The organism is Verrucosispora sp. CNZ293 (assembly GCF_002754655.1).
Genome location: NZ_PEFR01000001.1, coordinates 1,544,490 through 1,658,041, shown reverse-complemented (window position 1 = coordinate 1,658,041; position 113,552 = coordinate 1,544,490). Strand labels below are relative to the sequence as shown.

The following is a 113,552-nucleotide window of genomic DNA, read 5'->3' as shown; positions in this document are numbered from 1 at the left end:
GGAGTACCCGGCTCTCGACCGGCGACGCGTGGGTCGCGGTCGCAACCGGGACGGCTTCAGCACTCGGCGAGGTACGCAGTGTCGTGCAGGGCGCGGCCCAGTCGGCCACTGCCGAGCGCCTTGGCCTCGTACATCGCCGCGTCGGCGCGGTTGAGCGCCTCGGTGAGCTGACTGTCCTGCACGGGTGCCAGGCCGACGGAGGCGGTCACCCGGAGGCTGACGGCACCCATCGGGATCGGCGCGGCGAGCATGTCGTACAGCCGTCGGGTCGCGTGGTCGATCCACCGCCGGTCGAGGGTCGGGGTGGCCAGCAGTCCGGCGAACTCGTCACCACCGAGGCGGGCCACCAAATTGTCGCCGGCGAAGGTGGCCAGTCGCTCGGCGACGCTGACCAGCACCTGATCGCCAGCCGCGTGCCCGTACCTGTCGTTTATCTGTTTGAAGTCGTCGAGATCGAGCACCACGGCGATCAGGTGGTGGCCGGAGCGGTCGGTGAGCAGCGTCGCGGCGAGGCGGTAGAAGGCCCGCCGGTTGGGTAGGCCGGTCAGCGGGTCGTGGCTGGCGGCGTGTCGCTCGGCGGTGAGCTCGGCCTGGAGTCGCCCGATCTCGGCTTCGGCCCGCACGGCCCTGCGTCCCAACTGCCAGGAGGAGAGCAGCGCTCCTGCGGCGCAGATGCCGGACGCGACGGTCAGCGGATCCGGCACCACCATCTCCCTTCCCCGCGACACACGCCCGGCGCCGATCGGCGGACGCTGCCAGACACCTCGTTTCCCCTGATGGTCGTCAGGTTGGCGGAACAGAACGTGAGCAGGTGAGCGTCACGCACGTGCGTTATCATCCCCGGTGTCCATTGCAGATGCAATAGCAGATGCACGTGCATACCGAGCCGACACGGTCCCTCAAGCCGCTACCGCCCCTCCCACGGCACCGGCGCCTATCGGAGAGAACAAAAGCCCTCATGCAGCAGCCGCCCAACGGTGTTCCCGTTAACCACTTGCCTCCCCTCGCCTGGCAGAAGAGCCGGCGCAGCAACCCCAGCGGAAACTGCGTCGAACTGGCGGAGCTGCCCGGTGGCGCGGGCATCGCCCTGCGCAACTCCCGGCACCCTGAAGGACCCGCACTGATCTACACGGTGGACGAGATCGCCGCGTTCGTGCTCGGTGCCCGGGACGGTGACTTCGATCATCTGATCGGCTGACCCCACATCCCATCGACGGGATTCGTCGCGCGCGGGATGGGCGGTTCACCTCACTGACGGTTCATGGCATGCTTACACGTCGGTCGAGTCGGTCCACCGGATCGGCCGCTGACGGCATGCGGAGGACGGTAGGTGACAATGGTTTCCGCCGAGGAGGGCCCGGCGGCCGGCCCGACCGTGTTGCGGATGCTGCTGGGGGCCCAGTTGCGACGGTTGCGGGAGTCGCGGGGGGTGACCCGGGAGAGCGCCGGCTGGGAGATCCGCTCCTCGGAATCCAAGATCAGCCGGATGGAGCTGGGTCGGGTCGGGTTCAAGGAACGCGACGTCGCGGATCTGCTCACGCTCTACGGCGTCACCGCCGAGCAGGAGCGGACGGCGTTGCTCAAGCTCGCCCGGGACGCGAACAACCCGGGTTGGTGGCACCGTTACGGCGACGTCCTGCCGGGATGGTTCCAGTCGTACCTCGGCCTGGAGGCCGCGGCCGCGCTCATCCGCAGCTACGAGGTCCAGTTCGTCCCGGGTCTGTTGCAGACCCCGGAGTACGCCCGTGCCGTGGTGCTGCTCGGGCACAGCACGGCAGGTCCCGATGAGATCGACCGTCGGGTGGACCTGCGGATGCGTCGACAGGAGTTGTTGTCCCGGCCGCGTCCGCCGCGCCTGTGGGCGGTCGTCGACGAGGCGGCGCTGCGCCGACCGATAGGCGGCCCAGAGGTGATGCGCGGCCAACTGGAGGCGTTGCTCAAGGCCACCCGTACGCCGAACGTCCGGCTCCAGGTGATCCCGTTCGCCGCCGGCGGACACGCCGCTGCCGGAGGTGCCTTCACCATCCTGCGCTTCGGCGACCAGGACCTGCCCGACATCGTCTACATCGAACAGTTGACCAGCGCCATCTACCTGGACAAGCGCGAGGACCTGGACTTCTACGCGGTGGCCATGGAGCGGCTCTGCGTCGAGGCCGAGCCGCCAGAGCGCACCCCGGAGATCCTCGAACGAATGATCGCCGACCTCAACCCCCGCTAACAACCTCCCTCCCTCCCTCCCCGCTGCCCTCCGCGCACGCCCCTTCTTCCGTGGATCATGAAGTTATTGCGCCGGGTAAGCGCTTACCCCGGCTATAACCTCATGATCAACGGCTTGGGTGACTTGGGTGGGCGTTGACGGGGGTGTGGGTGGGGGGTTAGTGTCTGGATCGATCCAGTAACTGGATCGATCCAGAAGGGGGTGTGGGGTGAAGCCGACGTTGCGGGCGGTGGCTGAGGCGGTCGGGGTTTCGCGGAGCACGGTCTCCAACGCGTACGGGCGGCCCGACCAGCTCTCCCCGCAGCTGCGTCAGCGCATCCTGGAGACCGCGCGGCAGATGGGGTACCCGGGGCCTGACCCGACCGCCCGGTCACTGCGCCGGGGCTTCGTCGGCGCCATCGGCGTGCTGTTCACCTCCCGACTGTCGTACGCCTTCACCGATCCCTTCGCCGTCCGGTTCCTCACCGGGGTGGCCGAGGCGGCCGAACGTCACGACAGCAACCTGCTACTGGTACCGCTGCCCGATGACGCGGTAGGCGCGCGGACCGCTGTGGAGAACGCCGCAGTCGACGGGTTCTGCGTCTACTGCGCCGGTGACGAGGAGGGCATCCTCGACACGATCCGTGGCCGGGGGCTGCCCTTCGTCACCACCTCCTCGCGTCCCCGCGCCGACGATCTCTGGGTCGGCATCGACGAGCGGGCGGCTGCCCGGTCGGCCGCGACCCACCTGACCGCCCTCGGTCACCGCCGGGTCGCCCTGCTCGGCCACGACGTCCTGCCGGACGCGCCGGCCGGGCCGCTCCGGGTCGCCGACGTGGCCGACGTGCCCCACCCCACCACCCGGGACCGCCTGGCCGGGTTCGCCGACGCCTTCGCGGCGGCCGGCGTCGCGTGGTCCGACCTGACGGTGCTGACCGCCACCGACAACACCCGCGCCGCCGGTGCCGCGGCCGTCCGGTCGCTGCCGAGCCTGCCCGAACCGCCCACTGCGGTGCTGGCCTGCTCCGACGTGCTCGCCCTCGGTGCGCTCGACGTCCTGCGGCCCGACGGCGAGCCGGGGTCGGGCGTTTCCGTGACCGGCTTCGACGACATCGCCGAGGCCGAAGCCGCAGGCCTGACCACCATCCGCCAACCCGGCGAGGCGAAGGGGCGCAGTGCCGCCACCCTGCTGTTCGACCCACCCGTGGACGCCGCCGCGGGCCAGATCCTGCTACCCACCACGCTCGTCGTCCGGAGCAGCTCCGGACCGGCCCCGAGGAGATGACCATGGAACAGCCCATCGGCTTCATCACGGCCGTCGACGCGGTCACCCGCCATGTCATGTCGGCCCGGCCGGACGCACCGGTCCGGCCCGACGTGCCGCGGCCGGCGCGACTGGCGGGCACCCGCCGGCTCGCCGCCGGGGCGTTGCGCCGACTCGCTGACCAGATCCAGCCCCGCCCCGTGCCCGCCTCGCCCGCCTGCCGCACGTAGGGCTGTGGCGACGTCCCTGACCGCCGCGAGCCCAGGGACGTCGTCACCCACCGCAGGCCGGCTCCCGACCCCCGGCGACCCGGCAGCGCGACAGGACCGAGACGTACGTGGGTGGTGCGCCGGTGGTGTACCAGGCAGACTGGAAGCCCATGTCGCCGTTCACCCCCAGCCTGCGGTTGCACGACCGCTACGTGCTGCACGACCGCATCGGCCTCGGCGGAATGTCCGAGGTGTGGCGCGCCGAGGACGAGGTCCTCGGCCGGTCGGTCGCGGTGAAGGTCCTCGCCGGGACGTTCGCCGTCGACCCGGAGCTGCGGGCCACCCTCCGGCGGGAGGCCCGGGCCGCGGCCCGCCTGGCTCACCCGCACGTCACCCAGGTGTACGACTACGGCGAGGCGGCCCTGGCCGACGGCAGCGTCGTGCCGTACCTGGTGATGGAGCTGGTCGACGGGCGGAATCTCGCCGACCGGCTGACGGACGGCCCACTGTCCTGGCGACCGGCGCTACGGATGGCCGCCGAGGTGGCCGCCGCCCTGGCCGCCGCGCACCGTCTGGGCGTGGTGCACCGCGACATCAAACCGGGCAACGTCATGCTCACCGACAACGGTGCCAAGGTGCTCGACTTCGGCATCGCCGCACTCGCCGGGACACCGCCGACCGGTGCCCGCCCGGCCGGCGCAGCCCTGATGGGTACGCCTGCCTACCTCGCGCCCGAGCGGCTCAGCGCCGACCCGCCACATCCGGCGAGCGACGTGTACGCCCTCGGCGCGCTGCTGTACCGCACCCTCACCGGGGACGTTCCGCTGCCGGTGCGGACCTGGCAGGACGCGGTCCGGGTGCACGCCGAGCGTCCGGCTGTGGCACCGCTGCGGGCGCCGGGGCTGCCGGCCGACCTCGCTGAGCTGGTGCTGGCCTGCCTCGACCCTGATCCGGACCGACGCCCCACCGCCGGGCGGCTGGCCGTTCGGTTCCGCGCCGCCGCCACCGCACCGGCGGCACCGGCCACTGTCGACACGACTGTCACCAGCGGCGGTCGGCGCGCGGTGGACGCGACCCGGCAGCTGCGCCCGCATCCACCGACCCTGATCGACCCGGTGACCCGCCCCGTGGCCGCCCCGTCCACCGTTCGGCCCCGACCCGCGTCGGGTGGACCACTGCGGGGCCTGACCCGCGCCGGGGCGGCTGCCGGACGGCCACCGGGCCGGCGGGGACGTACCGGCCCGCCAGCGGGCGCGCTTGTCACGTTCGTCCTGGTCCTGCTCCTCGGTCTGGGCGCAACGCTCATTCTCGGTGACCCGGGCGACGGGCAGTCGACCGCCGCGCCCACCACGTCGTCGGCCGCCCCGCCGACCTCGTCCGCGCCCGCCGCACCACGACCCGAGGCCACCTCGCCGGCCGCCCGGCCGGAACCGGTGAGCCTGCGCCGGGCGGCTGTCGAACTCATCGCGTTGCTCACCGAGGCACAGCTCACCGGCGAGATCGACCGTAAGGCCGCCGACCGGCTGCGCAAGGATCTCACCGAATTGGCCGGTGGCAGGCCGAAGGAGCAGGAGAAGCGAGTCGAGGATCTGCGCGACCGGCTCGACGACGAGGTCGAACGCGGCAGGCTACCGGCGGATCTCGCCGACCGGGTGGACGACGTGCTGGACCGGTTCGAGGCGACCCTGCCGCAGGACTGAACCCCACCGGCACCGCCGAGCGCCGCCGATCGGCCCAGGTCAGGTCAGGGTCGCCTGGACGAACTCGCCAGGTGCGGTCCCGGCGCGGGCGAGCACCGAGCCGTCCGGCGCCCAGTTCGCCGACCGGCCGGCCGCCTCGGCGAAGCCGCCGCCGGTGGCGCCGGCGAAACTGGCGACGGCCACCACCACGCGGTGCGTGGTGGAGATCCGCGAGGCCCGTTGGTCCGGCACGTGTGCCTCCGCCGCGGAGTCGACGATCGAGGCGGCGTAGACGTCGACACCGGCGGCGCAGGTCCGTGCCGCGTGTTCCTCGACCCCGGTGTCCTTGCAGATGGCCAGGCCGAGGCGCCAGCCGTCGACGTCCAGCACGACAGGTGCCGACCCCGGGCGGAACCGGCGCGCCTCGACGTCCCCGAGCCACATCTTGCGGTACGCCACCCGGGCCCCGGCGCCGTCCACGGCGAGGGTGGCGATGTGCTCGCCGGCCACCGGTGCGCCGACCAGGGCGAGCGCTCCCACCGTCGCGCAAGCCGTGACCAGCGGCGCGAGCCGGGAGTCCGAGGGGTCGACAGCTGCGGCGTCGAGTTCGTAACCGGTGAGCGACAGCTCCGGGAAGACCACCACCCGGGCCGCCGCGGCACGCACCAGCTCCGCGTGCGCCGCCACGTTCGCGTCGATGTCGTACGCCGTGCAGCGGGGCTGGGCGACGGCGATGCTCAGCGGAGGGCGCGACATCCGCGTAGCGTAGGTCCGGCCGGTCAGAAAAGTCGACGCCGGTGCAGCGACTCTCAGCTGAGGTTCGTAGCGTGTGGGACATGATTCACGTCCGGTACGGCCCGCCCGTCGTCGTCGGCCAGTCGGCACCGCCCGAGGACGGCCTTGTCGGCTTCGTCACCGACCTGGTGGAGCGGCTCGGCGGCCCGGGTGCGGGGTTGGCCGTGGCCCTGGAGAACCTGTTCCCCCCGATTCCCAGCGAGGTGATCCTGCCGCTCGCCGGGTTTGTCGCGGCGCAGGGGCGGATGAGCGTCGTCGGGGCCATCTTCTGGACGACACTCGGTTCGTTGCTCGGCGCTCTCGCGCTCTACTGGGTCGGAGCCGCGCTGGGCCGGGAGCGGACGCGGGCCATCGCGGCGAGGCTGCCGCTGGTGAAGCTCAGCGACATCGACCGGACCGAGGAATGGTTCCTGCGGCACGGGGTCAAGGCCGTCTTCTTCGGACGGATGATCCCGATCTTCCGGAGCATGATCTCCATTCCGGCCGGGGTGGAACGGATGCCGCTGCTCACCTTCGCGGTCTACACCACGCTGGGCAGCCTGATCTGGAACACCACATTCGTGATGGCCGGCTTCCTGCTCGGTGACAACTGGCACGTGGTCGAGGGGTACGCCGGCATCCTGCAGAACGTGGTAATCGTCGCCACGGCCCTCGGTCTGGTCTGGTTCGTCGTCACCCGGTTGCGCCGCTCCCGCCGCGCCGGCGGCCTGCTGCCCAACGACAGTGGTGCCGGCCTGACCGATTCGACGCCCACCGGGGTGCCCGATCCCGACGGGCGGGGCACCATCTACCGCAGTGTCTGGTCGGACGGTCAGCATCGGACAGACCGGGACCTCAACCGCTGAACGGTTTCGCGCCGGGCGATTGGTACGGTCGCCGGGGCGGTGGCTGGCGGGGGCTGCCGCGCGGAGAAGGGATCGTGGTGGTGGGGGAGCGACAAGCCTGGGCGGACGGGGTCGGTGTGGTGGAGCTGCCCGGCGGGGTGCGGGTGCGTGGCCGCCGGATCGCCGACCTGGCCTCACCTGCCGATTTCAGCCTGCTGCTCGCTCCCGGGCCGACGCCCGAGTGGGCGCATCGGCGGGTCCGGTGGCCGGATTTCTGGGTTCCGCTGGACCGGGCGGACGCTCTTGACGCGTTCCGCGAGGCGCTGCGCCGGGGGTACGCCGGCGAGCGGGTGGAGGTGGCCTGCCGGGGTGGCACGGGGCGCACCGGCACCGCGTTGGCCGCGCTCGCCATACTCGACGGGTTGCCGGCGGAGCGTGCGGTCGACTGGGTGCGTGCCGCCTACCGTCCGGGTGCTGTGGAAACTCCCTGGCAGCGGCGTTGGTTGCGGCGGGTGGCCACGTCGTCGGCCCAGCAGCGGTGACTCCCGGCCGACGCGCCCGACGGCCAGGCCACCGGCGCCGGAGCCGGCAGGCGGGATGCGTGCCGGCTCCGGCGGTGCTCAGGCGCTGACGTAGTCGCGCAGGTGGCGGGCGGTGAGCGTACTGCCCTGCGCGACCAGGTCGGCAGGCGTGCCGGTGAACACGATCTGGCCGCCGTCGTGCCCGGCGCCCGGTCCGAGGTCGATCAGCCAGTCGGCGTGGGCCATCACCGCCTGGTGGTGCTCGATGACGATCACCGTGTTGCCGGCGTCGACGAGCCGGTCGAGCAGCGCGAGCAACTGGTCGACGTCGGCCAGGTGCAGACCCGTGGTCGGCTCGTCCAGCACGTAGGTGCCCGCCTTGTCGGCCATGTGGATGGCCAGCTTGAGTCGCTGTCGTTCGCCGCCGGAGAGTGTGGTGAGCGGCTGGCCGAGGGTGAGGTAGCTCAGCCCGACGTCGGCCATCCGGTCCAGGATGACCCGGGCCGGGCCGCTGGGGAAGAAGTCCCGGGCCTCGGCCACCGACATGCCGAGCACCTCGCTGATGTTCCGGCCGCGCAGCCGGTAGGTGAGCACCTCGTCGGTGAACCGGCGACCCTCGCACTGCTCGCAGACCGAGGCGACGCCGGCCATCATCGCCAGGTCGGTGTAGACCAGCCCGATGCCCTTGCAGGTGGGGCAGGCGCCTTCGGAGTTGGCGCTGAACAGGGCGGCCTTGACCCCGTTGGCCTTGGCGAAGGCGGTGCGTACCGGGTCGAGCAGGCCGGTGTAGGTGGCCGGGTTGCTGCGCCGGGAGCCACGGATCGGGGCCTGGTCGACGACCACCACACCGTCACGGCGGTGCAGGGAGCCGTGCACCAGGGAACTCTTGCCGGAGCCGGCCACCCCGGTGACCACCGTCAACACACCGAGCGGGATGTCCACGCTGACGTCGCGCAGATTGTGCAGGTCGGCGTGCCGGATGGCGAGGTGGCCCCGGGGCGTACGGACCGGTTCCCGTAGCCGTACCCGGTGGTCCAGGTGCCGGCCGGTGCGCGTGTCGGAGCGCCGCAGACCGGCCACGTCGCCGGTGTAGCAGATCCGGCCGCCGGCGGTGCCGGCACCGGGACCGAGATCGATCACGTGGTCGGCCACCGCTATGGTCTCCGGCTTGTGCTCGACCACGAGCACCGTGTTGCCCTTGTCCCGCAGTCGCAGCAGCAGGTCGTTCATCCGGGCGATGTCGTGCGGGTGCAGGCCGACAGTGGGTTCGTCGAAGACGTACGTGATGTCGGAGAGGCTGGAACCGAGGTGCCGGACCATCTTGACCCGCTGCGCCTCACCGCCGGAGAGGGTGGCCGACTCGCGATCGAGGCTGAGGTATCCGAGACCGATCTCGACAAGGGAGTCCAGCAGCTCCCGCAGGTTCCCGGTCAACGGGGCGACCGACGCGTCGTCGATCCCCCGGATGAACTCGGCCAGGTCGCTGATCTGCATGGCGGCGCACTCGGCGATGTTGCGACCGGCGATGCGGGACGACAGTGCCGCCGGGTTGAGTCGGGTCCCACCACAGTCGGCGCAGGTGGTGAAGGTGACCGCCCGGTCGACGAAGGCCCGGATGTGCGGCTGCATCGACTCCCGGTCCTTGGCCAGGTAGAGCCGGCGTACCTTCACGATCAGACCTTCGTAGGTCAGGTTGGTGCCGCCCACCTTGATCTTCGTGGCGGGTTTGTGCAGGAAGTCCTCCCACTGCTGCCGGGTGAAGTCCTGGAGCTTGACGTCCGGGTCGAACAGACCGGAGCCGACGATCGTCTGCCAGTACCACGTGTCGACGGCGAAGTTCGGCACCGTGATCGCGCCGTCGTTGAGTGACTTCTCCACGTCGACCAGCTCGTTGACATCGAGGTCGGAGACCCGGCCCAGCCCCTCGCAGGTGGAGCACATGCCCTCGGCCAGGTTGAAGCTGAAGGCGCCGGCCCCGCCGACCTGCGGGTCACCCAGCCTGCTGAACACGATGCGCAGCATCGCGTACGCGTCGGTGGCGGTGCCGACGGTGGAGCGTGAGTTGGCGCCCATCCGCTCCTGGTCGACCACGATCGCCGGGGTGAGATTGCGCAGCGAGTCCACGTCGGGCCGGGAGAGGCTGGGCATGAACGACTGGAGGAAGGCGCTGTAGGTCTCGTTGATCAGCCGCTGGGACTCGGCGGCGATGGTGCCGAAGACCAGTGAGGACTTACCGGAGCCGGAGACACCGGTGAAGACGGTCAGCCGGCGCTTGGGGATGTCGACCGAGACGTCGTCGAGGTTGTTCTCCCGCGCCCCGCGTACCTCGATGACGTCGTGACTGTCGGCGGCGGACCGTGCTGGCTGCTGCATGCGAACCCTTCGCGAGATCGTGGACGGACTCCCGTCCGGAACTGGCTTCAGATGGCCTGGCCGGGTTCAATTGTCGCATTAACTGACATGTAGCGACTTTTGCGGCAACCTGAGCGCTGACGCTGTCCGATAAGAGCCTCAAAGTCTCAAACTGCTACGGCAGGCTAGGGTGAACCGGTGGTGGATCGTCGGGGTGCCGGAAGACTGCGCGCGGTCGACCTCGCCGCGGTGGCGGGCGTCTCCGTCCAGCAGGTGCGCAACTATGTCGACCTTGGCGTGCTGCCCCCGGTGGAGCGCACCGCGAGCGGCTACCGGATCTTCACCGAGGCGCACGCGCGGGCGCTGACGGTGGCTCGGGCGATGGCCCACGGACACGGCTGGACGCGTACCCGGGAGATCATGGCGGCGGTCCACCGGGGCGACCTGCCGACGGCGCTGGCGTTGCTGGACGGCGGACACGCCGAACTGGACCGCGAACGGGCCCAGATCCGCACGGTGCTCGGCGCGTTCGAGACCGTGGTGAGCAGCCCGCGTACGACAGCACCACGCCGGGCCGTCCGGGTCGGCATCGTCGCCGACCTGGTCGGGGTCCGCACCTCGCAACTGCGCTCGTGGGAGGCTCGCGGCCTGCTGCGCCCGGCCCGCGCGGTCGGCACCGGCTACCGGGTGTACGACGAGGCCGAGTTGCGGGCCGCCCAGGTGGTGGCGCTGCTGCGCCGGGGCGCGTACCCGTTCGAGATCATCGCAGCGGTGCTCGACGAGATGCGGACCACCGGCAGCCCAGAGCGGGTTCGCGCCGAGTTGGCCCGCCGGGAGCAGGAACTGCACCGCCGCAGCCTGCGGCGGCTGGCCGCCTCGGCGACCCTGCACGACTATCTACGCCACCGTGCCGATTGACATCCGACGCCCGTACGGGCAGCCTGCCGCAACCGGCGGCTCAGCGCAGCACCAGCAGGTCGAGACAGTCCACGATCGGCCCGTCGACGGTGCCGACCGCCGCCCGCAACCGTGCCATGCCGGCCGCGTACTCGGCCTCCGTGATCAGCTGTAGCGGGGTGTGCGCCCGTCGGTCCATCCGCTCGGCGTACTCGGCCAGACAACCGGCGACGGTCTGGGCGACCGGCTCCACAGTGCTCACCGGAAAACCGGCCCGGGCGAAGGCGGCACGTACGGTGGCCAGCCCGGGGTAGGTGTCGAGAATCCGCAGCGCCTCGGGGAACCAGCCGAACAGCGCGATCCGCTGGTGCCGGCCGGGAAAGGGTGACCGGATCAGCACCGGGGCTCCGGGCCGCAGCACCCGACGTAGTTCGCGCGCCGTGGCGTCCAGATCGTCGACGTGGTGGATCATCGTCGACAACCAGGCACCGTCAAGGCTGGACGTGGCCAGTGGTAGCGCGGCAGCGTGCCCGCCGAGCAGTGGCCGGTGCGCGCAGCGGGACCGCATCGCGGGTGCCGGCTCGACGGCGAGTACCCGCACGTCGTACCAGTCGGCGAAGGCGCCCGCCCAGATGCCGGTGCCGGCACCCAGATCCAGCAGGGTCGAGCCGGAGCGCGGCCGTAGATGGTGCTGGACAGCCTGCCGCCACCGGACAAGCCCGTCCCGTCCCAACTCCCGACCGGCGGCGAAGGCAGCGGCGGCGGTGTCGTCGTACGGAATCAGCGCCACGGCCACCACCTCGGATTCGCCGCCGGAGGTTCGCCCGGGCGGTAGTAGTGGTTGTAGCCGGAGCATGACCGGCGGTCAACGGATTGTGGTCGATCACGCACTGCCGGTGGGTGGTGGCGGCTCGCTGCCTACCCACGCGCGCCCGGTGGGCGGCGGTAACTCGCCACCCACCGGCGGGATTGCGTGCTCAGCTCGCCGAGCAGGGCCTGGCCAGGTTCACCAGTTCGGCCGGGCGGTTGCCGTTGACCCGGCCGATCGCGGTGGCGATGCGGTTGATCGCTGCGACGCGCCGGTCCTCCAGCGGGCCGATGATGGCGTTGCGCACGAAGTTCGGGCCGCCCTGCGGGTTGGCGGCCTGCCGGTCGAGGCGGGCGTTGGCGTCGGCGATCTGGCTGTCCAGGTTGGCGAGTTCCCGCTGCACCTCCGCCGCTGCCTGGGCCGGCACCGCCGGGAGTCGGTCGGCCACCGTCGGGCAGCTCACCCGCTGGGCCACGCCGGCTCCCGCGTTCCCGTTGCCGTTTCCGGCGTTTCCGGCGTTGCCGTTGCCCGCGTTGCCGTTGCCGGCGTTACCCGCGTTGCCGTTGCCGGCGTTGCCGTTGACGGCGCTGGGGGCGCCTGCGGTGTTGAGGCCGCAGGTGGCGAGGCTGGCGAGGTCGGGGCGTTGGCCGCCGGCGCGGTTGATGTTGATGCCGATGCGGTCGAGGGCGGCGGTGCGCTTGCTGGCCAGGGGTCCCAGGATGGCGTTCTGGATGAAGTTGGCGCCGCCCTGGGGGTTGGCGGCCTGCTGGGCGAGGCGGGCGTTGGCCTCGGCGATCTGCTTGTCGAGGTTTGCCAGTTCCTGTTCGACTCCGGCCACGGCGGCGGCGGGCACGTTGGACAGCTTGTCCCGCACCGTCGGGCAGTTCGCCGTCTGCGCCCCGGCAGCGTCGTCGGCCGAGGCCAGCGTCAAACCGCCGCCCAGGAGCACCGCCGCCAGGACACCGACGCCGCCAAGCTTCAACGCGGCGTGCTTCTGGTGCTTCTGCGTACGCCTGACCATGCTCTTCTCCTCATGATTGACCGCCCGACGGGTCGACCCGTGCGGGCCCGTCGGCTGGTGCGCAATGGGGTGCCCGTGAAGGCGATCGACAGCGGCGGCCGGCCCCGCCCCGCATGCCGAGGACCTTGACGGGTGATGTCGGACCGAGCCGCGGGAGCGCTCCCGCCGCAGGTCCGGACGTTTCATGTGTTCGGTCGTGGATACGGGGGGTGCGGACGATCGGTTCAACAGTTCCGCGCGAAGATCGCCGCCTTCAGCCGGGCGGTTGCGGCCGGGCAAGGGTGGGTGACGCCGGCGATCCTGCCGTTAGTCTGCGTGTTCATGAGAGTCCGGGCCCTGGCCGCCGGCTGCGTCGTCCTCGCCGCAGTGACGATCCCCGCGACTTCTGGTGTCGCTGTGATCACTGTGAGTTCCGAAAGGGTCGCCGCGGTCGCCCTCCCGAGCCCCGTCCGGACGCCGCCGCCCGCGCCTGGCCCTGACGCGCCAGCCCCGACGGCGGTGCCCTGCCCGAAGGCGGTGGCGCCGAAAGTGGTCCGGTCGCCGAAGCCGACACCTCCGCCGTCCGTTCCGGAGCATCGGGTGGTCGGTGGAGACCTGCTCGCCACCCCCGGGTTGATCGTGCCGCCCACGGCGCCGACGCCGCCGAAGGTGACGGCGACCTCGTGGCTGGTGGCCGACCTGGACACCGGCGAGGTGCTTGGCGGCTGTGGTCCACACGAGTACGCGACTCCGGCCAGCGTGCAGAAACTGCTGCTGGCCGCGACCATGCTGCCGAGACTCGATCCGGCTCAGGTCGTCACGGTCACCAGGGAGGATCTGGACATCGCCCCGGGCAGTTCGGCGGTCGGGCTGCTGCCGGGCGGCCGGTACCGGGTGGAGACGCTCTGGCTGGGGTTGCTGCTGCAGTCGGGCAACGAGGCGGCGAACGCGCTGGCCCGCCTCGGTGGTGGCGGCGACGTGGCCGGTGGCGTGCGGGCGATGAACGAGCAGGCCCGGCGACTCGGCGCCCGGCAGACCCACGCGGTCACCCCGTCCGGGCTGGACGCCCCCGGGCAGTTCACCAGCGCGTACGAGCTGGCCCTGATCGCCCGGGTCTGCTTCGCCGATCCGGCGTTCCGCAGGTACGTGCTCACCGAGCGCACCCGCATTCCGGCGCAGAAGGCGTTGCGGGCCAAGGGCTTCGAGATCCAGAACGAGAACCAACTGGTGTACCGCTATGCCGGTGCGCTCGGCGGCAAGACCGGCTTCACCGACTACGCGCGGCACACGTACGTCGGCGCGGCCGAGCGGGACGGCCGCCGACTCGTCGTCACGCTGCTCGGTGCCGAACCCCGGCCCGACCGTAGTTGGGAGCAGGGGGCCGCGCTGCTCGACTGGGGGCTTCGCGCTGCCCCGGCAGGTCAGCGTCGGCCGGCTGGTGGAGCCGGGCGAGTTGGACGCCGAACCGTCACCGGCGGTGACCGGGCCGGCCGATGCGGCACCGCCGGCCACCGCCTCGGCGCAGCCGGCGGGAACCGCCTCGGTCACCGCCGGGCCGGGCGCGGGAATGTTCGTGGCGCTGGCCGTCGGAGCGCTCGCGATCACCGTGGCGATCCTCGCCGCCCGACGACCCCGCCGGACAGGGCGTGGTGCGCAACCGCCCCCATCCGGACCGTCCAGGGCCAAGATCCAGGCGGGGGTGGTGGTCGATTCGCAGGACTCGTCGGAATTCACCCGATAGTGTCGCTGATTGTGAGAGCTTCCGCACTTACGGTGGCGGTGACTGCCGCGCTGCTGACCACGCCACTGGTGCCCGTCGCCGGTGCCAACGCGGTAGCGCCGGTGCCATGCCCACGCCCTGCGCCGCCGGCTCCCGGTCCCACACCACCTGTGACGCCCTCGCCGGACCCCGTACAGCGGGCCGTCGGCGGACCCCGGCTGGCCACGTCCGGCCTGGTCGTGCCGCCGGGTGTACCGAAGCCGCCGAAGGTGGCGGCCACCTCGTGGCTGGTGGCCGACCTGGACACCGGCGAGGTGCTCGGGGGGTGCGGCCCACACGAGTACGCGACCCCGGCCAGTGTGCAGAAACTGCTGTTGGCCGCGACCATGCTGCCGAGACTCGATCCGGCCGACGTCGTCACCATCACCGCCGGTGATCTCGACATCGAACCGGGAAGTTCCGCGGTGGGGCTGGTCGAAGGCGGCAGGTACCGGGTGGACACGCTCTGGCTGGGGCTGCTGCTGCGTTCGGGGAACGAGGTGGCGAACGCGCTGGCCCGCCTCGGTGGTGGCGCGGACGGCATGGCCGGCGGGCTGCGGGCGATGAACGAGCAGGCCCGCCAGCTCGGTGCGTACCAGACCCACGCGGCGACTCCCTCCGGGCTGGACGGTCCCGGGCAGTTCACAAGCGCGTACGACCTGGCCCTGATCACCCGGGCCTGCTTCGCCGACGCGCGTTTCCGGCGCTACGTGGCCACCCGGGAGGCGACCATCCCGGCCCAGCCCAGGCAGCGGGCCAAAGGATTCACCATCGACAACGACAACCAGTTGCTCTACCACTATCCCGGGGCGCTGGGCGGCAAGACCGGCTACACCGACCTGGCCCGGCACACCTACGTCGGTGCCGCCGAGCGGGGCGGGCGTCGGCTCGTGGTCACCCTGCTCGGCGCGGACGTGATCGACAAGCGGGGCTGGCAGCAGGGCGCGGCCCTGCTCGACTGGGGATTCGAACTGCCCCCGGCCGCCTCGGTCGGGGTGCTGGTGAGCCCGGGCGCGGCCAGCGCCTCGGCACCACCGGCCCCGGTGCCCCCGCAGGCACTGCCCGGCGGTGCGTCCGGGGCGGAGACAGCCCGGTCGGCGACCTTCGCCGGCCGGCTGCGGTCGGCCTCCCTGATCGGTCTCGCCGTCGGTGTGACGCTGCTCGCGGGCGCTCTGGTGGGTCGCCGCAGGTGGCGGCACCGTACCGCCGGGGGGACGGGACAACCGACGCGCACCCCGTGAGCGCGACGGTGACCACGGCTGCCCCGGAGCACGGACGACCTGGCGGCGCCGACCGACACCGTCGGCCGACACTCGGTCGACTGTGGCTGGTGGGAACTGTCGCAGGCGTCGTCCTGGCGGCGGTCGGATGTGGGCGCGACGAACCCCGCCCCCCACCCTCGCCGCCGGCACCGTCGGGGCCGGGCTTCGTCGTCCTGTCCGATGTGGATCACAGAGTTCTCACCGACATCCGGTACGCCACCGGGTACAACTTCGTCGGTCGCCGCGTCGCCGGCTACCAGGAACCGTTGTGTCTGCTCACCGCCCGCGCCGCCGAGGCGCTGCGTGGCGTCCAGGACGCGGCGCTCGCCGCCGGCCGCAGCCTCAAGGTGTACGACTGCTACCGCCCACAGCGGGCCACCGACGACTTCCTGAACTGGGCCGGCCAGCCGGGTCAGGACACCATGAAAGCCGCGTTCTACCCTCGGGTGGCCAAGGCGGAGCTGGTGGACCGGGGCTACCTCGGCGCACCCAGCGCACACAGCCGGGGCAGCACCGTCGACGTCACACTTGTCGACATGCCGGCACCCGAACAGGCCCGTTACGTACCCGGTCAGCCGTTGGTGGCCTGCACCGCCGCGCGTCCGCAACGCTTCGCCGACAACAGCGTGGACATGGGTACCGGGTTCGACTGTTTCGACCCGCTGTCGCACACCGACTCGGAGCGCGTCGACCCCACCGCCCGGGAGAACCGGCGGCAGCTACGACAGCTGATGGCCGACGGGGGTTTCGTCGGCTACGACCGGGAGTGGTGGCACTTCCGACTCCGCGACGAACCCTGGCCGGACACCTACTTCGACCTGCCGGTGACCCGCTCCTCGGCCGGCTGACGCCGTCCGTCACCGGACCACACGCGAAATCTTGGACAGTTTCCGTTACGCGCTAACGGAAACTGTCCAAGATCTGGTGGTGTGGTGCCGGCGGGGGCGGCCACTGTCGGTGGATGGTTCCCGACGATGCGGCTGGGGCGTTGGAGTGGTTGGCCTTCGAGCAGGCCGGTGTGCTCACCAGCGCGCAGGCTCGTGGGGTGCTGACCGAGGGTAGGGTGCGCGGGTTGGTGCGCTCTGGGCGGTGGCGGTCGATCAGTCGCGGGTTGCTGCTGACCGGCAATGGTCGCTTGACCCGGGATCAGCAGTTGTGAGTCGCGGTGTTGGCCGCTGGGTCGGGTGCGGTGCTCGCGGGTGCCACGGCAGCGACCGAGGCGGGAGTGCGCGGCCTGCGAGCCGAACCGCTGCATGTGCTCGTGCCGTCGTCGCGTCGGCCCGGGCGGACCATCTTGCGCCGGTTGCCGATCGACATGGCCTCCGTGGTGGTGCACCGGACAACGGTTCTTCCTGCCGCGCATCTTCAGGTTGGTCGCCCGCCCCGGACAATCACCGCGCGGGCCCTTGTCGACGCCGCCGGGTGGGCGCCCTCGCCGCGCGCGGCGCAGGAGGCGCTGGCCGCTGGCTGTCAGCAGCGGCGGGTGTTGCCGGAGGAGGTGGCTGCCGTGTTGGATGTGCTGCCTCGCGCTCCTCGGCGGCTGCTGATCCGGCAGACCATCGACGACATCGCCGGTGGCGCTCAGGCGTTAAGTGAGATCGATTTTGTCCGGCTCTGCCGTCGGGCCGGTCTTCCTCGTCCCGACCTGCAGCAGCGCCGGACCGACGCGGCGGGTCGGACGCGTTGGCTGGACGCGTACTGGCGGGACTGGGGTGTGCACGCGGAGATCGACGGCGCGCATCACATGGACGTACGGCAGTGGACGGCGGACATGCGACGGCAGAACGACGTCTGGACCGCCGGGGAGCGCATTCTTCGGTTCCCCGCGTGGCTGGTCCGGGCGCACCCGGAGCAGGTCGTCGACACCGTCCGCCGTGCCCTCCTGGCCGCTGGCTGGCAACCCGACGCCGAGAATCTCTGAGATCTTGGACAGTTCCCGTAAGCGCGGAACGGGAACTGTCCAAGATTCGGCCCGGACGGGCGGGGAGGGCTATGCCGTGGGCAGAATGACTCGCGTCCCGCCTGAAGTCACGGGCAGGCTGGCTACGTGCGGGCGGACTTCAGTGGTGAGGTGGCGACGTACTACGCCAGGCACCGGCGCGGTTACCCGCCCGAGGTGCTCGACGCCCTGACCGCCGCGTACCGGCTCGGCGGCGGCGACACCGTGCTCGACCTCGGTTGCGGCACCGGCCAGCTGACTCTTCCGCTCGCCGCCCGGGTGGGCGCTGTCATCGGCGTGGACCCCGAGCCGGACATGTTGGCCAAGGCCCGCGAGGCCGCCCTCAGCGCGGCGAGAGCCAACGTCACATGGGTACTCGGTGCCGACCGGGATCTGCCCGCGCTGGGCCGACTCCTCGGTGAACGGACGGTCGGCGCGCTGACAGTCGCCGTCGCTGTCCACTTCATGGACCGTGACCCGCTGTTCACGACTGCCCGGCGGCTGCTGCGTCCCGGCGGCGGGGTCGCCGTGATCACCAACGGCGCTCCGTTGTGGTCACAGAACGCCGAGTGGTCCACAGCCCTGCGCGACTGCCTGGAACGGCTTCTCGGGCACCCCGTCAGGGCCACCTGCCAGACCGATGAGGCAGGTCGTCGGCTGAACCGGGAGGCACTCGTCCGGGCCGGTTACCGCTACACCGAGTCGGTCGTGCAGTACGACGCGCCACTCACCGTCGACGACATGGTCGGTGGTGTCTTCTCCGCTCTCTCGGCCGACCGGCTGCCCTCGGCATCCGGGCGGGCCGCGTTCACCGCCGAGGTCCGCGACGCCCTCGGTGGACGGAACGACGTCACCGAGCGGGTTCGGGTCTGGTTGCAGCTCGGCACCATCGACTGAGCACGCTCGCGCTCGTCGGACGGTTCAGGGGCGACGGGGGAGAGGCCGGGACAGCTACCGGCACCACTGTGCGACCCCGCGACGTGTGGGCCGCGCGCATGTCGGCGGTGACGTCTGTCACGTTAGCGTCGCCGTACGCCGACACCACAGCCGGCGCTCGCCGACCCAGGGAGCGTCATGATCAGACCTGCCTCGCGACTGCTCGCCGCCGCTGTCGCGGCCCTGCTGCTCACGCCGGTGGCGCCCGCCCACGCCGCCGGCACCCCGCACACCAGGGCCCCCGTGTCCGGGAGCCTGTCGACGTACCGCATCTCGGGTGTGTACGTCGCCGGTGTCTCCTCCGGCGCCTACCTGGCCAACCAGATCCAGGTGGCCTACTCGCAGCGGATCAGGGGAGCGGCGCTGTTCGCCGCCGGCCCCTACTACTGCGCCCAGAACAACGTCGCACAGGCGCTGTACGGCTGCGGGGACAACATCTACCCGACGAATCTGAGCGCACTTCAGGCGTACACCCGCACCTGGGCCGGATACGGCTGGGTGGACCCGGTCGGTGGGCTGTCCGGCGAACCGGTGTACGTGTTCCACGGTGGATCCGACGGCACGGTGAAGCGGTCGGTGAGCGACGACCTGGTCCGCTATCAGCAGCACTTCGGCGCCAGCGTCCAGTACGACGGCGGCTCCGCCGCCGGGCACGGCTGGGTCACGCCCTACGGCACTGTGGGCTGCACGACCACGGCCGCGCCGTACCTCAACGACTGTGGCACCGACCCGCAGCAGACCTTCCTGCGCAAGCTCTTCGGGTCGGTGCAGCCGCCCAACACCGGGCCGCTCGGCGGCACCCTCGTGCGCTTCAGTCAACACACCTTCGCGGTGGGCGGCTGGGCCAACGGCCTGAGCATGGACGCCAACGGCTTCGCCTACGTCCCGTCGTCCTGCGCCTCGGGAGTGAGTTGCCGGTTGCTGGTGGCGCTGCACGGTTGCCTGCAGGGCCACAGCCGGGTCGGTACCGCCTTCGTGGACCGGGCCAACCTCAACCAGTACGCCGACACCAACGCGACGATCGTGCTGTACCCCCAGGCCGTCGCCGTGCCCAGCAACCCGAACGGCTGCTGGGACTGGTGGGGCTACCTCGGCGCCACCAACTACCCGATCCAGGGCGGGGCGCAGGTCGAGACGGTGATGAACATGGTGCGCCGACTGGGTGGCTGATGCCTGTCTCCGCCGCCCCGTAGGCTGTCGACCATGATTGCCGTACGTCAGCACGCCGACGACGCACGGTGGGTGGCCTCACCGGCCCCGGTGTCCGCACCGGGGCCGGTCGCACGATGAGGGGTCGGCCCGTGCCGGCTCCGCGAGGCGGGTCGGCCCGCACCACCCGCGCTGCCGCGCTCTTCGAGTTCTGCGCCCGGCTCGCGGCGTCTCGCACCTTCGAGATCGTCATCGTCGTGGTCATCCTCGCCAACGGCGTGGTGCTCGGCCTGGAGACCTACCCCGACCTGGGCCCGGCCGGCACCGCGCTGCACGCGCTTGAGTGGGCGTTCCGGGCGGTCTTCGTCACCGAGATCACCGTCCGGATCCTGGCGTACGGCCGCCGCCCGGAAGACTTCTTCCGGCACGGCTGGAACGTCTTCGACTTCCTGGTGATCGCCGCCATCTTCGTCCCCGGCCTGCACGGCGACTCGGCGCTGCTGCGGGTGGTCCGGGTGCTGCGGATCGTACGGTTGGTGCGGTTCTCACCCGGCCTGCGGACGATCGTCTCGGCGTTGTGGCGCAGCCTGCCCGGTATCGGCGGTTTCTTCGCCCTGGCCGTGGTGACGCTCTACGTCTACGGCATGGCCGGTTGGTTGATCTTCGGCGAGGTCTATCCGGAGCAGTACGGGGACATCGGACGGTCCCTGTTGACCCTGTTCGTGCTGCTGTCGTTGGAGACGCTGCCGGATCTCATCGAGCAGGGGATGGAGTTCTCGCCCTGGACGGTGCTCTACTACGGCAGCTACGTGGTGATCACCGTCAACCTGCTGCTCAACATCCTGATCGCGGTCTTCGTCAACTCGATGGAGGAGGCGCGCCGGCTGGAGATGACCGAAGGGCTCGGCCCCGGTTACGACTCCGACGGCGACGGCGTGCCCGACGAGGTGGACCGGATCGCGATCAGCCAGCGCCTCGACGACCTGCGTACGCTCATCGTCGAGCTGGAACGGGAACTGCGCATTGACCGCGACGACGGACGGCTGCGACGCATCGGAAAGGACTGACCGCCGCCGACCGCACACGCGATGGCGTCCGCGTTTGATCAGAATCACGACGGATGCGGATAACGGCTGTAACCGGATAGGGTCGTTACACCGGCTGATGATCTCTGGGGAGGGTGTGTGCTGGCTCTGGTGGCGGTCCATGCACTGACAGCTGTGATCGCCCCGGCGCTGGTGCGACTCTGGGGGCGCAACGCCCTCTACCTGGTGGCGCTGGCGCCCGGCGCGACGCTGGTGTGGGCGCTTACGCAGACCGCCGGGGTCCGCGACGGCGTACCGGTGGTCGAGACGGTGGCGTGGGTGCCGCAACTCGGGCTGGAACTCGCCCTCCGGATGGGCACGCTGTCCTGGTTGATGGTCGCCCTGGTCGGTGGCGTCGGTGCGCTGGTGCTGGCCTACAGCGCCCGCTACTTCCGAAACGACGATCCGGGTCTGGGCCGCTTCGCCGCCGTCTTCGTCGCCTTCGCCGGCGCGATGCTCGGCCTGGTGGTCTCCGACGACCTGCTGCTGCTGTACGTGTTCTGGGAACTGACCACAGTCTTCTCGTACCTGCTGATCGGTAGCGACCCGGCGAAACGGGCCAGCCGGCGGGCCGCCATGCAGGCCCTGCTGGTGACGACGCTCGGCGGCCTGGCGATGCTCGCCGGGTTCGTCATGCTCGGCCAGCACGCCGGCAGCTACCGCTGGTCCGAGATCGCCGCGAACCTCCCCGGCGGCGGGTACCTCGCGGTCGCCGTGGTGCTGATCCTGCTCGGCGCGCTCAGCAAGTCGGCGATCTTCCCGTTCAGTTTCTGGCTGCCGGGGGCGATGGCGGCACCGACGCCGGTCAGCGCGTACCTGCACGCCGCCGCCATGGTGAAAGGCGGCGTGTTCCTGGTCGCCCTGATGGGACCGGCGCTCGCCGAGGTCACCCCGTGGCGGCCGGTGCTGCTGACCGCCGGACTGATCACCATGTTCCTCGGCGGGTGGGCGGCGCTGCGCCAGGTCGACCTCAAGCTGCTGCTGGCCTACGGCACGGTGAGCCAGCTCGGCCTGCTGATGGTGATCCTCGGCGGCGGCACCCGCGACACCGCGTTGGCAGGTGTGGCGATGGTGCTCGCGCACGCCCTGTTCAAAGCCACGCTCTTCCTCACCGTCGGGCTCATCGACCACGCCGCCGGTACCCGTGACCTACGTGAACTCAGCGGGTTGGGTCGGCGGGCACCGGCGCTGGCCGTGGTGGCCGGGCTCGCCGCCGCCTCGATGGCAGGTCTGCCGCCGATGGCCGGTTTCGTCGCCAAGGAGGCCGCCGTCGAGGCGCTGCTGCACGGCGGCGGAGCCGACCTGGTGGTGCTGGTCGGGGTGCTCCTCGGCTCGGTGCTGACCGTCGCGTACACCCTGCGGTTCCTCTGGGGAGCCTTCGCCGGCAAGCCGGACGTCCCCGCCACCGAGATGGCACCCGTGTCGTGGCCGTTCCTGGCCCCGGCGGCGGCGCTGGCTCTCGCCGGGGCCGCCGCCGGCCTGCTCGCCCCGGCGGTGGACCGGCTGCTCGCCCCGTACGCCGATCTGTATTCCAGTGCCGAGCCCGGCTACCACCTGGCGTTGTGGCACGGGCTGACCCCGGCGCTCGGGCTGTCGGTGCTGGCGGTGGCGGGCGGTGCCGGGCTGTTCCACCTGATGCGCCGCGAGCGGGTGCGTACCACGCTGCGGCTGCCCTTCGACAGCGCCACCGCCTACACGCGGGTCATCGGCGCCGTGGACCGGCTGGCGGTGGAGCTGACCGGTGCCACCCAGCGTGGTTCGCTGCCGTTCTACCTCGGCGTGATCCTGGTGGTACTGGTGCTGCTGCCCGGTGGCGCGCTGCTGATCGGGGCACCCTGGCCGCAGCGGTTCCACGTCTGGGACACCCCACTCCAGGCGGTCGCCGCCGCCGTGGTGATCGTGGCGGCGGTGATGGCGGCCCGGGCGCTGCGCCGGCTCACCGCGATGATCCTGGTCGGCGTCGCCGGCTACGGCACCGCGCTGCTGTTCGTCCTGCACGGCGCACCCGACCTGGCGTTGACCCAGTTCCTGGTGGAGACCGTCACCATCGTCATGTTCGTCCTGGTGCTGCGGCGGCTGCCGGCCAAGTTCTCGGAACGTCCGATCCGGTCCAGCCGGCGCGGTCGGGTCGCGATCGGCGTCGCCGTCGGCGCGGTCACCGCCGGCATGGCGTACGTCGCCACGGGCGCCCGCCAGGCCATCCCGATCTCCGTCGGCTTTCCCGACGAAGCCGTTTCGTACGGTGGTGGGAAGAACGTGGTGAACGTGGCCCTCGTCGACATCCGGGCCTGGGACACGATGGGCGAGATCGCCGTGCTGGTCGTGGCCGCCACCGGGGTGGCCAGCCTGATCTTCCGTCGGGCGGGCGACCTGCACCGGCGGGGCGACATTCCCGGTGACGGCCGGGCGGAATACAACCGCCCACGGTGGCTGACCACGGGTGCCACCACCCGAGCACAGTCGGTCATCCTCCAGGTGGTGACCCGGCTGATCTTCCACGCCATCGTCATCTTCTCCATCTACCTGCTCTTCAGCGGCCACAACGCGCCGGGCGGCGGCTTCGCCGCCGGCCTGGTGGCCGGTCTCGCGCTGGCCGTGCGCTACCTGGCCGGCGGCCGTACGGAACTCAACGGCGCGGCGCCCGTCGACGCAGGTGTGGTCCTCGGTGCCGGCCTGTTCGTCGCCGTCGGCACCGGCGTGGGGGCGATGCTGCTCGGCGGCGAGTTCCTGCAGAGCGCGCTGCTCGACTTCCACCTGCCGGTGCTGGGGCACGTCCATTTCGTCACGTCGGTCTTCTTCGACGTCGGTGTTTATCTGATCGTCGTCGGCCTGGTGCTTGACATCCTGCGCAGCCTCGGCGCGGAGATGGACCGCCAGAGCGAGACCGAGAGTGCCGAGATCCGGGAAAGGGAGCTGGTGTGAGCCCCAACCTCACCTACGTGATCGTGGTCGGCGTACTCGTCGCCGCCGGGGTGACGCTGCTGCTGGAACGCAGCCTCACCCGGGTGCTGATGGGAGTGATCCTGCTCGGCAACGGCGCCAATCTGCTGCTGCTGACCGGTGGGCGGGCCGGTGGACCGCCGATCGTCGGCACCACCGCTCCGGAGGAGATGAGTGATCCGCTGCCCCAGGCGATGATCCTCACCGCCATCGTCATCACCCTCGGCATGACGGCGTTCCTGCTCGCGCTGGCGTACCGCAGCTGGCACCTCAACGGGCACGACGAGGTGCAGGACGACGTCGAGGACCGCCGGATCATGGATCTCGCGATACGCGACGAGGGACCGGGCACCGCCGACATCGAGGGCGGCACCGGCGACGGTGACGACGACGAGTCGACCGACGCGCGACCGGTCGCCAACGTGGTGGAAGCAGGGCGGGCCGGATGACGCACCTCGTTCCGCTGCCGGTGGTGATGCCGCTGCTCGGCGCGGCACTGACACTGCTGCTGCTCGGCCGTCCGCACGCCCAGCGGTGGGTCAGCCTCACCGTGCTCACCGCCACCGTGGCGGTGTCGGCCACGCTGCTGGTGCAGTCGAGCCTGCACGGCCCGCTGGTGGTGGAGGTGGGTGGCTGGGTCGCCCCGTTGGGCATCGTGCTTGTCGCCGACCAACTTGCCGCGTTGATGCTTGTGGTCTCGGCCTCGGTGACGCTCTGCGTGCTCGTCTACTCGATCGGGCAGGGTATGGCCGACGGGCACGAGGAGACCCCGCTGTCGGTCTACCACCCGACCTACCTGGTGCTGACCGCAGGTGTCTGCAACGCGTTCCTCTCCGGTGACCTGTTCAATCTCTACGTCGGCTTCGAGATCCTGCTGGTCGCCAGCTACGTGCTGTTGACCCTGGGCAGCACCGAGAACCGGATCCGCGCCGGCACCACCTACGTCGTGGTGAGCCTGCTCTCCTCGGTGATCTTCCTGATCGCGATCGGCCTGGTCTACGCCTCGACCGGCACGCTCAACCTGGCCCAACTCGTCGACCGGCTGGACACCCTGCCGGACGACCTGCGCCTGCTCCTCCAGGGCATGCTGCTGCTGGCCTTCGGCATCAAGGCGGCGGTCTTCCCGCTGTCGGCCTGGCTGCCGGACAGCTATCCGACGGCGCCCGCCCCGGTGACCGCGGTCTTCGCCGGCCTGCTCACCAAGGTCGGCGTGTACGCGATCATCCGTACCGAGACGTTGCTGTTCCCCGGTGGACGCACCGCCACCCTGCTGCTGGTGACGGCGGTGCTGACCATGGTGGTCGGCATCCTCGGCGCGGTCGCCCAGTCGGACATCAAGCGGTTGCTGTCGTTCACGCTGATCAGCCACATCGGCTACATGCTCTTCGGGGTGGGACTCACCTCATCGCTCGGCCTGTCCGCGGCGATCTTCTACGTGGTGCACCACATCACCATCCAGACCACCCTCTTCCTCGCCGCCGGCCTTGTCGAACGTCGGGGCGGCAGCACCGCGCTGGATCGTCTCGGTGGCCTGGCCCGGCTCTCACCTGTGCTCGCCGTACTGTTCTTCGTGCCCGCGCTGAACCTCGCCGGCATTCCGCCGTTCTCCGGATTCCTCGGCAAGCTCGGCCTGATCCAGGCCGGCGTCGACGATGGCGGTGTGCTGGCCTGGATCCTGGTGGCCGGCGGGCTGATCACCAGCCTGCTCACCCTCTACGCCATCGCCCGGGTGTGGAACCTGGCCTTCTGGCGGACACCGCACGCGGACATGCCGGCCGGCGACGACGCCGAGCAGGCGGCCCGCACCGAGGGCGCGGTGGAGCCGGACCGGGGCGGCGGCGGGCAGTCCGGCGCTGTGCTGCCCAAGCTGATGATCGCGCCGACGCTCGCCCTCGTGGTGCTCGGCCTGGCGCTGACGGTGGTCGCCGGCCCGTTGTTCGACCTCAGCACCGACGCCGCCGACGACCTGCTGCGCCGGACGCCGTACGTCGATGCCGTCTTCCCGGGAGGTCCGCCGTGAGTTCCGACCCGTTGACCCCGACGGAGCCGAACGAGCCGCTCCGTCCCGTGTTGAACCGCACCGCCCGGCGGCGTAACCAGATCACCGCGGTGACCGCGCTGGTCGCCGTCTGGGTGCTGCTCTGGGGCACGCTTTCCTGGGCCAACATCATCAGTGGCCTGGTGGTGGCCGTCGTCCTGCTGGCCGTCTTCCCGCTGCCCCCGGTGACCTTTGCCGGCCGGATCCACCCGCTGCCGATGGTGCGTTTCTGGCTGCGGTTCCTGAGTGACCTGGTGGTGGCCTCCGCGCAGGTCGCCTGGCTGGCGCTGCGGGTCGGCCACACCCCGCAGAGCGCCATCATCGCGGTGCGACTGCGGGTCAACACCGATCTCAATCTCACCCTCAACGCGGAGGCGCTGTCGCTCGTGCCGGGCAGCCTGATCCTGGAGGCCGACCGCCGGACCGGCACGCTCTACATTCACGTGCTCAACGTGACCAGCCGGGACGAGGTCGAACGATTCCGCCGAGGCGTCTTCGAGCTTGAGGCCCGCATCGTCGAGGCCATCGGCTCACCCGAGGAGTTGCGCCGCATCCGGGAAAATCCGGCTGACCGGGAAGGAGTACCCGCATGACCGCTGTCGCCGTGACCGTCACCGTGCTGCTCGCCGTGGCCGGTGGGCTCACCCTCATCAGGATCATTCGCGGGCCGTCGATCCTCGACCGGGCCGTGGCCACCGACGTGCTGCTGGCCGTCATCGTCGCCGCGATAGCCACCGAGGCCGCCTACAGCCGGGACGCCACCGCGTTGCCGGTGCTTGTCGTGCTGGCCGTGCTCGGATTCGTCGGTTCGGTGAGCATCGCCCGCTTCGCCGCCCGACGCCACGACGCGTCCGCGTGCAGCACGTCGGACGGGAGCCAGACGTGAGTCTCGACGTGGTCCTCGACGTGGTCGCCTCGGTCTTCCTGATCGCCGGGGCGCTGCTCAGCCTCGCCGCCGGGGTGGCACTGGTGCGCTTCCCCGACCTGCTCACCCGGATGCACGCCGCCGCCAAGCCGCAGGTGCTCGGGCTGCTGCTGGTGCTTGTCGGGTGCGCGTTGCGACTGCGTACCGGGGTGGACATCACCACGCTGGTGCTGGTCGGTGCGTTCTCCCTCGCCACCGCGCCGGTGGCGGCGCACATGGTCGGACGGGCCGCGTACCCACACGAGGACATCCGCACCGATCTGCTGGTCACCGACGAACTCGCCGATCACCTGGACCGTATCGCCGACGAGCGGGAGAGCTCGGCGCGGGCCTGAACCGGGGACGGCCGTGGGCCGGGTCGCGTCGGGCCGGTCAATATCCATTGCGGGCACTGCCGTTCGCCCATAACCTTTCCGGCATCAGGTTGATCACGTCGGAGCCGGGAAGGAGCATGCCGTGCGAGAACTGAACCGTATCCAGGTCGGTCGATGCCTGTGGCGTCCCGCCGCACCCGCCGGCAGGCCGGCCCTCCCCGTGGCCGGTACGCCAGCCTGGCGATCGGCGCACCGCCGCTAACTCGACGTCGGAGACCGCCCCACCCCGGGCCGCCTCCCGCACCTCACCTTCTCACCACCCGTCGCTCACCCGCAGTCGTCGATCATGCAGTTATGGTCCCTGGTAAACGGGATAAAAGCCGCATATCAACGACCGTAAGTGCATGATCGACGGGCTTCGCCGCGGAACTCAGGAGAACATCACAATGGGCTTCAGCCTGCTCGCGGGAACGCGGGCGCCGGTACGGGTGTGGACCGACCCGTACGGCATCGAGCCGCAGGCCGCGCGGCAACTGCGCAACATCGGTGCGCTGCCCTGGGTGCAGGGTGTCGCGGTCATGCCGGACGTGCACTTCGGAAAGGGTGCGACTGTCGGTTCGGTGATCGCGATGCGGCAGGCGGTCTCGCCGGCCGCCGTCGGAGTCGACATCGGCTGCGGCATGTCGGCGGTGCGTACCTCGCTCACCGCCGCCGACCTGCCCGACGACCTGGCCGGGCTGCGCCGGGCGGTCGAGGAGGCCATCCCGGTCGGCTTCGCCCAGCGCGACGAGCCGGTGGATCCGCGCCGGATCCGAGGGCTGGAACAGCGCGGCTGGGTCGACTTCTGGCGACGCTTCACCGACCTCGACCGGCGGGTGGCGCAGCTGGAGGCGCGGGCCCGGCGGCAGTTGGGCACCCTCGGTGGCGGCAACCACTTCATCGAGGTCTGCCTGGAGCAGGGCGGTGCCGACGCCGGCCGGGTCTGGCTGATGCTGCACTCCGGATCGCGCAACATCGGCAAGGAACTGGCCGAGCGGCACATGGCGGTGGCCCGCCGGCTGCCGCACAACGCCGACCTGCCCGACCGGGACCTGGCGGTCTTCCTCACCGGTACGCCGGAGATGGACGCCTACCGCCGCGACCTGTGGTGGGCGCAGGAGTACGCGCGGCGCAACCGCGCCGTCATGCTCGCCGTCCTGATGAACCTGATGCGGGAACGGTTCCCGCAGGTCAGCTACGACGATCCGATCAGCTGCCACCACAACTACGTGGCGGAGGAGACCTACGAGGGGGTGGACGTGTTGGTGACGCGGAAGGGTGCCATCCGTGCCGGCCTCGGGGACCTGGGCATCATCCCCGGTTCGATGGGCACCGGCTCGTACATCGTCCGTGGCTCGGGCAACGACTGGAGCTACTGCTCGGCCTCGCACGGGGCGGGCCGGCGGATGTCCCGGGCCCAGGCGAAGCGGACGTACAGCACGGCGGACCTGGCGGCCCAGACGTCGGGAGTGGAGTGCCGTAAGGACGCCGGGGTGGTGGACGAGATCCCCGGCGCGTACAAGGACATCAACGAGGTGATGGCGCAGCAGGAGGACCTGGTGGAGGTGGTCGCCCACCTCAAGCAGGTGATCTGTGTGAAGGGCTGAGCTGCGGTCGGCGCCCGTCGGGGGGCGGGCGCCGACCGTATCCCTCGTCTGCCGCTGCGATCTCCGCGTGCCATTCCGGGGCCTGCGTGGCGGCGAGCCGGTGCCAGGTTGCCGGGCCGCCCCGCAGGGGCCAGGCGCGGGTCGTGCCGTAGCCGGCACCGACACTGCCCAGCTCGCGGGCGAGACGCCGGTGCACGGCGGCGAGGGCCTCCGCCGCACCGGGCGTACCGGCGGTCACCTGGTGCCGTACTTCCTCGGTGGTCCTCGCGTAGCGGTGCACGGCGGCGTCCGTGTCGACGTCGACCCGGTGCCGGCTCGTCAAGGAGAGCGTGAGCAGCGGCGGCTGTCCGTCCTCGGCGAGCGCGGCGACCAGCCGGTCGTGACCGTCCAGCACGACGTGGCAGTCGAGACCACTGATCCACCAGAGCAGGACCGGCGGGAGGATGCCCTCCCGGAACTGCTTCCGGTATGCCCTGACCCGCCCGTGGTCGGGACGTGCCAGCGGGCGGAGCGGCAGGATCTGCCGGTTCCGGTCGCCGCTGAACCAGTCGATCCAGCCCCGGTCGTGCGGCAGCGGCACGGGTGCCCGCCGCTGTCTCGCGTCGACGGCCGGGTCCGCGACGACGCCGCCGATCACCCAGCGGCCGGCGTGCAGCGGCCCCTCGACGGTCCCGGCCAACTCGGTAGCGAAGTAATGAGCCCACCGCGCCTGCCAGGAGCCGGCCGCGTCGACAGGGCCGAAGGCCGCCGACCGGGCCGCGCGGATCGGCCGAACCGGCGGGCGGTGCCGACCGACAGACGCGTACGCCACGCCGAAGCGGTCATCGGCAACGCTGGCCAGCAGCACGATCGCCTCACCGTGCCGCAGCACGAGCAGACCCCGCCCGGCTGCCTCCACCCGCAGGGCGGGTCGGGCCGGCCGTTCGACCTCGAGGACCAGCGCTTCCCACGCCCCCTGCGCGCTCGACGCGGGCAGGTTCGTTCTGCCGGGCTTCTGTCGGGCCATGAAGCCATCATCGGTCACCACGGAAAGCGGTCGCCCACCGATCACCTCCGGGGAGCGTGGCCGGCACCGATCACGGCTGAGGGTGGCGAAAACCGTTTGACAGCCCACATATTCTGATCCTCCGTACTTTCGGCGGACCGCGAGTCGCGAGGGGGCCCTGCCCTCTCGACACTCAGGAGCCGCAATGCGCCGGGCGCCCGCCGTCACCTTCCTCCTCGGCACCGTCTTCCTGGACATGCTCGGGCTCGGCCTGATCGTGCCGATCATGCCCGCCCTGATGACCTCGGTCACCGAGGACGCCGTCACCGCCGTGTTCTGGTCCGGCCTGCTCGGCTCCGTCTACGGCCTGCTGCAGTTCGTGGTCTCGCCCCTGCTCGGGCGGCTGTCCGATCGCTACGGCCGTCGTCCGGTCCTGCTCGCGTCGTTGACCTGCCTCGGCGTCGACTGGTTGGCCCACGCGGCGTCGCCCAGCCCGTGGACCCTGCTGGTGTTCCACGCCGCCGCCGGTGCGTGCGCGGGAACGTACACAGTGGTAAACGCCTACATCGCCGACGTCACGGAACCGGGATCGCGGGCGCACGCGTACGGGTTGATCGGTGCCGCGTTCGGCCTCGGCTTCGTCGCCGGTCCGATCCTCGGGGGCCTGCTCGGCGCGGTCGACGTACGGCTGCCGTTCGTCGCCGCCGCCGTGCTCTGCTTCGCCAACGTCGCGTACGGCTGGCTCGTCCTGCCGGAGTCACGTCCCGGCGACCGGCGCACCCCGCTGACCCTGCGGCTGGCGAACCCGGTCGGTGCCATCGCCGCCGTCCTGCGCCGGCCGGTGCTCGGCCGCCTCGCCGGTGCCCGGTTCTGCGCCGACGTCGCTCGGATGACCCACCAGTCGACCTGGACGTTCTTCCTGACCCACACGTTCGCCTTCAGCACCACCCAGATCGGCGTCGTGCTGGCCACCTCCGCGCTCGCCGGCGCGGTCTACCAGGCCCGAGCCGTCGGTCCGGTGGTGCGGCGTCTGGGCGACAAGCGCGCCGCGGTGGCCGGCAGCCTCCTCGGCTGCGTCTCGCTGGCGGCGACGGCGTTCGTGTCCGTGCCGTGGTTGCTCTATCTCCTGATGGCCGTCGGCGTGCTCGGCTCGCTCGCGGGTGCCGCCGCCCAGTCGTGGATCTCCCGCACCGTCCGGGCCGACGAACAGGGCACCGTGCAGGGCGCGCTGACCGGCATCGGTGCCGTGGCGGAAACCGTCGTGCCGATCACGGCCGGAGTGGCGTTCGGCTGGTCGCTGACGTACGCGTCGCCGGGGTCGGTCTATCTCGGCGCGGCCGTCTTCGCGGCCGGGTCGGCGCTGCTGCTGGCCGCCACACCCGACGTCCGGTCGACGTCGCCCGAGTAGACCTGAGGGCGCCACAGCCAGCGCAGCGCGTCGGGCAGGAGGACGCCGCAGTGGTTGGGGCTGTGGCCACCGTCGCCGAGCACGAGTCGGAAGTCGTAACCCGCCTCGGCCAGGGCAGCCGCGACGCGCAGGTTGTGCGAGAGCCAGTTCCGGTGCGGCTCGTTCCAGTGCAGGTCCCGATGACCGGCCTGGATGAAGATGCGTAGTGGCTTGCGGGCGTCGCGGGCGATGAGCTCCGGGTACGGATTTCCGTCGGGCATCTGGGCGAAGCTGGACAGGCAGCACAGCGCCCGTACTCGATGTTGCGGTTCTTCGGTTGCTCGGCGTCGACGACGATGCCGGGGTCGACGAACAGGCCGATGGTGACCGGTATGTCACCGTGATGGATGAGGTTGTCCAGGACTATCGCGCCCCGGACCTCCCCGCCCGGGTCCAGGTACCACTGTCCGTCGAGGAACACGACAAGTGACGCCGGCCGCGAGGGGTCGTAACGGGCCGGCACCTTCTCGGTCACCCCGGCGACGCTACGAGCCGTGGTCACCCCGGGCAACGGCATTCGCGGTGGAGGCAGCCGTCAGCGCGGTGATGGCGCGGCGGAGGCGGCTGGCCGCCGCCGGGTCTTCCCCGTCGGTGAGGGCGACGTGGTGCAGGACTCCGACCGCCGCCAGCGCCAGCGCCTCGGTGTCGGCGGGTGGGGCCAGTCGGCCGATGCGCTGCTCGGCCTCCAGGTAGGCGACGACTGCGCGTTCGAGGGCGCGCAGCGCGGCGCCGCCGCTGCCGAGTACCGCTTCGACGGCTGCCACGAGCGTCGGCCGGTAGGCGAAGAGCCGGGTGACGGCCAGCATCGTGATCATCGGGGTGGCGAGCAGCGTCGCACTGAGGTTCGCGTCAACGGTGCCGGTGCCGGCCCGATCGGGGAGCCCGGCCGCGACGGCGGCGATCTGGAAGCTCCGGTCGACCGCGTAGCCGGTCAGGAAGTCGTCGAAGCTGGCGAAGTGGGCGAAGAGCAGCCCGGTGGCGACGCCGCCCGCCTGGGTCACGGCTCGGCTGGTGAGCTGGCTGGGCCCGGCCGCCGCGATCACGCGTTCCGCGGCGGCGAAGAGGTGCTGCCGGGGCTCGGTGATGGCGACTCCGCGTGGCATGTCGGAAGTCTACGCACCTTGCGCACCGGATGAGCATGCGCTCATCATGTTTGAGCGTCTGCTCATACCTGACTCCGGGGGTCCGAATGAAGCGAACGGTGATCGTTGGCGCCGGCATAGCCGGCCTCGCCACCGCCCTGCGACTGGCGCGCGACGGGTGGCAGCCGATCGTGGTGGAACGGGCCCCGGCCCGGCGCAGCGGTGGCTACCTGGTGAACCTGCTCGGGGCGGGCTATGACGCCGTCGAGCGGCTCGGTCTGGTTCCCGCCCTCGCCGAGCACGCGCTCGGCGTGTTCACCACCGTGCTGGTCCGGGCGGACGGTCGGCCGAAGCTCACGGTGCCCGCGGTGGTCGCCGAGGCCGCGCTGGGTCCCCGCACCTTGACGGTGTTCCGCGGCGACCTGGAGAACGTGCTGTACGAGGCGGTACGCGATCGGGCCGAGATCCGCTTCGGGACCACCGTCGAGTCCGTGGACCAGGACGCCGACCGGGTGGTGGTCCGGCTCAGCGACGGCACCACCGAGGTGGTCGACCTGCTCGTCGGTGCTGATGGCGTGCACTCGGCGACCCGGGCGGCGCTGTTCGGTCCCGGCCATCGGGTCGACCTGCCGTACGTGGTGGCGGCCTTCCCGCTCAGCCGTCCGCCCGACGCCGTACCCGCGTCGTCCGCCACCACGTTCATCGGTCCCGGACGTACGGCGGCGATCGTCAACCTGGGCCCGCGCCGCTCCTCGGCCTTCTTCACCTACCGCTGCGCGGACCCCGACCGGGAACTGGCACGCGGGCCCGTCCCCGCGTTGCGGGCGACCTTCGGAGACCTGGCCGGTGCCGTACCCGAGGCGATCGGCGACCTGGAGGCTGACCCGGGAAGCGCCTACGTCGACCGGGTCAGCCAGGTGGACCTGCCGCGGTGGGGCGTCGGCCGGGCGGTTCTGCTCGGTGACGCGGCCTGGTGCGTCAGCCTCTTCGCCGGGCACGGCGCGGCCCTGGCGCTCGCCGGTGCCGACCAGCTCGGCACCGCCCTGCGTCGGCACGGCGACGACATCCGGTCGGCGCTGACACAGTGGGAGGCCGGCCTCCGCTCCGAGGTCGTCAAGCGGCAGGCGCTCGCCCGTCGGGGCATGTACCAGTACGCCCCACCGAGCCGCCTGCACGTCTGGCTGAACGAGGCCACCATCCGGGCGGTCACCCTGCCCGGCATCCGTGGCCTCGTTCGTCGCGGCATCGAACGCCAGAACCGCTGAGCTGTCCGGCCGGCAGCGGCGTGTGGTTGCTCAGCCGTACGGGTTGAAGGGGATTCCGGCCGGCTTGGCGGCGTTGAGCAGGTACTCGAACGAGCCATCCTTGATCTTGATGGTGGCCGCGCCGAAGTTGGCGTCCATCAGCCGGTTGCGCAGCTCGGTGCTGGGCCAGCCGTGCCAGTCCACCACCGGCGGGTAGTGCCAGACGTGGTAGTGGTTCTCCGGCGGCTCGTCGTTGTCGTTGGCCAGCCGGAAGAAGTGCGTCGACGCGCCGTCCTTGTGGTAGACGACCTTCGGATGGGTGCCGTCGAACCGTACCTGGGCGCGCGGGTAGGTGCGCCGGCTGCTGTGCTGCGTGGTGCTCACGTACTCGACCCGGTCGGCCGCCTGGTCGACCCAGGAGATGACGTGCTCCCAGTCGTGCCGGTGGCCGCCGAGGCCACTGCCGTGCACGGCCTGGTCCTTCTCGAAGTAGCTGGCGTAGACGATCGCGCACCAGCCGTTGTTGCACTTGGACCGGGCGTACGTCTGCGACATGTCCAGATCGGAGCGGTCGCGGCAGCTGCCATTGATCGCCCCGGTGGTCTTCAGCCCGCCGTTGATCGTGCCGTCCGGGCTGATCGCGGAGACGGCGTAGCAGCCGTCGGTGTCGTAGTCGTAGGCGGGTGAGAACGACGACTCGTAGCCGCCGGCGTTGTGCGGCAGGTTGGGCAGTGAGTTCGCGTGGGCCGGCGCCGCCGGGAGCAGGACGCCCAGCGTGGCCAGCCCGGCGACGAGTCGGGCCAGCCAGCGCCGATCGGACCTGACCGGCCGGCCGGTGGGCTGGCCGGCGGCGGGTGCCGGTGGGGGAGCGGGCGGTGCGGACACGGGTTTCATGGCTATCTATATCGCACGCCAGGGCGCACGGGTCAACGCCGAACATGAGGACGACTCATTAACGGTGGGTGTGCGGGACACCCATCGAAACCCGTCGACCTCGGATCACGCCGTGGCGCAGCGACCGAGCAGAATCGGGACACCGTCGCCGGTCAGGTCCGCGCAGTGGCTCCGACGTCCGGTCATCGCCATCGTCAGGGCGAGCGTGGCACCGGACACCAGCGGCCCGGCGCCGGTGGTGAAGGGTCCGTCGGTCGCCGCCAGGCGCAACCCACGGATCCGGCTCCTGGCCGGCACGGTGAGGTCCGAGCCGGCGGAGTACTCGGCGACCCGGGTGGCGGTCCCGGTCGGGTACGCGTAATCCAGCCCCAGCGGGCGGCGGATGTCCTCGCCGTGCACGATCTGCTCGCCGAGCATCGCCAGCACCGGCAGGGGTGGCTTGGTGGTGCTGGTGATGATCCTGCGGAACCCGGCGAGGGTGTCGTCAGGGGTGTCGCCCAGGTGCTCGTTGAGCCGCATGAGCACCTGTCGGTCGAAGTCCCACCGGCACCGGATCACGCCGAGCATCCAGCGCACCGGATTCAGGCTGGCCGCCGCGGTGAGGTGCGCGAGGACCTCGCGCACCGTCAGACCCGTGCAGAGCGACGGTGTGGTCCACCCGTCGGCGGTCAGGGCGGCGAGATCGTCGGCCAGCGCCGCCCGTTCCGCGTGGACCAGCGCCCAGACGCCGGTGCGGTCGAGTGCCGGAGTGTGCTCGGTCATGCGATGGGCCCTCCTGTCGTGGCCACCGTCGCGGCGCCCGCCTGTCAGGGGCGCGGCGAACGGGGGCTGTCGTGGCATGTCGAAAGGAAGACTCCCGGCGTCGGGCAGAATCGTCGCTCGTGAACGACAGTTCTTCCGGGCGGACCCGCGATACGTCACCCGATGCCGAGGATCCGGACCTCGTCCGGGCCCGGGCGGGGGACGACGCCGCGTTCGGCCGGCTGGTGGCGCCGCTGCGCCGGGAGTTGCACGTGCACTGCTACCGGATGCTCGGCTCCGTGCACGACGCCGACGACGCCCTGCAGGAGGCGCTGCTGCGGGCCTGGCGGGGAGTCGGCAGTCACACCGGACGCGGATCCCTGCGGTCGTGGCTCTATGCCATCGCCACCCGTACCTGCCTGGACGCCGCCACGAACCGCCGCAGGCGCGCGTTGCCCGTCGATCTCGGTCCCGCCAGCGACCGGGTCCTGCCCGACGGCGTCGCCCGGACCGAGGTGGCCTGGCTGGGCCCGTACCCGGAGATCTCGGTCACCGCCGGACCGCTCGGTCCGCACGCCCGGTACGAGCAGCGGGAGGCGGTCGAACTCGCCTTCGTCGCCGCCCTGCAACACCTGCCCGGCAATCAACGCGCCGCGCTGCTGCTCTTCGATGTCCTCGGCTACTCCGTCGCCGAGATCGCCGCGATGATGGACACCTCGACCACGTCGGTGAACTCGGCGCTGGCGCGGGCCCGCAGGATCGTCGCGGAGCGGGTGCCGCCAGCGACGCAGCAGCAGACGCTGCGCGACATCGGTGACGATCGGTTGCGCCGGGTCGTCACGGCGTTCGCCGCGGCGTTCGAACGCCGGGACGTGGACGCCCTGGTCGCGCTGCTGACCGAGGACGTCACCTGGTCGATGCCACCGCTGGCGCAGTGGTACGCCGGACTCGACGCCGTCGCCGACTTCGCCACCGAGGTGCCGCTCGGCAGCTGCCCCAGCTGGCGTTCCCTGCCGACCAGCGCGAACGGCCAGCCGGCCGTCGCCTTCTATCTGGGCGAGGACCGCATCGAGGCCCACCACGGCTGGTCGATCACCGTGCTGACCCTTCGCGGCGATCGGGTCGCCGGGATCACGTCGTTCGTCGGCGAGGACCACTTCGTCCGGTTCGGGTTGCCGGTCAGTGTCGCCGGATCGAGGCCGCCGGCGCGGCCCGGTGAAAGGTTCGCGCCCTAGATCGCGACGGCACGGGTGCCGGCGGCGGCGTACCCGATGCCGGTGTTCAGCCCGGCGATGACGACACCGAACACCACGAGCAGCGCCGTCCGGCGGGCCGAGGTGCCGGCGGTCCAGGCGCCCGCCATCGCGGTGGGGGCGTTTGCAGACACGTGAAGATCGTAACCGTGGCCGTCGAGATCGAATCCGGCCGTCATGACCAGCCGTCTGCCCGCTGCCGCCGTCAGCGCGTCGCGGTCAGCGTCACAGGTACGGCGACCACCTTCGCCGGTGAGCCGTCGACGGCTGACACCTCGTACGCCTCGATCGTGCCGGCCTGGTCGCGGGACACCCGGTAGCTCAGCGTGAGCCGGTAGCCGCCCCGGCAACCGGTGCCGCAGGTGGTGGTGGTGAACCCGGTGGCGAGCTGGCGTCCAGCGGCGTCGAGCACCCGGACGGTGACTGTCGCCTCGAACACGTCGGCGCTGCCGGTGACGGCGACCGGGCTGGTCACCCGCTCGCCGATGGCCGGCGCGGTGACCACGATCGGGGCCAGCAGGTCGGCGTGATCGGCGCGGCCGGCCGGCGCGGCGGTGCCGAAGTCGACCCGGCGCACGGTGGGAAACTGGGTGAGGGTGTAGACCACCTGCGCCTCGCGTAGCCGGGCGGTGCCCGGGTCGGTCGCGGCGGTCAGCCGGACACTGGCGACCCCGGCTGCGATGCGGCTCACCTCGGCGCCGTCGGGCAGCAGGGTGACCAGACCGGCGTCGGCCTCCCGCCGGGTCGGCCCGGCGGCCAGCTCGGCCAGGGCCAGCCGGGAGGTGGCCACCGTGGCGGGTCGGGTCCGCCGGGTCGGCACGAGCCGTCCTTCGCGGACGTACCACAGCTCCAGGGTGAGTGTCTCCGGCCGGCCGGGGGCCGCGCTGCCGGTGGTCGGCGGCGCGGGGGTGGAACTGCCGCCGGTCGGCGAGGTGGTGGTGGATGGCGGCGTGACAGGTGCCGACCTGCTGGTGGCGGTTGAGGCGGGCGCGGGGGCGGTCGGTGCCGGCCCGAGCGACCCGGACCGCGACGGCGCACAGCCGGCCGCCAGCAGCAGCACGGCGACCGCCGCCGTCACCCGGCGCCTCCACTCAGCGTGCGGTGGTCCCGGGAGGTACCGCCGGGTGGTGGCCCGCCCGTTCACCGCGCACGCTCCGGCGCGCCGTCGGGCAGGTCGAGGCGGAACCGGGTACCGGTGCCGGGGGCGCTGTGCACGGTCAACCGGCCACCGAGCAGTCGGGCGTTCTCCCGGGCGATGGCCAGACCGAGCCCGCTACCGCCGCCTGAGCGTGACGGGTCGACCTTGTGGAACCTGTCGAACAGTCGGGGCAGATGCTCGGCCGGGATGCCGGGCCCCTGGTCGTCGACGTCGAAGTGCACCCGGTCACCGGACCGGACGGCCCGCACCCGGACCTCACCGCCGCCGTGCTGCACCGCGTTGGCGATCAGATTGCCCAGCACCCGTTCCAGCCGACGCGGGTCGCTGCGAAGCCGCAGCGGACCGTCCTCGACGGTCACCCGGTCCGGCCAGCCGCGCGCGGCCACGATCGCCCGAAGCAGGGCCGGTGCGTCCACGTCGGTCACGCTCACCGCCTCCCGCCCGGCGTCCAGTCGGGAGATCTCCATCAGGTCCTCCACCAGGCGGCGCAGCCGGACCACGTCGGTGACCAGCAGCTCACCGGCGCGCCGGGCGTCACCGGGCAGCTGGTCGAGGTGGTCGCGCAGCAGCGAGGCCGCACCCACCAGAGCGGTCACCGGGGTACGCAGCTCGTGCGCCACGTCGGCGGTGAACCGCCGCTCCCGTTCCTGTGCGTGGTGCAGAGCGGCGATCTTCGCCTCCAACGCCTCGGCCATCTCGTTGAACGAGGCGGCCCAGACGCTGAACTCGTCACGCCCGCCCACCGGCAGCCGGGTGGCGAGCAGGCCCTCGGTGATGGCCCGCGCGGCCCGGCTGGCCCGGCCCACCGGTTCCAGGGTGCGCCGGGCGAGGGTGTGCCCGACAGTGGCGGCGAGCAGCACCACAAGCACCCAACCGGCCGCGAGGGCGTTGCGTAGTTGCTCCAGCCCGGCGGCGAGGTCGTCCTCGCCGGTGATCACGTACAGCTCGGCGGTCGAGCCGGGGATCCGTCCACCCACCACGAGCAGCCGCGTCGGATGGGAGCTGCGCTGGTAGCCGAGCTGCCCGGCCGCGACGGTGCTCCGCAGCCGCTCGGTCAGGGGTGGCGCGTACGCCGGGTCCGAGGGCCAGGTGTCGCCGGCCACCAGCACCACGTGCCGACCGCTGCCCTCGAAACTGGTGAGCAGTTCGGTGCGGCGCTGCTCGGTCAGCGGCAGGAACTGTCCGGCGAGCACCAATCGGTACCGGGCGTCGGCCGCGGCGGCGTGCAGCGACGCGTCGTAGCGGGCCTGCCGCAACAGTAGGTACGACCCACCGGCGAGCACCCCGGCGGAGATCCCGGCGACCAGCACGAACGCGATGGTCAGTCGGCGACGAAGCCGACCTGGTCGGACGGTCCGTGCGTCCGCTGTCGTCACCGGTGCCGGCCTGCCGCCCATCGCCGTCCCCCGCTCATCCGGCGACGAACTTGTATCCGGCGCCGCGCACGGTGCGGATCAGCCGGGGGTTGCCCGGGTCGGCCTCGACCTTGGTGCGCAGCCGCTGCACCGCCACGTCGACCAGCCGGCTGTCACCCAGATAGCTGTGGTTCCAGACGCGGTCCAGCAGCAGCTCGCGGGTGAACACCTGCCCGGGCCGGCGGGCCAGCTCCAACAGCAGCCGGAACTCGGTGGTGGTCAGTGGCAGTTCCTGACCGTCCCGGCGGGCCACGAAGGCGCCAGGGTCGATCTCCAGACCGCCGACCCGCAGTGGGCCGGGCTCGGACGGCACCACGGTCCGGCGCAGCACCGACCGGACGCGGGCCACCAACTCGGGCAGGTCGAACGGTTTACGCAGGTAGTCGTCGGCACCGCACTCGAGGCCGACCACCACGTCGATGGTGTCGGTGCGGGCGGTCAACATGAGGATCGGCACCGCGCTGCTGCGCCGGATCTCCCGACACACCTCCAGCCCGTCGAGGCCGGGCAGCATGACGTCCAGCACGATCAGGTCGACGGACCCGGCCCGCCAGACGGCCAGGGCCTGCCGGCCGTCGGCGACGGTGTCCACCCGGAAACCGGCGCGGCGCAGCCCGAGGGCGGTGACCTCCCGGATGGAGGCGTCGTCCTCGACCACCAGCACGCGCCCGTCCATGATGCGCCCAGGGTAGTCCCGGGAGGCCGGGACGTCGCTCGGCGTGACGGGCGGGGATGGGGGCCCGGCCGGTGCCGGACCCCCACCGCAGCGGTTGGTCATTCCTGCCACTGGTGTGCCACGTCCAGCACGATCCGGCTGTGGTCACCGGGCCCGGCCAGCACGAACACCCGGAACGGCAGCCTGGCGCGGACCCCGACGGCGAAGGTGCTGTAGCCCTCGAAACTTCCGCCGAAGACCACGTCGCGCAGGGTCTGGTAGCGCAGCACGTTCGCCACGTGCTCGCCGGTCCGGTACGGCACCGTCGCGAGGTGCTCGTCGTCGTACGCGGGGGCGCGCAGCGAGACCCGCAGCAGCGCGTCGCCGGCGGTGTACGGCGACAGCGCCAACCCTTCACCCTCGGTGTACGTCTCGCCGTAGCCGACCGAGTAGCCGGTGACGGGGCCGTCGAACTCGAACACCACCCGGTCGTGGCAGTCGTGCCGACCGGTCCGCACGTCGATCAGCGGCGCGGAGCTGAGCGCCCCGGCCGTCTTGTCGCCACTGCCCCAGGTGATCCCGCAGTACGGCGAGCCCGTCGCCGCCTGCTTGGCGGTGGTGGGCGTGGCCGTGGCCGTCGCGGCGATCAGCGCGGCGAGCGCCACGAGCAGCGTGGTGACTGTCCTTCTGATCCGCATCCTCGTCTCCTTTCCGTCCCGCCGCGACGTACCGCGCGAGCGGGTGAGCTGGTCGGATCCACAGTCGTGCCGGCCCGCCACAGTGGCTTCACCGTGGCGTAACGCGCGGGTAACAGCGGCGGGCGGTATGACGCGTTCGCGATGACGACGATCGACGGGGGACAATTAATATTCACGCACATCGATAGCGGCGTATCGACGCGCCGCTCAGTCCGCAGGGGAGTGCGTGATGATGCGACGACAACTGCTGCGCGCGGCCACCGCCGCGTTGGCGGCGGTGCTGGCGGCGACGGGGCTTCAGGTGGCCACCGCCACCGGCGCCTCGGCGGCACGGACCGTCTACTACGACGCCAGCCGGGCCGGCGAGTTCCGAACCAACTTCGACCAGGCCGCACAGATCTGGAACAGCCGGGTCAGCAACGTGCGGCTGGTGCCCGGCACACCGGCGAACGTCACCATCTACGTCGACAGTGGCTGGCCCCGGGCGCAGGTCACCGGGCTCGGCTCGGGCCGGATCTGGATGGGCTGGCAGGCGGTGAACCAGGGCTACCACCGTACCCGGATCGCGACCCACGAATTCGGTCACATCCTCGGTCTGCCCGACCGGCGCACCGGGCTCTGCTCCGACCTCATGTCCGGCAGCAGCGCCCCGGTCTCCTGCACCAACGCCTACCCCAGCGCCGCCGAGGCGAGCCGGGTCAACCAGCTCTTCGCCGGCAGCGTGAGCGCGTCGGCAGCGGCCGGCACGTTCACCTGGACCGAGGACACCGGCGTCGGCATCCTCGTGGTCAACGGCCGGCCCGCCACCGAGAACTACCCGTGGCTGGTCTACACCTCCGGCTGCACCGGCACCCTGATCAAGGCCAACTGGGTGGTCACCGCGAAGCACTGTCCGACCCCGTCGTCGGTCCGGGTGGGCAGCACCAACCGCAGCAGCGGCGGCACCGTCGCCCGGGTCAGCCGGGCGGTCAACCACCCGAGCATCGACGTCAAGCTGTTCCAGCTCGCCAGTTCGGTCAGCTACGCGCCCGCGCCGATCCCGACCACCTCCGGCGCCGTCGGCACCGCAACCCGGATCATCGGTTGGGGTCAGACCTGTGCACCCCGCGGCTGCGGCTCCGCGCCCACTGTGGCCCACGAACTGGACACCTCGATCGTGGCCGACAGCCGGTGCAGCGGGATCAACGGCCCGTACGAGATCTGCACCAACAACACGAACGGAAACGCCGGCGCCTGCTACGGCGACTCCGGCGGTCCGCAGGTGCGCCGCATCAACGGCGTGTGGAACCTGATCGGCGCGACCAGCCGGGCCGGCAACAACAACTCCACCTGCGCCACCGGCCCGTCCATCTACGGCGACCTGCCCTCGATCCGCTCCTGGATCAACACCCAGGTCGGCGGCCTCCCCGCCTGACCATCCCCGTCGATCATGCAGTTGTGGCACCCTGCGAATGCCCCCTAATCGGGCATTCCGGGTGCCGCAACTGCATGATCGGCAAGGGGTGTGCGGGGGTGCGGTGGTGGGGTGGGATAGTGGGCGGTCGTGGCGAGATATGGGGTACTGAGTCTGCCGTCGAGTAACCGGGTGTACTCGGGGGCGGCGGTGGAGCTGACGCGGGCGGAGCTGGAGATCTTCGGCGACGCGGTGCTCGGCGGGCGGATCGGTGACGTGGCGACGACGACGATCGGCGGGGCGCGTTACATCACGTTCGACGCCGCCGGCGGCCTGAGCGAGCAGGACGCCGCGCTGCTGGGCAACCTCTCCAGCGCGTACGCGATCTTCGAGTTCGTCGGTGACCTGCTACGACCCGTGCCGTTGACCCGACTGGACCGCTTCGACGACGACCTGCTCACCATCCAGAAGTACCCCGGCAAGACGAACGAGCAGTTCACCAAGTTGCTGCTCAACCTCACGTTGCTCGCCTCGGACGGTGCCGGCGACCTGCTGACCCGGCGCTTCCGGGTGCTCGACCCGTTGTGTGGCCGGGGCACCACGCTCAACCAGGCGATGATGTACGGCTTCGACGCCGCCGGGCTCGACCGCGACAGCAAGGACTTCGAGGCGTACCAGACGTTTCTGAGTACCTGGCTCAAGCGCAAGCGGATCAAGCACCGGATTTTGGAGTCCGGTCCGATTCGCCGGGAACGCAAGGTGGTCGGCCGGCGGTTGCGGGTGGAACTGGCCGCTTCGAAAGAGGCCCACAAGGCCGGCGACGTGCAGTCGGTGGACATGGTGAACGCCGACACCACCCGGATCGGCGAGTTCTTCCGCCCCGAGACCATCGACGTGGTGGTGGCCGACGCGCCGTACGGCGTGCAGCACGGCAGCCGTACCGCCGAGAACGGACTGGCCCGCGACCCGCTCGCCCTGCTCACCGCCGCCGCGCCCGGGTGGGCGCGGGTGCTGCGCCCCGGTGGCGCGCTGGGTATCTCGTGGAACACGAATGTCGCCCGCCGCGAGGCCGCCGCCGAACGCCTGACCGCCGCCGGCCTCACCGTCCTCGACACCGGCCCCTGGCGCACCCTCTCCCACCGCGTCGACCAGTCCATCGTCCGCGACGTCCTGGTAGCCCGCAAACCCACCTGACCCCCACCCCCACCCCCACCCCCGCCCCCACCCCCGCGATCTTGCAGTTCTGGTCGTCGATACGTGCCCTATGCCCCTCTTGCGGGGACAGAAAGTGCAAGATCGCGGGGAGCGGGGCGGGGTTAGCGGGGTTGGGCTTGGGGCGGGAGCCGGTGGGGCCGAAGGCGGTGAGGAAGCGGTCGCGGAACTCGTTCATCGGCCAGACCGGGGCGTTCGGGTCCGGGGTCAGGCCGTCCTGCCAGCCCCAGTCGTTTGTGCGTTGGAGCACCGCCTGGTCCCTGGTCACGATGTGGATCGGCACGTCGTGGCTCGGGTTCTCGCCGGTGACCACCGGCGCCGGCTGGTGGTCACCGACGAAGACCAGCACCGTGTCGTCGTCACCGTACGTCTCCACGTAGGAGATGAGGGTGCGCAGCGTGTAGCTGATCGAGTGCCGGTAGCCGGTGCGGGCCTGCGCGGTGGGCGTACCGATGATGCCCCGTCGGAACACCTCACCGTCGTCGATGGTGTCCCAGTCGACGAGTGACGGCACCTTGGTCCAGGGCGAGTGGCTGGAGACCAGGGCCAGCTCGGCCATGACCGGACGGTCCCTCGGTCCGGTCAGTTCCCGCTCGTGGAAGCGGTGGATGGCGAACTGGTCAGGCATCGGCGCGAAGGCGAACTTGGGGCCCTGGTAGTCGAGGTCGGGGCCGCTGTAGAACTGCTCGTAGCCGTAGAAGGCGCCCTCCGGCCAGGCCTGGTTCACCGCCGGCATGACCCCGACCGTACGCCAGGAGGCGCGCTGGAACGCGTCACCGAGGGTGAACCGATCGGTGGCGAGCAGGTTGCGGTAGCGCTGGTTGTTGTCGACCCAGAGACCGGACAGCAGGGTGGCGTGCGCCAACCAGCTCGCGCCGCCGATGGTCGGCGAGGTGAGGAAACCGCTGCGGGTGGCGAAGCCGGCCGTGGCCAGCCGACCGGCGCTCTCGTCGAGCATCCGGGGGATGGCGGCGAACTCGGCGTCGGTGACCGCGTCGCGGCCGTAGCTCTCCACGAAGGCGATGATGACGTTCTTGCCGCGTAGCCCGGTGAGCAACTGGTCGGCGGGCACGTCCCGGAACGGGTCCACGCCCACCTCGTTGGCGAACACCTGGCGGTCGGACAGCCGGTCCCGGACCTCGGCGGCGTGCTCCTGCACGAGGATTGTGGCGTTGGTGTCGGCCAGCGGCATGGCGGGCACGATCCGTACCCCGAAGGCGGCCAGCACCGCCCAGACCACCACAAGCGTGGCGACCGCCCGCGTGCTGCCGGTCCGGTGCCGGGTCAGCAGCCCGGACAGCCGTACCGTGGACAGGGCGGTCAGCAGCGGCACGGCCAACAGCAGTAGCCCGACCCCGAGGGCGATGGCGACGGCGCCCGGGCGACCGATCGACTCGGCGACGAAGGTGAACGCCTCGTCCAGCAGCGACCAGTCCAGCACCAGGTCGAACGGGCGACCCAGCGAGGAGTAGAAACCCAGGTCACCGACCTTCACCACGGCGACGAGCCCGAGCAGTCCACCGGCCAGCGCGGCCACCACCCGGCGGGGTCGACCGGGCAGCGCGAGCAGCAGCGCGGCCAGCAGCAGCGCCTCCAGCGGGATCCGCAGGAACGCGCCGGGTTCCAGCTGCCACGGCCGGTTGGGCAGGGTGAACGTGACAAGCACCAGCACGGCGGCGAGCGTGGTGACCACCCGCGCGACGATCCGCCGCCGGGGGGTGGCGGCCACCGGCCGGGACGCGGCGGCATCCCCTTCGGCCCCGCGCACATCCACGGCCTCGGTGCCGCGTGCGTCGACCGCCTCGGTCGGGACCGCCTCGACGTGGTGACCGCGCGGGTCCGTGGCGGTGTTGGTGTTCTCGTCCGGGCGCGGCGTGGCCGCCGGGTCGACGATCGACAACTGGGTCTCCCGGGTCAGCGCAGCGACAGGACGGGGGCGGTGGACAGGTCACGCTCGTCGACCCGATCGGGCCGCCGCACACCGATCGTGACCGTCGGTACGGTCGGCACGGCCGGCACCACCAGGGTCGGCACGGTCCGGACCTGCCGGTGCCGCCACAGCCAGCTGACGTCCCGCCCGAACGACTCGACAAGCATGCCCAACGCGGCGACCAGTACGACTGTCGTCAGCATCCCGGGCAGCACCTGGGAGGCGGCGACCGCGAGCATGATCCCCTGGACCGCGGCGACCACCTTACGCCAGTACCGGGGCGGCAGTTGCGCGTCCACCCAGGGCAGCATCCAGCCGGCGACCAGGAAGACGTACCGCATCAGGCCGATGGCGAGCACCCAGACCCCGACCGACGGGGCGACGTAGAGGCTCAGCATCAGCACCAGGAACGAGTCGACCTCCATGTCGAACCGGGCGCCGAGAGCGCTCGTCGTCCCGGTGCGGCGGGCCACCTTGCCGTCGACGGCGTCGAGGGCCAGCGCCACCGCCGTCATCGCCACAAGGACCGCCACCGGCGCGGGGCGACCGCTGGTCAGCGCGTCGGCGATCAGTGCCGTCACCGCCCCGACCAGCAGTCCGCGGCCCATCGTCACCCAGTCGGCCGGTCCCAGTCGGTCGGTGCCCGCGTGACGCAGCCCACGGACCAGCGCCAGGCAGGTCACGGCACCGTACGCGAGTCCGGCCAGCCAGCCCGCGACACCGAGACCGACAGTCGCGGCGACCCCCGCCAGCAGCATGATCTGGACGATGAGCCCGATTTGCGGACCGGTTCGAACTGTGGACACCGTGCCTCCGTGTTTATGATCGACGACCCCTGACTGGGAACTACGGAAAATACGACGGATCGGTTCGGTCCGGACGCAGGTAAGGAGAAAAAACCGGTGACGCGATCCGCCTTCGCCTTCTGGCTCCGGGCTCCCGGCGTGGGGGAGATCCGTCCGGTGGCGCTGCCGGAACCGGGCACCGACGAGGTCCTGGTGCGCAGCCGCTACTCCGGGGTCAGCCGGGGCACCGAGACGCTCGTCTTCACCGGTGGCGTGCCCGCCAGCCAGTACGCCGCGATGCGCGCCCCGTTCCAGGAGGGGGACTTCCCGGCCCCGGTCAAGTACGGCTACCTCAGCGTCGGCGAGGTCGAGCAGGGGCCGGCGCACCTGCGCGGGCGTACCGTGTTCTGCCTGCACCCGCACCAGAGCGCGTACGTGGTGCCGGCGGACGCGGTGACCGTCGTGCCGGCGGAGGTCCCGGCGGCCCGCGCGGTGCTCGCCGGCACGGTGGAGACCGCGGTGAACGCGTTGTGGGACGCCCCGCCCCTGGTCGGCGACCGGGTCACGGTCGTCGGGGGTGGCATGGTCGGGTGCGCCGTGACCGCGCTGCTGGCCCGCTTCCCCGGCGTACGGGTGGAGCTGGTCGACACCGATCCGGCCCGCGCCGAGGTGGCCGCCGCGTTGGGCGTCGACTTCGCCACCCCCGAGACCGCCGCTGACGGCCGCGACCTGGTGGTGCACGCCAGCGCCACCGCCGCCGGCCTGCAACGTGGCCTGGACCTGCTCGCTACGGAGGGCACCCTGCTGGAACTGAGCTGGTACGGCGACCGGCCGGTGCAGCTGTCCCTCGGTGGTGCGTTCCACTCCGGACGGCTGAACATCCGCAGCAGCCAGGTCGGCATGGTCGCTCCGGCACGACGTGGCAGTCGTAGCTACGCCGACCGGATGGCCCTCGCCCTGGACCTGCTCGCCGATCCGGCGTTCGACACGCTGATCACCGGCCGGTCACCGTTCGCGGAACTGCCCGACGTGCTCGCCCGACTCAGCGGGGGCGACCTGCCCGCGCTGTGCCATCTCATCACCTACGACGGGGAGTGAACCGTGTTCAGCGTGACCGTCCGTGACCACATCATGATCGCCCACAGCTTCCGGGGGCAGGTCTTCGGCCCCGCCCAGCGGCTGCACGGCGCGACATTCGTCGTCGATGCCACCTTCCGCCGACCCGACCTGGACGACGACGGCATCGTGGTCGACATCGGGCTGGCCACCGACCAGCTCAAGGCGGTGCTCGGCGAGCTGAACTACCGCAACCTCGACGATGAGCCCGCGTTCACCGGGATGAACACCACCACCGAGGTGCTGGCCCGCACCATCGCCGACCGGCTCGCCGAGCGGGTACGCGCCGGCCAGCTCGGCGCCGGCGCCCGGGGCCTGACCGGGATCACCGTCACCCTGCACGAGTCGCACGTGGCCTGGGCCAGCTACGAACGGGCGCTGCCCGGCTCGACCGCCGCCGGTGAGGGCACCGCCTGACGTGCCGATCCTGCACGTGATCCTGCCGGGCGACATCGACGACCCGGCGTCACCCAGCGGCGGCAACGGCTACGACCGGCGGATCTGCGCCGGGCTCGCCGCCGCCGGCTGGTCGGTCCGCGAACACGGCGTACCCGGGGACTGGCCGCGACCGTCCCCGGCGGCGCGGGCCGCGCTGGCCCGGGTGCTGGCCGGCCTGCCGGACGCCGCGCTGGTGCTTGTCGACGGCCTGGTCGCGTCGGTGGTGCCGGACGTGCTCGCCGCGCATGCCGGGCGGTTGCGCCTGGTCGCGCTGGTGCACCTGCCCCGGGAGGACGACGAGGAGGCCCGGGCGCTGGCGGCGGTCACCGCGGTGGTCGCCACCAGCACCTGGACCCGTGACGCGCTGCTGCGGCGGTACGCGCTGCCGGCCGAACGGGTGCACGTGGCCCCGCCCGGGGTGGATCCGGCGCCACTGGTGCCCGGGACGGCGACCGGTTCGGCGCTGCTCTGCGTCGCGGCGGTCGCCCGGCACAAGGGCCACGACGTGCTGGTCGAGGCGCTGACCACGCTGGCCGACAGGTCCTGGACGTTGACCTGTGTCGGCCCGCTGCACCGGGAACCGGAGTTCGTCGACCGGCTGCGCCAGCGGATCACCGCCGGGCGGCTGGGCGACCGGATCCGATTGTCCGGGCCGCTGGCCGGTGACCGGCTCGCCGCCGCGTACGCCGCCGCCGACCTGCTGGTGCATCCCTCGCGGGGTGAGACGTACGGGATGGTGGTCACCGAAGCGTTGGCGCGTGGCGTACCGGTGCTCGCCACGGCCGTCGGTGGACTGCCCGACACCCTCGGCCGTACGGCGGCCGGCGACCGGCCGGGCCTGCTGGTGCCGCCCGACGACCCGACCGCCATGGCCACCGCGCTGCGCCGCTGGCTCGACGACGTGACCCTGCGCGAGCAGCTGCGACACGCCGCGGCGCAACGACGGGACACCCTGACCGACTGGAACGGCACCGTCGCCCAGATCACCATGGCCCTGAAGGAGGCGTCGGCATGAGCATCGATCTCCCGCCCGATTTCGCGCGGTGGCTCGCGCTGCGGGAACCCGCGGATGTGGCGGCCCGGTCCACGGACCTTGTCGACACGCTTCGGGCGGCGCTGCCCAACCACGGACCCCGCGTGGTGCACGACCTCGGTGCCGGGACCGGCTCGCTGGCTCGCTGGCTGGCCCCGCTGCTGCCCGGCGCGCAGCACTGGATCCTGCACGACCAGGACCCCGACCTGCTGGCCCGCGCCCGGGCCGGCATGCCCGCCACCGCCGCCGACGGCGCACCGGTGACCGTCGAGACGCGCCAGGGCGACCTGACCCGGCTGACCGCCGCCGAGCTGGCCGACGCCGCCCTGGTCACCGCCTCCGCCCTGCTCGACATGCTGACCGCCGAGGAACTCGACAGACTGGTCGCCGCCTGCGCCGAGGCCGGTTGCCCGGCCCTGTTCCTGATCTCCGTGACCGGCAGCGTGCGGTTGACCCCGGTCGACCCGCTGGACGGCGAGGTCGCCGCCGCCTTCAACGCCCACCAGCGCCGTACCGTCAACGGCCGCCGGCTGCTCGGGCCGGACGCCGTCGACGCCTGCGCCGCCGCCTTCGCCCGGCACGGGGTGGCGGTGCGACTGCGGCCCAGCCCGTGGCAGCTCGGACCGGAGCAGGCCGCCCTGGCGGCGGAGTGGTTCACCGGCTGGCTCGACGCGGCCCGTGAGGAACGCCCTGCGCTGACCGCCCTTACCGACGAGTACGCACGGCGTCGGCTGGCGGCGGCTGAAACCGGTCGCCTCGGGGTACTGGTCGGTCACGTCGACCTGCTGGCGCTGCCCCGTTGAACCGGCAGCCCACCAGCTACGTGCGTACAGTCAGGGAAGATCGCCACGCCGGGGAGGCACGAGTGGGGGATGAAGCTGGCGGCGCCGTGCCCACGGCGACCCCGGTGGGCCGGTCGTTCTGGGGCTGGGCCCGACTGCTACTGGGCGTGGGCGTCCTCGTGGGGTTGCTCTGCTGGCTCGGCACCGGACCGTTCCTGGCCGGCCTGCGGCTGATCGACGCGCCCGCGTTGGCCGCCGCGCTCGCCATAGGTGTCCTCACCACGGTCTGCGCCGCCTGGCGCTGGAGCCTCGTCGCGGGTGGCCTCGGCGTACGCCTGCCATTGCGGGAGGCGGTCGCGCACTGCTACCGGGCGATCTTCCTCAACGCGACGCTGCCCGGCGGGATCCTCGGTGACGTGCACCGTGCGGTGCGTCACGGCCGTGAGGTCGGCGATGTCGGTCGCGGCATCCGGGCCGTGGTGTGGGAGCGGATGGCCGGACAGGTGGTGCTGGTCGTGGTCGCCGTGGTGCTGCTGTTCGCCTTCCCGTCGCCGGTGCGTCCGTTCCTGCCGGTGGCGACCGCCGTGGCGGTGGCGGTGCTGGTCGCAGTGCTGGTGGCGGCCCGACTGCTGCCGCAGTCAGGTGCCTCCCGGTGGGCTCGCGCACTGGGCACCGCCGTCTCCGACGTACGTCTCGGGCTGCTCGCTCGGCGCACCTGGGCCGGGGTGCTGATCGCCTCCGCGCTGGCGGTCGCCGGGCACCTCGCGACGTTCCTGGTGGCGGCGCGCACGGCGGGCTCCACGGCCCCGTTGAGCCTGCTGCTGCCACTGACCCTGCTTGCCCTGCTCGCGATGGGGGTACCGGCGAACGTCGCCGGGTTCGGCCCTCGCGAGGGGGTGGCCGCGTGGGCGTTCGCCGCCGCCGGCCTGACCGCCGCCGAGGGGGTGGCCACCGCGACGGTGTACGGCGCTCTGGTGCTCGTCGCGAGCCTGCCCGGAGCCGCCGTGCTACTGGCCCGACGTGTCCGTGTACCCGCCACCGTCTGACGAGGAGACCCATGTCCGAATCACTGCCTGTCGCCACCATCCGGACGCAGGTCACCGTGCCGCTGCGGTTCCCCGACGGCTACAGCACCACGGCCCGGCTGTTCACCTTCGACGGGCTGATCGACGGCCGGGAACACCTCGCCTTCGCCCTCGGTGACACGAGCGCGGCGGAACGTGGCGGTGACGTGCCGCTGGTCCGTCCGCACAGCGAATGCCTCACCGGCGACGTGTTCGGCAGCCAGCGCTGCGACTGCGGGCCGCAGCTGCGCGAAGCGGTTCAGCGGATCGCCGACGTCGGCGGCTACCTGCTCTACCTGCGCCAGGAGGGCCGGGGCATCGGGTTGTACGCCAAGCTCGACGCGTACGCGTTGCAGGACGCGGGGCTGGACACCTTCGAGGCCAACGTGGCGCTCGGTCACGCCGAGGACGAGCGCGACTACACGGTGGCGGCGCAGATGCTCGCCGCGCTCGGTGTCGGGCCGATCGCGGTGCTGAGCAACAACCCGGAGAAGACCGAGCAGCTGGGCCGGCTCGGGATCACGGTGACCGAGCAGGTGCCTACGGGTGTGTTCCTGTCCCCGGCCAACGCCGACTACCTCGCGGCGAAGGCCAGCCGCGCGGCCCGCGCCGCCGACCTCCCCTGCGTCCGGTGACCGGCCCGCCCGGGGTGGCGCGGCCGTACGTGCTGCTCAGCTGCGCCACCTCGATAGACGGCTACATCGACGACGCCACCGACGAGCGGCTGCTGCTGTCCAACGACGCGGACCTCGACCGGGTGGACGAGGTCCGGGCCGGCTGCGACGCGATCCTGGTCGGCGCCGGCACCGTCCGCCGCGACGATCCTCGCCTGCTGGTGCGTTGCGAGCGGCGCCGAGCCGAACGGGTCGCCCGGGGTCTGCCGGCGTCGCCGACCCGGGTGACCATGACCGCCTGCGGTGACCTGGATCCGGACGCCCGGCTCTTCACCGTCGGCGACGCGGACCGGATCGTCTACAGCGCCAGCGGTGCGGTGGAGAAGACCCGGCACCGGCTGGGTGAGCTGGCCACCGTTGTCGACGCCGGTGACCCGGTCGACCTGGCGCGAATGCTGACCGACCTCGCCGAGCGGGGCGTGGGCCGACTGCTCGTGGAGGGCGGCGCGGGCGTGCACGGGCAGTTCCTCGCCGCAGGACTCGCGGACGAACTGCACCTGGTGGTCGCCCCGTTCTTCGTGGGGGACCGCCGGGCACCCCGGTTCGTCGGCGAGGGTAGCTTCCCGTGGCACCCGGGACGACGGGCGCAGGTGGTGGAGGCGCGGCAGATCGGTGACGTGGTGCTGACCCGGTACGCGCTCTCCGAGCGCTGCGAACCGGCGTAGGGCACCTGACGTCGCCGGCTGCGGTATCTCGCGGTCTCCGGGAGGCGGGACGGCGCAACCTGCCGTATGTCGGGCTAACCCGAGGGGCGGTCGAGGAACATCAGTCGGGCGCGTTTGTCGGGGAGGTCCACCAACGGGCCGTCGACGAAGCCGGCCCGCCGCAGCCGGGCGATCGCCTTGTCGTTGCGGGCGTCCGGTTCCATCACCAGCCGCAGCCGGCGGGGGTCGGTGAAGACGAAGGTGACGAACTCGTCGAGCAGCGTGCCGGTGAAGCCCGGCTCGGGCCGCACCGGTGTGCCGATCAGCAGGTGACCGCCGTGGTCGCCGGGACGTACCGGATAGCACTCACCGACCGGGTCGTGCTCCGGCTCGTAGGTCTGGAACAGCGCCACCGGCTCGCCGTCGCGCAGCGTGAGGTACGCGTGATGGGTGGACAGCGAGTCCACGTACCGGTAGATCTCGGCGACCCGGTCCCGGTCGGCGTCGCGCATTCCCCAGAACCGGGCCCGTTCCTGGCGTACCCAGGAGTGGATCACGTCGGCGTCGGCGTCGGGGTCGACCGGCCGGAAGGTGACCACCCCGAATCGGGGCACGTGCCGCTCGTAGTGGTGCCGGTCAGTCATCGTGCTCCTCGGTCAGCCGGTCCCAGGCACAGGTCACCGTGATCAGGTCACCGTCCACCCACAGCGGTAGCTGGTCGTCGCGGTGCGGCCCGGCCCCGGTGGCGCCGAGCGGCACCACCCAGCGGCTGTTCTCCCGCCGGGCCAGGTCCCACACGTAGCGGGCCGCCGGCCCGCGCAGGCACAGATCGGTCACCCCGGGGACGCTGGAGGTGGCCAGCACGCAGTCGTGGTCACCGGAGAGCTCCGGCCCCGGCGGCGCGGCCGGGTCGGGCAGTGCCCGCCACGGCAGGAGCCGGTGCCGTTCGCCCCACCGTCGGGTGTCACCGGCGGCGGCCACCTCCGCCAGGGCCTCGCGTAGCAGGTCGGCCCGGTCCAGGCCGGGCAGGTCCGCGTGCAGCAGCCGGGTCACCGCGTACCCGACCCGGGGCAGCAGGGCCAACCAGGGCCGGAACACCTCCGGATGGGTGGATGGTCCGGCCAGTGCCGCCAGCGCGGGGTGGGCGGCGAGCCGGCGGGTCACGGCGGCCCGCAGTTCGGCGAAGGCGGCGGCGTCGATGCTGTCGGCGGCCATCCGGCGGTCCCAGGCCAGCAGACGTTCCCGCAGCCCAGCCGTGGGTCCGTCGAGCCCGTCCAGCCCGGCGACCAGATCCAGCAGCGGCCCGGCGGCGGCTGAGTAGGTGTCGGTGTGCACGGAAGCCTGTTGGTCGGCGTGCCAGTCTGCGGACCCGTCCAGCAGCTGTCGGATCCGGTCGGCCCGGTACGGCGGCGCGAACTCCACCCCGAGCCCGGCGGAGATGCCTCGGTCGTTGGCCATCACCGCCACCTGGTCGACAGGCGCCTTCGGCATCGGGTGCCAGCCCTGCCAGGCGTGGGCCGCCGCCCAGCCGGGGACCATCCGCAGTCCGTTGTCGGGGTGCCGGCGCGGCACCCGGCCGGCCACCCGGTGCAGCAGCCCGCCTGCGGTGTCGGCCGCGAGGACCACGTTCACCGGTTCGACCCAGCCGTCCAGTGCGGCGTCGACGTCGTCGACGGTGCGCGCCCGCAGCAGCGCCGGCAGCACGTCGAAGCCCAGCTCACCGAGGACGCGGGGTGGATAGCGCAGGCTGACCGTGACGGCCGGGTCGTCGTCCGGGCCACCGGACACCAGCGGACCCCGCTCGGTCTCGATCACCTCGACCTCGACCGGCTCGGCGCCGGCGACCTCGACCGTTTCCACGTGCCGGTGGGCGGGCCGCCACCCGTCCGGCCCGTACGCCTCGACCCGGTCGCCCCGGCGGCGCAGGCGTTCGGCGTACCCGTCCTGGTAGTCGGCCATCGCGTTGGTGATCGCCCAGGCGACCTCACCGGCATGGCCGAAGTGCGGGATGCCCGGAACGCCGGGCACGGCGAAGCCGAGCACGTCGTACTCCGGGCAGGCCAGCCGGATCTGCTGGTAGATGCCGGGCGCCTCGATGAACCGGTGCGGATCACCGGCGATCAGGGCACCGCCGGTGGCGGTGCGGTCGGCGGTGAGCAGCCAGCCGTTGCTGCCCGAGGTGACGTGGCTGTCGACGGCGAACAGGCCGGTGGCCTGCGGACCGAGCTGGCGGGCCACGTGGTCGCGCCACAGTTTGGTGCCGAAACCGGCGAAGAGCACGTGGTGACCGAGCCAGATCGCCAGTGGCGTCCACGGCTGCCAGCGGCCCGGTCGTAGGCCGGTGGCGGCGAACTCCGGGGCCCGCGCCGCACCGGCGGCCAGCGCGGCGTTGACCCCGTCCACGTAGCGTCCCACCCACTCGGCGGTGGCCGGATCGAGGGCGGCGTGGCAGCGTCGCGCGGTGTCGTCGAGTCGGGCCCGGCGGGCGAAGCTGTCCCAGGCCACCGCCTCGACGCCGAGGAACGCCGCGGAGGTGCCCTGGGACCGGTGCCGTTCCACCTCGAGCTGCCAGGCCCGGTCCAGGGCGGTGACCCGGCCCTGGGCGTGGGCCAGCGAGAGGTGGTCGTCGGCGCGCAGGTGCGGGATGCCGTAGCCGTCGCGGTAGCGGCGGGTGCTCACCGCGCCACCGTACCGACTCGGGCGCGGGCCGCCGGAACCACGAGCGGAGTACCGGTCTCCGGGTCCTCGATGACCCGGCACGGCAGGCCGAACACCTCCTCGACCAGTTCGGCGGTGACGATCCGGCGTGGTTCGCCGGCCGCCACCACCCGCCCATCGCGCATCGCGATCAGGTGGGTGGCGTAGCGGGCGGCGTGGTTGAGGTCGTGCAGCACCGCGACAAGCGTGCGGCCCTGCTCCTCGTGCAGCCGGGCACACAGGTCGAGGACCTCGATCTGGTGGGCGATGTCGAGGTACGTGGTCGGTTCGTCCAACAGCAGCAGGGGTGTCTGCTGGGCCAACGCCATGGCCAGCCAGACCCGTTGGCGCTGGCCGCCGGAGAGTTCGTCGACCAGCCGGTCGCCGAGGTCGTCGACCCCGGTGGCCGCCATCGACTCGGCGACGATCCGCTCGTCGTCGGGGGACCACTGCCGCAGCAGCCCCTGGTGCGGGTATCGGCCCCGGGCCACCAGCTCGGCCACCCCGATGCCGTCAGGGGCGGTCGGCGACTGGGGCAGCAGCCCGAGTGTCCGGGCCACGGCCCGGGCGGGCAGCCGACGGATGTCAGCGCCGTCGAGCAGTACCGCCCCGACGGTCGGCTTCAGCAGTCGCGACAGCGCCCGCAGCAGGGTGGACTTGCCGCACGCGTTCGGGCCGATGATGACCGTGAAGGAGCGGTCGGGCACGGCGACGGTCAGGTCCTCGGCGACGACCCGCCGGTCGTAGGCGAGACGCAGTCCGCTGCCACCAAGCCGGGAGGTCGACATGCTTGTTGCTCCGTTCTCGTTCGAGGGTGCCGCCGGCCGGCCAGCGTGGTCGTCGTCGCGGTCGGTCGGGCGACCTGTCGGTCTCGTCACAGCCGACCTGCCCGGCGCTCGGTGGCCAGCAGCCACACCAGGTAGCCACCGCCGATCACGCCGGTCACCACTCCGACCGGGAGCTGGCCGGGAAGGGCTCGCAGCGCGACCTGATCGGCGACGACGGTGATCAGCGCGCCGATGACCGCCGCCGGCAGCAGGGTGACCCCCGGTGACCGGGTGAGCCGTCGGGCCAGGTGCGGGGCGGTGAGCGCGACGAACGGCACCGGGCCGGCGGCGGCTGCGGACAGGGCCACCAGCAGCACGGCCCCGGCGAGCAGCAGCATCCGGGTCCGCTGCACGCTCACGCCCAGCCCGCTGGCGGCGTCGTCGCCCAGCTCGGTCATCCGCAGTGCCGGAGCGCAGGCGAGCAGCGCCGGCATCAGCACCGCGAGGGCGGCCAGCAGCGGTACCGCGTCGGACCAGCCGCGACCGTCGAGGCTGCCGGTGAGCCAGAGCATCGCCCGGGAGGCGCTCATCAGCGGCACCCGGGTCATCAGGTAGCCGTTGACGCCGGTGAGGATTGCCGACACACCGATGCCGACCAGCACCAGCCGGTAGCCGTGCACGCCCCGCCGCCACGCGATCAGGTAGATGAGCAGGCCGGTGACGATGCCGCCGAGGGCCGCGGCGCCGGCGAGGGCGGTGCTGCCACCTCCGACGGCGACCACGACGAGCGCACCGGTGGCCGAACCCTGGGTGAAGCCGAGCACGTCCGGGCTGCCCAGTGGGTTGCGGACCAGTGACTGGAAGACCGCCCCGGCCAGGCCGAGCGCGGTGCCCACGGCCAGGCCGGTGGCCAGTCGGGGCAGCCGCAGCTGGGTGACGATGAACTCTTCGGCGGGGGTGCCGCCGCCGGTCAACGTGCGCAGGACGTCGGCGGGCGACATCGGGTACTCGCCGTGTCCGACGGCCAGTACCCCGACGGTTAGGGTGAGCAGCAGGCAGACCGTGCCGACGGCGAGCACGCGTGGCTGCAACCGGACCGAGAGCCGGCCGGGCGTGCGGATCACGATCATGAGCGGGCCGTCCTCGTCCGGAGCACCAGGGCCAGGAACAGCGGGCCGCCGACCACCGCGGTGATCAGGCCGACCTGGAGTTCGCCGGGCCGGCCGAGGACCCGGCCAAGCACGTCGGAACCGAGCAGCAGCACCGGGGCGAGCAGCGCGCAGTAGGGCAGCAGCCAGCGCAGGTCGGGGCCGGTGAGGGCGCGGACCAGGTGCGGCACGAGCAGCCCGACGAAGACGATCGGGCCGCAGGCGGCGGTGGCGGCCCCGCAGAGCAGCGTGATGGCGATGATCACAGCGGCCCGGGTCACGGCGGGGCGGGCTCCCAGGGCCTGCGCCGCGTCGTCGCCGAGGGCGAGCGCGTTGAGCGGGCGGGCGGCGGCCAGCGCGACGAGCAGGCCGACGGCGATGAACGGCAGCACCCGCAGCACGGTGCCGGTGTCGGCACTGGCCAGTGACCCGACGGTCCAGAAGCGCAGCCGTTCCAGGCCGGCCGCGTCGAGCAGCATCACCGCGCTGACGTACGAGTACAGCGCCGCGTTGAGCGCCGCGCCGGCCAGGGCCAGGCGGGCCGGGGTGGCCGCCCGCCCGCCGCCGACGGCGTACACCCCGACGGTCACGACGGCGGCGCCGAGCAGCGCGAACCACACCTGGCCGGTGCCGCCACCGAGGCCGAACAGGGCGGTGGCGGTGGCGATGGCGGCGGACGCGCCGGCGTTGATACCGAGCAGCCCGGGGTCGGCGAGCGGATTGCGGGTCAGCGCCTGCATCGCCGCGCCGGCCACGCCGAGCGCGGCGCCGGCCACGAGTCCCAGCAGCGTACGGGGCAGCCGCAGCTCCCGCACCACCGCGTACTCGGCGGCGTCACGGTCGGTCAGGGCGTGCCAGACCTCGCCCGGGGGGATCGGCTTGGCGCCCACGGCCATGCTGAGCACCGCGACGGTGAGCAGGGTCAGCGCGGCCATGAGGAGACCACTGGCGCGCAGGGCGGTACGGCGATGCCGGGGTGGTGCGGTCGACCGGGTCGGCGTCTCGTGGGGTGGCGACTCGATGACGGACAGTGTGAACTCCAGTGTGGTGCGAAACGCCGTCGGGACTTGACAGGAGCCGAGTCTAGGCAGGAAGTTAGGTTAGGTTAGCCTAACCCCCGGCTGTCCATGGTCCGAGACCCTGATCGAAAGACGACACGAATGTCTGAGCACCTCTCCACCCGCCGCCTCTCCCGCCGGGGGCTGCTCGCCGTCGGCGGTGCCGCCGTGGCCGCCGCACTCGTCGGCTGCGGCCGTGACGACAACGCCGGAGCCAGCACCGACAACGCCTCCGGTCCCTGGTCGTTCACCGACGACCGCCCCGAGAAGGTCACCGCCGACGCCCGACCCGAGCGGGTGGTCGCCTTCACCGGCTCCGCTGCGGCCCTGGTCGACTTCGGACTCGGCCGCGAGGTGGTCGGCGTGTTCGGCGAGACGCGGAAGGCCGACGGCAGTGTCGAGCCGCAGGCCGGCGACCTGGACGTGGAGAGCGTGGAGATCCTCGGCAACGTCTGGGGAGAGTTCAGCGTCGAGAAGTACGCCGCCCTGCGTCCGGAGCTGCTGGTCACCCACATGTACGACCCGGGCGCCTACTGGTACGTCCCCGACGAGAGCAAGGACAAGATCCTGCCGCTGGCCCCGGTGGTGACCATCACCACCGCCCGGGTGCCGATGACCAAGCCGATCGAACGGTACGCCCAACTCGCCGAGTCCCTCGGCGCCGACCTGTCGGCACCGAAGGTCACCGACGCCAAGGCCCGGTTCGAGGCCGCCGCCGAGGCGGTGCGCCAGGCCGCCGCGGCCAACCCGGGCATCAAGGTGATGGCCGCCTCCGGCAGCCCCGACCTGTTCTACGTCTCCAACCCCAAGGTCAGCACCGACCTGATGTACTTCGCCGAACTCGGCGTCGACATCGTGGTGCCGACCAAGCTGGAAGCCGGCGACTACTTCGAGGCGCTCAGCTGGGAGAACACCGGCAAGTTCCCGGCCGACCTGATCCTGCTCGACAACCGCAGCACCGCCCTGCAACCCACCGACCTGGCCGCCAAGCCCACCTGGAAGCAACTGCCCGCCGTGCAGGCCGGGCAGGTCACGCCCTGGGACGCGGTGCCCCGCTTCTCGTACGCCGGCGCGGCTCCGCTGCTGGAGAACCTCGCCAAGGCGATCCAGGGAGCGAAGAAGCTCACCTGACGCCGCCGGGCGGCCGGCCGCGGGTGACCACCGCACCGGCCGCCCCGCCACCGCCCTCCCAGGAACCGCAGTGCCCGCCGCCCACCTGCCGCGCGGCGGGTTCCGGCTGCCCGAAAACCGAACCGCCGAGCGTGGAGGACACGTCGATGACCCTGCCGGTGCACACCGCCGAGGCAATGCCGACCCACCCGCAGCCCGGGGCGACACCAGCCCGGGCGCACCTGCTCAGCGCCGAGACAGTCGAGCGGTACCGCCGCGCGGTGGCCGCCGGCACCGACCGGGTGGCCCGTCGGGTGGCCGAAGCGACCGGGCCCTTCACCGGCGTACGCCCGGACGAACTCGCCCCGCAGGTGGAGGCGATCGACCTGGACCGGCCGTTGGGCGACACCACCGCCGCGCTCGACGAACTGGAGGACGTCTACCTGCGCGACGCGGTCTGGTTCCATCACCCGCGCTACCTGGCCCACCTCAACTGTCCGGTGGTGATCCCGGCGCTGCTCGGCGAGGCCGTCCTCAGTGCGGTGAACTCCTCGATGGACACCTGGGACCAGAGCGCCGGCGGCACCCTCATCGAACGCCGGCTCATCGAGTGGACCGCCGACCGGATCGGCCTCGGCCCGGCCGCCGACGGAGTGTTCACCAGCGGCGGCACCCAGTCCAACCTGCACGCCCTGCTGCTGGCCCGGGAGGAGGCGCTGGCCGCCGCCACGCCCGCCGACCGGCGGATCATGCTGCCCCAGCTACGGATCATCGCCTCGGCTGCCGGCCACTTCAGCGTGCAGAAGGCGGCCAAGCTGCTCGGCCTGGCACCGGACGCGGTAGTGGTGGTGGAGACCGGCCCCGACCGGCGGATGCGTCCCGGCGCGGTCCGGCACGAGATCGCCCGCTGCCGGCGGGCCGGCCTGACCGTCATGGCGGTGGTGGCCACCGCCGGCACCACCGACTTCGGCACCATCGACCCGCTCGACGAGATCGCCGAGGTGTGCGCCACCTCCGGCGTGTGGCTGCACGTCGACGCCGCGTACGGCTGCGGGCTGCTGGTCTCGCCGACCCGCCGGCACCTGCTCGACGGCATCGAACGCGCCGACTCGGTCACCGTCGACTACCACAAGTCGTTCTTCCAGCCGGTCAGCTCCAGCGCGCTTGTGGTCCGCGACCGGCGGACCCTGCGGCACGCCACCTGGCATGCCGACTACCTCAATCCGGCCCGGATGGTCGCCCAGCGCATCCCCAACCAGGTCGACAAGAGCCTGCAGACCACCCGCCGGTTCGACGCGCTCAAGCTCTGGCTGACCCTGCGGGTGATGGGGCCCGACGCCGTGGGTGAACTCTTCGACGAGGTGTGCGACCGGGCCGCGCAGGCGTGGCAGTTGGTCGCTGCCGATCCGCGCTTCGAGGTGCTGACCCGCTCGCAGTTGAGCACCGTGGTGTTCCGCTGGCGACCCACCGGGCCGGGCCGGGAACTGGCCGACGCGGCCAACCTGCGGGCCCGCGAGGCGCTGGCCGCCTCCGGTCTCGCCGTGGTCGCCGGCACCCGGGTCGACGGCCGGCAGTACCTCAAGTTCACAGTCCTCAATCCGGCCACCACCGCCGACGACGTCGCCTACGTGCTGGACCTGATCGCCGAGCACGCCGGCCGGTACGTGCACGAGCACGCCGGCACGGCCGCCGCCGATCTGACCTGCCCGGTCGGCTGACCATGCCACCCGCGAACCCGAGCCTGGAGGGCCGGATGTCCAACCACGACTTCATCGGGATCGGCCTCGGGCCGTACAACCTCGGCCTGGCCTGCCTGACCGCCCCCATCGCCGACCTCGACGGCCTCTTCCTGGAGGCCCGTGACGACGTCTCCTGGCACCCCGGCATGCTGCTGGAGTCGTCCCGGTTGCAGACGCCGTTCCTGGCCGACCTGGTCACCCTCGCCGACCCCACCTCGCCGTTCTCCTTCCTCAGCTACCTCAAGGAGATCGGCCGGCTCTACCCCTTCTACATCCGGGAGAGCTTCTTCCCGCTGCGGGTGGAGTACGACGCGTACTGCCGCTGGGCCGCCGCCAAGCTGCCCAACCTGCGGTTCGGGCACCAGGTCACCACCGTCGAGTACGACCCGGCCGACGACCGGTACGTGGTGAGCGCCACCGTCGACGGCGAGACCGTCACCCACCGGGCCCGGCACCTGGTGCTCGGCACCGGCACCCCGCCCCACCTGCCGGACGCCTGCGCCGGCCTGACCTCCGGCGCGGTGCACAACTCGCGGTACCTGGAACACCGGGACGCGTTGCGGGCCAAGCGGAGCATCACCATCGTCGGTAGTGGGCAGAGCGCCGCCGAGATCTACCACGACCTGCTCAGCGACATCGGCACCCATGGCTACCAGCTGAACTGGGTGACCCGCTCGCCACGCTTCTTCCCGCTGGAGTACACGAAGCTCACCCTGGAGATGACGTCGCCGGACTACGTGGACTACTTCCACGCGCTGCCCGAGCCGACCCGGTACCGGCTGGAGGCCGAGCAGAAGGGGCTGTTCAAGGGGATCTCCGCCGACCTGGTCAACGACATCTACGACCTGCTCTACGCCTCCAGCGTCGACGGCCCGGTGAACACCCGGCTGCTGACGAACACCGAGCTGACCGAGGTGACCCACGACGAGAGCACCGGCGTGCACACCCTCCGTCTGCGCCACGTCGAGCAGGAACGTGACTTCACAGTGGACACCGAGGGGCTGGTGCTGGCCACCGGCTACCGGTACGAGGTGCCGGCGTTCCTGGAGCCGATCCGGCACCTGCTGCGCTTCGACGACCACGGCCGGCTCGACGTCGCCCGCAACTACAGCGTGGACACCACCGGGCGTGGCGTGTTCCTCCAGAACGGCGGCACCCACACGCACAGCATCACCTCGCCCGATCTCGGCATGGGCCCGTACCGCAACAGCTGGATCATCCGCGAGATGCTCGGCCGCGAGCCGTACCCGATCGAGAAGTCGATCACCTTCCAGGACTTCGGGGTGACCGGGTGAGCCAGTTCGCGTACACCCGGCACGATCGGCGACTCGGCGAGTTCGCCCTGCGTACGCTCGACGTGGCCGCCGACGCGCCGCTGCTGCACCGGTGGGTGACCCATCCCAAGGCGGCGTTCTGGCTGATGCAGGACGCCGACGTCGACGCCGTGGCCGTCGAGTACCAGCGCATCGCCGAGCACCCGCACCACGAGGCGTACCTCGGCCTGTGGCGCGGCGAGCCGGCCTTCCTGGCCGAACGGTACGACCCGGCACACGTCGAACTGGTGGGCCTGCACGACACGCGGCCCGGTGACGTGGGGATGCACTTCCTCTGCGCACCCACCGACACCCCTGTCGCCGGCTTCACCCGGGCCGTCATCACCACGGTGATGGCCTGGCTCTTCGCCGACCCCGCCACCGAGCGGGTGGTGGTCGAGCCGGACGTGCGCAACACCGCAGTGCACGCGCTCAACGCGGTTGTCGGCTTCGAGGTGGTCGGACCGATCACCAAGCCGGAGAAGACCGCCCTGTTGAGCATCTGCACCCGGCAGCGGTTCCTGGCCGCCACCCGACACGAAGGAGTACCGGCATGACCTCGCGCGACGATCCATCCGCTGGTTCGCGACTGCGGGACTCCGCTTCGCTGCATTCCTCGCGCTCACCTGTCGCCCACCTGCGCCCGGAGACCTGGGAACGGGCCAACCGACTGCTGGTGCGCAAGGCGCTCGCCGAATTCACCCACGAGCGTCTGCTCACCCCCGAGCCGGACGGCGCGCCAGCCGACCCCACCGGCCGGCGGTGGTACGCCGTCACCGCCGCCTCGGGCGCGGTCCGGTACCGGTTCGCGGCCCGGGTGATGACGCTTGAGCACTGGGACATCGACCCGGAGAGCATCACCCGACACCGCGACGGCGAGCAGCTGCCGCTGGACGCGGTCGACTTCTGCCTCGACCTGCGCGACGCGCTCGGCCTCACCGACCGGATCCTGCCGGTCTACCTTGAGGAGATCAGCTCCACCCTCGCCGGCATCGCGTACAAGCTTGACCGGGCGCTGCCCAGCGCGGCGAAACTTGTCGAGGCCGACTTCCAGACCATCGAGACGTCGATGACCGAGGGGCACCCCTGCTTCGTGGCCAACAACGGCCGGCTCGGGTTCGGCGTCGACGAGTACCACAGGTACGCCCCGGAGGCCGCCCAACCGGTACGGCTGATCTGGCTCGCCGCCCACCGCGACCACGCCACCTTCACCAGCGCCGCCGACCTGGACCAGGAGACGCTGCTGCGCACCGAACTCGGCGAGGCGACCCTCGCCCGGTTCGCCGGGACCATGACCGAGTTGGGCCTGGACCTCGCCGACTACCACCTGATCCCGGTGCACCCCTGGCAGTGGTGGAACAAGCTGTCGGTCACCTTCGCCGGCGAGGTGGCGCGGCGCCGGCTGGTCTGCCTCGGTGAAGGCCCCGACGAGTACCTCGCCCAGCAGTCCATCCGCACCTTCTTCAACGTCAGCAAGCCCGAGCGGCACTACGTCAAGACCGCGCTGTCGGTACTGAACATGGGCTTCATGCGGGGCCTGTCGGCCGCGTACATGGAGGCCACCCCGGCCATCAACGACTGGCTGGCCGAGCTGATCGACGGCGACGAGGTGTTCCGGGCCACCGGTCTGACGATCATCCGGGAGCGGGCCGCCGTCGGCTACCGGCACCGCCAGTACGAGGCGGCCACCGACCGCTACTCGCCGTACCGCAAGATGCTTGCCGCGCTCTGGCGGGAGAGCCCGGTGCCTGACCTGGCTCCCGGTCAGCGCCTGGCCACCATGGCTTCGCTGCTGCACGTCGACGCCGACGGGCGGTCCTTCGCCGCCGAGCTGATCGCCGCCTCCGGCCTGGCGCCGGCAGCCTGGCTGCGCCGCTACCTGAACGCCTACCTGACCCCGCTGCTGCACGCCTTCTACGCCTACGACCTGGCGTTCATGCCGCACGGCGAGAACGTCATCCTGGTGCTCCGCGAGGGGGTCGTCGAGCGGGCGATCTTCAAGGACATCGCCGAGGAGATCGTGGTGATGAGCGCCGAAGCCCCGCTGCCCCCGGCGGTGGAGCGGATCCGGGCCGACATCCCGGAGGACATGAAGCTCCTGTCGATCTTCACCGACGTCTTCGACTGCTTCTTCCGGTTCCTCGGCGCGACGCTCGCCGATCAGGGCGTCATCGGCGAGGAGGAGTTCTGGCGGACCGTGGCCGGCTGCGCCACCGAGTACGCCAGCCGGGTACCGCACCTGGCCGACCGGCTGGCCCGCTACGACCTGTTCGCCCCGGAGTTCGCGCTGTCCTGTCTCAACCGGCTCCAACTGCGCGACAACCAGCAGATGGTCGACCTGGCCGACCCCTCCGCCGCGCTGCAACTGGTAGGTGCGCTCACCAACCCGCTGGCCCGGTTCGCACCGTCCTGAGCCTCGGCGTACCCCGGTGGCCGCGAACGAGGCACCGCATCACGACACGCGTCGACCGACGTCAAGATCGAGCTAGGCTGTGAAGATGGCATCCATCGTGCAGCGGATCATGTCGTTCCTCAACAGCCCCAAGGGCCGCCAGGTTGTTGATCGGGGACGGCGCGAGTTGGCGAAACCTGGTAACCAGGAGAAGCTCCGGCGGCTCATGGCAAGGGGAAAGGGCAGCGGTCGCCGGCCCTGAACGGGCAGCGCGCCCCTGACTCGATGATCCTGCAATATCCGGGCCGCCCCACCTGGCTGACCTTTCGCCGCGCCCTGCGACTGGTCGGCTCGGTGCTCACTGCGCGGCCAGTTCGACCAGGTCGCGGTCGAGCAGTTCGGCCAGCAGGGTGTGCCGGCCGGGGTCGTTCTCCGGCGTGATGCCCCGGCTGGGCATCTCCACGGTCATCAGCAGGTGCAGGTGCATCCGGTACAGCGCCAGCCGGCGGCGAACCCCGTCGTCGAAGACCAGCGGCACGCCGGTGGCCTCGGCGTACCCGCGCAGGAACGGATGCCTCGGTTCGTCCTCGGCGCGGCGGAACAGCAGCGGAGACACCAGATCGAGCAGCGGATCCCCGTAGAGGAACCGCTCGCCGTCGACCAGGCCACACATCCGGTACGCCCCGTCGGCGTCCCACTTGGCGAGCACGTTGCCGTCCCAGCAGTCGAAGTGCAGCAGCGCCGGCCGACGAACCGTGTCGAGCACCTCGCTGTGCCGGGCCACCAGGGCCCGCAGCCGCTGCGGCGGCACCGGCAACACCACCTGCCAGTCGGCCGCGTCGGTGAGCAGGTCGTCGATGATCGCGGTGAACGCGGCCGACCAGGTCGGTCCGCCGGTGCGGCCGGCGTCGTAGCCGAACCGGTCGCCGGTGATCCGGTGCAGGGCGGCCGTCGCCGCGCCCAGGTCGGCGCGGACCGGCCCGTCGTCACCGTCCAGGTCGGGCAGGGCCCGGCCGGGCAGCCGTCCGGTGACCAGCCACTCGCCAAGCCGTCGATCTCGGCCGTGGTGCAGCACCGGCGGCACCGGCACCTGTGGTGCCCGCTCGGCGACCAGCCGGAAATAGCGGGCCTCGGCGGCGAGCAGGTCGGTCTCGTAGCGCAGCAGCCGTGCGGTGGGCGGCGGGGCGACCTTCAGCACCACGTCCCGGTGACCTGGCGGCGTGCGGCCCGCCCCCGGCCGGTCGTCGTCGAGGCGGACCCACCACACCGCGGCGAAGCCGCCACCGGACAACGGCCCGCAGTCGGCCACCCGCCGATCCGGGCCGAAGGACGATCGTACGAAGTCGACCACGTCGTCGGGGGAGAGGACCCGTTGCGTTGGACTGACCGGCGCCACCCGGACAGCGTAGGTTGCGGCCCGTCCGCTGTCCGTCCCGTCCCCGCCGGCCGACGACCGAGGCAGTCCTCGAAGGCGGTCAGTGGCGTGATTCGGTCGACGGGGCCGGCGCGTACTCGAGCACGACCGCCCTCAGGTAACGCGGGTCGCTGGGGAGATCGGCCGCACCCACCGCGAACATCAGCGGGTTGCCCGGGATGCTGTCGAGCCCGTGCAGGCTCATGCCGATCGCGTCCGGCGGTTGCGGCACCGGGACGCGGGCCCACCCGCCCGCGCGGTAGGTGACGAGCGACGCGCTCGGCGTCGGCGAGTTGTCGATCATCCACGGTCGTCCGGCCAGGTCGGGGACCAGGTCGGGCAGCGCGCCACCTTGCCCGTATCTGAGCAGTTCGAACGATCCACCGCTCGCGCGCACGGCCAACCCACCGTCGCCGACCGCCCACAGCTCGCTAGCAGATCGACCCGCGAGCGCGCCGAACGAGGACTCCTCCTCGTTGACGCCCACCTGGACCGTGCGCCAGGCTGAGCCGTTCCAGTGGAAGAGCAACGGGCCCTTGAATCCCTGCCACGCGCCGTTGCCCGCGGCCCAGACGTTGTCCGGGCCGAAGGCCTTGATCGCGGTGAAGGTGCAGAAGTTCGGCATCCCACCGAAAGATGTGCCGCCGGTGCGGCATTCGGCGGGCGGCTGGTGTGACCGCCAGGAACGTCCGTCCCACTGCTCGATGATCACATCGCTGAGGTCGTTGCCCACCAACCAGGTCTGTCCGCCGAGGACGGTGAGCCCGGTGATCAGTGCGTGGCCTCCGCTGTCGCCCCGCGCGAACGGCACCTCGCGCCAGGCGCTGCCGTCGTAGTGCAGGACGTGCGTCACCTGCTCCTCCGGGCTGGCGGCGGCCGTGCTGCCCACCGCCCAGACGTTCGAGGGCGAGTCGGCCGCGACGAGGTCGAGCCGACCGTGCCAAGAGATCGCCGGCAGTGGCGCGCGGGCCCAGTTCCTTCCGTCCCACTGAAGGATCACCGGGGTGCCGGTGTCGTTCGGCTGCTCGGGTGAGTATGCCTCGCTGCCGACGGCCCACGCGTGCGTGGCGTCCACCGACACCACGTCCCACAGCACGCTTGTGGGCCCGGCCAGCTCCGGCAGCGTGGCCAGCCGCCAGCTTGGTGCCGGCGGGCTGGTGCCGACGGCTTCGGGAAATCCGCCGGCGGTTGTCACGGAGGGGACCGAGATGTCAGTGCCGGCCGGTCCGCCGGTGCACCCCGACACCACCACGACCACGGCCATCGTCACGGCAATCCTGCGCATGGCACCGATGATCGCATCGCGATGCCACAGCCTCCGCCGGACGAAGACCTGCTCGTTCTGGTCAGCGCCGGACGTCTGCGAGCGACTCGGCGATCATGCGGTGGCCCTGGGCCTCGAATGCCTCGTCGCCCACCCGGTACGCCCATGCCGCAGTGCCGATCGCCTCGCGGACCCGGGTACGGTGCCACGCCTCCGGCTCACGCGGGTCGGGCCCGTACCCGTCGAGAAAGGCTGCCTCAAGCGTCGGATCGCGGCGGAAGTCCTGGACGGCCAGCCGGCCGAGGTCCGTGAACGCCTGCCGCATCGCGGCGCGACCGAAGTCGATGACGCTCACCACGCCGTCGTGGACGAGCCAGTTCCGGGGCTGCCAGTCCCCGTGGGTGGGTACGAGGCGGGCGGGCGGGGTCGGCCACGAGGTGATCTCGGCCCGGAGCCGCCGTACGGTGTGCGCGGGGATCCGGTGTGGTCGGTCCAGCCACGTCAGCGACTTCTCGTTCTCGCGGCGCTCGTGGTTGTCGTCGGTGACGACGACCTGCGCGTGCAACAGCGCCAGCAGCTCACCGGCCTGCCGGAAGATCCGCTGGTCATCGGCGTACCCGCTGCCGAGCACCAGCTCGCCGGGCAGGTGACGGGTGACCAGAAGCTTTGCTTCCGGGTCGCCGTGCACCAGAGCCGGCGCCCGGCCCCGATCGGTCCAGGGACGCAACCAGTTGGCGTGGGCGTCGAGTTCGCGCCGGATGCCGTGGTCCCCGTCGCCGCCGGCTTTGACGATGAACCGCGAGCCGGCCCAGGTCATCTCCAGGACGGTGGTGGCCACCAGCCCCCAACTGTGGTCCGCCTCGACGGTCGCGCCCGGCAGCCACCGCTGCAACAGATCCCGCTGCTGGGGTGTGAGGTTGCCAAGCGCGGAGGCCACGACGGAAAGGGTACGAGCCCGCCGCCGGAGCGGTCAGTCCTCGCCGGGATCGGTGCGCGTGACCGTCAGCGCGGTCCACGAGACGGGCGGCAGCTCGACGGTGAGCACACCGTCGGTGAGCCGCGCCGTGTCGTTGATCCGCAGCCCCACCCGTTGCGTGTCGTGCAGGTCGTTGGCCGCGCGTACGTCGGTGTCCCAGATTCCCCGGGCCGAGACCGCACCTGTGGGCTGGCACGCGCGCAGGTCGACGGTCACCGTCGTCGCTTCGGTCAGGTGCCGATTCTGCAGAAACACCGAGATCGCGGGCCCTTCGCAGGTCGCGGCGGCGGCGACCACCGGCACCGAGCCGAAGTTCGCGGTGGGCGTCTCGTCGGCGTCGACCAGGACCCGCAGCGCGTCGCCCCGGGCGGTGTGCGAGGTCACCGAGAACGGGAAGAACGTGGTCTGTCGCCAGGCCGGACCGCCGGGCTCGGTCATGATCGGAGCGATCACGTTGACGAGCTGCGCGAGGTTCGCCGAGGTGACCCGGTCGGCGTGGTTGAGCAGGGAGATCAGCAGGCCACCGAGGACCACGGCGTCCGCGACGGTGTACCGGTCCTCAAGCAGGCGCGGCGCCACCGGCCACTCGTCGATGCTGAACGTGCGGGCCTGTTCCTGCCACCGGGTCATGTACCAGATGTTCCACTCGTCGAACGCGAGGTCAACCCGCTTGGCCGAGCGCTTCACGGTGCGTACGTGGTCGACGGTGGCGACGACCGACTCGATGTAGGCGTCCATGTCGACCCCGGAGGCGAGGAAGCTCGCGAGGTCACCGTCGTGTTCCTGGTAGTAGGCGTGGCAGGAGATGTAGTCGACGTCGTCATACGCATGTGTCAGCACGACGCGTTCCCACTCACCGAAGGTCGGCATGCCGCGGCCGGACGACCCGCAGGCGACCAGCTCCAGGTCCCGGTCCACCTGCCGCATCGCCTTCGCGGTCATCGCCGCGAGCTTGCCGTAGTCGGTGGCGTCGCGGTGGCCGAGCTGCCAGGGCCCGTCCATCTCGTTGCCGAGGCACCACATGGCGATCCCGAACGGCTCCTCGCGGCCGTTTGCGGTCCGTTGCGCGGCGCGGGCGGTGCCGGCCGGCAGGTTCGTGTACTCCAGCAGCTCCACGGCTTCCTTCGGGCCCCGGGTGCCGAGGTTGACGGCCAGCATCAGCTCACTGCCGACCAGGTCGAGCCAGTGTTGAAACTCGTGCAGGCCGACCTGGTTGGTCTCGGTGGAGTGCCAGGCGAGATCGAGCCGGCGTGGACGCTCGGCCACCGGCCCCACGCCGTCCTCCCAGTTGTAGCCGGAGACGAAGTTGCCGCCCGGGTACCGGACCGTGCTGACCCCGAGCTCCTTGACCAGCTCGACCACGTCGCGCCGGAAGCCGTCAGGCCCGGCGGTGGGGTGTCCGGGTTCGTGGATGCCGTCGTAGATGTGGCGGCCGAGGTGCTCGACGAAACCGCCGAAGAGTCGTCGACGGACCGGTCCGATGGTGAAGGCCGGGTTGAGGGTGAGGTGCGCGCGGGGCATGGGGCTCCTTACGATGATCACCTACGATAACGTTTTCGGCGACGGTAGACGAGCCCTCGGCGGGCGCTGGGCATCGCACCGCGTCGGTCCGCGACGTGCCCGGCCGCCGGCGGGGGCCGCGACGCGTCACCCCGGGGCGGGTCCGGAGCTGTCCCGACGGATCAGGTCGGCGGCGAGCGACTCCACCCGGGGCCTGGCGGCTCCCGGGTCGAGAGCCAGGGCCATCGCCCGGGCGCCCATCTCGACAAGGGGCAGCCGGACCGTGGTCAGCGCCGGGGTGACGTCGCGGGCCATCGGCATGTCGTCGAAGCCGAAGACGCTCACCTGCTGCGGGACCGGCACCGCGCGGGCGCGCAGCAGCGCCAGCGCGCCGATGGCCATCGAGTCGTTGAGCGCCGCGATCGCGGTCAGCCCGGGCTCCGCGTCGAGCAGCGCGGCGGCGGCCTCAGCGCCGCCGTCGCGGTCGAAATCGGCGTATCGGACGCGGTGTTCCGGCAGCTCCCGACCGTGCTCGGCGAGCGCCGCGCGGAGCCCGGTGAGCCGGTCGGTCGTGGTGGTCAACACCCGCGGCCCGGCCACCACGCCGATACGTTCGTGGCCGAGGCGGCACAGCTCCCGCCCGAGAAGTTCGGCGCCGCCCCGGTTGTCCGGCATCACCGCGTCACCGGAGTGCTCGTGGCGACCGATCACCGCCACCCGGCCACCGGTGGCCTCGTACGCGGCGAGCTTGCCGTTGAGCAGCCGGGTGAAGTCGGCGTCGTGGTACCCGGAACCGGCCAGGATGATGGCGGCGACCTGCTGGCCCCGCAGCAGCTCGACGTACTCCAGTTCCCGCTCCGGGTCGCGGTAGCTGTTGCAGATCATCAGCAGCCGGCCCTGGTCGGTGGCGACCCGTTGCAGACCCCGGGTGATCTCCGAGAAGTACGGGTCGGAGACGTCGTGCACGATCACCCCGACCGCGCCGCGGTGCGACCGGGCCAGCAGTTGGGCGTGCGCGTTGGGCACGTACTGCAACTCGGCGACGGCCCGCAGCACCCGTTCGCGCAACTCCTCGGTGACCGGCTTGGTACTGCCGTTGATCACGCGGGAGGCCGTGGCGGGTGAGACCCCGGCCCGCCGGGCCACATCGGACAGCGTCGCCACACCCGCCCCCTCACGCGTCGCGCCGGCCGCTGCCGTGGCGACCAGCGACACCGTACCGCAGTGAGGGTCCTTTTCCGTTCCGCGGTAAACGCAGGTCAAGGCCGCCGGTCGGGTTCACTCCAGCCGACGTCCCGGCGCGCGGTGGCCAGCGGTTTGTTCACGTTCCCGGCCCGGGGCCACGACCTCGGCGGCCGAAAGTTCCGCCGCCGGGTAAGCCCTTGCCTGGCCGTCAGGGCACCGCCTAGTCTTGCAGGAAAGCGCTTACCTGCCCGGTTCGGGCGCGTACGACGGAAGGACCCCCATGACCCGCAGGTCGATCGGCATCATCGTGAACGGCGTCACCGGCCGGATGGGATACCGGCAGCATCTGGTGCGCTCCCTGCTGGCCATCCGTTCCTCCGGTGGCGTGCCGCTGGCCGACGGCACCACCGTCTGGCCGCATCTCGTCCTCGTCGGCCGCAGCGAGGCCAAGCTGCGCGAGATCGCCGAACGGCACGGCCTCGACGACTGGACCACCGACCTGACCGCCGCGCTGGCCCGCGACGACGTCCAGATCTACTTCGACGCGCAGCTGACCCAGCAGCGGGAGAAGGCCATCCGGCGGGCCATCGAGGCGGGCAAGCACATCTACACCGAGAAGCCCCTCGCCGAGGACACCGCCGCCGCCCTGGACCTGGCGCGCGCCGCCCGGGCCGCCGGCGTACGCACCGGGGTGGTCCAGGACAAGCTCTTCCTGCCGGGGCTGCGCAAGCTCAAGCGGCTGCTCGACGGCGGCTTCTTCGGCCAGGTGCTGTCGGTACGCGGCGAGTTCGGCTACTGGGTCTTCGAAGGCGACTGGCAGCCCGCCCAGCGCCCGTCGTGGAACTACCGCAGCGCCGACGGTGGCGGCATCGTGGTGGACATGTTCCCGCACTGGCACTACGTGCTCGCGGAGCTGTTCGGCGAGGTACGCGCCGTCTCCGCCACCATCGCCACGCACATTCCACGCCGGGTCGACGAGGCCGGCCGGCCCTATGAGGCCACCGCCGACGACGCCGCCTACGGCATCTTCGAGCTGGAGGGCGGCGTCATCGCCCAGCTCAACTCGTCCTGGTGTGTCCGGGTGCACCGGGACGAGCTCGTCGAGTTCCAGGTCGACGGCACCGAGGGCAGCGCGGTCGCCGGGCTGCGGCGCTGCCGGGTGCAACACCGGGCGGTCACCCCCAAGCCGGTCTGGAACCCGGATCTGCCCGCCACCGAGGACTTCCGATCGCAGTGGACGGAGGTGCCGGACAACGAGGACTTCGACAACGGCTTCAAGGTGCAGTGGGAGGCGTTCCTGCGGCACGTCGCCACCGGTGAGCCGTTCCCGTGGGACTTCCTGGCCGGTGCCCGTGGCGTGCAGCTCGCCGAGCTGGGCCTGCTCTCGGCCCGCGAGGGTCGCCGCGTCGAGGTGCCGGAGCTGGCGCTGTGAGCGGCACCGAGGTGACAGTGCCCGGCGGTCGCCGGCTGCGGCTCTCCGGCGGCACCGGGCATCCCCGCCCCGCCGCGCCGCCGAACTGCCGCGTCGCCTACGCCGCCGCGCACGTGGTGGCCGACCCGGCCGCCGACAACACCCCGGGCACCCCGGCGGTCCTGGACTGGGACCGCACCCTCGCCTTCCGCCGGCACCTCTGGTCCTACGGGCTGGGGGTGGCCGAGGCGATGGACACCGCGCAGCGCGGCATGGGCCTGGACTACCCCGCCACTCGGGAACTGATCCGCCGCAGCGCGGCGGAGGCCCGGGCCGCCGGTGGGCGGATCGTCGCCGGGGCCGCCACCGACCAGCTGCCACCCGGCCCGGCGACGCTCACCGAGGTCACCGCCGCGTACCGGGAACAGCTCGACGACGTACAGGCCGCCGGGGCGGTTCCGGTGCTGATGTGCAGCCGGCACCTGGCCGCCGCCGCCCGTGGCCCCGAGGACTACCTGCGGGTGTACGACGATCTGCTGCACGCCGCCGACCGGCCGGTGGTGCTGCACTGGCTCGGTCCGATGTTCGACCCGGCGCTCACCGGTTACTGGGGTACCGCCGACCTGGATCTGGCCGCCGACACCGTCGTCGAGCTGCTCAAGACGCACGCGTCCCGGGTGGACGGCATCAAGGTGTCGCTGCTCGACGCCGGACGTGAGGTGGCGTTGCGTCGCCGGCTGCCGGCGGGCGTACGCCTCTACACCGGCGACGACTTTCACTACCCGGAACTGATCCGGGGTGACGAGGCCGGCCACTCCGACGCGCTGCTCGGGGTCTTCGCCGCCATCGCGCCCGCCGCGTCGGCCGCGTTCGCCGCCCTGGACCGGGGCGACCTCGAGGCGTACGACGAGATCTTCGCACCGACCGTGCCGCTGGCCCGGCACCTGTTCGCCGCGCCCACCTGGTACTACAAGACCGGCATCGTCTTCCTGGCCTGGCTGGCCGGGCACCAGGAGCACTTCACGATGGTCGGCGGGTTGCAGTCCGGCCGCTCGCCGGAGCACCTGGGCACCCTGCTCACCCTCGCCGACGCCGCCGGTCTGCTGCCCGACGCGGAGCTGGCTGCCGCCCGGGCCCGGGCCTTCTTCACCGTGGCCGGGGTGACCCAGTGAGCCGGGCGGCCCTGCGCCGGTTCTCCTTCAACCAGGCCACCGCCCAGCACTGGCCGCTGCCCGACGTGGTCGCCGGCTGTGTCGCCGCCGGGGTGCCGGGCATCGGCCTGTGGCGGGAACCGGTCGCCGAGTACGGTCTCGGTCGCGCCGCGAAGCTGGTCCGCGACGCCGGGCTGGCGGTCACCACGCTTTGCCGGGGCGGGTTCTTCGCCGCCGGCGACTGGCGGGAGCAGAACCTGCGCGCCATCGACGAGGCGGCCACGCTCGGCGCCCCGGTGCTGGTGCTGGTCTCCGGTGGCCTGCCGCCGGGCAGCAAGGACATCGACGGTGCCCGCGCCCGGGTGGCTGACGCGATCGCCGAACTCGCCCCGCACGCCGACGCCGCCGGGGTGACCCTGGCCATCGAACCGCTGCACCCGATGTTCGCCGCCGACAGGTGCGTCATCGCCACCCTCGGTCAGGCGCTGGACATCGCCGAGCGGTTCGACCCGGGCGTGGTCGGCGTGGTGGTGGACGCGTACCACGTGTGGTGGGATGACACCGTCTACGACCAGATCGCCCGGGCGGGCGACTGGATCGCCGCCTTCCAGGTCTGCGACTGGGTCACCCCGCTGCCAGAGGGGTACTGCTCGGCCGGGCGCTGCCCGGCGACGGCTGCATCGAGCTGCGCCGGCTGCGCGAGGCGGTCGACGCGGCCGGCTACACCGGCCCGATCGAGGTCGAGGTCTTCAACGCCGAGGTCTGGGCACGTCCGGGCGAGGCGACCCTGGCCGCCGCCATCGACGGCTACCTCCGCGAGGTCACCTGACCCGTGGGGGCGCGGTGCGCCCGTCCGTCCCGCGGTCGTCGCCAGCGCCGGCCCGGCAGTGGGTCAGCTGCTCGTGGTGCGGGTGGCGAGCGCGTCGACCAGGCGTCGGGTGGAGCCGGCCAGGTTCCACCGCTCGGCCAGGTCGAGCAGCCGCTCCGGATCGGCCGGTGACACCGGCAGCTCGGTGGCCAGCGGAGGCAGCGGCACGTCGAGAGCGACCCGGACCACCTTCGGCGCCACCGCCAGGTAGTCGCGGGCCGCGTCGAGCTTGCTGCGCAGCCCGGGTGCGAAGCCGGCGGCCGGGTCGTCCAGGGCGGCGAGGATACCGGCGATGTCGCCGTACCTGTCGACCAGCCGGGCGGCGGTCTTCTCACCGACGCCGGCCACCCCGGGCAGCCCGTCGGACGGGTCGCCGCGCAGCGCGGCGAACTCGGCGTACCGGTCGGCCGGCACGCCGTAGCGGGCCCGTACGGCGGCGTCGTCGCAGTCCTCCAGTTTGGCCACCCCCCGCCCGACGTAGAGCAGTCGCACGCCCCGGGCGTCATCGATCAGCTGGAACAGGTCCCGGTCGCCGGAGACCACCTCGACCGGACCGGCCTGGGTGACCGAGAGGGTGCCCAGCACGTCGTCGGCCTCGTAACCGGTCGCGCCGACGACTGTCACCCCCAGCGCGTCGAGCACCTCCAGGATCATCGGCACCTGGGGGGAGAGGGTGTCCGGCACCACCTCGCCGCCCTCGGGGGCCACCCGGTGCGCCTTGTACGACGGCAGCAGCGCGACCCGCCAGTCCGGCCGCCAGTCGTGGTCCATCGCGCACACCATCCGACCCGGCCGCCGGGTGCGCACCAGGTGGGCGAGCATGTCGAGGAACCCGCGCACCGCGTTCACCGGCTGACCGTCGGCGGTCTTCGCGGCGGATTCGGGGATGCCGAAGTACGCCCGGAAGTAGAGACTGGGCGCGTCGATGAGCATGATCGGGGTCTGCGCTGTCACGCCCGACAGCCTGGCACACCACACCGACGTTCCCGGCGTACGGCCTGTCGCCGGTGCGTTCCGCCGGCGCGACGAAGGAGGAGCCGATGACCGTACCGACCCGGCTGGCGCTGACCACCGTCAACCTCGACACGCCCGACCCGGCGGCGCTGGCCCGCTTCTACGCGCGCCTGCTCGGGTGGGACATCGCGGTCGAGGAGGCCGACGACGTGATCCTGCGTGCCCCCGACGGCGGGGTCGGGCTGTCCTTTCAGCGGGAGCGGGCGTACGTGCGGCCGAGCTGGCCGGCGCAGGCCGGACAGCAGCAGATGATGATGCACCTGGAGATCGGGGTGCAGGACCTGCCGGCCGCGCTGGAACACGCGCTGGCCTGCGGCGCGACCCTCGCCGCTTGCCAGCCGCAGGAGGACGTCCGGGTCTGTCTGGACCCGGACGGCCACCCGTTCTGCCTCTGGCTGACGGACTGACCCGTTCCTGCCGTCAGCTCGCACCGGCGGTACCTCGCCCGCCGCGTCGCTTGACGACGTACGGCAGCACGAACAGGTACAGGCCGGTGAAGAGCAGCAGGGCCAGCGGCAGCAGCGGTAGGTAGGAGACCCAGACGACCGGGTCCTCCTGCGCGAGCGCGACGAAGGTGACGATGACGGTCACCGTGAACGCGATCGCCAGCCACCTGTGGATCTGTCGGATCCACCTGTTCCACCTCATCGGAACCTCCACCCGGGTAGCGGCCACCGGCCGGGCGGTCGCCCGGCCGGACATGACCTCGCAGGTCAAGCTAGTGAGGGTGTGGTGCCGGCTGCTTCTCGATTCCTGACCGGTCTGGCGCGGCAGGTCGGCACCGTCCGCCCGCCGTGCGAACGGCGGTCGGGGTGGCTGGCTGGTCGACTGTCAGGTGATGTCGCGGCGCATCGGGACGATGACGCCGATGGCGGCGGCGGTCACCGCGTACATGGTGAGCACGAGGGCACCGACAGCAGGGGGCAGGAGGTGGATGGTCGTGCTGCCGAGCTGTTCGGACATGGCGTCGGCGACGTAGGTGAAGTCGGTCAGGGCGGCGGTCGCGCCGCCCGGCAGGATCGGGTAGAGCAGGTTGACACCAGGAATCATCATGAGCAGCGTTTCGCCCAGGTACAGGTAGCCGATCACGACGCAGAGGGCGGCGACCTGGTTGCGGATGAGGGCGCCCATGCCCACCCCGATGAGCAGATACACAGTCATCGCCACACCGATGCGGCCGAGCAGCGCCAGCACGGTGGGGGCGGGCATACCGAGGCTGACGCCGCGGGCGGCGGCGACGGCGAACAGGGCCACGGCGGCGGTGCCGGCGAGGACGAGACCGTAGGCGAGGCCGACGACCGCGTAGGTGGCGAGTTTGGCCGCCAGCACCTGCCATCGGCGCGGTGCGAACAGGAACGTGACGGCGGCGGTGCGGTGTCGGTACTCGGCGGTGACCGCGACGGTGCCGGCGACGGCCGGGACGAGCGCCGTGTAGCCGAGAATGCCGAGGAGCGAGCGGACGCCGGCGTCGGTGTCCAGACCGGGCAGCGGCGGCTCGAAGTTCTCCGGGCCGACAAGTGCCATGAGGCCGATCATGCCGCCACCGATCACGGCCGCGGCGACCAGGAGACTGCCCCACATCCGGGTGGCCAGCAGGCGGCGGAACTCGGCTCGGATCAGGTTGGTCATGGTGTGCCTGCCCTGGGGGTGGTGAGCGGGTCGGTGGTCAGGTCGAGGAAGAGCTGTTCGAGACTCGAGTTTTCGGTGACCAGTTCGTGTACGCGTAGGCGGTGCGCGGCCGCGAGGTCGGCGACGCCCGCCGCGTTCAGACCGTGCACCCGCAGCTGGCCGGGCCGGACGATGTCGACGCGAGGTGGGGTGCCCGCGTCGGCGGGACTGGTCGCCAGGGTCACGGCGAGGGCGTCGGCGTCGGGTGAGCTGACGAGCACGGTCGGCGGGCCGGCGAGCCGGGACCACGGTCCGGCGGCGACGAGTTCGCCGCGCCGGATCACCACCACGTCGTCCACGAGTTGCTGAACCTCACTGAGCACGTGACTGGAGATCAGGACGGTGCGACCCCTGTCGGCGAGACCGCGCAGCAGGCCACGCAGCCAGGACATGCCCTCCGGGTCCAGGCCGTTGCCGGGTTCGTCCAGCAGTACGACGCCCGGGTCGCCGAGCAGCGCGGTGGCGAGGTTGAGGCGTTGCCGCATGCCGGTGGAGAACCCGCGGGTACGGCGGTCGGCGGCCGCGGCGAGGCCGAGCTGGTGCAGCAGCTCGGTGACCCGGCCGTCGGGATGGCCACCCATCGCGGCGTAGACCCGCAGGTGGTCGCGGGCGGTGTGGCCGGGGTGGAACGCGTTGGCGTCGAACATCGCCCCGACGGTGGCCGACGGCCGGGCCAGCCGCCGGTACGGGCTCCCGCCGATCGTGGCGGTGCCGCGGGTGGGTGACACCAGACCGGTGAGCATCCGCATCGTGGTGGTCTTGCCGGCGCCGTTCGGGCCGAGGAATCCGGTGATCACACCCGGTTCCACAGTGAAACTGAGATCACGGACGGCGGTGATCTCGCCGTACCGCTTGGTCAGCTGCGAGACCTCGATTGTCAGCCCGTCGATGCTCATGCGCGGGCCGCCATCGCCCGGCTGATCGCTTCGGCGAGGCCGAGGGCGTCCGGGCCGGAGAGCACGACCTCGTCGAACTGGCCGCCGGTGCCGGCCCGGTCCAACACCAGGTGCAGCCCGGGCTCACCGCGGCGGGCGGCCACCAGTTGCCGGGGGCCGCCGAACAGACCCCACACGCCGATCTTGACGAAACCGGACACCACGTAGCCGCGCCGGGCGCCACGGGCCAGGCGTAGCGGGTTGTCCACCCGGGCGACCCGCCGCACGGCGCCGACGGCCACCGCCAGCCGGTCCCGTCCGGTCCAGAGCCGCTCCCATCCGGTGAACCGGATGTCGATCACGTCGCCGGAAAGCATGACGGATGCCATCAGTCGTGTCCTTTCGTCGGTCCGGTGTCCTCGGTGGACTCCGGCGTGCTGTCGCTGGGTGTCGGCTGGTCGGCCGGCATCAGGACGGTGGCCAGCAGCCGTGGGGTTCGCCCGTGGCCCGGCTGGTGGGCGAGCAGCGGGCCGACGAGCGCGTTGAACCCGGCGGCGAACTCGCTCAGCTCGGCGTCGGTGAGGTGCAGGACGAGCTGGTGGTATCCCACGCCGTCGGCGACGAAGTCGATCCGCTCCCGGGCCAGGTACCTGGAGAACTCCGACAGCAGGCTGGACATGAACGCGGTGAAGTAACGCGCGTGCTCGTCGGCGGTCGCCGTGGCCAGGGCCGCAGGGTCCAGCGTCGCGCCGTGCCCGGGTAGCGCGTACACCCGCTCGGTCGCCCCGCGGACCTTGCGTTCCGTCACCACCTCCAGCAGCCCGGCCCTGACCAGTGCCGCGAGATGTCGGTACAGCGTGGCCTGCGGAATGTCCGGCAGCAGGTCGACCAGGTCGCGGGTGGTCAGCTCGGCCCCCGCGACGGCACGCAGGATCCGGATCCGGACCGGATGCAGCGCCAGCTCGGCCCAGCGCTCCCTCGACTCTGTCACCTCTGTACGTTATCACTATCGATAAAGATAATAGAAGGCCGGGTCGGACACCTGTGGCCCCGGGTGGCCCAAACGACCGTTAAGCTTGCTGGGTGGGGTTCGACGAGCTGTATCCGCCGGGGCGGCTGGCCGCCGCGCAGCGTGCCGTCGCCGCCGCCGGGCTGGACGCGCTGCTCCTCAGTCCCGGCTCCGACCTGCGGTACCTGACCGGCTACGACGCGCACGCCGGTGAGCGGCTGACCCTGCTGGTGCTGCCGGCCGAGGGCGAGCCGACGCTTGTCGTGCCGACCCTGGAACGGCCGGCGGCCGAGGCGTCGCCCGCACCGGCCACCGGGGTACGCATCGTCGACCACGCCGACGGCACCGACCCGTACCCGCTGGTGATCGCCGCCCTCGGCGGGCCGGTCGACGCGGTGGGGCTGGCCGACCGGATGTGGGCGGAGCAGGTGCTGGCGCTGCGGGCGGCGCTGCCCGACACCCGGCAGCGGCTCGCCTCGGCGGTCCTGCGGGAGCTGCGCGTGCACAAGTCGGCCGCGGAGATCGAGGCTCTCGCCGAGGCCGGCGCGGCGATAGACGCGGTGCACGCCCGGATGGGGGAGTGGCTGCGGCCGGGGCGGACCGAGGCGGAGGTGGCCACCAACATCGCCGCCGCGATCAGGGCGACCGGCCATGTCACTGTCGACTTCGTGATCGTGGCCGCCGGCCCGAACGGCGCAAGCCCGCACCACGGCACCTCCGACCGGCCGATCGGCGTGGGTGAGCCGGTCGTGGTGGACATCGGCGGCACCATGCCCTCGGGCTACCGCTCCGACTGCACCCGCACCTACCTGGCCGGTGGCACAGCGCCCGCGGACTTCCTCGACTACTACGCGGTGCTGCACGAGGCGCAGCGCGCCGCCGTGGCTGCGGTACGCCCCGGGGTGAGCGCCCAGGCCGTCGACGCCGCCGCCCGCGCGCCGATCACCGCGGCCGGCTACGGCGACGCCTTCCTGCACCGCACCGGCCACGGCATCGGTCTGGACGGCCACGAGGAGCCGTACGTGGTGGCCGGCAACGACCGACGGTTGGCGGCGGGGATGACCTTCTCCGTCGAACCGGGCATCTACCTGGCCGGGCGGCACGGCGCTCGGATCGAGGACATCGTCGTCTGCACGACGGACGGCGTACGACGGCTCAACACCACCCCCACGGAGCTCATCGCGCTATGACTGTCGACCGGATCCTGCCCACCGACGAGGCTCGCGACCTGCTGGAGTTGACCACCGAGTTGGCCGACCGGGAACTCGCGCCGAAGGTCGTCGAGTACGAGCAGCGGGCCGAGTTCCCCCGGGAGGTGCTGCGCACGCTGGGCCGGGCGGGGCTGCTCGGCCTGCCGTACCCGGAGGAGTACGGCGGTGCCGCCCAGCCGTACGAGGTCTACCTGCAGGTGCTGGAGATCCTGGCCGGCCGCTGGCTCGCGGTCGCCGAGGCGGTGAGCGTGCACACCCTGTCCTGCCACCCGGTCGCCACCTTCGGCAGCGAGGAACAGCGCAAGCTGCTGCCCGACATGATCGGCGGCGAGCTGCTCGGGGCGTACTGCCTGTCGGAGCCGCAGGGTGGCTCGGACGCCGCGGCGCTGACCACCAGGGCGGCGCGCGACGGGGACGACTACGTCGTCACCGGCACCAAGGCGTGGATCACCCACGCGCAGGTGGCCGACTTCTACAACATCTTCTGCCGTACCGGCGAGCCCGGGGCGAAGGGCATCTCCTGCCTGCTCGCCGACCGCGCCACGCCCGGTATCCACCCGCAGGCCGCCGAGCGCACCATGGGGTTGCGTTCCTCCCCGGTGGCGCAGGTCGTCTTCGACGAGGCCCGGGTGCCGGCCGACCGGCTGATCGGCGGTGCGGGGGCCGGCTTCACCATCGCCATGTCGGCGCTGGACTCCGGACGGTTGGGCATCGCGGCCTGCGCGGTCGGGCTGGCCCAGGCGGCGCTGGACTACGCGGTGGACTACGCCCGGCAACGCGAGCAGTTCGGTCGGTCGATCATCGACTTCCAGGGGCTCGGATTCACCCTGGCCGACCTGGCCACCCAGATCGCCGCCGCCCGGGCACTGACCCTGGCGGCGGCCCGGCTACGTGACGCCGGGCGGCCGTACTCGATCGAGGCGGCCAAGGCGAAGTTGTTCGCCACCGATGTGGCGATGCGGGTGACCATCGACGCGGTGCAGGTCCTCGGCGGCGCGGGCTACGTCGCCGATCATCCGGTCGAGCGGTACCTGCGGGAGGCGAAGGTGCTCCAGATCGTGGAGGGCACCAACCAGATCCAGCGGTTGGTGATCTCCCGGGCACTGGCCAAGGGCTGACCGAACGCGACGGTCCGCCCGCCGTACGCGACGGATGGCGGGTTTGTCGGTCGCGCCGACCGGTCGTACCCGGTAGGTTCCACGCCGTGGAGGAGATCGACCGCGCCATCGTGGTGGCGCTGACCGCGGACGGCCGGCTGTCGTACACGGATCTGGCGGAGAAGGTCGGCCTGTCGGTCTCGGCGGTGCATCAACGGGTGCGTCGGTTGGAGCAGCGCGGGGTGATCAGGGGCTACACCGCGCGGGTCTCCTTCGAGGCGCTGGACCTGCCCCTGACGGCGTTCGTGGCGATCCGGCCGTTCGATCCGTCGCAGCCGGACGACGCGCCGGAGCGGCTTGCTCACCTGCCGGAGATCGACTCGTGCTACTCGGTGGCGGGAGAGGACTTCTACCTGCTGCTGGTTCGGGTGGCCGGCCCGGTCGACCTGGAGCGGGTGCTCCAGGAGATCAGGACGGCGGCAAACGTCACCACCCGTACGACAGTCGTGCTGTCCACCCCGTACGAGCATCGACCGCCCAAGATCACCCTCGACCCGGCGGCCCAGCATCGCACCCGGGGCGTACCGCCTGCGGCGGCGGGCTCAGCGGCGGACTGACCCGGAACACCCGGTGCCGCTGCGGCCCAGGAGACGGGGCTAGGATCCATCCCTGATTCGGCGGAAGGTGAGACCCGGATCATGACCGGGACGCCGGGCCGGTTCGTGCCGCCCGGTGGCCGGTCGCCTCGCGTGTCTCGAAGGGGAGGATGAAATGTACCGATCGATGCGATCGCGTTCCAGCCAGGCGGCCGGAGTTCGCTCATGACACGCATTCTCATCCGCGCCGGCAAGAGCCCGTTGACCGTGCTGTCACATGAGCAAAGCCTGTCCACCTCTCGGTTGGGTGTCTTCGGGTCGAACTCTGGGAACATGCTGTTCTACAGCGCGGTGTTCCGGGCCCTGAGCGTGCCCGGCGCCGAGCTGGTCGCCAACTCCTACGTGCATGAGCGTCCGGTGCACCTGGGCACCTACATCAGCCGGACCAACGAGGAGTTCGACAGGTTCGTCCTGCCGATGGCGAACTCGTACCGGGACACCTTCCTGCCGCACCTGGAACGCCTCGCCAAGGTCATCGAGCGGTTGAAGATCCCGGTCACGGTGGTCGGCATCGGCGCGCAGCTGCCGTACGGCACCGAGTTCGACTCGCTCCCCGACAACTACAAGAAGATCGTCACGCGGTTCACCCGGGCCGTGCTCGACCGGTCGGCCTCCATCGGTGTACGCGGTGAGTACACGGCGCGCATGCTGAAGTACCTCGGCTTCGGCGACGAGCATGTGCGGGTGATCGGCTGCCCGTCGATGTTCGGCAACGGGCCGCTGGGCCCGTTGGTGCGCAAGGTGGACCGGCTGGCCTACGACAGCCCGATCGCCATTTCGTACACCCCGAAGGTCAAGGGAGTTGACCGGCTGGTCGAGGCGAACACCGACCGGTACCCCAACAGCGTCATCGTGCCGCAGCAGCATCAGCGGCTGGCGCTCATGCTGTGGGGCGAGAATCCGGCGAAGGTTCCCAACAAGCGGATGCCCATCCACACCGACCATCCGCTGTACGAGAACGACCGGATGCGGTTCTTCGTGGACGCCTCGACCTGGGTCGACTTCATGGCCCAGCAGCACTTCGCCTTCGGCACGCGCATCCACGGCAACGTCGCGGGCGTGCTGGCGGGCACGCCGTCGGTGGTGCTGGCGCACGACTCCCGCACCGTCGAACTCTCCGAGTACCACGGCATCCCGTACCGCCTCTACTCGGAGCTGCCGCCCGATGTCGACGCGCAGCGGCTCTACGAGGAAGCGGACTTCGACGCCTTCGGTCCACGCCAGGCCGAGACCTTCGCCACCTACGTGCGGTTCCTCGAGCACAACGACCTTGAGCACGTGTTCCAGCCGGGTAAGGCGAACCCGGCCTACGACGAGGCGCTCGCCGCCGCCCCGTTCCCCGGCCCGGTGCACACGCTGATGGCCTCGGACGTGGTCGGACGACGCCAGGTGATGTCCCGGCTGCGCTGGCTGCGGCAGGGACACGAGGGCGACCTGGAGCGCCGCGCCTACGAATTCGAACCACCGTTCCGCGAACCGCGCGGAACGAGGACGCTTGAGGAGCGGGTAGCCCAGTTGGAGAAGGAACTCAAGGTGCAGCAGGAGTCGCTGGCGAGCTGGCGCGGCCGGATGGGTCGGGTGTTGCGGATCAACCCGTTGTCCACGGGGGGCCGGCGGTGACGACTGCGGATGCGAAAACGTCCCAGCTGGGGGCATGGGTGGCGTCGAAGACGGGAGGACGCATCACCACCACCGCGATCGACGTGGCAGCCCTCGCCGCGCTGCTGCTGGCGGCGGTGGGCGGTTCCCGGTTCTGGGCGTTGCCGCCGGCCCTGCTGGCAGTCGGGTTGCTGGCCTGGACGTGGCGTGACGCGGTGCGTGGGGAGCGGTGCCGACCTCGAAGGCCGCCGTGCCGCGCGTCCTTCTGCTCGCCAGCGCGTATCTGCTCGGCGCGGTGCACAGCGGCGTCGATCTCGCGCTTGCCGTCGGCGTGGCCCTGGCCGGCCTGGCGGTGCTCAGCGAGACACCGATGGGGTTCATTTCCCGTGCCGCGTACCCGGTGACGGCCAATCTGCCGGGGATCGGCGCGCGGCCCTACCGGCGCCCGAACACGAGCCGTGCGGTACTGGTCAATGGCGCCGCGGCGCTGGTGGTGCTCGTCTGCGCCTTCGTCGGCAGCCTCGGGGTGATCGCCGCGGCGGTGTCGGCGGCCGCGCTCGGCCTGTCGTTGTTCACTCTGTGGCAGGGGCTGGGCCGGGTCCGGGAGAGGCAGACCAGTGAGCAGAACCTCTCCAAAGCGTTGACCGCCTACGAACCGGCGTTCGTGGTGCACTGGACCGCACCTGCCGGCACCGCGTACCAGATCGCGATGTGGCTGCCCTACCTGGAGCGCCTCGGCCGGAAGTTCTTCGTGCTGGTGCGCGGTGAGGCCAACTTCAACGAGGTGTCGGCGATGACGAAGGCCCCGGTGGTGCTGCGCACCGCGTTGGAGGACATGGACGACGTGGTGACCCCGTCGATGCGGGCCGCCTTCTACGTGAACACCGCGACGAAGAACAACCACCTCCTCCGGTACACGAGCCTGACGCACATCCAGCTCAACCACGGCGACAGCGACAAGGTGCCGAGTCACAACCCGGTCTTCCGGATGTACGACAAGAACTTCGTCGCGGGCCAGGCCGCGATCGACCGCTTCGCGGCAAATGGCGTGAAGATGCCGATCGAGATGTTCACCGTCGTGGGCCGCCCCCAGGTGGAGAACGTGGCGGTGGCGGCCCAGCCGATCGCCTCGATCACCAACCCTCGGGTGCTCTACGCGCCGACCTGGGCGGGTTTCTACGCCGACTCCAACTACTCGTCACTGCACGTCGGCTACGACATCGTCAAGGCACTCGTCGAGCGCGGTTGCAGCGTCGTCTTCCGGCCGCACCCGTACAGCAATCGGAATCCGGCGCTGGGCCGTGAGTGCGAGCGGATCCGGGCGCTGCTGGCTGAGGACCGCAAGGCCAACGGGCGGCCGCACGTGTTCGGCAAGCAGGCCGAGGTGAAGATGTCGGTGATGGACTGCTTCAACGCGTCGGACGCGATGGTGTCGGACGTGTCGAGCGTGGTGGCCGACTACCTGTACTCGGAGAAGCCCTTCGCGATGGTGGCGGTCTCGACGCCGGCGGTCACCTTCACCGACGAGTTCCCGTTGGGGCGGGCCAGCTACGTCATCGACGCCCACGGCGGCCGGGTGAAGGGGCTCGATGCGATCCTCGACGACTTCCTCGGTGCCGACCCGCTGGCCTCCACCCGACAGGACATCAAGAAGTACTACCTCGGCGACATCGCACCGGAGCGCTACGCCCAGCACTTCCTGGACGAGGCGTCGCGCTACCTCTGATTTCGACGGAGGTTCTCGTACCGGCTCCGGCCCGGCCCTGTGCCGGCCGGAGCCGGTACTGTTCGGGCACCGACCGGCGTGCTCGCCGGAGCCGGCCGGCGGACGGGTCAGTGCCGACCGGTCGACCCGGTCGGCGGCCCGGAGGCCAGGGTGACGGGTTGGTTCCACCGGAGGATCACCCGCCGACCGTGTTCGTGGCCGAGCAGGCTGAGGGTGGCGGTGTCCAGGCGGAGCAGCCCGCCGGCGGAGGGTGGCAGGCCGACCCACCGGGCGCCCAGCACGCGGAGCGCGTGCGCGTGTCCGACCAACGCGACGGGGCCTCGGTCGAGCAGGGGATGCAGTTTGGCGAGCAGCCGGTCGAGGCGCTCGCCGACCTCGCTCGGCGACTCGCCGCCCGGGCATCCGTCGGTCCAGATGCTCCATCCGGGGTGTTCGTCCTGGATCTGGGCGGTGGTACGCCCCTCGTAGTCGCCGTAGCGCCACTCGGCGAGGTCGTCGTCGGTGCCGGTGACGGCCAGTCCGGCCAGCTGTGCGGTGCGCAGCGCCCGGATCCGTGGGCTGGTCAGCACCGCGACGAACCGCCGTCCGGCGACCGCCGGACCGAGTGCGCGGGCCTGCCGCTCGCCGTCGGGGGTGAGCGGCAGATCGGTGTACGAGGTGTGGCGGCGGCTGGCGCTCCAGGTGGTCTCGCCGTGCCGGACGAGCAGGATCTCGCTCATGCCGTCGCCCCACGTCGGTGCCCGCAGCGCGGCGACCACACCGTACCGATCCTCGGGTTTCGCTGGCCCATGCCCTCAGTCAACCAGGATGGTGCGCCCGGTGCGGGGCGGCGGTGGGATCGGCACGGGCTCGGGCCGGCGGCCGAGCCCGTGCCGCGCGGAGAACACCGTGATCGATGGTGCCCAGCCATACCCCTAGTGTCCTAGGATGCCTTAGCGGATGTGCACACCACCACCGACTGAGCAGCCGTTTCAGGCCACAACTCAGGGGGACACCACAAAGAGCGGAGCGATCCGCTCCGCGTACCGCCGAACAGGCAGGGGAGGCGACATGAGCTTCACCGACAAGGCGAAGAACAAGGTCGAGGAACTGAGCGGCGCCGCCAGGCAGCGCATCGGCGAGATGACCGACAACGAGAGCATGCGGGGCGAGGGCGCCAACCAGCAGGGCGACGCCCGCGCGCGTCAGGCCGGTGAGAACGTCAAGGAGGCCGGGCGCAACGCGAAGGACGCTTTCACGAAGTGACAGCCCAGCACGGAAGCGGGCCGCCGGATCATTCCGGCGGCCCGCTTCGCGGCGCGTGGCACCTGTCGGCGCAGGGGCGAGTCGGCTCAGTCGTCGCGGTGGGCGTGCCACCACCGCTGGCCGGCCTCGGGAAGGGTGTCGATCGGGTCGTAGTAGGCGTAGCGCTTGCTGAGCGCCTCCAGGTCGGCGGATTCGATGGAGGTGCGGTAGTTCTTCGTCCAGTAGGAGATGCCGCGCTCCCGGTCGTACTCGGTGACCATGTGCACCCAGCGCTTCCCGACGAACGGCACGTCGCAGACGATCCGTGGGGTGGCGTAGCCGGGCAGGTAGCCCATGATGTCGTGCTGGAGCTGCTGGGCGTGCCAGACCGGGACCCGCCAGTGCTCGGCGTTGGGGATCATGTCGCACATGTAGAAGTAGTAGGGCAGGATGCCCGCCTCGCCCTGGAGGGCGAAGCAGAGGTCGAGCAGGTCGGTGCTTGTGGCGTTGACCCCGCGCATCAGCACGCCCTGGTTGCGTACGTCGCGGACGCCGATGTCGAGGGCGGTCTGGGCGGCCCTGGCGACAAGCGGGGTGAGCGACTGTGCGTGGTTGACGTGGGTGTGGATGGCGAGGTTGACGCCGCGGCGGGCGGCGGTGCGGGCGACCCGTTCCAGGCCCTCGACGACGTCAGGTTGCAGCCAGTGCTGGGGTAGACCCATGAGGGCCTTGGTGGCGAGCCGGATGTCCCGGATGGTTTCGATCTCCAGCAGGCGCATCAGGTACGACTCAAGGTTGCGCCAGGGCACGTTTGCCACGTCGCCGCCGGAGACGACGACGTCGCGGACCCCGGGGTGGGCCTTGAGGTAGCTGATGTGGGCGTCGTAGCGGTCGACGGGCTTGAGGGTGAGCTTGAGCTTGTCCACCGTCGGGGTGGAGTTGCCGACCAGGTCCATGCGGGTGCAGTGCCCGCAGTACTGCGGGCAGGTGGAGAGCAGCTCGGCGAGGACCTTCGTGGGGTAGCGGTGGGTGAGGCCCTCGGCGACCCACATGTCGTGTTCGTGCAGCGAGTCGCGGGTGGCGTACGGGTGTGACGGCCAGTCGGTGCGGCGGTCGGAGGCCACCGGGATCATGTAGCGCCGGATGGGGTCGGCGAGCAGTGCGTCGGTGGTCGGTGACGCGTACGGCGCCATGGTGTTGAGCATCTGTGGGGTCACCAGCATGGACATGGTGGCCAGGGCGCGCTGGTCGGCTTCGAGGTCGGCGTAGAAGGTGTCGTCGACGGTGTCACCGAGCACGGTGCGCAGTTGCTTGATGTTCTTGACGCAGTTGACGCGTTGCCACTGGGCGCTCTCCCACTGGTCGCGGGTGACCGTGCGCCAGCCGGGGAAGCGGGTCCAGTCGGGTTCGACGAGGGGGCTGCGGCGGTATTCGTAGGGCTGGCCGCCGAGGGTGATGGTGGGGGCCGGTGGTGCTGCCGGGATGGTCTGCACCGGCGGTCGGGTCTGGGTCACGGCCCCTCCTCTGGTCTGCCTGGGTGATCAGCGACCCGAAGGCTACTGGAAAAATTTCGGTAGAGAAATTATTCTGCCGTAAGTTTTCCCGCCGTGCGAGTCGAAGGCGGGGCTTCAGGCGGTCGGACAGGGGAGGTCGGCGTGACGTCACCGGTGGGTCTGCACCGTGTCGTGGAGCCTGCGGGCGTGTTGCCACAGGCGGCGTGGCGGCTCGACACGCGTCCGGAGATCGCGCCGAACGAGGTGCGGATCCGGGTGGAGCGGCTGAACCTGGACGCGGCGAGTTTCCGGCAGTTGTCCGTCAAGCACGCCGGGGACGGCGACGCGGTCCGGGCCGAGGTGCTCGACATCATTTCCGCCCGGGGGAAGATGCAGAACCCGGTGACCGGGTCGGGCGGCATGCTGATCGGCACGGTCGAGGAGGCCGGTCGGCGTTCCCCGTTGGGGCTCAAGGCGGGCGAGCGGGTGGCCACGCTCGTGTCGTTGACGTTGACCCCGCTTGTGGTGACTGACGGGTTGGCCGGTTGGGACGGTCGCAGCGAGCAGGTGCCGTGTGAGGGGTGGGCGATCCTGTTCGCCAGGTCGGTGGCGGCGGTGCTGCCGGCGGATCTGGACCCGCAGCTGTCCCTGGCGGTGCTGGACGTGTGCGGTGCGCCGGCGTTGACGTCGCGGGTGGTGTCCCGGTACGTGGCGGAGCGGATGGCCGAGGGGGATGCCCGGCCGGTGACGGTGGCGGTGGTCGGCGGCGCGGGTAAGAGCGGTTCGTTGTCGCTGGCGGCGGCGCGGCGGGCGGGTGCGGGCCGGACGGTCGGTGTGGTGCCGGTGGTCGCGGAGCGTGACGCGCTGGTAGCGGCCGGGTTGGCCGACGCGGTGGCGATGGCCGACGCCCGTGATCCGGTGGCGTTGTCGACGGCGGTGACCTCGGCGCTGGGGGCGCCGGCGGACGTGACTGTGGTGTGCGTGGATGTGCCGGGTTGTGAGCACGGTGCGGTGCTGGCGACCGCGGACGGCGGGACGGTGATCTTTTTCTCGATGGCGACGAGCTTCGCGGCGGCGGCGTTGGGTGCGGAGGGTCTGGCGGCGGACGTGACGATGCTTGTCGGCAACGGGTACGTGCCGGGGCACGCGGAGCTGGCGTTGGGTCTGTTGCGGGGTGAGCCGGGGGTGCGTGGGCTGTTCGAGGCTCGGCTGGCGGCAGACTGAGGCCATGACGAACAACCCCTCGACGTTGTACCGCGCTGGTGTGCTGCACTGCCCGGCGGATCCGTCCGCGACCGCGTTGCTGGTCCGTGACGGGCGGATCGTGTGGCTGGGTTCGGAGGCTGACGCTCCGTCGGCGGACCTGGTGGTGGAGCTGGACGGTGCGTTGGTGACGCCGGCTTTCGTGGATGCGCACGTGCATGTCAGTGACACGGGGTTGGTGTTGTCCGGGCTTGATCTGTCCGGGGTGCGGTCGGCGGGTGAGCTGTTGGACGCGGTGTCGGCGTACGCGGCGGGTCTGCCGGCGGACGCGGTGGTGCTGGGGCACGGGTGGGACGAGTCGACGTGGCCGGTGGCGCAGCCGCCGTCGGCGGCGCAGTTGGGGCGAGCGGCGGACGGTCGGCGGGTGTATCTGTCGCAGGCGTCGATTCATTCGGCGTTGGTGTCGTCGGCGTTGCTGGCGGCGTGTCCGGAGGCGGCGGCCGTGCCGGGGTACGACGAGTCGGGTTGGCTGCGTCGTGACGCGCATCATGTGGTGCGGGCGGTGGCGCGGGCGTCGGTGACGCGGGCGCAGCGGGTGGCGGCGCAGCGGGTGGCGTTGGGGTACGCGGCGTCGGTGGGGATCGCTGCGGTGCACGAGTGCGGTGGGCCGGAGATTTCCGACGAGGAGGACTTCACCGGTCTGCTGGGGATCTCCGGTGCGGGGGTGCCGGAGGTGTACGGGTACTGGGGTGAGTTGGGTGGTGCGGCTCGGGCGCGGGAGTTGGGTGCGGTCGGTGCCGGTGGTGATCTGTTCGCTGATGGTGCGTTGGGGTCGCGTACGGCGCATCTGTCGCAGCCGTACGTCGATGGTGACGGGTGTGGTCACGGTTATCTGAGCGCGGATCAGGTTCGTGATCATTTGTTGGATTGTGCGGCGCATGGGATGCAGGGCGGGTTCCATGCGATCGGTGACGCGGCGGTGTCGACGGTGCTTGAGGGTTTCGCGGCGGCGGCGCGGCGGTTGGGCACGGAGCGGTTGCGGGCGGCGCGGCATCGGGTGGAGCACGCGGAGATCGTGGATCGGCGGTTGATCGCCGGGTTCGTGGAGTACGGGGTGGTGGCGTCGATGCAGCCGGCGTTCGACAGGTTGTGGGGTGGCGCGGGCCGGATGTACGAGACGCGGTTGGGGTTGGCGCGGTCGTTGGCGTCGAATCCGATGGGTGCGATGCACGGGGTCGGGGTGGCGTTGGCGTTCGGTTCGGATTCGCCGGTGACGCCGTTGGATCCGTGGGGTTCGGTGCGGGCGGCGGTGGCGCATCACAATCCGGTGCAGCGGATGAGTGTGCGGGCGGCGTTCGCGGCGCATACGCGGGGTGGCTGGCGGGCGGTGCATCTGGACAGCGAGGGGGTGCTGGCGTTGGGTGCGCCGGCGACGTTCGCGGTGTGGTCCACGCCGGCGGGGGTTGAGCGGGGGTTGCCGGTGTTGCAGGCCGCGGATCCGGAGGCGCGGGGTGCGGATGATCCGACGCCGTTGCCGGTGTGCCGGCGCACGGTGCTGCGCGGCGAGGTGATCTATGAGGAAGGGTCGTCCGCGTGACGGGGAAGCTTGATCTGGATCCGGTGCTTGTGGCGCGGGCGCGGGAGTTGGCGCGGCGGGCCGGGCAGCCGGTGGTGGAGTTGGCGCGTGGTCACACCACGGTGTCGGTGGAGCGGGCGGTGCTGCGGCTGGCGGGGGTGGTGGGTGCCGATCCGGACGGTATTCCGTGGGTGAACCGTCTGGTGGAGGCGGTGGTGGCGGATGTCGGGTTGGGTCACGGGGTGGCGTTGCCGGTCTTCGACGCTCTGGTGCGGGAGCAGGGCACCGATGTGACGTTGTTGGCGCAGAAGGCGGCGGCGGGGTCGGTGCGGTTCCAGGTGCCGTCGGGTCGGGCGGCGACGGCGGCGCGGCGGGCCGCCCGCAAGGCGGTCGCGGCGGGGATCCGGCGGATCGATCGGCGGCGGGCTGAGCGGGACCGGCTGGTGAAGCGGTTCGGGGATCCGAGGCGGCGGCCGTGGATTTATCTGATCGTGGCGACGGGGGACATCTACGAGGACATTCCGCAGGCGCAGGCGGCGGCGCGGGCCGGTGCGGATGTGATCGCGGTGATCCGGTCGACGGGGCAGTCGTTGTTGGACTATGTGCCGGAGGGTGCGACGCGGGAGGGGTTCGCGGGGACGTACGCGACGCAGGAGAACTTCCGGTTGATGCGGGCGGCGTTGGATGTGTCGTCGAAGGAGCTGGGTCGGTATGTGCGGCTGACGAACTACGCGTCGGGGTTGTGCATGCCGGAGATGGCGACGTTGGCTGGCCTGGAGCGGCTGGACATGATGCTCAACGATTCGATGTACGGGATTTTGTTCCGGGACATCAATCCGGTGCGGACGTTCGTGGATCAGCGGTTCTCGCGGCAGGTGCACGCCCGGGCGGGGATCATCATCAACACCGGTGAGGACAATTACCTGACCACTGCGGATGCGGTGGATGAGGCGCACACGGTGACGGTGTCGCAGTTGCTCAACGAGTATTTCGCGCATGAGGCGGGGTTGGCGGACTGGCAGTTGGGGTTGGGGCACGCCTTCGAGATCAACCCTGAGGTGCCGGAGTCGTTGCGGTTGGAGTTGGCGCACGCGTTGTTGGCGCGGGAGTTGTTTCCGGATGCGCCGTTGAAGTGGATGCCGCCGACGAAGCACATGACGGGGGATGTGTTCCGGGGGAATCTGCTTGATGGTTTCTTCAATCTGGTGGGTGCGCTGACCGGGCAGGGGATTCTGCTGGTGGGGATGATGACGGAGGCCGTGGTGACGCCGTGGTTGTCGGATCGGGACATCGCCCTGCAGAACGTGCGGTACGTGTTGGGTGCGGCGGGCGGGTTGGCTGAGGATTTCGTGCCGGCGTCGGGTGGGTTCATTCAGCAGCGGGCGAACCGGGTGCTGGGTGAGGCGGTGGATCTGTTGGAGCGGATCGGTGAGCAGTCGTTGTTGACGGCGATCGCCGAGGGCACGTTCGGGATCATGAAGCGGCCGGCGGATCGGGGTAAGGGTCTGGACGGGGTGGCGCGGCACGAGGCGGGTTACTACAACCCGGCCACGGAGATCCTGGAGCAGCCGGCATGACGGGCGGCAGTGTGGTGCGGCCGTACGGGGACACCACTGGTGACGGCATGGTGCAGGTGTCGTTCACGTTGCCAATACCGCATGACAAGCGGGCCGAGGGTGCCGCGGTGCAGTTGGCGAACAAGATGGGTGTCGATCCGGCGTTGCTGGTGCACGCGAAGCCGATAGGTGACGGGTTCACGTTTTTCGTGGTGTACGGGCGGGTGAACCATCTGGTGGACCTGTCGGCGGTGCGGGTGGTGGAGCGGGACTTTCCGTTGCTCAGTGCCAAGGAGGTCAACGCGGTCGTCAAGCGACGGTTGCGGCGGAAGTTGTCGGTGGTGGGTGCGTGTATCGGCACGGACGCGCACACGGTGGGCATCGACGCGATCCTGAATGTGAAGGGCATTGCGGGGGAGAAGGGCCTGGAGTACTACCGGGAGTTGTCGGTGACGAACCTGGGTGCGCAGGTGAGTGTGCCGGAGTTGGTGGAGGCGGCGCGGGTGGCGCGGGCCGACGCGGTGCTGGTGTCGCAGGTGGTGACGCAGCGGGACGCGCATCTGCACAACACGCGGGAGATGTCGGCGGCGTTCCGGGAGGCGATGCCGGCGGGGCGGCGACCGTTGTTGATCGTGGGTGGGCCGCGGTTCGACGAGTCTCAGGCCGCGGAGCTGGGGGTGGATCGGATCTTCGGTCGGGGTACGACTCCGGGTGAGGTGGCGTCCTACCTGGTGCACGCGTTGATCACGGGTAGGAAGGCGGCTGTGGCATGACGGACCGGCGGTTGGGTGTGACGGTGACGCATCGGCGGTACGTGCCGTATGCGCACGCCCACTATGCGGGTGATCTGGTCGACGGGGCGTACGCGTTGGGTCTGTTCGGGGATGTGGCCACCGAGGTGTGTATTCGTACCGACGGTGACGAGGGGTTGTTCGCGTCGTATGCGGATGTGCAGTTCAAGGCGCCGATGCGGGCCGGTGACGTGCTGGAGGTGGTGGGGACGGTGACCCGGGTGGGTACCCGTAGCCGCACCATCGACTTCGAGGCCCGGGTGGTGTGTCGGGGTCGGCCGGATCGGGGCGCGTCGGCGGCGGAGGTGTTGGCGGAGCCGCTGGTGGCGGTGACGGCGACCGGCACCGTCGTCGTGCCCGTCGCGGTGTGAACGTCGCGGTCTGCGCCGACGTCGGTTCGACGTACACGAAGGTGGCGGTGGTCGACCTCGACGGTGCGGGGTTGGTGTCGGCGGCGGCGGTGCCCACCACTGTGGCGTCGGATGTGCTGCACGGCCTGGACGCGGCGGTGGGTGCGGCTGGTGTCGGACTCGGCACGGGTGAGGTGCCGTGGTTCGTGTGCTCGTCGGCCGGTGGTGGGTTGCGGCTGGCGGTGATCGGCTACGAGCCGTTGGTGACCGCGCAGGCGGGCCGCCGGGTGGGCCTGTCGGCGGGGGCGGACGTGGTGCACGTGGCGGCGGGGCGGCTGGGTCGGGCGGAGTTGACGGCGTTGCGGGCGGCCCGCCCGGACGTGGTGCTGCTGGTGGGTGGCACCGACGGCGGGGACGCCGAGACGTTGACGCACAACGCGACGCGGCTGGCGCGGGCCCGCTGGCGGGTGCCTGTGGTGTTGGCCGGCAACGTGGAGGTCCGTGCGGAGCTGCACGGGTTGTTGGCCGGGGCGGGGGTGCCGGTGACAGTGGCTGACAATGTGCTGCCCCGCATCGGGGTGTTGGCGCCGGTGTCGGCGCGGGCGGCGATCCGGCAGGTGTTCCTGCGGCACGTCATCGGCGGTAAGGGGTTGTCGCGGGGTGGCCGGTTCGCTCGGCTGGTGCGGGCGGCGACGCCGGACGCGGTGCTGTCGGGGGTGGAGGTGCTCGCCGACGTGGCCGGTGGTGATCTGGTGGTGGTCGACGTGGGTGGCGCGACCACTGACGTGTATTCGGTGCTGACTCCGGACGAGCGGGCCAGTGGGCCCGGTCGGGAGGTGGCCGGTGAGCTGTGGCGGGCGCGGACGGTCGAGGGGGACCTGGGGGTGCGGTGGAGCGCCCCCGGGGTGGTGCGGGCGGCTGTCGAGGAACGTTTGCTTGTGGGGGAGGGTGACGGGTTGGCGGCCGAGGCCGCGGTGCGGGCCGCTGATCCCGGGTTCCTGCCGGGGGATGCGGCCGGGCGGGCTGTCGACGCGCGGTTCGCGGCGTTGGCGGCGACTGTGGCGTTGCGCCGGCACGCCCGTGGGGTGGGCACCGGTGAGCGGTCCGGCCGGGATCTGCGGGACGTTCGGCTGCTTGTCGGTTCCGGCGGGGTGTTGCGGCACGCCCCGGACAGCGACGCCGCCGGGGTGTTGGCCGCGGTGTTGTCCGACAATGCCGGTGGGTGGGCGTTGCCGAGGGCGGCCCGGCCGGTGGTGGATGTCGATTATGTGCTGGCCGCGGCGGGGTTGCTGGCCGGGGAGCATCCGGTGGCGGCGCGGGCGCTGCTGCGGCCGTTACTTGGTTGACCAGGGTGGACGGCGGCTGTCGGTGGTTGCTGGGCGGGTGGTCGACGCCGGGGTGACGGCCACGACACGCCGGGGCGGGGAGACGACTCGTCGGGGGTGGGTTGACAAGGCCGGGGGTGGGCCACGTACCGTCTTTGAGTCCTACCACGGGAAGCGGCTGTTGTTCGCTTCGTCCCTTCGTCCGCTGGCCGAGCGACACGGTGCATGTTCAGTCGCGGCGGCCAGGTCCAGCGGGCGGGGGTCGGCGGGGCGGCGCGAACCGGCCGCGGTTACCGGTGTACGGGCAGGATGGGGTGCACGGCCAGTAGACAACGGCCAGGCGGGGACAGCCAGTCACCGTCGGGTCGGTCCGAAGGTCGGCGTGCCACATTCCGCCGCACCGGCCGGGAGGGGCCTGGGAGCATCGGGGCGCGGCGTATGCCGCGCCCCGACTTCGTCGTGGTGGGTCGGTTCAGCCGGTGCTGGGGCGGGCCCGTACGTGCAGGCGTTCGCCCTGCGGGCCGAACAGGTTGATGACCTCGGTGGGCTCGGAGCCGGGGTTGGCCACGCAGTGCGGCACACGGGTGTCGAATTCGGCTACCTCGCCGGGGTTGAGGATCAGGTCGTGGTCGCCGAGGCGTAGGCGGAGCTGGCCGGAGAGCACGTACAGCCATTCGTAGCCCTCGTGGGACTGTGGCTGCGGGTCGGCGGGGGTGTGTGGGGGCAGGATCTGTTTGAACGCCTGCAGGCCGCCGGGGCGGCGGGTCAGCGGCAGGAATGTCATGCCGTGCCGGACGATGGGGCGGGGGCGGACCCGGGGGTCGCCGACGGCGGGGGCGCCGACCAGTTCGTCAAGTGGCACCTGGTGGGCGCGGGCCAGTGGCAGCAGCAGTTCCAGGGTGGGGCGGCGTTGTCCGGATTCGAGCCGGGACAGGGTGCTCACCGAGATGCCTGTGGTGTCGGCGAGTTCGGTGAGGGTGGTGCCGCGCTGTTTGCGTAGGGCGCGTAGTCGGGGGCCGACCGCTGCCAGCACCGCCGCCTCCTCGTTTGCCATAACGGCAAGATTACTTGTCGATCGGCTGGTGGTGGTTGCAGGGTGTGAGGCATCACCGACGAGGGGGCGGACATGGACGACAAGTACGACGTGGTGGTGGTCGGCGGCGGGGCCGCCGGGCTGGCCGGGGCGCTGACGCTGGCCCGGGCGCGGCGCAGCGTGCTGGTGGTGGACGCCGGGGAGCCGCGTAACGCGCCGGCCGCCGCGGTGCACAACTATCTCGGGCGGGAGGGCACCCCGCCGGGGGAGCTGCTGGCCGTGGGTCGGGCGGAGGTCACCGCGTACGGCGGGCAGGTCGTGGCCGGCCGGGTCGACGCCGTCTCCCGCGACGACAGTGGCTTCGTGGTGACTGTCGACGGGGGGCGTGTGGTGCTGGCCCGGCGGTTGCTGGTCACCACCGGGCTGGTCGACGAGCTGCCCGAGGTGCCCGGGTTGACCGAGCGGTGGGGGCACGATGTGCTGCACTGCCCGTACTGCCACGGTTGGGAGGTCCGGGACCAGCGGATCGGGGTGCTGGCCACCACCGGGCCGCTGGCCGTGCACGCGGCGAAGCTGTGGCGGCAGTGGAGCCCGCACGTGCGGCTGCTGCTGCACGACGCCCCGGCGCCGGGGCCGCAGGAGGCCGAGGAGTTGGCGGCCCGGGGCGTCGCCGTGGTGCCGGGGCGGGTCGTCGCGGTGGAGAGCGCCGGGGACCGGCTGGCCGGGGTGCGGTTGGCCGACGGGGAGCTCGTGGAACTCGAGGCGGTGGTGGTGGCCTCCCGGATGACGGCCCGCTCGGCGCTGCTGGAGTCGCTGGGCTTGGAGCCGGTGGACGTGGAGCACGGCGGGCACGTCATCGGCAGGCGGATCCCGGCCGACGCCAACGGCGCCACCGAGGTGCCGGGGGTGTGGGTGGCCGGCAACGTGACCGACGTGACCGGTCAGGTGATCCGGGCCGCCGGGGCCGGCCTCACCGCCGGAGCGATGATCAACATGGATCTGGTGGAGGAGGACACCCGCGCGGCCGTGGTCGAGCACCGGCGGCAACGGGAAACCATGTTCACCGAGGCGGCGTGGGAGCAGCGCTACCGGTCCAAGCCGGCGGTGTGGAGCGGTCGACCCAACCCGCAGTTGGTCACCGAGGTCACCGGGCTGGCTCCCGGTCGGGCCTTGGACGTGGGCAGCGGTGAGGGCGCCGACGCGGTGTGGCTGGCCGAGCGTGGCTGGCAGGTCCACGCGGTGGACATCTCCTCCGTCGCGTTGCAGCGGGCCGCCGGCCAGGCGCGGGCCGCCGGCGCCGAGCTGGCCGCCCGGATCGAGTGGACCCAGGCCGACCTGACGGCGTGGTCACCGCCGTCGGACGCGTACGACCTGGTGTCGGCGCAGTTCATGCACCTGCCGCCGCAGCCACGGCGGGAGGTGTTCGGTCGGCTGGCCGACGCGGTCGCCCCCGGGGGCCTGCTGCTGATCGTCGGGCATCACCCGCGGGACCTGCGTACCACGGCTCACCGCATGCACTACCCGGAGATGATGTACACCGCCGAGCAGGTCGCCGCGGAGCTGGACCCGGCGCGTTTCGAGGTGCTGACCGCGCAGGCCCGACCGCGGACGGTGACCGACCCGGACGGACGCGACATTACGGTGCACGACGCCGTCCTTGTGGCCCGCCGCCGGTGACGGTGGCGGGCCACGCCGCCCGGTGGGCCACGTGTCAGCTGGCGGCCGGACGCTCGGTCACGGCGGCGGGTAGCCTTCGGCGCGTGATCGCGTCCGACCCGCCCGTGACGACCGTGGACCGCGCCACCGGGCCCCACCCGCCACCCGCGCAGGTGGCGGGTCCGGTGCGCCTGCCGGTGGCCGTGGCCATGGCGGTGGCCGCCGGCCTGGCGCTGCTGCTGGCCTTCCCGCCGTACGGGTGGTGGCCGCTGGCGCCGGTCGGTGTGGCGCTGCTGGCCGCCGCGACCCACCGGCGGCGGCTGCGGGCCGGCGCTGGTCTGGGCTTCCTGACCGGTGTGACCCTGTTCGCGCCGATGCTGGCGTGGACGAACCTGCACACCGGTTACCTGCCGTGGGTGCTGCTGTCGTTGTTGCAGGCCGGCTACCTGGCGGTGCTGGGGGTGGCCACGGCGTGGGTGTCGCCGCTGGCCGACCGGTTCCCGGCGGTGTGGCCGGCGCTGACCGGTGTGCTGTGGGTGGGGCAGGAGGCGCTGCGGGACCGGACACCGTTCGGTGGGTTCCCGTGGGGTCGGTTGGCGTTCGGTCAGGACGGCTCGCCGTTGCTGCGGCTGGCCGCGGTGGGTGGTGCGCCGCTTGTGACGTTCGCGGTGGCGCTGGCCGGTGGGCTGCTGGTCGCCGGGGCCTGGTGGACGGTGCGGGCCCGCGCCACCGGCGGGCCACGGTGGTGGGCGCCGGCGGCCGGGTGCGCCGCGACGGTCCTGCTGCTGCTCGCCGGTGGGCTGCTGGTGCCGGTGGCCACGACCCGCGACACGGCGAGCGTGACGGTGGCGATCGTGCAGGGCAACGTGCCGCGGCTCGGGTTGGACTTCAACGCCCAGCGGCAGGCGGTGCTCGACAACCACGTGGACGCCACCATCGCCCTGGCCGGTGAGGTCGCCGCCGGCAGTCGGCCCCGACCGGATCTGGTGGTGTGGCCGGAGAACTCCAGTGACATCGACCCGCTGCGCAACGCCTCGGCCGGGGCCCGGATCTCCGCCGCCGCGGACGCCGTGGGTGTGCCGATCCTGGTCGGTGCGGTGCTGTTCGGTCCGGAGCGGGGGCAGGTGCGCAACGCGGGGTTGTTGTGGCGTCCGGGCAGCGGCCCCGACCTGGATCAGCTGTACATCAAACGTCACCCGGTGCCGTTCGCCGAGTACGTGCCGTTACGGCGGATCGCCCGGATGGTCAGCGACCAGGTCGACCGGGTCCGGGCCGACTTCGTGGCCGGCACCGAGCCGGGGGTGGTCGACAGTGGGCCGGTGGTGCTGGGGGACGTGATCTGCTTCGAGGTGGCCTACGACGGGCTGGTCCGGGACACGGTCGTCGGTGGGGCGCAGCTGCTGGTGGTGCAGACGAACAACGCCACCTTCGACGAGGCCGAGGCGCGTCAGCAGTTGGCCATGGTGCGGTTGCGGGCGGTCGAGCACGGGCGTGCGGCGTTGATGGCCTCCACGGTCGGGGTGTCCGGGTTCGTCACCCCGGACGGGCGGGTAAGCGACGCCACCGGGTTCAACACCCGCGCGGTCGTGGTACGTCAGCTGCCACTGACCGAGGGACGCACGCTGGCCACCCGGGTCGGGGTGCTGCCCGAGGCGCTGCTGGCCGCGCTGGCGGTGGCCGCGCTGGCCGGTGCCCTGGTGCTGCGGCGCCGGCGGGACGGCCGATCCGCACAGGTGGCCGCCCACCCGGGGTGAAGGGGGCAGCGGTGATACGCGGAACCGACATCCGTCCGGTGATGACAGGGGTGCCCGGCGTGGGTCGGGTACTGGTGGTCATCCCCACCTACAACGAGGCCGACAACGTCACAGCGATCGTGCGGCGGGTTCGCCGGGCCGCACCGCAGGTGGAGATTCTCGTCGCCGACGACAACAGTCCCGACGGCACGGGCGTGATCGCCGAGGGCATCGCCCGCGCCGATCAGCGGGTGCACGTGCTGCACCGGGAAGGCAAGCAGGGGCTCGGCGCGGCGTACCTGGCGGGGTTCGCGTGGGCGCGGCGGCGGGGTTTCGACGCGGTGGTGGAGATGGACGCCGACGGCTCACACGCCCCGGAGGACCTGCCGGCGTTGCTGGCGGCGGCCCGCGACGCCGACGTGGTGATCGGATCGCGGTGGACCCGGGGCGCCCGGGTGGTCAACTGGCCGCTGCGGCGGCTGCTGTTGTCGCGGTGCGGGAACCTGTACGCGCGGCTGGCGTTGGGGATGCCGGTCGCCGACGCCACCGGCGGCTACCGGGTGTACCGGGCCGGGGTGCTTGACGCGTTGGACCTGGACTCGGTGTGTTCGCAGGGGTATTCGTTCCAGGTGGAGCTGTCCCGGCTGGCCCACCGGGCGGGTGCGCGGATCGTGGAGGTGCCGATCACGTTCGCCGAGCGGGAACGGGGTGCGAGCAAGATGAGTCCGCTGATCGTGGTCGAGGCGTTGTGGCGGATCACCGGCTGGGCGGTCCGGGACAGGCGTACGGCGGTGCGGCGTGGGCTGCACGCGGCCACGGCCGGGCAGGCGCGGTGGCCCTGAGCGGCGGCGTGTCATGCTGGACGCACGGGACGGCTGCGCCGCCGGGGCGGGCCGCGACGACGACGCGCCGTGAGGCGGATGGGGTGATATGCGCCGAGCACTGAGGTTCGTACCGTTGGCTCTGCTGGTGTCCGTGGCCGTAGAGATCGCCGTGTTCGTGGTGGTGGGGCGGGCGCTCGGGTTCGGTGCGGCGACGTTGCTGGTGTTCGCGGCCTCGCTGCTGGGGCTGGTGCTGCTGCGCCGGGAGGGCGTGCGGGCCTGGCGGGGCTTCCGGGAGGCGGCACAGTCGGGTCGGCCCCCCGGCCGGCAGGTGACCGATGGGCTGGTGGGGCTGCTCGGTGCGCTGCTGCTGGCGACGCCCGGTCTGGTCAGCGGTCTGGTGGGGCTGGTGTTGCTGGTGCCGCCGGTGCGGCGGCTGGCCCGGGGTGGGGTGCAGCGGGTCGCCGAGCGCCGGGTGTCGTCGATGACCGCCGGTGACCTGTTCGGGCCCCGTCGGGTGCGGGTCTACCGGGGTGGGCCGCAGCAGCCGACGCAGACCCCGCCGCCGCAGGCCGCGACGCCGCCGCCGACCGCCACTCCGGTACGTCCGGTGGTCGAGGGGGAAGCCATCGAAGGTGAGATCGTGGAGCCGCGCTGACCGGTGGTACGCACAACGGTGCCCCCGGGACATCCCGGGGGCACCGTTGACGTTTCCGGTCAGGCGCGACCGCGGCGGGTGCGGACCTCCTGCAGCCGCTCGGCGAGGATGTCCTCCAGTTCGGCGATCGAACGCCGCTCCAGCAGCATGTCCCAGTGGGTACGCGGCGGCTTGGCCTTCTTCTGCTCCGGCTCGCTGCCGTCGACAAGTCGGGCGACGCTGCCGTCGAACTTGCACTCCCAGGTGGTCGGCACCTCGGCGTCGACGGCGAACGGCACCTCGAACTGGTGACCCTTGGCGCACAGGTACTCGCGGGTCTGCCGCGGCGCGAGCTCCGTGTTGCGGTCGGATTCGTAGCTGACCGCGCCCAGTCGGCTACCGCGCAGCATACGCTCGCCCATGATCGACTTCCCCTCTTCGGTGGTGCAGGTCCTATCGGTGTAACGGTCCGTCTTCGCCGGGCCATTCCCGCTCCCCGCGCCTCGACGCCCCGTTGGACCCGGGTGCGCAGTCAAGGGTAGCCGGCCATGACGTACGCCCGGCGGGGGTCGTCCCGGCCGGGTCGTCTCGGCGGACCGTCGCCGCCAGCAGGAATGGTAACCGCCCCGGTCCTCTTTCGCGGTGCGGCGCCGCGCCGGCACCCCGTCGGTGTCGTACCCCGCTCGCCCGTGGTCTAGCCGCCGCGTGGCGTCGGCGGCAGCGGCAACGGCAGCCCGGGCAGGCCGTCGATGCTGGTGGCGATGTCGGCCTTGCCGGCGAAGTAGGCGTCCAGCGAGGTGTCGTCCTCCCGGGCGAAACGCCTGGCGTGCAGGTCCCGGTCGGTGTCGTAGGTCATCAACGGGACCGCGTAGCCGCAGGTGTCGCGGATCAGTCGGGCGTGCACCACGATGATCGCCCGAAGGCCGTGCTGGGCGGTGTCGAGGTCCGGGAAGTGTGCCAGCAGGTCGGGGAAGCGGGGATCGTCACGGAACACCGGCTCACCCCGGCCGTGCACCCGGACGATGTTCGGCGGGCCGGAGAAGGCGCACCACATCAGGGTGATCCGGCCGTTCTCCCGCAGGTGGGCGATGGTCTCGGCGTTGCTGCCGGCGAAGTCCAGATAGGCCACCGTCTGCTCGTCGAGGACCGCGAGGCAGCCGCGCAGGCCCTTCGGGGAGAGGTTGACAGTGCCGTCGCCGGCCAGTGGCGCGGTGGCGGTGAAGAACATCGGCTGCGCCTCGATGAACTCCCGCAGCCGCCCCTCGATGCGCTCATGCGTCTTACCCATGACGCCATCCTCCCTCACCCACGCCCGCCGATCATGCAGTTATGGCGGTCGATTTGTCTGAATGGCGGGCTTTCTGGGGTGCCACAACTGCATGATCGACGCCCCGAGGGGGTCAGGGGGTGGGGCGGGTGAGGGCGGTGGCCAGGTCGGCGACTTTCGCGGCGAGCTGCGCCACCCGCTCCCGGGCGTCGTCACGGTCGGCCTCGGTGGCGCGCAGGCGTACGGTCAGCTCGCTCACCTGGCGCTCGGCGGCACCGAGCGTGGCTCGCAGGCCGGCCAGTTCCTCGCCCAACCGGTCGGCGCGGGCGGCGAGCGCGGCCTGCTGCTCACCGGCCTGACGGACCTGCTCCCGCGCCCTGTCACGGTCGGTGTCGGCCTGCGTCCGTGCCTGCTCCGCCCGCTCGGCCTCGTCGCGGGCCGACTCCGCCTGCGCCTGCGCCTGGGCAGCCTCGGCGCGGGCCTGCTCAGCTTCCGCCCGGGCCTGCTCAGCCTCCGCCCGGGCCTGCCCAGCAGCGGCCCGCGTCTGATCCAGTTCGGCCCGCAACCGGTCGGTCTCGGCGAGCGCCGTCGCGGTGGTGTCGGCGGCCCGCTCAGCCTCGGCGCGGGCGGCGTCGCGTTCGGCGCTCAGGTCAGCGCTACGCCGGCGTTCGGTGGCCAGGTCGGCGCGCAGTGCGGCCAGCTGGCCGCGCGCGGCGTCCCGGTCGGCCTCGGCCTGTGTCCGCAGTGCCTGCGCGGCGGCGGCCTCCCGCCGCGCCTCGTCCCGCGCTGTCTCCGCGTCCTGCGCCCGGTGCGTCGCGGCGACGGCCTGCTCGCTGGCGTGGGCGGCCTCGGCCCGGGCGGTGTCCCGCTCGGCGGTCGCCGCCTGCGCCTGCCGGCGCTGCCGCTCGGCGTGCGCCGCGGCGTCCTCGGCGGCCCGCAGCGCCTCGTCGCGTTCGGTCTGCGCCGCCGCGATCTCCCCGGCGGTCTCCGCACGTAGCTGCGACAGCTGCCGCTGCACCCCGGCCGGGGACAGCTCGGCGTGCAGCGCCTCGGTCAGCGTCGCCACGATCTGGTCGAGCCGGTCCACCGCCTCCCAGGTCCGGGCCACCTGCCCGGGCAGCCCCGGAGCATTGCGGTGCCGCATCCGGCTGTTACGGGAGGCCCGCTGGCAGGCGCCGTCGTTGTCCCGGCAGTAGCGGAACGGGCGGCCGGCGCCGGCCCGCTGCGGCACGTCACGCCCGCAGTGGGCGCAGGGCCGGATGTCGGCGGCGGAAGTCTGCTGAGCGTCCATCGAACGCGGAGTCTAGTGCGCCGCCCGGCAGCGCCGACGCGGTCGCGGACCCGGTCGGGACGTCACCGGGTGAACGACACCTCGATCGGCTCACCGGCGGTCACCTGTCGTACCGTCTCGCCGTACGGGCTGCCGACCCGCAGCCGCCCGGTGACCGCCGAGACCAGCCGGGCCCGTACCGAGCCGGGTCGCCAGGTCACCTCCTCGACGGTGACCCGCCCGGGCAGGCGCACTCCGCGCAGTGTCCCGCGCGGCAGCCCCGGCAGCGGTGCCGGCAACAGCCGCAGCCGACCGGGCCGCCCCTGCACCAGCGACTCGATCAGCACCGCCGGCAGGGCGTGCGCGGCGTCGGCGTTGTAGGTGACCCGATTCGGGTTGTGCGCGCTCATCAGCGACCGGAAGAACATGTCGTTGCCGACGATCTTGAGTAGGTTCGCCTCGACAAGTGGCCCGTCGTGCAGCCGGGCGGCGGCCAGGGCCCGGTGCAGGCTGCCGTGCGCGGACAGGTTCTCGTCGCCCCGGCGGCGCAACGCCCGGTGCGCGGCGGCGGCCAGTTCCGGCGTGTCCTCGGGGTTGATCTCGTCCAGCGGCCACACCGGATACAGGTGGCTGACGTGGCGGTGGTTGTCGTCGGCCCGGTAGCCGGGCCAGGCCCACTCGGTCAACGCTCCGTCGGCGTCGACCCGGTACGGCGGCAGCCGCGCCGCCAGCCGCGTCCACCGCCGCTCGCCGGTCAGCGCGGCGGCCACGGTGAACGCGTGCCGCGCCGCGGCGATGTCCATCGTGGCGTTGACCGCCGCGGGCACCGCCGTGCCCACCGGGTCAAGCGGTCCCGTCTCCGCCGAGTACGACGGCACGAACCCCCGCCTTCCGTCCGCGGTGGTGGTCAGCACGTCGGCGAAGAACTCGGCCACCTCCACCAGCCAACCCGCCACCTCACCCAGCGGCGCGCCGGTCACCAGGTGCTGCTCGTAGAGGGGGAACAGCAGCCAGTGCGCGCCCGGCAGCCACGCCGCGAACGGCCAGTCCGGATGCATGTGGAACAGGTGACCGTGCTCGCCGTCGGTGCGGCTGGGCGCGAGCAGCCCACGCGCCCCGTAGATCGCGCGGGCGTTGCGTCGCCAGTGCCCGACCTGGGCCCGCACCAGGCGGGCGTGTGCCGCGGTGACCTCCGGCAGGGCCGCCAGGTTCGCCGAGGCCAGTTGCAGGTTCAGGTTGGCGTCGGTGGTGAAGTCACCGGCCCAGGCCGCGTCCCACGAACCGAGCCACAGCCCGGTCAGCCGGGGCGGCAGCACGCCACTGGCGCTGAGCAGCAGGTAACGGCCGGCGTGGAACAGCCGCTCCACAAGCGCCGCGTCCAGGGTGCGAGGGTCGGCGGCCTGCCGGGCCAGCAGCTCACCGACGGGCAACACCCGCTGTGCCGCCGGCACCGCCAGGTCCAGTTCGACCCGCCGGTACGCCGGGGTGTGCCGGGCCGTGTGCCGGGCCAGCAGGTCGTCGTAGCCGGCCTGCCGGTAACGGGTCAGTCGGCGGACCAGTCCGCCGGTCCGCCACCGGTCCTGCGGGCGGTCGAGCACCGTCAGCAGCAGGGCCGGTCCGTCGACGCGTACCGTATCCCCGTCGATCTGGACGGCGCCGCGCAGCAGGGTCAACCCCTCGAAGCCGTACGCGGCGCCGGCTGTCGGGTAGCGGGCCCGCACCCGTAGGAAGACCAGCCCGTCGCGGCGGTACGCCGACACCGCGTACCGCAGTCCGGCGGGTCGGCCGGGCAGGTCACCTGTCACGCCGACCCGGCAGGCGCCCATGTCCAGCCGGGTGACGACAAGCCGGTCGGTACGCGAGACGAACGAACGCCGGCTGCCGCCGGTCCACCGCACGACGACCTCACCGGTGTCGAAGTCGGTGTACCGGCGGTAGTCACCCACAGGCGCGTCGTCGGCGTCGACGGTGACGGCGAAGCCGGGATGGAACGACTGCGTCCAGCGCAGGACACCGTCACCGGCCAGCAGCCGGCTGGCCGCCGCCCGCCGGTCGGCCAGGATCAGTCGCCGGATCCGGGGCAGCAGCGCGGCCAGTTGCGGCGCCCGGGCGTCGTGGGTGCCATTGGGCAGCACGAACCGGTGGTGGTTGACCACGATGCGTTCGGCGTACGGGTCGCCGTGCACCATGATCCCGTACTCGCCGTTGCCGGCGAGCAGAGCGTCCGGCCAGTCGGCCGCCGGTGCGGTGTCCCAGACCCGGTGAACCGGACCGGTCACCGGGCCGCAGCCCGACCGTCGTACGCCGCTGACGTGTCGGTCGCGCTGGCTGTGCTGTCCCGCACGGTCAGCCGGGGTTCCAGCAGCGTCACCTGCGGTGTCGGCTCGTCCCGAAGCTTACGCATGAGCAGCGACACGGCCTGCCGGCCGATCTCCTCGGCGGGTACCGGCACCGAGGTCAGGCGCGGGCTGGCGTGTTCGGCGAACTGGTCCGGGCAGACCGCCACCACCGACACGTCATCGGGCACCCGTCGGCCCAGCGCGGCCAGCGCCGCCTGCACCGGGCCCACCGCCGCCTCGTTCTGCACCACCAGACCGGACAGCTCCGGCTGCCGGGCGAACAGCTCCACCACCCGGCCGTGCACCTCGGCGGCGTTCTCCTCACAGGGCATCGTCACCGCCTCGACGCCGTGCCGGGCCGCCGCCTCGACCACGCCCGCGCGGGTGCGGTGGGCGAAACCGGTGCCCCGGTCGTAGACGGCGGCCGGGGCACCGAGCAGCGCGATGTGGCGGTGACCGAGCCCCGCCAGGTGGTCCACACAGACCTGCCCGGCCCGGTGGAAGTCCAGGTCCACACAGGTCAGCCCGTCGGTGTCGGCGGGCAGGCCGATCAGCACGCTCGGTCGTCCCAGCTCGCGCAGCAGCGGCACCCGCACGTCGTGCAGCTCCACATCCATCACCAGCACCCCGTCGACCAGGGCGCCGGCGGCGATGCGGTGCAACCCCTGCGGGCCCTCGTCGGAGGTCAGCAGCAGCACGTCGTGGTCGTGGCGGCGGGCGGAGGTCACCACCGCGGTGGCGAACTGCATCACCACCGGCACCTGGATGCCCGAGCGCAGCGGCAGCACCAGCGCGATGACGTTGGCGCGTCGGCTGGCCAGCGCCCGCGCCCCGGCGTTCGGGTGGTAGCCGAGCAGCCGGACGCTGGCCAGCACCCGGTTGCGGGTCAACTCGGAGATGGCCCGTTTGCCGCTGAGCACGTACGACACGGTGCTCACCGCGACACCGGCGTGGCGAGCCACGTCGGCGATTGTGGGCTGGCCGGACGGCACCCGGCCGCGCCCGCTCACCGGACTCCGCTCGTGGCGTGCGGCCGGACCGGCGGCGCCACCGGCTCACCGCGTACGGCCACGGCGCCGACCAGTCGCACGTCGGTCGCGGAGCGCCCGACCAGCACGGTGTGGGTGGCGTCCTCCACCACAGTGCTGCCCCGGTCGGCGTCCCACCAGCTCAACTCGGCGCTGCGCAGCCGCAGCGTGACGGTACGGCGTTCACCGGGGGCGAGGACGACCCGGGCGAAGTCGCGCAGCTGCCGCAGTGGCTGCTTGACCCGGGAGCGTCGTTGCCGGGTGTAGAGCTGCACCACCTCCACTCCGGGGCGGTCACTGGTGTTTGTGACGTCCACACTCACCTCGACCACCTCGCCGACGCTCACCGACGTGGCACTCAGCCGCAGGTCGCGGTAGTCGAAATCGGCGTAGGACAGGCCGTGCCCGAACGGGTACAGCGGCTCGCCCCGGTAGTACAGGTAGGTGGAGTCCGCGCCGATCACGTCGTAGTCGAGCAGGTCAGGCAGGTCGGCGACGTCGGCGTACCAGGTCTGGGTGAGCCGGCCGCCGGGATCGGCGTCGCCGAGGAGCACCTCGGCCAGGGCGTGGCCGTGTTCCTGCCCGCCGTGCGCCGACCAGAGCACCGCCGGCAGATGCTCCTGCGCCCACCGCAGGGCGTACGGGTAGCTGCTGGTCACCACCAGCACGGTGCGCGGGTTGGCGGCGTGCACGGCGCGCAGCATCGCCTCCTGCCGGGCCGGCAGGGACAGGTCGAGGCGGTCCTCGGTCTCCCGTCCGTTGACCATCGGGTGGTTGCCGAGTGTCACCACCGCCACGTCGGCGGCGGCGGCCAGCTCGGCGGCGCGCGCCGCCCCGTCGATGACCAGGTCGATGTCGAAGGCGGTGCCGGCCTGCCGGTCGTCACCGTCGACCCGCAGCCGGCCGTCCTCGTCCACCGTGACGTACCGGTCGGTGGCCAGGTGGCGCAGCAGCACCGCGCCGCCGGGCAGCGGGTCGAACTGGAAGGTCTCCCGGACCACCCAGCCGCCGGGACCGGACCTGTCGTTGACAAGCGCGCCGTCGTCGTCGACGCCGACGTGCCGGCCGTTGCCGACGGCCCGCAACGCCACCGTGTCCCGCCCCCAGTCGAACACGTCGAACCAGGCGGCGTCGACGCCGAGGCGCAACGGCCCGCCCTCGGCCTCGTCCGGGCACCCCACCGAACGGTCACCGACCCGCAGGGCGATCCGGTCGGCGCCGGGATGGGTGGTGACCTGCGGCAGCCGCTGCGTCAACCCCTGACAGGTGTCGACCGCGTACGGCAGGGTGCCGCTGTACCAGTCGGTGTGCACGACGTCGGCGAGCGGACCGAGCACGGCGATCCGTACATCGGGCGCCAACGGCAGCAACCCACTGTTGCGCAGCAGCACGATGGACTGCCGGGCGGCCTCCCGGGCCAGGTTCCGGTGGGCCGGGCAGTCGATCACCTCCGGGCCGGTCGCCGCGTACGGGTCGGTGGCCGGCGGATCGAGGTCGCCCAGCCGCAACCGGATGGTGAGCACCCGACGGACCGCCCGGTCCACGTCCGACTCGGTGATCAGTCCACGGTGCAGGGCCTCGGTCAGATGTCGTCGGGTGGGTCCGCTGTCGGCGTCGTCCTCGGTGAAGCTGTCGATCCCGGCGCGCAGCGCCGCGGCGAACCCGCTGACGTGGTCGGGCAGGTGGCCCTGCAGGCCGGCGATGTTGCTCACCGCGCCCGCGTCGCCGACCACCAGGACCTCGCCGGGGGCCCACCGGCGCAGTTCGCCGTCGATGAGCGGGCTCAGGTGCGCCGGAACCCCGTCGACCAGGTTGTAGCTGGCCATCGCCGCGACCGCCGCGTCGGCGGCGATGGGGGCGCGGAACGCCGGCAGTTCGTACTCGTGCAGCACCCGGGGCGGCAGGTCGCTGGAGGTGGTGGCCCGGTCGGTCTCGTTGTTGTAGCCGAGGAAGTGCTTGACCGTGGGGGCGGTACGCAGCCGCTCGGGATGACCGCCGCGCAGACCCTGGGCGTAGGCGGTGGCGAGCCGGCCGGTCAGCCACGGGTCCTCCGACCAGCCTTCCTCGTTGCGTCCCCACCGTGGGTCGCGCAGCGGGTTGACCACCGGCGCCCACACGTTGAGGCCGACCCGCTGCGGGTCGGCGTGGTGTTTGGCGCGTACCTCGTCGCCGACGGCGTCACCGACGGCCCGGACAAGCTCCGGGTTCCAACTGCTGGCCAGGCCGATGGCCTGGGGGAAGACGGTCGCCGGGCCGAGCCAGGCGACGCCGTGCAGCGCCTCGGTGCCGGTGCGGAAGCCGGGCAGGCCGAGCCGGGGGACCGGGGCCTGCCACTGGTGCAGCAGCCCGATCTTCTCCGTCAGGGTGAGCCGGGTCAGCAGGTCGTCGACCCGGTCCTGGAGTGGGGGCGTGGTGCGGTCGGTCATGGTGGATCGCCTTCCAGTGCCCGGCGCGCCGGAGGTCGAAGCGCTTCGACGGCGGATGGCCGAGCGGCCTCGCAGGTCATGGTGGGGTGACGGTCGTCGGCCCGGACGCTGGCGAAGCGCTTCGACAAACCGTGGAAAGCAAGCCGCCCCGGGTGCCCGTACGGAGCGGCTCGCTTCGAGGTTGGCACCCTCGGCGGGTCGGGTCAAGACTCCGACCGGCCGGGCACGCATCGACCGGGAGCGTGGTGGCCGATCAGCGGGCGGGTAGCCGCCCGGCCTCGATGGTGGCCAGGGCGGCGGTGGCGCCGCCGAGCGCACCTGCGGTGTCCAGGGTGGAGGCTTCCAGGCGGCACCCGCCGGCACCCGGGGCGTGTGCCCGGGCGGCCAGCTCCGACCGGGCCGCCGGCAGCAGCCAGGGCGCCAGGGTGGCGAAATGGTCACCGAGCACGACGGTCTCCGGGTTGAGCAGGTCGGCCAGGACGGCGACACCACGACCGAGGTGCCGGCCGGTCTCCGCCAGGCCGCTGCACACGCCGGGGTCGTCCTGCTGGGCGAGCGCCACGATCCGCGTCAGTTCCGGCAGGTAGTCGACGACCGGACCGTCGGCCTCGACGTCGGGCAGCAGCCGGCGGACCACGGCGGGCAGGCCGACCAGGGCGGTCAGGCAGCCGTGGGTGCCGCAGGCGCAGGGCGGCCCGGCGGGATCCACCGTCAGGTGTCCGATCTCGCCGGCGAAGCCGCGTCCGCCCCGCAGCAGTCGTCCGGCGGCGATGATGCCCGCGCCGACGGTGAGCCCGCCGGTCAGGTGCACCAGGTCGCTGGTGGCCGCGTGACCGCCGTGCCGTTGCTCGGCGAGGACGGCGAGGTTGGCGACGCTGTCGACACCGACGGCGAACTCCGGGTCCCGCAGGGCGGCGCGCAGTTCCGCCGCGACCGGTACGTCGCGCCAGCCCAGGGCGCTGGCCAGGGGTACCGCGCCGGACGGGTCGACAAGTCCGGGTACGCCGACGGTGAGGCCCAGCACGGTGCGACCCTGGGCGGTGACCCGCCCGATCGCCCGCCGGGCGAGCGCGGTCAGGGCGCGCACTGTCTCGGTGGGGGAGACGGTGCTCGCGGCGAAGGCCCGCCGCCAGGTCAGCAGGCGGTTGCCGCCGAGGTCGACGGCGACGGCCACCAGCTCGTCCACGCCGATCTGCAGGCCCAGGGCGGCGTACGGCTCACCGTCGAGCACCAGCATGGTGGCCGGTCGGCCGACCCGGTTCTCGGTCAGCCCGGTCTCGCGGACCAGCCGTTGGCCGATCAGCTCGGTGACCAGGCTGGAGACGGTGGCCTTGTTCAGGCCGGTCCGCGCGGCGATGTCGGCGCGGGAGCAGGGGGCGTGCAGACGTACGTGCCGCAGCACCACCGCCCGGTTGGTGACGCGTACGTCACCGAGGTCGGTCGGCTGCGGTTCGTTGTGGATGCTGATCACGATCTGCCCGCTCCCTGCGCCGGTGTCGTGGCGCGCGTCCATCATCGCGTACCGCGCTGGCGGGACCGACCAGGCCGCCCGCGCTGTCTTGTGGGACGGATTGCCGTCGATTAGTTTGTTCGGCTAGAACCCCAACTAATCCTAGCCGGAGTCCTCCGCTCCGCAAACCGTTATCGACGACGAAGGGAGTGCGCCGTGACGCCTTCTGCGCGCACATCCACCGACCGCCGGACCATGCTGCGGCTGATCGGCCTCGGCGCCGCCGCGACCGTGGGCGGTGGTGCCCTGGCCGGTTGCAGCAAGGAAGCCGGCAGCCAGGGCAGCGCCACGAACGCCGACGCCATCAAGGCGGTGCTGCCCACCTACCAGCGGGCCGAGCTGCTCAAGCCGGACATCCCCGGCGAGGGCCCCATCCCGGACGGTTACCTCAGCTACCCGCGCGAACTCGTCGACGCGGTCACCGAGCCGCCCGGGCGGGGCGGCCCGCCGATCCAGACGATGAGCCCCTGGTGGGGCCCGACCCCGCCGCCGCTGGGCCGCAACGCCTACCTGGGCGCGGTGAACGGCAAGCTCGGCGTGGAGGTCAACCCGAGCCTGCAGGACGGCCTGACCTACGCCGACAAACTCAACGCCATGCTCGGCGCCCGCGACGTGCCGGAGCTGCTGTCCGCGCCGAACTGGGAGGTGGACAAGGTCGCCCGGTTCTCCGACGCGGTCAAGGCGTTGTTCACCGACCTGACCGACCACCTCCAGGGCGACAACGCGGCGAAGTACCCCTACCTGGCGGCGCTGCCCAGCGGCGCCTGGGAGTACTCGGTCTGGGGCGGGCGGCTCTACGCCGTGCCGTTCCCCACCGACGGTCCGTTCGCGTGGGCCATGTTCTACCGCAAGGATCTGCTCGGTGCCGCCGGGCTGGCCGCCCCCACCAGCCCCGACGAGCTGTACGAGTTCGGTAAGAAGGCCACCGACCCGGCCAAGGGCGTGTGGGCCTTCGGCAGCGTCTTCGAGATGATCCAGCAGTACTTCGGTTGCAACCAGACCTGGCGCAAGAAGCCCGACGGCGGTCTGCAGCACAAGTTCGAGGACCCGGCGTTCGAGGCGGCGCTGGCGTTCACCGCCAGACTGTTCGCCGAGGGCCTGGTACACCCGGACACGGTGTCCAGCAAGGGCGCCGACGAGAAGCAGCTGTTCAACTCCGGCAAGATCCTCATGTACCGCGACGGCCTCGGCGCCTGGCAGGGCATGCAGAGCGAACGGGCCAAGGAGCTGCCCACCTTCGACATGCAGCCGCTGCCGGTCTTCGGCGCGCAGGGCGCCCAGCCGGTCATCTGGGGCAGCGAGAAGCCGATCTTCTACACCTTCCTCAAGAAGGATCTGCCCGCCGAGCGGGTCGACGAGATGCTGCGGGTGCTCAACTGGTGTGCCGCCCCGTTCGGCAGCCGGGAGTTCGAGCTGCGCGAGTACGGCGTGGAGGGACAGCACTTCACCCGGGGCGCCGACGGCACGCCGGCGCTCACCGAACTGGGCCGTAAGGAACTCGGCGCGCAGTACACCCACATCGGCGGTCGGGTGCCGGTCAAGGTGCGCAGCGGCGACACCCCGAATTACGTGCAGGACTACATCGGGTACTACCGCAACCACATCGGCCAGATGGAGCAGGACCTGTTCGCCGGGATCAAGCTGGAACTCCCGGCCAACTGGTCGAAGATCATCCAGCCGACCGACGACAAGCTCCGCGACATCCTGCGCGGCCGTCGCCCGGTCAGCGACCTGGCCCAGGTACGCAAGGAGTTCCTCGACACCGGTGGCGAGGAGGGCCGCGCGTTCCACGAGAAGGCGCTCGCCGACAACGGCCGATGAGTGGGCAGCTGAGCATGCCGCCGACCGGTGCCGGGATGCGGCCGTGAGCGCCCCCGGCACCGTCGACACGCGGCCACCCGCCGGGCGTACGCCGTCACCGCGGCGTCCCCGGCGGGGTGGGCGGCGCAGCCTGCGGGTCCGGCTGCGCCGTGACTGGCCGCTGTTGGCGATGGCCGCACCGGCGGCGGTGCTGCTGCTGGTCTTCCACTATCTGCCCACGCTGGGCAACGTCATCGCCTTCCAGGACTACAACCCGTTCGTCGGCGACGACCCGCTGGACGCGTTCCTCAACAGCGAGTGGATCGGCTTCGGCAACTTCGAGGCGCTGTTCCGCGACCCGCTGTTCTGGGACGCGGTCCGCAACACGCTGAGCATCACCGCCTTCCAACTGGTGTTCTTCTTCCCGCTGCCGATCCTGCTGGCGCTCATCCTCAACAGCGTCGTCTCCGGGCGGCTGCGCGGCTTCGTGCAGAGCGTCGTCTACCTACCGCACTTCTTCAGCTGGGTGCTGGTGGTGACGTTCTTCGTGCAGATGTTCGGCGGCGCCGGACTGCTGGCCCAGGAGATGCGCCAGGCCGGTCTGGAGCCCTGGGGGATCATGACCAATCCGGACACGTTCATCGTGCTGGTCACCGCCGAGGCGGTCTGGAAGGACCTGGGGTGGGGCGCGATCGTCTTCCTGGCCGCCCTGTCCGCCATCGACCAGAACCTGTACGAGGCGGCGGCGGCCGACGGGGCCGGCCGGTGGCGGCGGTTGTGGCACATCACCCTGCCCGGCCTGCGTCCGGTGATCGTGCTGCTGCTCATCATGCGGCTCGGCGACGCGCTGTCGGTCGGGTTCGAGCAGTTCATCCTGCAACGGGAGGCGGTCGGCCGGGAGGCCGCCGAGGTGCTCGACACGTTCGTCTACTACCAGGCGATCAGTACCCAGCAGTGGGGACTCGGTGCCGCGGCGGGCCTGTTCAAGGCGGTGGTCGGACTGATGCTGATCCTCACCGCGAACAAGATCGCACATCGGCTCGGCGAGCAGGGGGTGTACGCGAAATCATGACCGCACAGCTCAGTGGTGCCGGGCCGGTGCCCGCGGCACCGGCCACGGCGGGACCACCCGCGCCACCGCCGCGACGACGCCACCCCGGTCGTCCGGTGTGGGCGGGTCGCCCGTCGACGTCCCTGACCATCGGCAAGGGGGTCGTGCTCACCCTGCTGGTGGCGGCGGTGCTGGTGCCGCTCTGGGCGGTGCTGGTCACCAGCCTCGCCTCACGCGGCACCATCGACGACGCGGGCGGCATGGTGATGATCCCTCGGGAGTTCGACCCGTCGGCGTACATCACCATCTTCAGCGGCGGCGACGTCACCCGGGCGGTGTGGGTCAGCACCCTGGTCACCGTGTTCGGCACCACGGTCAGCCTGGTGCTCACCGTGCTGGCCGCGTACGGGCTGTCGCGGCCGGGCTCGGTGGCCCACCGGGGGCTGCTGTTCTACTTCCTGCTGACGTTCCTGATCTTTCCGGGGCTGGTGCCGAGCTACCTGGTGGTGACCGGGCTGGGTCTCAAGGACAGCCTCTGGTCACTGATCCTGCCCAGCGCGATAAGCGTGTTCAACCTGGTGGTGATCCGCGCGTTCTTCATGAACGTGCCGGCCGAGCTGCTCGACAGCGCCCGCATCGACGGCGCGGGGGAGTTGCGCATCCTCACCCGGATCGTGCTGCCGCTGTCCAAGGCGGTGATCGCCGTGGTCGGGCTCTTCTACGCGGTCGGCTACTGGAACGTCTACTTCAACGCGGTGCTCTACATCGACTCCAACGACAAGTTCCCGATCCAGCGGGTGTTGCAGAGCTACATCCTGGCCGGGCAGTCGCCGAACGTCTCCGGCGCGTCGGTGAGCCTGCCCGGGGTGACGGCGTACCCGCCGACGCTGGCGGTCAAGATGGCCGTGGTGGTCGTGACGGTCATCCCCGCGGTGATCATCTATCCGTTCGTGCAGCGCCACTTCACCAAGGGCGTGATCACCGGAGCGGTGAAGGGCTGACCAACGGCAGCCCCGTTGCGCGCGGTGCCTGACTCCGTGCAGTCGGGCACCGCGCGCAACGGTCAGCCCTGCGCGGGGAAGAGCCCCGCGAAGGGCACGACGGTCACCGCCGCACCGTTGAGCAGTGACCGGGCCGGTCGGTCGGCGTCGCCGACCCCCGCGAGTGCCAGCTGCCCCACCAGCAGCGGCCCCCGGGTCATGATCCGCAACTCGTCGCCGTCGCGGACCGCCTCGATGATCGTGTCGCCGTCCATGTCGTGCACGACGGTGCGCCCGTCCCCGGCGCCCCAGCAGACCAGGGTGACCTCCCGGAACGGCCCGTCGTCGACAGTGACTCCCGGCGCGGCCAGCGGCAGCAGCGCGCCCCGGCGCACGTACAACGGCATCCGGGCCAGCGGCACCCGCACCCGCAGGTGCCGGCCGCCCGGATG

The 113,552-nt window shown here is 71.9% G+C and carries 106 protein-coding genes and 4 pseudogenes (1 of these 110 only partly in view); 65 read left to right on the top strand and 45 right to left on the bottom strand.

What is annotated here, in order from left to right:
• Positions 1-56: 56 nt before the first annotated feature.
• Positions 57-704 (bottom strand): GGDEF domain-containing protein, encoded by a 648-nt coding sequence (locus CLT74_RS07610; protein ID WP_099851525.1) that lies wholly within the window; start codon positions 702-704, stop codon positions 57-59.
• 254 nt (positions 705-958) lie between these two features.
• Between CLT74_RS07610 and CLT74_RS07605 the strand changes: the two genes are divergently transcribed.
• From CLT74_RS07605 to CLT74_RS07585, 5 genes are all read left to right on the top strand, one after another.
• On the top strand, positions 959-1,198 hold the full coding sequence (locus tag CLT74_RS07605) for a DUF397 domain-containing protein (protein ID WP_099845908.1): 240 nt from the start codon (positions 959-961) through the stop codon (positions 1,196-1,198).
• Positions 1,199-1,336: 138 nt separating this feature from the next.
• Complete coding sequence (locus tag CLT74_RS07600; RefSeq protein ID WP_486582703.1) at positions 1,337-2,218, top strand: helix-turn-helix domain-containing protein; 882 nt, start codon at positions 1,337-1,339, stop codon at positions 2,216-2,218.
• A gap of 208 nt (positions 2,219-2,426) precedes the next feature.
• Positions 2,427-3,482: a LacI family DNA-binding transcriptional regulator gene (locus CLT74_RS07595; protein WP_099845906.1), complete on the top strand. Its 1,056-nt coding sequence runs from the start codon at positions 2,427-2,429 to the stop codon at positions 3,480-3,482.
• Positions 3,483-3,484: 2 nt separating this feature from the next.
• Positions 3,485-3,691, top strand: a complete 207-nt coding sequence (locus CLT74_RS07590) for a hypothetical protein (protein WP_099845905.1) — start codon at positions 3,485-3,487, stop codon at positions 3,689-3,691.
• Between the two features lie 122 nt (positions 3,692-3,813).
• A complete protein-coding gene (locus CLT74_RS07585) occupies positions 3,814-5,370 on the top strand; it encodes a serine/threonine-protein kinase (RefSeq protein WP_486582114.1) in 1,557 nt (518 codons plus the stop codon).
• Between the two features lie 39 nt (positions 5,371-5,409).
• Here the strand turns inward: CLT74_RS07585 and CLT74_RS07580 are convergent, their stop codons facing one another.
• Complete coding sequence (locus tag CLT74_RS07580) at positions 5,410-6,105, bottom strand: carbon-nitrogen hydrolase family protein (RefSeq protein WP_099845904.1); 696 nt, start codon at positions 6,103-6,105, stop codon at positions 5,410-5,412.
• Positions 6,106-6,185: 80 nt separating this feature from the next.
• Between CLT74_RS07580 and CLT74_RS07575 the strand changes: the two genes are divergently transcribed.
• Both CLT74_RS07575 and CLT74_RS07570 read left to right on the top strand, forming a co-directional pair.
• Positions 6,186-6,989 carry a DedA family protein gene (locus tag CLT74_RS07575; RefSeq protein WP_099851521.1) on the top strand — a complete coding sequence of 268 codons (804 nt, stop codon included), beginning with the start codon at positions 6,186-6,188 and terminating at the stop codon, positions 6,987-6,989.
• A gap of 80 nt (positions 6,990-7,069) precedes the next feature.
• Complete coding sequence (locus CLT74_RS07570) at positions 7,070-7,510, top strand: protein-tyrosine phosphatase family protein (protein ID WP_099851518.1); 441 nt, start codon at positions 7,070-7,072, stop codon at positions 7,508-7,510.
• Positions 7,511-7,588: 78 nt separating this feature from the next.
• Here the strand turns inward: CLT74_RS07570 and CLT74_RS07565 are convergent, their stop codons facing one another.
• Positions 7,589-9,862, bottom strand: a complete 2,274-nt coding sequence (locus CLT74_RS07565; protein WP_099845903.1) for an excinuclease ABC subunit UvrA — start codon at positions 9,860-9,862, stop codon at positions 7,589-7,591.
• A 177-nt stretch (positions 9,863-10,039) separates the two neighbouring features.
• On the opposite strand from CLT74_RS07565, the gene CLT74_RS07560 reads away from it, so the two are divergent.
• On the top strand, positions 10,040-10,759 hold the full coding sequence (locus CLT74_RS07560; protein ID WP_199172133.1) for a MerR family transcriptional regulator: 720 nt from the start codon (positions 10,040-10,042) through the stop codon (positions 10,757-10,759).
• 40 nt (positions 10,760-10,799) lie between these two features.
• Here CLT74_RS07560 and CLT74_RS07555 read toward each other — a convergent pair whose 3' ends face one another.
• Complete coding sequence (locus CLT74_RS07555) at positions 10,800-11,528, bottom strand: class I SAM-dependent methyltransferase (RefSeq protein WP_099851513.1); 729 nt, start codon at positions 11,526-11,528, stop codon at positions 10,800-10,802.
• 187 nt (positions 11,529-11,715) lie between these two features.
• Positions 11,716-12,567, bottom strand: coding sequence for a hypothetical protein (locus tag CLT74_RS07550; RefSeq protein ID WP_099845902.1), 852 nt, complete (start codon positions 12,565-12,567; stop codon positions 11,716-11,718).
• A gap of 321 nt (positions 12,568-12,888) precedes the next feature.
• Here CLT74_RS07550 and CLT74_RS07545 point away from each other — a divergent pair.
• From CLT74_RS07545 to CLT74_RS07480, 15 genes and pseudogenes are all read left to right on the top strand, one after another.
• Positions 12,889-14,287, top strand: a pseudogene (locus tag CLT74_RS07545) (D-alanyl-D-alanine carboxypeptidase family protein).
• 11 nt (positions 14,288-14,298) lie between these two features.
• Positions 14,299-15,546 (top strand): D-alanyl-D-alanine carboxypeptidase family protein, encoded by a 1,248-nt coding sequence (locus tag CLT74_RS07540; protein WP_486582112.1) that lies wholly within the window; start codon positions 14,299-14,301, stop codon positions 15,544-15,546.
• An 89-nt stretch (positions 15,547-15,635) separates the two neighbouring features.
• On the top strand, positions 15,636-16,415 hold the full coding sequence (locus tag CLT74_RS07535; RefSeq protein WP_486582111.1) for a M15 family metallopeptidase: 780 nt from the start codon (positions 15,636-15,638) through the stop codon (positions 16,413-16,415).
• Positions 16,416-16,528: 113 nt separating this feature from the next.
• Complete coding sequence (locus CLT74_RS31190) at positions 16,529-16,726, top strand: hypothetical protein (RefSeq protein ID WP_486582110.1); 198 nt, start codon at positions 16,529-16,531, stop codon at positions 16,724-16,726.
• A 6-nt stretch (positions 16,727-16,732) separates the two neighbouring features.
• Complete coding sequence (locus tag CLT74_RS07530; RefSeq protein WP_486582108.1) at positions 16,733-17,488, top strand: hypothetical protein; 756 nt, start codon at positions 16,733-16,735, stop codon at positions 17,486-17,488.
• A gap of 126 nt (positions 17,489-17,614) precedes the next feature.
• Positions 17,615-18,403, top strand: coding sequence for a class I SAM-dependent methyltransferase (locus tag CLT74_RS07525; RefSeq protein ID WP_099845900.1), 789 nt, complete (start codon positions 17,615-17,617; stop codon positions 18,401-18,403).
• Between the two features lie 177 nt (positions 18,404-18,580).
• On the top strand, positions 18,581-19,612 hold the full coding sequence (locus CLT74_RS07520) for an extracellular catalytic domain type 2 short-chain-length polyhydroxyalkanoate depolymerase (RefSeq protein ID WP_099845899.1): 1,032 nt from the start codon (positions 18,581-18,583) through the stop codon (positions 19,610-19,612).
• Positions 19,613-19,743: 131 nt separating this feature from the next.
• Complete coding sequence (locus CLT74_RS07515; RefSeq protein ID WP_486582107.1) at positions 19,744-20,658, top strand: ion transporter; 915 nt, start codon at positions 19,744-19,746, stop codon at positions 20,656-20,658.
• 117 nt (positions 20,659-20,775) lie between these two features.
• Entirely contained in the window at positions 20,776-23,598 is a 2,823-nt protein-coding gene (locus tag CLT74_RS07510) for a Na+/H+ antiporter subunit A (protein WP_099845898.1), read from the top strand.
• Positions 23,595-24,065: a Na(+)/H(+) antiporter subunit C gene (locus CLT74_RS07505; RefSeq protein WP_099845897.1), complete on the top strand. Its 471-nt coding sequence runs from the start codon at positions 23,595-23,597 to the stop codon at positions 24,063-24,065. Before CLT74_RS07510 ends, CLT74_RS07505 begins: the two co-directional genes overlap by 4 nt.
• A complete protein-coding gene (locus tag CLT74_RS07500; RefSeq protein ID WP_099845896.1) occupies positions 24,062-25,636 on the top strand; it encodes a Na+/H+ antiporter subunit D in 1,575 nt (524 codons plus the stop codon). Before CLT74_RS07505 ends, CLT74_RS07500 begins: the two co-directional genes overlap by 4 nt.
• The gene (locus CLT74_RS07495; protein ID WP_486582105.1) at positions 25,633-26,247 is read left to right on the top strand and encodes a Na+/H+ antiporter subunit E; all 615 of its coding nucleotides are present in this window, start codon (positions 25,633-25,635) and stop codon (positions 26,245-26,247) included. Before CLT74_RS07500 ends, CLT74_RS07495 begins: the two co-directional genes overlap by 4 nt.
• On the top strand, positions 26,244-26,540 hold the full coding sequence (locus CLT74_RS07490) for a monovalent cation/H+ antiporter complex subunit F (RefSeq protein WP_099845895.1): 297 nt from the start codon (positions 26,244-26,246) through the stop codon (positions 26,538-26,540). Before CLT74_RS07495 ends, CLT74_RS07490 begins: the two co-directional genes overlap by 4 nt.
• Positions 26,537-26,914 (top strand): monovalent cation/H(+) antiporter subunit G, encoded by a 378-nt coding sequence (mnhG, locus tag CLT74_RS07485; RefSeq protein WP_099845894.1) that lies wholly within the window; start codon positions 26,537-26,539, stop codon positions 26,912-26,914. The genes CLT74_RS07490 and mnhG overlap by 4 nt, the downstream gene beginning before the upstream one ends.
• A gap of 425 nt (positions 26,915-27,339) precedes the next feature.
• A complete protein-coding gene (locus CLT74_RS07480; RefSeq protein ID WP_099845893.1) occupies positions 27,340-28,539 on the top strand; it encodes an RtcB family protein in 1,200 nt (399 codons plus the stop codon).
• Here the strand turns inward: CLT74_RS07480 and CLT74_RS07475 are convergent.
• Complete coding sequence (locus CLT74_RS07475) at positions 28,511-29,545, bottom strand: hypothetical protein (protein ID WP_143697102.1); 1,035 nt, start codon at positions 29,543-29,545, stop codon at positions 28,511-28,513. The genes CLT74_RS07480 and CLT74_RS07475 overlap by 29 nt on opposite strands.
• Before the next feature lie 184 nt (positions 29,546-29,729).
• Between CLT74_RS07475 and CLT74_RS07470 the strand changes: the two genes are divergently transcribed.
• Positions 29,730-30,932 carry an MFS transporter gene (locus CLT74_RS07470; RefSeq protein WP_099845891.1) on the top strand — a complete coding sequence of 401 codons (1,203 nt, stop codon included), beginning with the start codon at positions 29,730-29,732 and terminating at the stop codon, positions 30,930-30,932.
• On the opposite strand, the gene CLT74_RS31185 is transcribed toward CLT74_RS07470, so the two are convergent.
• Complete coding sequence (locus CLT74_RS31185) at positions 30,848-31,192, bottom strand: hypothetical protein (protein WP_486582103.1); 345 nt, start codon at positions 31,190-31,192, stop codon at positions 30,848-30,850. The two genes, CLT74_RS07470 and CLT74_RS31185, sit on opposite strands and share 85 nt — an antisense overlap.
• A 56-nt stretch (positions 31,193-31,248) precedes the next feature.
• Between CLT74_RS31185 and CLT74_RS31180 the strand changes: the two genes are divergently transcribed.
• Positions 31,249-31,401 carry a hypothetical protein gene (locus CLT74_RS31180; protein ID WP_486582102.1) on the top strand — a complete coding sequence of 51 codons (153 nt, stop codon included), beginning with the start codon at positions 31,249-31,251 and terminating at the stop codon, positions 31,399-31,401.
• A 55-nt stretch (positions 31,402-31,456) separates the two neighbouring features.
• Here the strand turns inward: CLT74_RS31180 and CLT74_RS07460 are convergent, their stop codons facing one another.
• Positions 31,457-32,074 carry a TetR family transcriptional regulator gene (locus CLT74_RS07460; protein WP_099845890.1) on the bottom strand — a complete coding sequence of 206 codons (618 nt, stop codon included), beginning with the start codon at positions 32,072-32,074 and terminating at the stop codon, positions 31,457-31,459.
• 98 nt (positions 32,075-32,172) lie between these two features.
• On the opposite strand from CLT74_RS07460, the gene CLT74_RS07455 reads away from it, so the two are divergent.
• Entirely contained in the window at positions 32,173-33,318 is a 1,146-nt protein-coding gene (locus CLT74_RS07455; protein WP_486582101.1) for an FAD-dependent oxidoreductase, read from the top strand.
• 30 nt (positions 33,319-33,348) lie between these two features.
• Here the strand turns inward: CLT74_RS07455 and CLT74_RS07450 are convergent, their stop codons facing one another.
• Both CLT74_RS07450 and CLT74_RS07445 read right to left on the bottom strand, forming a co-directional pair.
• Complete coding sequence (locus tag CLT74_RS07450) at positions 33,349-34,182, bottom strand: NPP1 family protein (protein ID WP_486582100.1); 834 nt, start codon at positions 34,180-34,182, stop codon at positions 33,349-33,351.
• 114 nt (positions 34,183-34,296) lie between these two features.
• Positions 34,297-34,953, bottom strand: coding sequence for a maleylpyruvate isomerase family mycothiol-dependent enzyme (locus CLT74_RS07445; RefSeq protein WP_099845887.1), 657 nt, complete (start codon positions 34,951-34,953; stop codon positions 34,297-34,299).
• A gap of 119 nt (positions 34,954-35,072) precedes the next feature.
• On the opposite strand from CLT74_RS07445, the gene CLT74_RS07440 reads away from it, so the two are divergent.
• Complete coding sequence (locus tag CLT74_RS07440; protein WP_199172132.1) at positions 35,073-36,167, top strand: sigma-70 family RNA polymerase sigma factor; 1,095 nt, start codon at positions 35,073-35,075, stop codon at positions 36,165-36,167.
• Here CLT74_RS07440 and CLT74_RS30420 read toward each other — a convergent pair.
• From CLT74_RS30420 to CLT74_RS07415, 5 genes are all read right to left on the bottom strand, one after another.
• Entirely contained in the window at positions 36,164-36,319 is a 156-nt protein-coding gene (locus tag CLT74_RS30420; protein WP_158240225.1) for a hypothetical protein, read from the bottom strand. The genes CLT74_RS07440 and CLT74_RS30420 overlap by 4 nt on opposite strands.
• A 71-nt stretch (positions 36,320-36,390) precedes the next feature.
• The gene (locus CLT74_RS07430; RefSeq protein ID WP_486582098.1) at positions 36,391-37,263 is read right to left on the bottom strand and encodes a Gmad2 immunoglobulin-like domain-containing protein; all 873 of its coding nucleotides are present in this window, start codon (positions 37,261-37,263) and stop codon (positions 36,391-36,393) included.
• 62 nt (positions 37,264-37,325) lie between these two features.
• Positions 37,326-38,654, bottom strand: a complete 1,329-nt coding sequence (locus CLT74_RS07425) for an ATP-binding protein (RefSeq protein ID WP_486582097.1) — start codon at positions 38,652-38,654, stop codon at positions 37,326-37,328.
• Positions 38,655-38,754: 100 nt separating this feature from the next.
• Positions 38,755-39,435 (bottom strand): response regulator transcription factor, encoded by a 681-nt coding sequence (locus tag CLT74_RS07420; protein WP_099845883.1) that lies wholly within the window; start codon positions 39,433-39,435, stop codon positions 38,755-38,757.
• Between the two features lie 98 nt (positions 39,436-39,533).
• Positions 39,534-40,112 (bottom strand): AMIN-like domain-containing (lipo)protein, encoded by a 579-nt coding sequence (locus CLT74_RS07415; protein WP_099845882.1) that lies wholly within the window; start codon positions 40,110-40,112, stop codon positions 39,534-39,536.
• A gap of 229 nt (positions 40,113-40,341) precedes the next feature.
• Between CLT74_RS07415 and CLT74_RS07410 the strand changes: the two genes are divergently transcribed.
• Both CLT74_RS07410 and CLT74_RS07405 read left to right on the top strand, forming a co-directional pair.
• Positions 40,342-41,526, top strand: coding sequence for a snapalysin family zinc-dependent metalloprotease (locus tag CLT74_RS07410; protein ID WP_099845881.1), 1,185 nt, complete (start codon positions 40,342-40,344; stop codon positions 41,524-41,526).
• Positions 41,527-41,655: 129 nt separating this feature from the next.
• Positions 41,656-42,699 carry an SAM-dependent methyltransferase gene (locus tag CLT74_RS07405; protein WP_099845880.1) on the top strand — a complete coding sequence of 348 codons (1,044 nt, stop codon included), beginning with the start codon at positions 41,656-41,658 and terminating at the stop codon, positions 42,697-42,699.
• A 118-nt stretch (positions 42,700-42,817) separates the two neighbouring features.
• On the opposite strand, the pseudogene CLT74_RS07400 reads toward CLT74_RS07405, so the two are convergent.
• Positions 42,818-44,428 (bottom strand): annotated as a pseudogene (locus CLT74_RS07400) (sulfatase-like hydrolase/transferase); the annotation flags it as partial.
• A gap of 212 nt (positions 44,429-44,640) precedes the next feature.
• Positions 44,641-45,405: pseudogene (locus CLT74_RS07395) on the bottom strand (CDP-alcohol phosphatidyltransferase family protein); the annotation flags it as partial.
• 144 nt (positions 45,406-45,549) lie between these two features.
• On the opposite strand from CLT74_RS07395, the gene CLT74_RS07390 reads away from it, so the two are divergent.
• From CLT74_RS07390 to CLT74_RS07360, 7 genes are all read left to right on the top strand, one after another.
• Positions 45,550-46,530 carry a zinc-dependent alcohol dehydrogenase gene (locus tag CLT74_RS07390; protein WP_099845878.1) on the top strand — a complete coding sequence of 327 codons (981 nt, stop codon included), beginning with the start codon at positions 45,550-45,552 and terminating at the stop codon, positions 46,528-46,530.
• Between the two features lie 3 nt (positions 46,531-46,533).
• The gene (locus CLT74_RS07385) at positions 46,534-46,965 is read left to right on the top strand and encodes a 6-carboxytetrahydropterin synthase (RefSeq protein WP_099845877.1); all 432 of its coding nucleotides are present in this window, start codon (positions 46,534-46,536) and stop codon (positions 46,963-46,965) included.
• Positions 46,949-48,001 carry a glycosyltransferase family 4 protein gene (locus CLT74_RS07380; RefSeq protein ID WP_486582095.1) on the top strand — a complete coding sequence of 351 codons (1,053 nt, stop codon included), beginning with the start codon at positions 46,949-46,951 and terminating at the stop codon, positions 47,999-48,001. Before CLT74_RS07385 ends, CLT74_RS07380 begins: the two co-directional genes overlap by 17 nt.
• Complete coding sequence (locus CLT74_RS07375; protein WP_099845876.1) at positions 47,998-48,822, top strand: class I SAM-dependent methyltransferase; 825 nt, start codon at positions 47,998-48,000, stop codon at positions 48,820-48,822. Before CLT74_RS07380 ends, CLT74_RS07375 begins: the two co-directional genes overlap by 4 nt.
• Positions 48,823-48,884: 62 nt before the next feature.
• Positions 48,885-49,847 (top strand): lysylphosphatidylglycerol synthase domain-containing protein, encoded by a 963-nt coding sequence (locus tag CLT74_RS07370; protein ID WP_099845875.1) that lies wholly within the window; start codon positions 48,885-48,887, stop codon positions 49,845-49,847.
• 11 nt (positions 49,848-49,858) lie between these two features.
• Positions 49,859-50,500 (top strand): GTP cyclohydrolase II, encoded by a 642-nt coding sequence (locus CLT74_RS07365; protein ID WP_099845874.1) that lies wholly within the window; start codon positions 49,859-49,861, stop codon positions 50,498-50,500.
• Positions 50,497-51,204: a RibD family protein gene (locus CLT74_RS07360; RefSeq protein ID WP_486582093.1), complete on the top strand. Its 708-nt coding sequence runs from the start codon at positions 50,497-50,499 to the stop codon at positions 51,202-51,204. Before CLT74_RS07365 ends, CLT74_RS07360 begins: the two co-directional genes overlap by 4 nt.
• A 74-nt stretch (positions 51,205-51,278) precedes the next feature.
• Here the strand turns inward: CLT74_RS07360 and CLT74_RS07355 are convergent, their stop codons facing one another.
• From CLT74_RS07355 to CLT74_RS07335, 5 genes are all read right to left on the bottom strand, one after another.
• Positions 51,279-51,827 (bottom strand): GNAT family N-acetyltransferase, encoded by a 549-nt coding sequence (locus CLT74_RS07355; RefSeq protein WP_099845873.1) that lies wholly within the window; start codon positions 51,825-51,827, stop codon positions 51,279-51,281.
• The gene (locus CLT74_RS07350; RefSeq protein WP_099845872.1) at positions 51,820-53,862 is read right to left on the bottom strand and encodes a penicillin acylase family protein; all 2,043 of its coding nucleotides are present in this window, start codon (positions 53,860-53,862) and stop codon (positions 51,820-51,822) included. Before CLT74_RS07350 ends, CLT74_RS07355 begins: the two co-directional genes overlap by 8 nt.
• The gene (locus CLT74_RS07345) at positions 53,859-54,668 is read right to left on the bottom strand and encodes an ABC transporter ATP-binding protein (protein WP_099845871.1); all 810 of its coding nucleotides are present in this window, start codon (positions 54,666-54,668) and stop codon (positions 53,859-53,861) included. The genes CLT74_RS07350 and CLT74_RS07345 overlap by 4 nt, the downstream gene beginning before the upstream one ends.
• 86 nt (positions 54,669-54,754) lie before the next feature.
• Positions 54,755-55,777: an iron chelate uptake ABC transporter family permease subunit gene (locus CLT74_RS07340; protein ID WP_099845870.1), complete on the bottom strand. Its 1,023-nt coding sequence runs from the start codon at positions 55,775-55,777 to the stop codon at positions 54,755-54,757.
• The gene (locus tag CLT74_RS07335) at positions 55,774-56,730 is read right to left on the bottom strand and encodes an iron ABC transporter permease (protein WP_486582090.1); all 957 of its coding nucleotides are present in this window, start codon (positions 56,728-56,730) and stop codon (positions 55,774-55,776) included. Before CLT74_RS07335 ends, CLT74_RS07340 begins: the two co-directional genes overlap by 4 nt.
• A 225-nt stretch (positions 56,731-56,955) precedes the next feature.
• Here CLT74_RS07335 and CLT74_RS07330 point away from each other — a divergent pair, with 225 nt between their 5' ends.
• Complete coding sequence (locus tag CLT74_RS07330) at positions 56,956-57,984, top strand: ABC transporter substrate-binding protein (protein WP_099845868.1); 1,029 nt, start codon at positions 56,956-56,958, stop codon at positions 57,982-57,984.
• Here the strand turns inward: CLT74_RS07330 and CLT74_RS30415 are convergent.
• On the bottom strand, positions 57,977-58,126 hold the full coding sequence (locus CLT74_RS30415; protein WP_158240224.1) for a hypothetical protein: 150 nt from the start codon (positions 58,124-58,126) through the stop codon (positions 57,977-57,979). The two genes, CLT74_RS07330 and CLT74_RS30415, sit on opposite strands and share 8 nt — an antisense overlap.
• Positions 58,127-58,130: 4 nt before the next feature.
• Between CLT74_RS30415 and CLT74_RS07325 the strand changes: the two genes are divergently transcribed.
• The 5 genes from CLT74_RS07325 to CLT74_RS30710 all read left to right on the top strand — a co-directional run bounded on the left by CLT74_RS07325 (position 58,131) and on the right by CLT74_RS30710 (position 63,669).
• Positions 58,131-59,681, top strand: a complete 1,551-nt coding sequence (locus CLT74_RS07325; RefSeq protein ID WP_099845867.1) for a pyridoxal phosphate-dependent decarboxylase family protein — start codon at positions 58,131-58,133, stop codon at positions 59,679-59,681.
• Between the two features lie 35 nt (positions 59,682-59,716).
• Entirely contained in the window at positions 59,717-60,997 is a 1,281-nt protein-coding gene (locus tag CLT74_RS07320) for a SidA/IucD/PvdA family monooxygenase (protein WP_099851495.1), read from the top strand.
• Positions 60,994-61,572 carry a GNAT family N-acetyltransferase gene (locus CLT74_RS07315; RefSeq protein WP_099845866.1) on the top strand — a complete coding sequence of 193 codons (579 nt, stop codon included), beginning with the start codon at positions 60,994-60,996 and terminating at the stop codon, positions 61,570-61,572. The genes CLT74_RS07320 and CLT74_RS07315 overlap by 4 nt, the downstream gene beginning before the upstream one ends.
• A complete protein-coding gene (locus CLT74_RS07310; protein ID WP_099845865.1) occupies positions 61,569-63,428 on the top strand; it encodes an IucA/IucC family protein in 1,860 nt (619 codons plus the stop codon). Before CLT74_RS07315 ends, CLT74_RS07310 begins: the two co-directional genes overlap by 4 nt.
• Positions 63,429-63,513: 85 nt before the next feature.
• On the top strand, positions 63,514-63,669 hold the full coding sequence (locus CLT74_RS30710) for a hypothetical protein (protein ID WP_199172131.1): 156 nt from the start codon (positions 63,514-63,516) through the stop codon (positions 63,667-63,669).
• Between the two features lie 96 nt (positions 63,670-63,765).
• Here the strand turns inward: CLT74_RS30710 and CLT74_RS07305 are convergent, their stop codons facing one another.
• The 5 genes from CLT74_RS07305 to CLT74_RS07285 all read right to left on the bottom strand — a co-directional run bounded on the left by CLT74_RS07305 (position 63,766) and on the right by CLT74_RS07285 (position 69,725).
• On the bottom strand, positions 63,766-64,803 hold the full coding sequence (locus tag CLT74_RS07305) for an aminoglycoside phosphotransferase family protein (RefSeq protein WP_099845864.1): 1,038 nt from the start codon (positions 64,801-64,803) through the stop codon (positions 63,766-63,768).
• 79 nt (positions 64,804-64,882) lie between these two features.
• The gene (locus CLT74_RS07300; protein WP_143697100.1) at positions 64,883-66,106 is read right to left on the bottom strand and encodes a hypothetical protein; all 1,224 of its coding nucleotides are present in this window, start codon (positions 66,104-66,106) and stop codon (positions 64,883-64,885) included.
• Positions 66,107-66,167: 61 nt separating this feature from the next.
• Entirely contained in the window at positions 66,168-67,022 is an 855-nt protein-coding gene (locus tag CLT74_RS07295; RefSeq protein WP_099845862.1) for a phosphotransferase, read from the bottom strand.
• Positions 67,023-67,055: 33 nt separating this feature from the next.
• The gene (gene arfA, locus CLT74_RS07290) at positions 67,056-68,582 is read right to left on the bottom strand and encodes an arabinosylfuranosidase ArfA (protein ID WP_099845861.1); all 1,527 of its coding nucleotides are present in this window, start codon (positions 68,580-68,582) and stop codon (positions 67,056-67,058) included.
• A 126-nt stretch (positions 68,583-68,708) separates the two neighbouring features.
• Entirely contained in the window at positions 68,709-69,725 is a 1,017-nt protein-coding gene (locus tag CLT74_RS07285) for a LacI family DNA-binding transcriptional regulator (RefSeq protein ID WP_099851493.1), read from the bottom strand.
• 301 nt (positions 69,726-70,026) lie between these two features.
• Between CLT74_RS07285 and CLT74_RS07280 the strand changes: the two genes are divergently transcribed.
• The 3 genes and pseudogenes from CLT74_RS07280 (at position 70,027) to CLT74_RS07270 (ending at position 73,137) form a co-directional block, all read left to right on the top strand.
• Positions 70,027-71,178: a Gfo/Idh/MocA family protein gene (locus CLT74_RS07280; RefSeq protein ID WP_099845860.1), complete on the top strand. Its 1,152-nt coding sequence runs from the start codon at positions 70,027-70,029 to the stop codon at positions 71,176-71,178.
• Positions 71,175-72,329, top strand: a complete 1,155-nt coding sequence (locus tag CLT74_RS07275) for a DUF993 family protein (protein WP_099845859.1) — start codon at positions 71,175-71,177, stop codon at positions 72,327-72,329. Before CLT74_RS07280 ends, CLT74_RS07275 begins: the two co-directional genes overlap by 4 nt.
• Positions 72,330-72,340: 11 nt before the next feature.
• Positions 72,341-73,137, top strand: a pseudogene (locus CLT74_RS07270) (sugar phosphate isomerase/epimerase family protein).
• 63 nt (positions 73,138-73,200) lie between these two features.
• Here the strand turns inward: CLT74_RS07270 and CLT74_RS07265 are convergent.
• A complete protein-coding gene (locus tag CLT74_RS07265) occupies positions 73,201-74,109 on the bottom strand; it encodes a 5'-3' exonuclease (RefSeq protein ID WP_199172335.1) in 909 nt (302 codons plus the stop codon).
• A gap of 107 nt (positions 74,110-74,216) precedes the next feature.
• Between CLT74_RS07265 and CLT74_RS07260 the strand changes: the two genes are divergently transcribed.
• Positions 74,217-74,597: a VOC family protein gene (locus CLT74_RS07260; RefSeq protein ID WP_099851491.1), complete on the top strand. Its 381-nt coding sequence runs from the start codon at positions 74,217-74,219 to the stop codon at positions 74,595-74,597.
• Between the two features lie 13 nt (positions 74,598-74,610).
• On the opposite strand, the gene CLT74_RS07255 is transcribed toward CLT74_RS07260, so the two are convergent.
• The 5 genes from CLT74_RS07255 to CLT74_RS07235 all read right to left on the bottom strand — a co-directional run bounded on the left by CLT74_RS07255 (position 74,611) and on the right by CLT74_RS07235 (position 77,724).
• Positions 74,611-74,907 (bottom strand): hypothetical protein, encoded by a 297-nt coding sequence (locus CLT74_RS07255; RefSeq protein WP_486582088.1) that lies wholly within the window; start codon positions 74,905-74,907, stop codon positions 74,611-74,613.
• A gap of 114 nt (positions 74,908-75,021) precedes the next feature.
• Complete coding sequence (locus CLT74_RS07250) at positions 75,022-75,819, bottom strand: ABC transporter permease (protein WP_099845857.1); 798 nt, start codon at positions 75,817-75,819, stop codon at positions 75,022-75,024.
• A complete protein-coding gene (locus tag CLT74_RS07245; protein ID WP_099845856.1) occupies positions 75,816-76,754 on the bottom strand; it encodes an ATP-binding cassette domain-containing protein in 939 nt (312 codons plus the stop codon). The genes CLT74_RS07250 and CLT74_RS07245 overlap by 4 nt, the downstream gene beginning before the upstream one ends.
• Positions 76,751-77,122 (bottom strand): hypothetical protein, encoded by a 372-nt coding sequence (locus CLT74_RS07240; RefSeq protein ID WP_099845855.1) that lies wholly within the window; start codon positions 77,120-77,122, stop codon positions 76,751-76,753. Before CLT74_RS07240 ends, CLT74_RS07245 begins: the two co-directional genes overlap by 4 nt.
• Positions 77,122-77,724: a helix-turn-helix domain-containing protein gene (locus tag CLT74_RS07235; protein ID WP_099845854.1), complete on the bottom strand. Its 603-nt coding sequence runs from the start codon at positions 77,722-77,724 to the stop codon at positions 77,122-77,124. The genes CLT74_RS07240 and CLT74_RS07235 overlap by 1 nt, the downstream gene beginning before the upstream one ends.
• 92 nt (positions 77,725-77,816) lie before the next feature.
• Between CLT74_RS07235 and CLT74_RS07230 the strand changes: the two genes are divergently transcribed.
• The 5 genes from CLT74_RS07230 to CLT74_RS07210 all read left to right on the top strand — a co-directional run bounded on the left by CLT74_RS07230 (position 77,817) and on the right by CLT74_RS07210 (position 84,031).
• Positions 77,817-78,932: a M24 family metallopeptidase gene (locus CLT74_RS07230; protein WP_099845853.1), complete on the top strand. Its 1,116-nt coding sequence runs from the start codon at positions 77,817-77,819 to the stop codon at positions 78,930-78,932.
• The gene (locus CLT74_RS07225; protein WP_099845852.1) at positions 78,929-80,071 is read left to right on the top strand and encodes an acyl-CoA dehydrogenase family protein; all 1,143 of its coding nucleotides are present in this window, start codon (positions 78,929-78,931) and stop codon (positions 80,069-80,071) included. Before CLT74_RS07230 ends, CLT74_RS07225 begins: the two co-directional genes overlap by 4 nt.
• Before the next feature lie 86 nt (positions 80,072-80,157).
• A complete protein-coding gene (locus tag CLT74_RS07220) occupies positions 80,158-80,667 on the top strand; it encodes an Lrp/AsnC family transcriptional regulator (RefSeq protein WP_099845851.1) in 510 nt (169 codons plus the stop codon).
• A gap of 204 nt (positions 80,668-80,871) precedes the next feature.
• Positions 80,872-82,326, top strand: a complete 1,455-nt coding sequence (locus tag CLT74_RS07215; protein WP_099845850.1) for a polysaccharide pyruvyl transferase family protein — start codon at positions 80,872-80,874, stop codon at positions 82,324-82,326.
• A 229-nt stretch (positions 82,327-82,555) separates the two neighbouring features.
• Entirely contained in the window at positions 82,556-84,031 is a 1,476-nt protein-coding gene (locus CLT74_RS07210; protein WP_158240223.1) for a CDP-glycerol glycerophosphotransferase family protein, read from the top strand.
• 107 nt (positions 84,032-84,138) lie between these two features.
• On the opposite strand, the gene CLT74_RS07205 is transcribed toward CLT74_RS07210, so the two are convergent.
• The gene (locus CLT74_RS07205) at positions 84,139-84,750 is read right to left on the bottom strand and encodes a histidine phosphatase family protein (RefSeq protein ID WP_099851487.1); all 612 of its coding nucleotides are present in this window, start codon (positions 84,748-84,750) and stop codon (positions 84,139-84,141) included.
• 331 nt (positions 84,751-85,081) lie between these two features.
• Between CLT74_RS07205 and CLT74_RS07200 the strand changes: the two genes are divergently transcribed.
• On the top strand, positions 85,082-85,276 hold the full coding sequence (locus CLT74_RS07200; protein ID WP_099845848.1) for a CsbD family protein: 195 nt from the start codon (positions 85,082-85,084) through the stop codon (positions 85,274-85,276).
• Positions 85,277-85,362: 86 nt separating this feature from the next.
• On the opposite strand, the gene CLT74_RS07195 is transcribed toward CLT74_RS07200, so the two are convergent.
• A complete protein-coding gene (locus tag CLT74_RS07195; protein WP_099845847.1) occupies positions 85,363-86,769 on the bottom strand; it encodes a lysine 2,3-aminomutase in 1,407 nt (468 codons plus the stop codon).
• Between the two features lie 141 nt (positions 86,770-86,910).
• On the opposite strand from CLT74_RS07195, the gene kdd reads away from it, so the two are divergent.
• Genes kdd through CLT74_RS07165 form a run of 6 tightly spaced genes read left to right on the top strand, consistent with a single transcriptional unit; the run spans position 86,911 to position 93,570 of the window.
• On the top strand, positions 86,911-87,972 hold the full coding sequence (gene kdd / locus CLT74_RS07190) for an L-erythro-3,5-diaminohexanoate dehydrogenase (protein WP_099845846.1): 1,062 nt from the start codon (positions 86,911-86,913) through the stop codon (positions 87,970-87,972).
• A 4-nt stretch (positions 87,973-87,976) separates the two neighbouring features.
• The gene (locus CLT74_RS07185; RefSeq protein WP_099845845.1) at positions 87,977-89,548 is read left to right on the top strand and encodes an amidohydrolase; all 1,572 of its coding nucleotides are present in this window, start codon (positions 87,977-87,979) and stop codon (positions 89,546-89,548) included.
• The gene (gene kamD / locus CLT74_RS07180) at positions 89,545-91,104 is read left to right on the top strand and encodes a lysine 5,6-aminomutase subunit alpha (RefSeq protein WP_099845844.1); all 1,560 of its coding nucleotides are present in this window, start codon (positions 89,545-89,547) and stop codon (positions 91,102-91,104) included. Before CLT74_RS07185 ends, kamD begins: the two co-directional genes overlap by 4 nt.
• A complete protein-coding gene (gene kamE, locus CLT74_RS07175; RefSeq protein WP_099845843.1) occupies positions 91,101-91,856 on the top strand; it encodes a lysine 5,6-aminomutase subunit beta in 756 nt (251 codons plus the stop codon). The genes kamD and kamE overlap by 4 nt, the downstream gene beginning before the upstream one ends.
• Entirely contained in the window at positions 91,853-92,245 is a 393-nt protein-coding gene (gene kal / locus CLT74_RS07170) for a 3-aminobutyryl-CoA ammonia lyase (RefSeq protein ID WP_099845842.1), read from the top strand. The genes kamE and kal overlap by 4 nt, the downstream gene beginning before the upstream one ends.
• The gene (locus CLT74_RS07165; protein WP_099845841.1) at positions 92,242-93,570 is read left to right on the top strand and encodes a glutamate mutase L; all 1,329 of its coding nucleotides are present in this window, start codon (positions 92,242-92,244) and stop codon (positions 93,568-93,570) included. The genes kal and CLT74_RS07165 overlap by 4 nt, the downstream gene beginning before the upstream one ends.
• A 451-nt stretch (positions 93,571-94,021) precedes the next feature.
• On the opposite strand, the gene CLT74_RS07160 is transcribed toward CLT74_RS07165, so the two are convergent.
• Entirely contained in the window at positions 94,022-94,603 is a 582-nt protein-coding gene (locus tag CLT74_RS07160; RefSeq protein ID WP_099845840.1) for a helix-turn-helix domain-containing protein, read from the bottom strand.
• Between the two features lie 72 nt (positions 94,604-94,675).
• Between CLT74_RS07160 and CLT74_RS07155 the strand changes: the two genes are divergently transcribed.
• From CLT74_RS07155 to CLT74_RS07140, 4 genes are all read left to right on the top strand, one after another.
• On the top strand, positions 94,676-96,259 hold the full coding sequence (locus tag CLT74_RS07155) for a bifunctional NAD(P)/FAD-dependent oxidoreductase/class I SAM-dependent methyltransferase (RefSeq protein WP_099845839.1): 1,584 nt from the start codon (positions 94,676-94,678) through the stop codon (positions 96,257-96,259).
• A gap of 113 nt (positions 96,260-96,372) precedes the next feature.
• Positions 96,373-97,992 (top strand): apolipoprotein N-acyltransferase, encoded by a 1,620-nt coding sequence (gene lnt / locus CLT74_RS07150; RefSeq protein WP_486582702.1) that lies wholly within the window; start codon positions 96,373-96,375, stop codon positions 97,990-97,992.
• Between the two features lie 41 nt (positions 97,993-98,033).
• Positions 98,034-98,813 (top strand): polyprenol monophosphomannose synthase, encoded by a 780-nt coding sequence (locus CLT74_RS07145; protein ID WP_099851482.1) that lies wholly within the window; start codon positions 98,034-98,036, stop codon positions 98,811-98,813.
• Positions 98,814-98,901: 88 nt separating this feature from the next.
• Positions 98,902-99,450, top strand: a complete 549-nt coding sequence (locus CLT74_RS07140) for an FxsA family protein (RefSeq protein WP_099845838.1) — start codon at positions 98,902-98,904, stop codon at positions 99,448-99,450.
• A 59-nt stretch (positions 99,451-99,509) separates the two neighbouring features.
• Here CLT74_RS07140 and CLT74_RS07135 read toward each other — a convergent pair whose 3' ends face one another.
• The 7 genes from CLT74_RS07135 to CLT74_RS07105 all read right to left on the bottom strand — a co-directional run bounded on the left by CLT74_RS07135 (position 99,510) and on the right by CLT74_RS07105 (position 109,230).
• Positions 99,510-99,851: an RNA polymerase-binding protein RbpA gene (locus CLT74_RS07135; RefSeq protein ID WP_046564157.1), complete on the bottom strand. Its 342-nt coding sequence runs from the start codon at positions 99,849-99,851 to the stop codon at positions 99,510-99,512.
• A 272-nt stretch (positions 99,852-100,123) separates the two neighbouring features.
• Positions 100,124-100,717: a pyridoxamine 5'-phosphate oxidase family protein gene (locus tag CLT74_RS07130; RefSeq protein WP_099845837.1), complete on the bottom strand. Its 594-nt coding sequence runs from the start codon at positions 100,715-100,717 to the stop codon at positions 100,124-100,126.
• Between the two features lie 112 nt (positions 100,718-100,829).
• Positions 100,830-101,987, bottom strand: coding sequence for a hypothetical protein (locus CLT74_RS07125; protein ID WP_099845836.1), 1,158 nt, complete (start codon positions 101,985-101,987; stop codon positions 100,830-100,832).
• Between the two features lie 62 nt (positions 101,988-102,049).
• On the bottom strand, positions 102,050-104,245 hold the full coding sequence (locus CLT74_RS07120; protein ID WP_099845835.1) for a glycosyl hydrolase family 95 catalytic domain-containing protein: 2,196 nt from the start codon (positions 104,243-104,245) through the stop codon (positions 102,050-102,052).
• Positions 104,242-105,315, bottom strand: coding sequence for a LacI family DNA-binding transcriptional regulator (locus tag CLT74_RS07115; protein WP_099845834.1), 1,074 nt, complete (start codon positions 105,313-105,315; stop codon positions 104,242-104,244). Before CLT74_RS07115 ends, CLT74_RS07120 begins: the two co-directional genes overlap by 4 nt.
• Positions 105,312-107,759 (bottom strand): glycoside hydrolase family 3 C-terminal domain-containing protein, encoded by a 2,448-nt coding sequence (locus CLT74_RS07110; RefSeq protein ID WP_099845833.1) that lies wholly within the window; start codon positions 107,757-107,759, stop codon positions 105,312-105,314. Before CLT74_RS07110 ends, CLT74_RS07115 begins: the two co-directional genes overlap by 4 nt.
• Positions 107,760-108,012: 253 nt before the next feature.
• Entirely contained in the window at positions 108,013-109,230 is a 1,218-nt protein-coding gene (locus tag CLT74_RS07105; RefSeq protein ID WP_099851478.1) for an ROK family transcriptional regulator, read from the bottom strand.
• A gap of 195 nt (positions 109,231-109,425) precedes the next feature.
• Between CLT74_RS07105 and CLT74_RS07100 the strand changes: the two genes are divergently transcribed.
• The 3 genes from CLT74_RS07100 to CLT74_RS07090 are packed head-to-tail and all read left to right on the top strand — an operon-like array spanning position 109,426 to position 113,121.
• Positions 109,426-111,090, top strand: coding sequence for an extracellular solute-binding protein (locus CLT74_RS07100; RefSeq protein WP_486582085.1), 1,665 nt, complete (start codon positions 109,426-109,428; stop codon positions 111,088-111,090).
• 43 nt (positions 111,091-111,133) lie between these two features.
• Positions 111,134-112,141 (top strand): ABC transporter permease subunit, encoded by a 1,008-nt coding sequence (locus CLT74_RS07095; RefSeq protein ID WP_099845831.1) that lies wholly within the window; start codon positions 111,134-111,136, stop codon positions 112,139-112,141.
• A complete protein-coding gene (locus CLT74_RS07090; protein ID WP_099845830.1) occupies positions 112,138-113,121 on the top strand; it encodes a carbohydrate ABC transporter permease in 984 nt (327 codons plus the stop codon). The genes CLT74_RS07095 and CLT74_RS07090 overlap by 4 nt, the downstream gene beginning before the upstream one ends.
• Before the next feature lie 62 nt (positions 113,122-113,183).
• On the opposite strand, the gene CLT74_RS07085 is transcribed toward CLT74_RS07090, so the two are convergent.
• Positions 113,184-113,552 carry the end of a TIM-barrel domain-containing protein gene (locus CLT74_RS07085; protein WP_099845829.1) on the bottom strand. The gene runs 1,980 nt beyond the window's last position, so the window shows 369 of its 2,349 coding nt (coding positions 1,981-2,349); its start codon lies off the right edge, out of view; its stop codon occupies positions 113,184-113,186.

What these genes read in the sequence shown, in the direction of transcription:
- CLT74_RS07605 (WP_099845908.1), top strand. Translation starts at nt 959, where the DNA reads ATGCAGCAGCCGCCCAACGGTGTTCCCGTTAACCACTTGCCTCCCCTC.
- CLT74_RS07600 (WP_486582703.1), top strand. Translation starts at nt 1,337, where the DNA reads ATGGTTTCCGCCGAGGAGGGCCCGGCGGCCGGCCCGACCGTGTTGCGG.
- CLT74_RS07590 (WP_099845905.1), top strand. Translation starts at nt 3,485, where the DNA reads ATGGAACAGCCCATCGGCTTCATCACGGCCGTCGACGCGGTCACCCGC.
- CLT74_RS07580 (WP_099845904.1), bottom strand. Translation starts at nt 6,105, where the DNA reads ATGTCGCGCCCTCCGCTGAGCATCGCCGTCGCCCAGCCCCGCTGCACG.
- CLT74_RS07575 (WP_099851521.1), top strand. Translation starts at nt 6,186, where the DNA reads ATGATTCACGTCCGGTACGGCCCGCCCGTCGTCGTCGGCCAGTCGGCA.
- CLT74_RS07565 (WP_099845903.1), bottom strand. Translation starts at nt 9,862, where the DNA reads ATGCAGCAGCCAGCACGGTCCGCCGCCGACAGTCACGACGTCATCGAG.
- CLT74_RS07550 (WP_099845902.1), bottom strand. Translation starts at nt 12,567, where the DNA reads ATGGTCAGGCGTACGCAGAAGCACCAGAAGCACGCCGCGTTGAAGCTT.
- CLT74_RS31190 (WP_486582110.1), top strand. Translation starts at nt 16,529, where the DNA reads ATGGTTCCCGACGATGCGGCTGGGGCGTTGGAGTGGTTGGCCTTCGAG.
- CLT74_RS07520 (WP_099845899.1), top strand. Translation starts at nt 18,581, where the DNA reads ATGATCAGACCTGCCTCGCGACTGCTCGCCGCCGCTGTCGCGGCCCTG.
- CLT74_RS07500 (WP_099845896.1), top strand. Translation starts at nt 24,062, where the DNA reads ATGACGCACCTCGTTCCGCTGCCGGTGGTGATGCCGCTGCTCGGCGCG.
- CLT74_RS07490 (WP_099845895.1), top strand. Translation starts at nt 26,244, where the DNA reads ATGACCGCTGTCGCCGTGACCGTCACCGTGCTGCTCGCCGTGGCCGGT.
- CLT74_RS07480 (WP_099845893.1), top strand. Translation starts at nt 27,340, where the DNA reads ATGGGCTTCAGCCTGCTCGCGGGAACGCGGGCGCCGGTACGGGTGTGG.
- CLT74_RS07475 (WP_143697102.1), bottom strand. Translation starts at nt 29,545, where the DNA reads ATGGCCCGACAGAAGCCCGGCAGAACGAACCTGCCCGCGTCGAGCGCG.
- CLT74_RS07470 (WP_099845891.1), top strand. Translation starts at nt 29,730, where the DNA reads ATGCGCCGGGCGCCCGCCGTCACCTTCCTCCTCGGCACCGTCTTCCTG.
- CLT74_RS31185 (WP_486582103.1), bottom strand. Translation starts at nt 31,192, where the DNA reads ATGCCCGACGGAAATCCGTACCCGGAGCTCATCGCCCGCGACGCCCGC.
- CLT74_RS07460 (WP_099845890.1), bottom strand. Translation starts at nt 32,074, where the DNA reads ATGCCACGCGGAGTCGCCATCACCGAGCCCCGGCAGCACCTCTTCGCC.
- CLT74_RS07445 (WP_099845887.1), bottom strand. Translation starts at nt 34,953, where the DNA reads ATGACCGAGCACACTCCGGCACTCGACCGCACCGGCGTCTGGGCGCTG.
- CLT74_RS07420 (WP_099845883.1), bottom strand. Translation starts at nt 39,435, where the DNA reads ATGGACGGGCGCGTGCTGGTGGTCGAGGACGACGCCTCCATCCGGGAG.
- CLT74_RS07415 (WP_099845882.1), bottom strand. Translation starts at nt 40,112, where the DNA reads ATGCGGATCAGAAGGACAGTCACCACGCTGCTCGTGGCGCTCGCCGCG.
- CLT74_RS07410 (WP_099845881.1), top strand. Translation starts at nt 40,342, where the DNA reads ATGATGCGACGACAACTGCTGCGCGCGGCCACCGCCGCGTTGGCGGCG.
- CLT74_RS07375 (WP_099845876.1), top strand. Translation starts at nt 47,998, where the DNA reads ATGAGCATCGATCTCCCGCCCGATTTCGCGCGGTGGCTCGCGCTGCGG.
- CLT74_RS07365 (WP_099845874.1), top strand. Translation starts at nt 49,859, where the DNA reads ATGTCCGAATCACTGCCTGTCGCCACCATCCGGACGCAGGTCACCGTG.
- CLT74_RS07355 (WP_099845873.1), bottom strand. Translation starts at nt 51,827, where the DNA reads ATGACTGACCGGCACCACTACGAGCGGCACGTGCCCCGATTCGGGGTG.
- CLT74_RS07345 (WP_099845871.1), bottom strand. Translation starts at nt 54,668, where the DNA reads ATGTCGACCTCCCGGCTTGGTGGCAGCGGACTGCGTCTCGCCTACGAC.
- CLT74_RS07340 (WP_099845870.1), bottom strand. Translation starts at nt 55,777, where the DNA reads ATGATCGTGATCCGCACGCCCGGCCGGCTCTCGGTCCGGTTGCAGCCA.
- CLT74_RS07335 (WP_486582090.1), bottom strand. Translation starts at nt 56,730, where the DNA reads ATGGCCGCGCTGACCCTGCTCACCGTCGCGGTGCTCAGCATGGCCGTG.
- CLT74_RS07330 (WP_099845868.1), top strand. Translation starts at nt 56,956, where the DNA reads ATGTCTGAGCACCTCTCCACCCGCCGCCTCTCCCGCCGGGGGCTGCTC.
- CLT74_RS07325 (WP_099845867.1), top strand. Translation starts at nt 58,131, where the DNA reads ATGACCCTGCCGGTGCACACCGCCGAGGCAATGCCGACCCACCCGCAG.
- CLT74_RS07320 (WP_099851495.1), top strand. Translation starts at nt 59,717, where the DNA reads ATGTCCAACCACGACTTCATCGGGATCGGCCTCGGGCCGTACAACCTC.
- CLT74_RS07310 (WP_099845865.1), top strand. Translation starts at nt 61,569, where the DNA reads ATGACCTCGCGCGACGATCCATCCGCTGGTTCGCGACTGCGGGACTCC.
- CLT74_RS30710 (WP_199172131.1), top strand. Translation starts at nt 63,514, where the DNA reads ATGGCATCCATCGTGCAGCGGATCATGTCGTTCCTCAACAGCCCCAAG.
- CLT74_RS07300 (WP_143697100.1), bottom strand. Translation starts at nt 66,106, where the DNA reads ATGCGCAGGATTGCCGTGACGATGGCCGTGGTCGTGGTGGTGTCGGGG.
- arfA (WP_099845861.1), bottom strand. Translation starts at nt 68,582, where the DNA reads ATGCCCCGCGCGCACCTCACCCTCAACCCGGCCTTCACCATCGGACCG.
- CLT74_RS07280 (WP_099845860.1), top strand. Translation starts at nt 70,027, where the DNA reads ATGACCCGCAGGTCGATCGGCATCATCGTGAACGGCGTCACCGGCCGG.
- CLT74_RS07265 (WP_199172335.1), bottom strand. Translation starts at nt 74,109, where the DNA reads ATGCTCATCGACGCGCCCAGTCTCTACTTCCGGGCGTACTTCGGCATC.
- CLT74_RS07260 (WP_099851491.1), top strand. Translation starts at nt 74,217, where the DNA reads ATGACCGTACCGACCCGGCTGGCGCTGACCACCGTCAACCTCGACACG.
- CLT74_RS07250 (WP_099845857.1), bottom strand. Translation starts at nt 75,819, where the DNA reads ATGACCAACCTGATCCGAGCCGAGTTCCGCCGCCTGCTGGCCACCCGG.
- CLT74_RS07245 (WP_099845856.1), bottom strand. Translation starts at nt 76,754, where the DNA reads ATGAGCATCGACGGGCTGACAATCGAGGTCTCGCAGCTGACCAAGCGG.
- CLT74_RS07240 (WP_099845855.1), bottom strand. Translation starts at nt 77,122, where the DNA reads ATGGCATCCGTCATGCTTTCCGGCGACGTGATCGACATCCGGTTCACC.
- CLT74_RS07225 (WP_099845852.1), top strand. Translation starts at nt 78,929, where the DNA reads ATGACTGTCGACCGGATCCTGCCCACCGACGAGGCTCGCGACCTGCTG.
- CLT74_RS07215 (WP_099845850.1), top strand. Translation starts at nt 80,872, where the DNA reads ATGACACGCATTCTCATCCGCGCCGGCAAGAGCCCGTTGACCGTGCTG.
- CLT74_RS07205 (WP_099851487.1), bottom strand. Translation starts at nt 84,750, where the DNA reads ATGAGCGAGATCCTGCTCGTCCGGCACGGCGAGACCACCTGGAGCGCC.
- CLT74_RS07200 (WP_099845848.1), top strand. Translation starts at nt 85,082, where the DNA reads ATGAGCTTCACCGACAAGGCGAAGAACAAGGTCGAGGAACTGAGCGGC.
- CLT74_RS07185 (WP_099845845.1), top strand. Translation starts at nt 87,977, where the DNA reads ATGACGAACAACCCCTCGACGTTGTACCGCGCTGGTGTGCTGCACTGC.
- kamE (WP_099845843.1), top strand. Translation starts at nt 91,101, where the DNA reads ATGACGGGCGGCAGTGTGGTGCGGCCGTACGGGGACACCACTGGTGAC.
- kal (WP_099845842.1), top strand. Translation starts at nt 91,853, where the DNA reads ATGACGGACCGGCGGTTGGGTGTGACGGTGACGCATCGGCGGTACGTG.
- CLT74_RS07160 (WP_099845840.1), bottom strand. Translation starts at nt 94,603, where the DNA reads ATGGCAAACGAGGAGGCGGCGGTGCTGGCAGCGGTCGGCCCCCGACTA.
- CLT74_RS07155 (WP_099845839.1), top strand. Translation starts at nt 94,676, where the DNA reads ATGGACGACAAGTACGACGTGGTGGTGGTCGGCGGCGGGGCCGCCGGG.
- CLT74_RS07145 (WP_099851482.1), top strand. Translation starts at nt 98,034, where the DNA reads ATGACAGGGGTGCCCGGCGTGGGTCGGGTACTGGTGGTCATCCCCACC.
- CLT74_RS07140 (WP_099845838.1), top strand. Translation starts at nt 98,902, where the DNA reads ATGCGCCGAGCACTGAGGTTCGTACCGTTGGCTCTGCTGGTGTCCGTG.
- CLT74_RS07135 (WP_046564157.1), bottom strand. Translation starts at nt 99,851, where the DNA reads ATGGGCGAGCGTATGCTGCGCGGTAGCCGACTGGGCGCGGTCAGCTAC.
- CLT74_RS07130 (WP_099845837.1), bottom strand. Translation starts at nt 100,717, where the DNA reads ATGGGTAAGACGCATGAGCGCATCGAGGGGCGGCTGCGGGAGTTCATC.
- CLT74_RS07125 (WP_099845836.1), bottom strand. Translation starts at nt 101,987, where the DNA reads ATGGACGCTCAGCAGACTTCCGCCGCCGACATCCGGCCCTGCGCCCAC.
- CLT74_RS07110 (WP_099845833.1), bottom strand. Translation starts at nt 107,759, where the DNA reads ATGACCGACCGCACCACGCCCCCACTCCAGGACCGGGTCGACGACCTG.
- CLT74_RS07090 (WP_099845830.1), top strand. Translation starts at nt 112,138, where the DNA reads ATGACCGCACAGCTCAGTGGTGCCGGGCCGGTGCCCGCGGCACCGGCC.